Source organism: Corynebacterium sp., from assembly GCF_022712275.1.
In the GTDB taxonomy this organism is placed as follows: domain Bacteria; phylum Actinomycetota; class Actinomycetes; order Mycobacteriales; family Mycobacteriaceae; genus Corynebacterium.
The window spans coordinates 1-89,463 of record NZ_JALAGU010000050.1; the positions used below are offsets into that span (position 1 = coordinate 1).

The following is an 89,463-nucleotide window of genomic DNA, read 5'->3' on the forward strand; positions in this document are numbered from 1 at the left end:
GCGTGGGGGTGTGGGGTGCCCGGGTGCCGGTGGTGCCTAGTCCCATGCGGTGTCGTGGTCTGTGGTGTGCCATTGGTTGAGTAGTTGTCTTGTGTGTTGTCGTTCGGTTCGGTGTCGTGTGGTCTTGTCGTCCCAGTGTTCCCTGTCGTCCTGGTCGTACCAGTCGGCGTGGGTCATCGGATGGTTGCCTTGTTGTGCTTGGTTGCGTTGAGGTATGCGCGGTACAGGTTGGCCTCATCCCCTACGATGGTGAACTGTCCGTTGCTGAGTTGCTTCCGTCTAGCTTCAATGACTGCCCACACTGCGTTGAGTAGTTCATCCCACGTCTCGTCTACTGTCGACTCCTCGGCGGGGACGTACCGTGTCCACTGCCCTGCGGGGAACATGGCGATGGTGCGGTCACCGCCTGACCGGATGATGTGGAGTGCCCCTGTCCCCTCTTCATCGAGGAGGGGGTAGGCGTCTTCGGGGGTGGTGTAGGTTTCCCCGTCGGGGGTGTGGATGGTGAAGCGCACGGGGCGGTGTTCCTTCCGAGGGGTCATGTGCCAGTGGGGGTGGGGCTATTCGTCATCGACCCCGAGGATGTCCATCATCAATGCCTGCTGAGCCATTGCGAGTAGCCCCGTCTTTGTGAGCATGGGGACTTCTTCATCCCCGTGGGATTGCCACTCTTCCCCGATGATGGGGGTGTCCGTCTTCGTCTAGTCCGTAGGTGAGTGTGTATGTGGCGACGGGTATTGCGATGTCCATAACCCTTCCCCCCTCATGTAGTATGTTGCCTATCCCCTATTGAAAGGTTGTGCATCATGGCACGCAAGGAAGTAATCCAGTACGTCGATGACCTGACCGGTGAGCAGTTGTCCTCCGATGAGGTGCGCACCGTGAACTTCTCCTACTCGGGGAAGGATTACACTCTGGACCTGTCGCAGGAGAATGCGGATAGGTTGCGCGAGGTTCTGTCCCCGTGGTTGAAGGTTGCGACGCGGGTGTCGGGTCGTCGTGCTTCGTCTAAGGTTCCGGCGCGCAACGATCTGGACGAGGTGCGCGCGTGGGCGCGTGAGAACGGTTTCACGGTGTCCGATCGGGGGCGTGTGGCGCAGAAGATTCTGGACGCCTACGACGCCCGCTAGGCTGCCGGGCGGGTGGTCCGGTGATGATGTGGAGGGGGATGGTGCGTGCCCTCCCCTCTGTGTGTTGTGCCCCGGGTGGGGTGTTGTGCGTGCCGGGGGCTTGAACCCTGGTGCCTGCCTGTCACGCGGCCTGTTGGCTATTGCAGTTCTGATTCGATGGTCACCTTCGGAGCGAGGAGTGTGAGCTGAACCTTGGTGATCTCGTGGGGGTTCTCGACCCCGTCTATGAAGATCCCGTCCTCGGCGAGTAGGAGTTCGTGGCCGTCGAGGGTGATGTGTTTTCCTGCGGCGTCTCGGTAGATACGAACATGGTTTGGTGTGTGTGTCATTTCGCTCTTCCGGCTTCGTCATGCGGCCTGTTGGCTTGTGAGCGTTGGCGGGTCTCGTCGTCCGGCGAGAACACCGTCAGCCGCTATTCCTCACCGTCGTAACGGGAGGTTCGTGCGCGTCCGAGGACTTGAACCCCGGACTCCCGCCCTATCGGGCAGTTCTCTAACCATTGAGTGAACGCGCATCGCTGGTCGCTTTCCCCACACCGTGCTGTGGTTTCCGCTTCCAACTACGGCTGAGACAGACCCCCGTGAGGTGGTGCTGTCAGCGCCCGCCGTGGACAGAGACCCCGGATGAGGCGCATCGTTGAGAGGCATACCGGGGTGGACTCCTGACGTGATGGTGCACCATCACTGACCAACATGGGCGGTCCAGGCTCCCTGTGCGCAAGCGGGTTTCGACACCACTAGAACCAGACCCTAAAGACCTGACCATCCACACTGTGGACTACTTGCGCTGCCCCGCGTCCGGGGCACCGTGACTATTGCCACGGCTGTTACATTTTGCGGCGCAACCCGCGAGGGTATCCCGACCTCTTCATAAAAACCTGACCAGTCCCGGGACGGTCAGGAGCAATAGGTCGACAGAGGCACCTGCTATGGCTGCATCGTTGAGAGGCAGACCAGTGCAGTACGTGCTTGCCGTACCTGTGGCGACACCTGCCAGTAGCTACAGTGTCACCTGATTCATGGAGCACGACCGCGCTGCATGAATCCGTAGCCGCCGAGGGGATCGAACCCTCACGCCCTCACGGGCAACGGATTTTGAATCCGTCGCGTCTGCCTGTTTCGCCAGGCGGCTAGGTGCCCTCACCCCTGCGCTCCGTGATCCGGCAGCAACAATCGTTAAGTCCGGTGTCGGCTTGCGCAAAAGGGTTGGGCATGAACCCCGGTGGAGAGCCGGGGTAAGTGGAGAACCACAAGAGAAGGAGAGTGTTAGCGGGTGGTGAGATGTTTTCTCAATTTCCCGCTATCACTATTGTACCCCGCTATTCTCACGGGGTTGTGAAACTCTTCGGGTTTTTCCGTTTCGCGTCGAGAATATCCCGAACCGCTAGGGCAGAGTTCAGCTCAACCACCACGTCGCCGTGAATGTCTTGAATGCAGTCCACCCACTGTTGATCCACCCACCGGTAGATAGTGGACTTGCCCCTGCCGGTAAGTGTCGCCACTTCCCCAATCGTCCGATAGTTCTTGTCCGGCTTGTCGTAGTAGAACCGCAAACAATCCCGCGTAGCCTCCCCTGCACGAAGAAGATCCCCCACCCCCTCGGTGGTGACTACCTCCCCCGCATACGCCCGCAGGTGCGAGATCACGCGCTCCAGGTCCGGGTACCGCTCCCCATGCTCATCCTCCACAATCCCCGACGATCTCAGCCCCAAGATCCCGCCCTCACAGTCCCTCCAGAAGCACCCCATCTTCACCGGTGGCACCGACCCCATTGCTACGCAGTAGTCGATCAGGTTCCCGACGAAGCACACCTCCATGTCTGCCAGGGCTTGTGCCGACAGGTTCCCCGGTGGTTTCGACCCGGGGGGCGGTGGTTTCACGAACGGGTCGTCCTCGTGCGGTACGGTGAGGGGGTTGTTGTGGAGGAAGTCTGTGCGTGCCCGTTCGACGTACTCGGTGACTTCTGCGAGGTGGTCTCTAAGCTGCTGCGCGTCCAGTGTTCGCCTCCTCCATGATCCATGCGACCTTCGCCGCCACCTTCGCCGGCGACCAGCGCTCGTTGATGACCGCCGCACCCCACGGGTGGTAAGGCTTCGTGCGGATCAACTTCACCCCCAACTCCCCGGTGTTGCTGTCGAGGACGGTTACCCACCATTTGCTGCCCGCTGGTGGTTCTGGCATTAGGTTGATTACGGACTTGCTCATGCGTTCCCCCATTCGGTGACGTACTCGTGCGGTCGTCGCTTGCTGTTGTATTTCCGTACGATCTCCCGTGACGCTTCCCAGATCGCTTTGTCCATCTCATCTTCGGTGCGAGGCACGGTCGAGTTGGTGTATTTTGCGGTCCAGTAGTCTCCCTCGTCGACGGCTTTAATCCGCTTACGTTCGAGTTCTATGTCTGTCTTGAGCGTACTGACGCACTCGTAATCTACTTCGTGTTCCGATCCGAAGAATCCAGGGTCGCGGATAATCAGTTTGGCTCGACAGAACCGATAGCGCTCTTCCTCAACTTCCCACCGTCCGCCCTGGGGTGGCGGGTACAGTTTCAGCGTGTCGCTCATTTGCTCCCCTTCGTCTCAATGCGCGTATCCCGGAACACGAACAGGCCCAGAACGATCGTGATGAACACCGGCCAGAACCCCACCTCGTGTCCGAACTCTGCGACCAGTGGGCGAATCCCCCACTCGACAAGCGCCGCAACACACAAGCACTGAAGCACTGCGACCGCGAGTAGTAGTGCTGCTGATTCCTTCATTTGTTTCTCCCTCGATTGAATGAGCGTGACAGGTATGCGCTCCCCACCTCCCGCTGGCTACAGTGCGCAGGACTCGCAGAACCCCGCAGCAGTGCCCTCCACCTCGGTCCCCTCGAACGCGGGCTGCTGAAGTCGGATGTAGTAGAGCGACTTGCAGCCCATGCGCCACGCTCGAATCTGCGCCAGGTTGATGTCCCTCGTCGTCGCCTTATCCGTGAAGAACAAGGTGAGCGACTGCCCCTGATCCACCCAATGCTGCGACACCGCGTAAGTGTCGATCACTTTCTTGTAGCCGATGGTGGACGCGGACTGGAACAGGTGCGCGTTCTCGTTCGTCAGGTGCGGCTGCGGGTAGTACACGCGCCCAAGCTTCCCCTCCTTGCGGATCTCCACACCGGACGCCACCGGGTGGATAGAGGAGGTGCTGTGGTTGATGTACGAGATACTGCCGGTCGGCGGGATCGCCTGAAGGTAAGCGTTCGCCATGCCGTACTTCGCCACCTCCACCCGCAGTGCGTCCCACTCCTCGCGGGTCGGCGCTGACAGTCCCGGCATGATCTCCAGATCGTCGCCGAACTCCTCGCACTTCGGGTACGCCACACGCTCGAACCACGCCCCGGTGTCGTACTCACACCCATCAAACCAAGCGTGCGGGCCGTGCTCCCGTGCGATCTGCGTTGAGGCGAGCATCGCCGCCCACGTCACACGAGCCATATAGCGATCCAGGATGCGTAGCGACTCCGGCGCGCCATACTCAATCCCGAGATCCCCCAACGCCCCATGCCAGTTCATCTGCCCCAAACCGATACTGTGCGAATCGTCGTTGCCCTTACGCACGGACGGCACCGAATCAATGCTTGTTGTCCGGGACACCTGATCCAGTGCCTTAGTCGCCACCACAACCGTGTCCGTGAACTCGTCCGTGGTGAGGTCCAGCATCTTCCGCATGTTGAACGAACCAAGGTTGCAACTGATGTCATGTCCGACCGTCTGGTAGGTCAGGTCATCGTTCAGGACCGAGGGGGTCTGAACCTGCATGATCTCGGAACAGTTGCCCGTCTGAACACCGTTGAAGATCACCTTGTGTCGCTTTGGCTCGTTCAGGCAGTACGTGTCATCCACGCGACCCTCGTCAATGACGCTTTCCACCCTGATGTAGCCGTTGGCGGCACGCTGATGGTCCACTTCCTCAACGATGACCCTGCGGGTAGGCAGTCCGAGCTTCCGGAGTGTCTGCGATTCAGTACCGCTAATGATGAGTCGATAAGCGGTCTTGGTCTCGTACTCCTTCTGCCCCGGCTTGAACCGCGTCCGTCCAGCATCACGCATCTTCTTCCACCGTGACGACACGCCCATCTCGGTGAGCATGATGCGGATGTCTTCCAGGAACTCGGGGTGGATTGACCCGATCTGAAGGCCCACCTTCCCGTTGCCCCATCCGTCACCGTCGAGCATTCCTGCAAGCCATTCCAGGCGACTCTTCAGTGAGTATGTAGAGTCCGGGACAACATACTTCCGGGGAGTCCCCTGGTGCAGCACGTAGGACACTCGACCGGTTGCATCCGGCTTCAGTGAGCTGGACTTATACTCAATGAACTCCCCGAGGTGAGTCTTGCCAGGGTAAAGCCGGAGGATTGGCGATCCGTTCACCCCGTAGGTGCCGTCTGCGCTATGCAGGCCAGCGGTGTAGGCGTAGGGGAAGTCGGGGGCGTCCTCGTTGTCCACCACCGGAAGACTGAACTTGTCGATCATGTCGCCCGGCTTCAGTTCCCCGGCCCGGGTCTCGACAACCTTACGGCTCCCGTATCCCGTCTTGACGTAGAACTTGTGGTACGGGGTGACGTCCATCGACGCGCCATTGTCGAAATCGACGGTGATTAGCGGCTGTCCCTTACCTGTCTGCTCGACCCTAGACAGTGACCATTCTTCGCCGTTCCACACTTCAACGTCCTGGCCTGCTAGGTCCACAATCGGGACGTTTCCCGACCGGGTGAGGAGGAGCGTTTCTGGCGCTACGCACAGGTTGGACATCTGGATGCGTCCCACATGGTTCATCGGGTTAGCGCGGGACGCGACATCAGAGAACAGGACGTATGGGTAACCAGATTCGAACTGCACCTCGGAGAGGGTCTGGAAGAACGTTCGTGCGTTGATCTTCCGCTTCGTGATCCGGTCATCGTCCACCCACGAGCTGTAACGGTCGGTGATGTCACACTCGCTGAACGGCTTGCCCTCCACCCGCTCCACGTCATATGGGGAGAACAGGTACATGTCAGCGTCCCGCTTCGCCAGCTCGAACGTGATGTCCGGGACGATCACGCCGATGCTGAGCGTCTTGATGCGGATCGCCTCATCCGCGTTCTCCTTCTTCGTGTCCAACGCTGCCATGATGTCGGGGTGGTGGGCGCTGATGTACACCGCGCCCGCACCCTGCCGCTGACCGAGCTGGTTTGCGTACCGGAAGTCCGATTCGAGGATCTTCATCACCGGCACGAGGCCGGATGCGGCATCGGGAATGCCCTTGATTGCTGCGCCGGATTCGCGCAGGTTCGTGAGGTTGATGCCCACACCCCCGCCACGCTTCGACAGTTGGAGGGCACTGTTGCTCACCCGGCCGATGGATTCCATGTTGTCCTGCACGTCGAGGAGGAAGCAGGACACCCGCTCCCCGCCCTTCGCCCGCCCGGCGTTAAGGAATGTGGGGGTTGCCGGCTGGAATCTTCCGGTGATGATCGCGTCCACGAGATCCTTCGCCGCGTCGTAGTCCCCACCGGAAAGGTCCACGGCGGTCATCACAACCCGGTCCTCAAACCGTTCGTAGTAGCGGGTGCCGTCCTCAGTGCGCAGCGCGTAGGAGGTGTAGAACTTCAGTGCACCCATGTACGACTGGAAGCGGTACTTGTGAGCGTATGCCTGTTGGAACAGTGCCTTGAACTGGTCGAAGGTGAACCGTTCGACGGTTTCACGCTTCCACAGGTTGTTGTCCACCAGGTAGTTCGTCTTCTCTCGGAGGTTGTGGAAGAAGACGGTGTTCTGGTTGACCTCTTCGAGGAAGTAGGCGCGTGCCGCTTCGTGGTCTTTGTCGAGCTGGAGCTTCCCATCCTTCAGGATGTTCACTTCGCTGTTGAGTGACTGGTAGGTGGTATTGGTCAATGGTTCTCCTTGCATGGTTGTTAACCCCCGCGTGGTGTGCGAGCGGGGGTTGTGGAGCGTCGCACGCGCTCAACTGTTCGATTACGCGGGGGTGAGTGTGATGTGTGCTCCGGGTGTTTCCCCCGGCTCGGCGCGTCTCTTGTGCGCGTGGATGGTGACAACCTGCGAATCGTCGCCGTATGCGGTGCCGGTCAGCCCGTCACAGGTGGAACGCAGCAACTTGTCGCAATCCGGGCGCTGCACCATTGGTGGTGCGGGCTTGTCCCCCAGCGCTTTCGGGCGGGGCATGACGAATACAACGTCGAGGACGAGCGGCCCGTCTAGCAGTTCCCCCACCGACTCCCGCGCCACCCTCCCCACCGCTTCCCGCCACGGCTTCACCTTCTTGCTCGACTCCACCAACACCACCCGGCCCCCACGGATGAACCCCGTCTTACTGCCCTGCGGTGCTGGTGTCCCCTCTACGAAGAAGCTAGGCATCTGCCCCCATTGCGTCCTCCAGATCAGCGTGCAGCCGGTACGAGTCCCACGCTTCTTCGTCCTCGCAGGTGACGATCTGGTCCACGTCGCGGCGTGGGATGTGGACGGTGCCGTCGGCTTTGTCGGTGACCAGTACCCAGTGCTTCATTTCTTCGACGTTTCCGATGACGAAGATGGTTTCGTACCAGATGTCCCACTCGTCACCGTCTACGCTTTCCGTCTTCTCGCGTTGTTCGAGCTGGTATCGGACAACGCCGTAGCCGAGGTGGGTGATGCGTTCTTCGGTGGTGTGCTTGATGGCGAACAGGCTCATGCGGTCTCCTTGTTGTGTCGTTCTCCGATGCGCTTCCGGCGTGCCAGGACTGCTTCACGGTCGGGGCGTTCTTCGCCCATTTCCCCGTAGGCGATCTGCTCGTTGATGTACCGGACGACGGTGGGCGCGACCGGCTCTAGCGCGTCTGCAATGAGCCGTGCAATCTCTTGCATCTCCCTGTCGGCGCTGGGGTGTGCTCGTAGTGGGAGGATGGTGGACCAGGCTCGCAGGTTGCCGGTGACGACGCCGCGAACCTCGGTGCAGTTCGGGAGGACGGAGCGGGCAGCTTCACGCGCCTGTTTACGGGGGACTCCGTCTGCTTCGAGAAGGCTCACGAAGTAGTTGTAGGAGTTCAGGTCTCGGATGGTTTCCTGTCCCCAATCGTCCTGAGCGAGGTCTGTGGGCACCTCTTTGAGTGCGGGTGGCATGACAACGCCGAACGTGTTTGCGTCCACGTACCTCTGACTGACGACAGACCAGGACAGGTGCCTGTGGCGCTCAAGTTCGAGCAGACAGGCCCGCGAGATTCCAGAGAATCGGAACGTTGCGCTTGCGTGCTCCAGGATGCTGCCGTGCTGCATCTCAAACGCGGTACGGCGGATGTAGTCAGCGTTGCGTGCGGTCTTCGGGTTTGGCTTGTCCCAGGATTCATAGCAGCCGCGCCCTGCGAACTCGACCAGGCATTCCGCGTCGGTTGCGGCAGGGTCGAGGCTCATCCAGTCCTCAATCTTCGGCCCGCCCCCCGGCGTGTACGTGAGGGTGGTTGATGCGATCAACTCAATCTGCGGGGTAACAATGTTCACGTGGTCTCCTCATAGTCGGTTACGTCTTCCCCATACTCGGTGAAGATTCTGATCTTGCAGTCAGAGTGCGCCCGGAAGAATGAAGTTGCCGCACATGACCGCTGGTGGCGCACGCCGTCCGGCCAGCGGTTCCATTTGATGCCGTGCTCAACGATTGCTTCACGGTTCCGCAGCATGTACTGGGCGTTCGGAATATCGTATCGGTGCTGACCCACTTCCCAATCTGATTCGATGGGAGGATTGTGGGAGTGGCACTGGTAGTAGATCCAGGTACTCACAGGTATTCGTCCTCCTCGTTGTGATGCTTCCGCCACCAGCCGCCGTAAGCGCCCGGGGTGTACCGCCAGCCCGCTTCGTGCGCGTCTTGCTCGTCGTGCTGATATTCCGCCTCGTCGTCCTCGTGCCTCACTTCTGCCCCCTCGCGTGACAGAGGATCGCTAAACAACCGACGACCAACAGTGCTAGTTCCCTCATGTGTCCTCCTCGTTGTGCAGTTCGCCTCCCGGCCAGTGCGATTCGCCGCTCACGACTCGCTGGCGTCCCAATCACCCTCGCGGGGATCATCCAGCGCCAACTCGATTGCGTGCTCCCAGTTGCGTGCCTCCACATGAAAAACCGCCGTCACCTCGAAAGTGCGGCGGTTCGTGTGGTTAGCGTTCTCGTACAATTCGTGAACGGGGTCAGTCACCGGCGGAACCTTTCGGCCAGGCCCTCACTATCTGACCATCCGCACCGGAACTTGGGACGCACAATATCCCATCCACCCCAAGCGCCTTTTCGCCAAACAGTGCAGTCAGGTGAAGTAACCTCAGTCCCCACCGCCGCATCTTTGAACCAATCACTGTTGTGTCCTGATGCGTTGATCCTGTCTAGTTCATCCTTCAGGAAGTCGATCGCCTTCCGCAGGTCCGATTCAACCTCCCCCTTGTTGTTGCCATCCAGTCGGCAGGACCGGGCAATGTACTGCACAGCCTGCCCCGCGTTCGACGTGAGGTGACGACTAATGTCGAGCACCTGCACCTTCCCGAACTTGTAGTAGTCGCTCACGTGTCCTCCTAGACGATTGAGATGTTCGCGGGCTTGCCGTCCACGTCATCGAAGACGAGGACACCCGGATTGCCGGTCGCGCCAGTGCTGTTGGCGAACCATCGACTCTCGGTTTCCAGCGCGGGGGCGCACATGATCCACCGACGAGCCGTCCACGACCACGCCCGCATCCCATGGAAATGTCCGAACAGCAGCACATCCGCAGCGGCGGCAGGCCTGTCATTCGTGATCTGCCCCGCCCACCACTTCTCAGCGCCGTTCACCGGACCACCACTAAACCGGTGACCGTGCACCACCGCGTAGGTCAACGATCCTGCCGTGTAGGTCACGTCCCCGGTGTTCGGCTCCGGGTAGTAGAAGCTCACACGGTCATCCAGTCCGGCGAGTTCGATTGCCTGCTGCACGTTGTTGACGATCTGAATATCGAACGAGTCAGTCATGGACACGTTCGACACGCGGGTGCTCTCCCCGTGGTTGCCGGGGATCGCCGCCACAATCACCTCCGATGCGGCCTCTAGGCACTTCTGCACCGTGTCTGATACGAGGTGGCAGGCGACCCGGATCTGCTCGGTGAGGGTCAGGTCGCAGCCGCCGATGTTCTTCCCGTTCTGCGACACGTACCCTTCGATCAGGTCACCGCCGAAGACGAGGTTGATCCCCTCGAAAGGTCCATCCTCTAGTGCGCGGTCCACGCTGTCTCGCCAGCGTTGGATGAGGATGTCTGAACCGCCACCGTCTTCCGCGCTCTTGCCGATGTGCGTGTCACTGAGCATGATGGTGCGCCACCCGCTGCGTGGTTCGTAGGGGTACGACGGCTCGGCGTAGATGTTGTCGAGCAGGTCTTCCACGTTGAACGTCCGATCCGGTCGCTCAACGATCTGTGCCCGGTAGGCACGAAGCCAGCCATGCCCCGCAACCTGCCACGTAGAGTGCCTGACGGCTCCCTCGATGACGTACTTCTCCGGGTCGTATCCGAACTCTCGGAGAATGTGGTCCCACTGTCCATCCCCCGGCGCATCTTCACTGCTGGTGGGAATGGTCGTGACGAATCCCTGCTCCCCGTCCCACTGCACACCGGGCGTCCAGCCTGTCGGCGCGGGGGTATTCAGGTTCTTCAGTGCGTCAATGTTCACGCAGTCTCCTTTTCCAGCTGGTATCGAAGTTCTTTCAGTGCGGTCTTCTTGAACGGGAAGCTCGCGTGCTCCCGTAGTGCTTCGAGTGCGACCGGTGCGGACTGCGACAGGATCACCCCCGCCACCACCTCGCGCTCTTCACCGTCGAGCCGGTCGAACCATGCCCGAGCGGTTCGCGGCTTCCCGCCGCTGCCGTACTTCCTCAGTTCAGCGATGTTCAATTTTCCTCCACTTGTCCTTCTTCACCTGCACGGCCCAGCCCTCCTTGACTAGGGCGTGCATGATTCCCTCAACCTTGTGCGCGTCCTCCCGCAACACGCACGATTTCAGCGTGTACAGGCTGCACTCCATGCCACTGTTCAGCGCGTCCCTCACCCACTGTTCAGTGTCCGTCACCGCCCGGTGGACCCGTGCCCGCCGTCACCACGCTCCGTGACATCCAGCGACTTGACGGGGACGAGCGTGGGCCGTTCAACCCGCTGGATGATGAGCTGCGCGATCCGGTGCCCCTTCTTGATCTCGACGGGAAACATGCCCGCGTTGTGTAGGTTCACCTTGATCTCACCCCGGTAGTCCGAGTCGATCACGCCGGGGGCATTGAGGACGCTCACGCCATGCAGTGCGGCCAACCCCGACCGGGAATGCACAAACCCCGCGAACCCCACCGGGATAGCAGCCGCCACGCCCGTCCCCACCAGCTGCCACTCAGCCGGCAGGATCGTCACATCCTCCGCTGCGATCAGATCCGCGCCAGCGTCCGTGGGGTGCTTCCTCTGCGGCACCTGCGACGGCTCCGCAATGATCTTGATGTCCAGTGTGTCCTCCTACTTTCGCTTGTGATTTTCCGACTGGCCGAGTATCCGCAGGACTCTCATCGTCTCCCGCGCTAACTCCACGTCATCTGGTATGGATTGTTCGATCCGTTTATCTCGCCTTCCGCTCGGGCGCATGAACGCGGCTCCAAGAGCTACCCCCGCCACGAATGCGACCACGCCTATCAGCAGTCCACAAAAAATCGTGACCATCTGTCCTCCTATGCAAATGGAGTGAAGCGCGAGTAATGCAACTGGTTAGTCACCGTCACAATCCCCGTCGCCCCACCACGGTTCTTCGCCACGATCAGGTCGGCCTCACCCGCCCGCTCGTGGTCCTTGTTCTCCGCATCCGGCCTGTTGATAAGCACGATGACGTCGGCGTCCTGCTCCAGGGAACCGGATTCCCGCAGGTCAGACGGCTTCGGTAGTGCATCATCCCCGCGCTTCGCAACCTCACGGTTCAGCTGCGCGATGGCGATCACCGGCACACCACATGACTTCGCCAACAACTTCAACGACCGGGAGAAGTTCGACACCTCCTGCTGCCGTGACTCCTCCTTGCCCCCGGACCTGAGCAACTGAAGGTAGTCCACCGCGATCAGCCGTATCCCGTGCTGCCTCACCGCCAGTTTCGACTTCGCGGTGATGTCCAGCATTGTTAGCTCCGGTGAGTCATCGACCCACAGTGGCGCGTCGCTGAACTTTTCGCGGGCGGTTTTGATCCGTTCCCAACCGTCCTGCGGGACATGCCCGGTTTTGAGTTGATTGATCGGCACTTGCGCTTCGGCGGACAGGGCACGTTCCTGCACCTCGTCCTCCGTCATCTCCAGACTGAACAGCAGGCTCGGCTGATTGTGGGTGATGCTCATGTGACGCATGATGTCCAAAGCAAGTGTGGACTTACCCACACCGGGGCGGGCTGCGACAATCACCATCTGCCCGGGTTTCAGTCCGCCGTTCAGTGTCTTGTCGAGGTCGGGGAACCCGGTTTCGATCCGGTCTTCCGTCGCCCCGTCGGCACGCATTGAGATGGTGTCCAGCAGCTCGTCAATCGTGGTTCCGATGCGGCGCATGTCCTGGTCGTTGACCGCCGTGGCACTGTCCACGATTTCCTGCGCCAGTTCGGTCAGTGTTTCGACGGGCACACCTTCGCGGTATGCCTGCGCTAGTCGCTTGGTTCCTGCGTCGATCCTGCGCCTTGCCGCGTTGTCGGCCACTTGCTCGACGTGCAGCATCAGGCTGATCTGTAGTGGCGCTTCGCTGACGAGTGAGGTGACTGCTACCGCGTCATCCGCGTTGTCGAGGACACCGTTTTCCAGCAGGTAGTTCGCGCCGGATAGATCGTCCACCACCTCGCCCGCGTTGTACCCCTCGACCAGCCCGGCGAAGATCGCCCGGTGCCGGTCGGTGTCCATGTCCTGCGGTTTAATCAGGGTGAGGACTTCGGGGATGCGTTCGGGGTGCTGGAGGATGCCGCCGAGTACGGCGCGTTCCGCTTTGCTTCGTAGTGTGGTCAGGTTCCCTCCTTCATGAGTGAAGCCCCGCATTGTGGCGGGGCTAGTCGGTTGTGGTGGGTCATGCTTCCGGCTCCCACAGGACCGTGACGGGGAGATCGTTGAGCATCTGGTTTACGTCCCACCCCAGTTCACTGTCGGCGTAGTACCACCAGGGCGTATCGCCGCCCTTCTTCTGCATGGCGAGGTCTTCACAGGTGCGGATGATGGCCCCAACCGCCAGCGTGTCGAGTTCGTCGGGGTTGGTGATGACACGCGGCGCGGGCACCAGACGGCGGAGCAGGGTTACATCTCTCAGCATGGCGAATCCGCTGTCTCCGTTGCGTCGTACGACCACCCACGCTGCACCTCCTAGCCCGGCTTTCCTGACGGCAGTGACCTCGGAGCCTTCATGGATTGCGCTCCACGCTTCCCCTGCGGGAATGTTGGCGGGCAGGTCATCGAAGTACTCGCCTCCGACAACCGGCAAGGAATTCTTGCTAGTTCGCTCGACGGTGACGGTCTCGACCTTGTTGAGGTTGTTCAGTGCCGCCTCCACGCGAGTCTTGGTCTCGGGGTTTCGGTCCAGGTGATCGGTGCAGGGTTCGCGGACGGGTCCGCCCCATGCGCTGCCGTCGGAGATGTGCTGCGCGGCTTCCAGCCGGTCCCGCTCGGCGGTGAGGCGGTCTACTTCGTCCTGAGCCTCGTCGCGCTCGGCGGTGCGGAGCATGACAAGGTCGAGGATGCTCTTGTTCTCGGAGGTGAGGCGTTCCACCTCGGATTCTGCCCCGGCGAGGTCTTCGGCCAGTTCCTTCACTTCGGCGTGGGCTTCATCGCGCTCGTCGGTGAGCATCCGTACCTCGGAGGTGAGATCGCTTTCCCGTCTGGCGAGTCCTTGAACCTGCGCAAGCGACCTTTTCCGCTCGTTGGTGACCCGCTCCACCTCGGCGCGGGCTTCCGCGAGGTCGTGCTCCAACTGGGCGGCGAGGTCGGCGAGGGCGAGCAGTTCGTGCTTCCCTGTGCCCACGACGCCCGTGTAGTGCTTCTCCGCCCATTCTCTGATCTCGTCCGCGAGGGTGGGGGCCGGGGCATCCACAGTGGCGAGGATGACACGGGCGGCGGCGACCGTGTCCCACGTGCTGGGTACGCCGCGTACGGGACGGAGAACGGTTTCCGCGAAGCGGAGGGCTTCGCGGCGGTCATGGTCGGTGATGTCACTCATTCGGGGTCTCCTGGTCTAGGTCGAGGGTGTCAGTGACGCCCCAGAGGTCATCCATGTCGGCGTCGAGGCGGTCGATGGTGTGTTGCTGCCGGTTGAGCACGACGGCGAGGCAAGCGGTGGTCGTGAGGGCGGCGAGAGAGACGATCAGGGCGAGGACACTCATTCCACCTCCTCCACGGGTCCGACCAGTCGGCGGACAAGGCGGGAGTCGGAGTCAGGACCGAATGTTGACAGATACTCCCTGGCCTCAGTCTCGCTGTCTTGCGTGCCTTCGTAATGGTCACGCACCATCCACGCGGTGTCTCCGTAGGCGTCCTGCACGCCCCACTCCCACGTCTGTTTGGCGATGGTCTGTGCGAGGTCCGGGGCAGCGGCGATGATGCGGGCGTCACCGTCTTCCACCACGCCGTTGGCTGCTATGTCTTTGAGGTCTTGTCCGGTGACGCGAATGAAGTCCTCGGGGACGTAGCGGTGCATTGTCCACGGCCCGGGGGTTGCCCCGTCGAGCAGTGCGCGGGCCTGTTCTGGTGTGATGTTCATTCGTTGGCCCCGATCAGGTAGGCGGCGACGGGGATAAGCGCGAGGGAGGCGAACCCGATTCGTAGGGCGGTCGCCACTTCCCCGTCGGTCTGCACTGCGATTACCCATGCAGCGATGAACGACGCGACGGCGGATACCGGCGCAATGACGGCGAGTGACAGCCCGGCGTAGTACCCGCCTAGGCGGCGTTTCTCGGTCCTACCGTGGCGCTCTTGGCACGCTCGGACGCCAAGCTTGTAGTCCTCGTAGCTCATGCTTCCTCCAGTGCTTTGCGTGCGGCGCGGACCTCGGCACCCTCGCGGATCACCACGGCGGGGAGGGGTGGCGTCCAGTCGGCATTGAACGGATCGGGTGTCATGCTGGATACGGTGTAGGGGGCGTAGTGCCTCACAGGCCAGACAACCGTGTCCGGGTCGAGTGCTTCCAGTTCCTCCACGGTGCGGATGATCTGCGGGGCGGGGGTGAGGTGGCCTTCGGCTGCAAGGTCGCGTGCCGCGTCTTCTGCGAAGTCCGGGTGCACGTACCGTCCGATGACCTCGGCGGCGTCGTCAATGTTGGTCATGGTTTCTCCTTCTCATTCCCGGCGATGATTAGCGCTATCGCCAGCCCGTAGGCCAGTAGCAGGCCGACAATCAAGCGCCGTGCTTTTCTACGAATCGTGCGATTCCCTGGGCGTCGGCACCGGAGAACGAGTCGAACCCGTCCGTGACCACCGGGGCGGCGGTGAATCCGTGCGATTTGATGAGCTTCAGAGCGTCCGCGTCCTGGAGAATGTCGATCTCCTGGTAGGGCACGTTGTACTTCTTGAACTGTGCCTTGACGATGTTGCAGTGGGGGCAGTTGGGCTTCGAGTAGACGGTGACATCAGTCAACGGGGGTGACCTCCAGAATGTTCGGATAGGTGCTCAGCGCGTGGTTTCGGTAACCGCCGACATGGAAGGTGTAGGTCTTCCCCACCTCAATGGAGTCGTAGCGGTCGGTCGCATCGAACTTCCACTTGCTGATGGAGTCTTCGACGGTGAGGGTTCCGCAGTCGTCGGTGAAGACGAACCAGGTCTTGTCCTTCGCTTCCTTGTCTTCCACGGTGCAGGTGATGTCCTGTTGGTTCATGGCGGCGCAGCTTGTGAGTGTTGCGGCGGTTGCCGCTAGTGCGGCTGCGGCGATGATCTTCTTCGTCAAGCGGTTTCCTTTCGGCTTGTGATTGTTTTTCAGGTCAGAACGGGGCGTCGTCACCGGTGGTGTTGAATCCGCCGCCGAACGACTGCTGCGGCTGCTGGAAACCCTGGCCGGCACGCGGCACGGGCAGGGTGACGCGCTCAGCGAGCAGATCCCACGAGTCCTTCTCCTCGCCTTCCTTCGTGGTCCAGGTGGTGTGCTCGATGGAGCCGGTCACGTCGATACGGTCACCGCCGTTGACGGCGGCTGCAATGTCCTTCGCGTCGAAGCCGAGGACGGTGACGCGGACGAACTTGGTCGGGCCGTTCTCGTACTCCCCCGACTGTCGGTTCTTCTTGCTGGTGCCCCACATGATGGTGAGGCTGGCGTATTCCTTGCCCGCGTTGCTGGTCTTTAGTTCGACGCCCTTGTCGGTGACTCGTGCGTTGCGGATGGTGATGACATCGCCGTAGGCCATGTGTGTCTCTTTTCTGCCCGGTTGGGCGATAGTGTAAAAACCGCGATTTGCGGCATCGAAAAGCCGCGCGGCATAAGTTTGCTCACGCGGCGGATAAAACTCTCTCTACGGGGCGTACAGGCGCTATTCCAGTGCCCTGCGTTCCCCATTCGCAATCAGCCCGATACGCCGATCACGCTCATCCCTCCGAACCTCACGACGGCGCTCCAACTCCGCACGCTTCCGAGGGTCCTGCTCCCACTTGCTCAACACCGCCAGTGCAGCCTCCTTCATGTCCTGCGGTGTGACCTTCCCCCACTTCGACCGGTTCAGCGCCCACCATGTGACCGCCTCCGGCCACACCTCCACCGGGACAGGCACTTGTGACAGTGCCTCGCCCCATGCGTGGGCGGCTTGCGGTGACGGTGGGGGGAACTTGTCGGGGACCAGTGTCGCCCCCTTCTCTAGGACGTGCGCGGCAAGGCGCGTCCAATCAGTCACTCGATCTCCTTCACGATCTCTCCTTCGATCACATCCGAACCCACCACCGACAACCACGACGACACGGCAGGCTCGAACTCGTCCTCATACCGGCCAGCCGACAACCAACCCTCCGGATTCTTGACGTACCGCTTCTCAGTGCCCGCGACAGACCTGGCATACTCCGCAGCCTTCGCCGTGATCAGTGCCGGGTCGGTCGTCTTCACTGCCTCACGCCACCGTCGCAGCGCCGCTTTCTTCCCTGTCTTCTTCGGGTACGCCCGCCAGAACGTCTCGAACTCATCGGGGTACGCACTAGTATTCTCTCTAGTCTTCTCCTTAGTCTTGTTTCTAGTCTTCTTATGCGGCTCAATATTTGAACAGTTTGTGCTCAATTTTTGAACACTTGCCTGCTCAATATTTGAACACCCCGTGCTCAATTCTTGAACACCATCCGACCGTTGCTCACTATTTACGCAACGGGGGGAAGCGTGAACCACATACTCGATGGTGCTAAACATCCCGCCGTTCACCCTCCCCTGAATCCGCTCAACGTAACCGGCTTCGATCAGATCGTTAATGGCCGACATGACCGTGTTCCGTGAGCGTCCCAACGCCTCCGCAATGGTTGACGTGTTCAGCTGCCACCCGGTGCGATGCGAGCGCATGTACAAGTACACTGCCTTCGCCCGGTCCGTCAGGTCTGGGTCACGCATGAGGGTGTTCGATACAAGGGTGAAGTCATCCTCCGGCCTCGGCCCCTGCGTCACTCTGGTCACGATCCACCTCCTCTAGCGGGCCGACCTTACGCCGCATCCATCGGTGCTCGTGGTCCGAGTAAACCCGCTCTGCCGTGTGCCCTCCATCTACGCGTTCCCACGGGGGCACAGTGGCGGACCCGCGTGTTTCCCATTCTCCCGAGCACTTATCCCGGATCTGGAAGATGTACTCCCACTCAAAATCGCTCACTCTTTCTCCACCTCCGTCATTGTCCCGTCCTCATGCAAAAGCACCCACCGGCCACGGCGCAGCACCGGCTCATCCTCCGGGTAATCAAACCCGTGAACAATCCAACCGTTGCGGTACGACTCCGCAGGATGACCATGAATGTAGGTGTGGCAGTCATGGCAGATCCCGATCCCGTTCACCACCACATGCTCACCACCCTGCGACCGAAGCTGCCGATGATGCCAATGCTCAGCAACACCACCACACACCCCCGGAATCAGTGCCTCACACGCCGGCCACCCCGCCATGTCCTCAGCGCGTTCAAACACGCGCCTGTATACCGTCGCCGGCATTTGCTTAGGGGGCATCCGACCACCTGAGAACCTCTACTAGTCGCCCGTACAGTTGTCCTGCCGGGCGAGCCCACGACGCGCCGCACCGTTGCGACTTGTACACATTGCCGTTGCGAAAGTGGATCACCTGGTCTCCATCGATGATCGCCGCCCCGTCTTCTAGCCTGTTATGGATCTCATCGCCGAAGATCACGATGTCTCGGTCACGTTCTCTAATTCCCATGTCGCCAACCTCCCATGCTCTGCCGCGTCATCAATCACGTGCTGCAACACCTCCACCATCAGGCCAACCTTCGCCGCCCTAACGACCACATGCTCTGGCCTGCCACCGTCCGTCACCTGAGCGAAGATCACATCACCCTGCGGGGTCGCACTGACCGCCGTGGAATCAATGACCGCGCCCCTGCGGAACGCACGCCAATACGCCTTCTGAAGTGCCCTGCTGACACCCCCGACATAGATCCTGCTCACTCGCCACCCCACTTCAGAACCTCACGCGGTGCAGTAGCAATGTGACTACCCGGCATCACCGTGCATGACTCATCAATCCACCCGTCATCAACCTTCCTCCACCAGCCCGAACCGAACCGCTTAGCAATCTTCGTACCGACGGGAGCGTCCTGATAGTCCGCAGCGCACCGCAGGAACTCCGGAGGCTTCACCTTCTCCCGCTCGGCCCTCTCTCGCTCCTTCACGCGAGCCTCGACAATCGCAGCGAACCGCAGGAACCCTGGGGACTTTCCCAGAGTCTCAGCCTTCTTCGTTCGCTCCTTGTCTCGCTCCGCCTGATCTTTCTTCACTGCCCACGACAGTGCCCCGAGATGCGACAGCACTTGCCGCGTCTCCGGCCCCTGGTAATCCAGTGCCCGGATGCCGCCCATAGCGGCATTGATCCGACCAATATCCGTTGCCATACTCTCTCCTACCTCCCGGCGTTCCCATACGCCTGTCGTACTGACGCGCCTAACGACTGGTAGGTCCTAACCTCCAAGTCGAGCGCCTTACTCTGCCTGTCCGCGTGCTTATAAGCGGCCTCCGCAACGTCCCGTGCCTCACGCTCCACAGCGGTCTCCAGCTCAACAACTGCCTCACGCTCCTTCACCGGCCCCTCAGCCTCCAGGTACCACCGCGCTTTCGCTCGGTCGTACTCCCGGTCTGCCTCCAGGAACGCCGCATACCTGTCCGACGTGATGCGGATGCCGCGTGAAATGCGGGTCACCAGCTCCGTCAAATGGGCTTCGATCTGAACCGGATTCAGCGGTTCATCCATCCGAACCTCCTACTTCGCCCCGGCGAGCGTCCGACCATAAGCCGCCCACTCCTTCTCCGCGCCAGCGTGCTTCGCCCGAGCCTGCATCTTCCGAAGCTCGTCCAGATCGGTGACCTGAGACATCTTCTCGATGAACGCCGCCTTCTCGTCATCGTTAACGATCTCGTAACTGAACGAATCGGGGTCCGGCTCGTCAGTCGGCAGGCAAAGCGTCTGCAAATACGCCGTACGCAACGCCACCGACATAGCCTTAGCCGTCGCCTTATCGCCAGAATCAAACGACTCCGCAGCAACACGACTCACCAGCTCTGAACCATCCGGGCCGCGCCACACCACCTCGACAACAATGTCCACCGTCTTAGCCTTGCTGTTCTTCGTCGGCTTCTCGCCGTACACGGTGAACTCCGGCAGCAGACGCGGGTAGGCGATCAGGCCATGCTTACGCATTGCGGGGCCGCAAATATTTAGAACCGCATCAATGCCCCGGAAGTTAAACCCCTGGTGGGTATTCTTGTCTCCCTTGGCAAGGTAGGTAACGTCACGCATAACAGCGTTGATCGCGTCATGCACGTTCATCTTCTGTTCTGTCATTCATCCTCCTTCAGGGTCACCTTCACGCTCGGTGCCCCGTCCTTCTTGATCGTGTACTTCTCGTCCAACTCCGGATAATCAGCGGCGAGGCCCCTCCGGTCGAAGCTGTTTGTCCTCCTACCCGGTGCGACCTCCACAACCGCGTTCGGGAACTCCGTGCGCGACGGGGAAACACCGACCAGTGCGAGCAGGTCAGCGCGAGCCGCCTTCACCATCTCGTCAGCCCGTCGAAGCTCGGCACGCAACCGTGCAGCCTCAGCCTCAGCCTCACCCAACAACTGCGCAGCTGCCTGCGTCTCAAAGTCCGCACTATCACCCGTCCGCAGATCCGGCGGCGTCCAGTCCAGAAACCGCAGGGCGACCGCCTGAAGCTCCGCGATCAGTTCCTCGTCGCGGCGAACCATGCAGTGACGGACAGGGCGCAGATCCGCCCAACCGTCCTCGTCCGACCAGTCCTCCCACGAGAACAGGCACTCCGCAGCCCCGGTGACGGCGAGCTGCCACTGCACCTGCACCACGTACTGCGGCTTGTCTTTCCGCACATCCGACCAGTCAACCCACGCATCCGACTCGTCATGAATCAGGTGGGTTTTGATCTCCCCCACCATCAACCCATCCGCAGTCATCATGTCCGGGGTCGCACCGAAACGCGGCTCATCCTCGTTCACGGCGAGCGACTTGTTAGGCAGCAGCTCCGGGCGGTTCGCTGTGATAGCCGCAGCGATCACCGGCTCCCGCTTCTTTCCATGCTCTGTCCACTTATTGTGGAACTTCCTCGGCGGGTTGTGCTTCTCCCGCCACAGTGACATGAACGCCGCGTCCGACCCACTGCGGATCTTCGCCATGTCCGTAGCGGTCACAACCTTCTGCCGCTGCTGAAGCCATTCGGTCTCGCCGGTGTTCGGCAGGATAATGAAACCCACTATGGCACCACCTCGTAGGGAACTGGGCGGTTCTCCTCAACCGCCGCAACAAGCGCATCCCACCGATCCCATGACACCGACACGCCACCGCAAAGATCATCACGACCAGCACGCGACAACACGCGATCAATCGACACGCCGCCCCGCTCCACATTCACTGTCAGCAGCGAACTGCCAACCACATCAGTCAGCCGCTCATGAAACACGCGCATCACGACACCCCCGAAACCGCGTCCACCTGCGGCGAACCGTCCAGCAGCTCACCGGCAACGAACAGCAAGCCGACCAACATTGCAACCAAAACAACCAACATCAGGGCCTCCTCAGACCATGCAATAACGAACAGCCTCATCAATCGGGATACGAATACGACGCCCGTCAAACTCCGACGAAGACCGAATCTCACCAGCATCAACACGCCGGCGAACCGTCTTCTCCGACAACCCCGTCACCCTCGCCATATCAGCGACAGTGAGAACCAAAACCCCCTGCTTGCCCAGCGCGTCCCACACATCTCGCCGCGCCTCACGCCGCGTCATCGCCAACCTCCGGAAGGCCAGGCAACCCCCGCGCCGCCAGATCGTCCCGAAGCCCCTCAATGATTGAAGCCCCATACAGCGGATTCCCGTGATCCAACTCTTCGCAGCCACGCAGATACCAGTAGGTAAAATCGTCACTCATGCCGCCACCGCCTGCGACTTCATCAGGGCCACACACACCGCACGAACCTGCTCCATCTCAGAAGCGATAAGCCTCGCCTGCCCCCTACCCTCGAACGAACCATCCGCCCGCGAAAGCACCGACTTCAGCTCGAACCGCATAGCCTCCAGGTACTCCGCGCACTCTTCGGTAGTCGTCACCAGATGCCGACCCCGCCGCCACGACTTCACCGTCGAGGGAAAACGGTCATCCGAGTAGCAGCCACCGCGCCCCGGGTGAACCGTCTTCTCGTATCGTCTCGTCGTATTGCTGTCCCACTTCACAAGATCTCTCCTCCATGCAGAAACCCCGCCGATATGTTCGGCGGGGCTGTAGGGCCTGGGGGATTACGCAGCAGCGAGTTGATCTACCAAGTTCTGCACATGACGTATCGCCGCCTCTCCGGTTGGGTCGGAATGGCTAGGGCGATGCGCTGCCAGCGGGGTGACAAGTCTGATCTCTTCGAGTCGTTCGTGTTCAGCATCCATGCGGCGCATGGCTTCGGTAGCCATAGTGCGGCACTGCCTACGCGTGATCGGAACCTGGTGGTTCCGTGCGTAAGCAACTGCGATGTACGTAAGTTCCCCAACGTTCACTGGGCGGACCTCTCTCGTAGTCACGTAATCCCCCAGGGCTACTTCACTAGGTTCCCCGGCGCTCCGCCTGCCCTGTTCGGGCGGCTTCTCCGTGCCGGTGAGCACAACTGTAGGCGAAGTGTTTGCCATATAGCAAGCCCCACGGCAATCTTTTTTTGCCTTCTTGCAATCGGCGCAGGTAGAACGCGGTATCTGCGGTCGAAAGATCAGCGCAATCCATGTCACAGATGCGACCGGGAAGCGCCCTATCGCGGGCACGAGAAGACAAAACTGCAACTTCGCAGGTCTTCGAACGGCAGCCGAACAGGACCTGCCATATGGCAAGTGGATTGTGTATGATGACAAGCATGAACATCTACGAAGACCACAGTGCCTGGATCAAGTCCCTCGCTGCCGACAGCACTATCACCGGCACTGCCGAGATGATCAACGTCGCACCCTCGACGCTAACCCGCTACCTGAAGCGCAACAACAACAAGCTCAGCGCGGACTACATCATCCGGATCAGCCTGGCCTACGGGAAAGATCCCCTACTGTCCCTCGTAGAGACTGGGAAGGTTCCCCCGGAGTACATGGACGCCAAACCCCCGACAGCTGAAGAGAAGAAACAGCTCCTACGCGAGATGTTCGAAGCCCTCGACAACCAATAACCCCCGACCCCAGGGCGGGGGTTTTACTCTGCCCTCACCTCATCCGCCAGAGCCGCAGCAGTATGCGGGAACCGCAGCAGCGACAGTGCCGCCAGCACGCGCCGGCAATCCTCTCCGCAGGCGGCCTCGATCAGCCAATCATCGTGATCTGTGGTGAGTGTCATCCTTCGCCCTTCTCTTATCGTCGGCGTGGTGTCCGACTCGAACAGTGCAGCATTGTTCGAACGCCCGTTCGATACGCTGTTCGGATGATGGTAGCAGTCGGGCCGGACACGTATGGTCACTATCACCCCCAAACGTTCACCCCCGTCATGTCAAATGACAAGACGGCATGGTTAAATGGCAAGTCCTACACGCGCACGACAGAGGAGACAGCATGAGCAGCAACACCTGGGGCAATCAACATCAACCCGGCTACGGACCCCAAGACCAAGCGAAGCCCCGCAAGAACCCCTTCCACACCGCCGACATCACCGGATCGCTCATCGTCGCCCTCGCAATCATCGGCATCATCATCGGACTCGCAACCGCAGGAGACGATGACACCGCAGGCGTCGCCATCATCGGAGCAGCCGTATGCTTCGCCGCCCTCGGTCTCATCCTGTCCGCCGTCGCACGCATCGGAACCGGACTGTGGGAAGCGGGCCACATCAAATGAAACGAGCACTCACAGCACTAGCTGCGGTCACTGTCCTCAGCCTCGCAGCGTGTGGCGACAACGGCACTGATCCATCACAGACCGCAAGTAGTCCGTCTTCCGACAACTGGATACCCGAAGACATGCTGAACAACCGCAGCGTCACCACCGACCGGGACGGCACTACGACGCACTTCGGCTCCGAACAGGACCGCAGAAACGTATTCGAACACTGGATCTGCGACACAGGGAAGAACGCCGACCAGACAGTCGTCTCCAGCGGCGCGGCGACAACCGCACTCAACAGTGACAACCAGAACGACAAGACCACAGCGCTCGACATCCTTCTGAAGTTCCAAGGCTCAGACGCCATCGACCCCGGCGTACCGCTCACCGTCGCCCCGGACGGTGAGACATGTGAAGGGTGGGTATGGGATCACTACCTTGCGGGACAGTCAGACAGGCTGTACGACACATTCACCGACGAGAAAGCCAACGAACTCGGACTCATCTAGCCCCGCCACCGAGCGGGGCTTCACCTTTTAGGACACCATGCCAACACCACAGAAATACCAAGCCGCAACCGGCACCCGCTGGCGCATCCAATACCGCGACCCCACCGGCACACGCCGCACCAAAACCGGCTTCAAGACAAAGAAGCAAGCCGAACACTGGGCCGCTGAAAACCTCCTAGAACGCTCCGCAGGCACATGGGTGGACCCCGAGAAGGGGAAGGCCACCATCGGCGCTCTAGGTGCTCGCTGGATGCGAATGCAAACCCACCTCAAACCATCCACCATCAACCTGACAGAAGGCCAGTGGAACGCACACGTCAAACCCCGGTGGGGCGACACACCCGTCCGCGAAATCACAACACCCGACGTGCAAGCGTGGGTCAGCGTCGAGATCGACAGCGGCCCCTCAACCGTCCTCGGCGCACACGCAATCCTCGCCAAAATCCTCGACCTCGCCGTCGATGAACGCAGGCTCGCCACCAATCCCGCCCGGGGTGTGAAGCTCCCGAAGAAAGGCAAGGGGGTGAACGTGTACCTCACCGCCGAACAGCTCCGCGCCCTCGTGGATGAGTGCAGTGTGAAGGGTGATCTGATTTTCCTCCTCGGCACCGTGGGACTCCGGTGGGGCGAGGCGGCAGCACTGCGCGTGAAAGATGTTGACTTCGACCGCCGGCGAATCAGCATCACCCGCAACGCCGTGACCGTGAACCAGGACGTGATTATGGGCACCCCGAAGCCTGGCGAGTACCGCACGGTCTCGGTGCCGGGTGAAGTGCTGGCGAAGCTGAAAGAGCGGGCGAAGGGTAAGCGTCCAGACGATCTGCTGTGGCACCGGGCGGACGGTCGGCCACTTCTGAAGCTCACCGGCTCCAGCTTCTTCCACGGTGCGGTGAAGCGGCGCATGGCTGCCGATCCTGACTTCCCCCGACTGTCGCCCCACGGGCTGCGTCACGTTGCTGCCGGACTGATGGTGTCCTCCGGCGCGAACGTGAAGGTCGTGCAGCGGCAGATGGGGCACTCGTCGGCGGTGGAGACGCTGAACCGGTACGCGGATCTCTTCGATGGTGACCTCGATGCGGTGGCGGATCGGATGGACGAGATTCTTGGGAGTGCGTCAAATGTGCGTAAAACGAAGAAGAAGGCCACCCCGGATGATTCCGAAAGTGGCCTCTGACCTGCATGTGCGCCCGGGGAGACTTGAACTCCCACGTCCGTAGACACCAGGACCTAAACCTGGCGCGTCTGCCAATTCCGCCACGGGCGCATGCACGCTCTCACGTGCGCAGAGATCATCGTAGCAACGCCTGATCAAGGGTGTGGATCCGGCCCGGCGGACCCGGTGGCCGGGCAGACCGGAGAGCGTCACTGTGTCCCCTGTCACGCCGGTCCGCCGGGGTTTCGACCCCGTCCACACGCACGGGTACGGTGGAGTGCGTGTCCCGGGAAGCCCAGAAGAATCCTTTTCCGCTGCGTGTCCGCATCGTGCAGTGGAGCTTTCTCACCGCCGCGGTGATCGCCACACTGTGCCTGGCGTGGTGGCAGTGGGGGCGCTGGCACGACAGTGACGGCACCTTCCAGAACCTCGGCTACGCCCTGCAATGGCCGATCTTCGGCCTCTTCTTCATCGTGTGTTACCGCAAATACATGGAGTACGAGCGTGACCGCGCCAACGGCGACGAAGCCCCCGCCGTCACCAAGCCGACCTCCCCGGACGAGATCACCGAGCTGTCCACGGACGTCCTGCCGCAGCGCCAATCCCACCAGCGCTCCGAGGACGCCGCCGACGTCTTCACCGACGACCGCCGACGCCGTGCCCGCGAAGCACGCGAAGCACGCGAGGCCCGTGACTCCGGCACCACCTCCACCGACGAGAACAGGATCTCCTGAACAGCATGTCCTCCCCTGCCAACCCCACGCAGAAGTCCGCCGCACCGGCCGTCGCCGCCACCCCCGAGCGCAAGCGTCGGGTCCAAGGTGCACTGACCCGCTACTCCGTCATGGCCTACATCACCGGTGTCATGCTGCTGTGGCTCTGTGTCGACATGATCCTGCAGTACATCGTCTTCAATATCGCGGACATCGACACGCCCAGCTGGTTCAAGTTCGTCGCCATCGCCCACGGCTGGATCTTCATGGTCTACTGCGTGACCTGCCTCGACCTGGGTGTCAAGGCCCGCTGGGCGCCGGGCAAGTGGGTCACCACGATCCTCGCCGGCGTCATCCCGGTGCTCTCCTTCGTGCTGGAGCGCCGTCGCCGCGACGAAGTCCGCGAAACCTTCGACCTCTGACGCAGGTTCACCGCGTCACCGCTCGTCCCTGGGTCGGGCGGGTGTCTGGCAGAGCATGGCAGAGCATGACGGAGCTCAGTCAACCTTGCCGGCGGCACCCGCCGGCTTCGAAGCCCCCGACGGCTCCCCTGCCCAGTCCGCCGCCGCCCAGTCGTCGTCCGGCAGACCGGTCGGACGCCACTGGTGGCCCAGGCACGCCAGCACCGCCACCGCCGCGGACTCCGTCGTCACCGGCAGGGACGCCAGGTCCGGCAGGAATCCCGGATTGTGGTTCGAGGGGATGTCGATGTCGAGGCGCCCCGCCGCCTCCGCACGGGCCCACTGCCGACGCGGTGTGATCCCCACAGTCCAGAACAGGTAGGGGCAGCCGAAGGCGGTGGGGATGACCGGGAAGTCCTCGGACGCCGTCCACGGCTCCATGTCCTGCGAATCCGCACCGAAGTGCGCGTCGAAGTGCGGACGCACCACCTCGAAGACCCCGGCGTCATTGTCGGTCGCGGCGAGCAGGCCGACGAAGCGGAACTCCGGCTCGCGTTCACAACCGGCCGCCACCGCCTCGGCACGCACGATGCGTTTGATGGACTCCACCGCCTTCAGCCGCCACCGCTCCGAGTAGAACCGGCAGCTCAGCGCGATCTTCGCCGAATCGGGGATGACGTTGTTCGCCTTGCCGGCCTCTATCGAGGCGACGGTGACCACACCGAACTCCCCCGGCGGCAGTTCGCGGGAGACGATGGTCTGCAGCTTCATCACCACCGCCGCGGTGAGCACCACCGGGTCCACACCCCGGTGCGGCATCGAGGCGTGCGCACCTCGTCCGAACAGGGTGATTTCGATGGTGGTGGAGCTCGTCGTCATCGGCCCCGGCGAGCAGTACACCGTCCCGGACGGACCGGGTAGCACATGCTGGTCCAGGCACACATCGGGCCGGGGTACCACATCACACAGACCGTCGGTGACCATGCCGTGGGCGCCGATAGCGGCCTCCTCGGCCGGCTGGAAGACCATGATGACCGTGCCGGACCAGTCCGACCGGGTGGCGTCCAGCACCGCCATGGCACCGAGCGCGGTGGCGGTGTGCGCGTCGTGGCCGCAGGCGTGCATCGTCGGCACCTGCTGGCCGTGCGCGTTGAGCTGCGAATGGGTCGAGGCGTAGGGCACGTCGGTGGCCTCGGCGACGGGCAGTCCGTCGAAGTCTGCCCGGTAGAGCACCGTCGGTCCCTCGCCGTTGCGCAGCACGGCGGTGATGCCGTAGCCGCCGATATTGGTGGTGACCTCCCAGTCCGGGAAGCGGTGCAACTCGGCGTGGATCCGGGCGGCGGTCTCCCGCTCCGCACCGGAGAGCTCCGGGTACCGGTGCAGGTCCTTGTAGAGGTCCACCTGCCAGCTCAGGTCGACGGGGCCGGCGGCTCCCACGGCGTCACTGACGATCTGGGACGGACTACCGGACACACTCACGGCGTCACCGGTTCCTCTCTGACTGGGGGAAGGGGTTTCAGTTCCCTACTGTAGCCAGCACCCGCAGCATCGGCACCAGCTGAGCCAGTGCGCGACCACGGTGGGACAGGGCGTCCTTCTCCTCCGGGGACAACTCGGCGCTGGATCTACCGGGGGCCTCCTCCGGTTCGAACAGTGGGTCGTAGCCGAACCCGTTCTCCCCCTTCGGGCCGCGCAGCAGGGTTCCACGCCAGGTCCCGCGCACGGTCGTCTCGGCGTCCTTCCCGAGGGAGGACGCCATCTCCGCCGGCAGGGCGAGCGCGCACGCCGAGACGAAGCCTGCACCACGCCGGTCATCGGGGACGTCGGAGGTCTGGGCGAGCAGCAGGGCGTTGTTCGCCTCATCGTCACCGTGGCTGCCGGACCAGCGCGCCGAGAGGACGCCGGGCATGCCGTTGAGGGCGTCCACCGTGATGCCGGAGTCGTCGGCGACAGTGGGCAACCCGGCGTAGCGGACGCCGTCGCGTGCCTTGATCAGCGCATTGTCCTCGAAGGTCGCGCCGGTTTCCGGGGTCTCGGGGTACTCGTCGATATCACGCAGGGTGAGCAGTTCGATGCCCTCGATGCCGGCGGCGGCGAGGACGCGCTCGAGCTCACCGAGCTTCTTGGTGTTACGGGACGCCACCAGAACCTGGACGGCCATCTAGTTCCACTCCCCCAGGGTGACGGCCTCGCCCAGCTCGGCGTCGAGGGCGGCGCGCTGCAGGTCGACGAGGTCGTAGAGACCGCCCTCAGCGAGGTCGAGCAGCTCGTTGAGCTCGCCACGGCTGAACTCGGCGTGCTCGCCGGTGCCCTGGATCTCGACGAACTTTCCCTCGGCGGTCATGACGACGTTCATGTCGACGTCCGCCCGACTGTCCTCCGGATACGGCAGGTCGAGGCAGGGCACACCGTCGATGACGCCGACGGACACGGCGGCCACCGGGTCGAGCAGCGGCTCACCGGGGACCACGCCACGCTGCCGGAGCACGGCCAGCGCATCAGCCAGGGCGACGTAGGCGCCGGTGATCGAGGCGGTGCGGGTACCGCCGTCGGCCTGGAGGACGTCACAGTCGATGTTGACCGTGTTCTCGCCGAGGGCCCGCAGATCCACGGCGGCGCGCAGGGAGCGGCCGATGAGGCGGGAGATCTCGTGGGTACGGCCCTTGACCTTGCCCTTGAGCGCCTCACGCGGCATGCGCTCGGCGGTGGCGGAGGGGAGCATGGCGTACTCGGCGGTGAGCCAGCCTTCGCCGGAGTCACGCTTGAACCGCGGCACGCCCTCGGAGACGCTGGCGGTGCACATCACGCGGGTGTTCCCGAACTCGACCAGCACGGAACCGGCGGGGTTGGTGGTGAAACCACGGGTGATACGGACCGGACGCAGTTCATTGACGGCGCGCCCGTCGAAGCGGGTGTAATCGGAGGAAGTCATGCCGGACAGCCTACCGGCCGGGAAGTCCCCGTCCTTACCGCCCCGGCGTGACCACCATGTCGGGCACCGCGACATCCACCGGCCCGTCGTAGAAGCGCCGTGCCCCGCGCAGTGCCCCCTCTACATCACCCCAGGGCGGAATGTGGGTGAGCACCAGGCGTCCCACCCCTGCCTCTGCGGCGGCCTGGCCGGCCTCCTCGCCGGACAGGTGCATCTGCGGCGGGTTGTTGCCGTTGTCGCGCTCCCCCCAGGTCGCCTCGCACAGCAGCACATCAGCACCGGCGGCGAGGGCCGCGAGATGCGGGGTGGCGGCCGTGTCCCCGGAGTAGACGAGTGAGGAACCGTCGGCGTCCTCGATACGCATGAGGTACGACTCGGTCGGGTGCACAGCGGGGGCGGCGTAGAGCCGGGCGTCGCCGATGCGGTGCTCGGTGTAGGCCGGATCGGGGAACGCGACCGGTCCCTCGGTCGGTGCGCCCCAGGTGACCATGTCGAAGATGTCGGAGAAGTCGTCGACGTCCTCGAGCCTGTCGGCGGACGCCCGGCCCAGGTGCACCGGGGCGATCGACGGTCCGAGGAGCGTGTGCCTGCGTGTCGCGGCGTCCGTCGGATGGTAGCGCTGCCACACGGCCAGTGACGGGAAGTCGAGGCAGTGGTCCGGGTGCAGGTGGGAGAACACCATGTGGACGTCACCGGGACGGTCGTGCGCCTGCAGGCGGGCGAGGACGCCGGGACCGATGTCCATGAGGATGCGCTGTCCGTCGGACATACGCAGCAGATAACCCGACGCGGCATTGTCGGGCGATGCGAGGCTGCCGGAACATCCCAGAATCGTCATCTCCATGACACGCATTGTCCCACAGGTCGACATCCGGGCGGTGACCGGACTTACCGTAGGCTCACGTCCGCGTCCGCCGGAGTGCTCACCGCAGGATCTCCGGGATCTGACTCACGCTGGTGACCTGCGGCCCCAGGAACCGGCTGGCGAGATGTGCGAACCGCTGCGGGTCACCGGTGGACTCGAAGGTGTGCACCGGCTGGTCACCTTCACTGCGGTCGGCGAGGATCCCGCCCTCGTTGAGCGTGCGGTAGACGGTCTTCATCGTCTCCTCCGCGGAGTTCACCAGGGTCACGTCATCCCCCATCACCAGCTGGAGGACGCCGGTGAGCAGCGGGTAATGGGTGCAGCCGAGGACGAGGGTGTCCACACCCTCGTCCTTCAACGGTTCCAGGTACGCCTCGGCGAGTCCGAGGATCTGGCGTCCGGTGGTGATACCGCGCTCGACGAACGGGACGAACTGGGGACAGGCCTGCGCGAAGACCTCGACGTTCGGGTTGGCGCGGAAGAGGTCCTGGTAGGCACCCGAGGTGATGGTGCCGTGCGTGCCGATGACGCCGACCCGGCCGTTGCGGGTGACGGACACAGCCCGTCGCACCGCCGGCAGGATCACCTCGATGATCGGGACCGGGTAGCGCTCGCGGGCGTCACGCAGGAAGGCGGCGGACGCGGTGTTGCAGGCCACGACGATCGTCTTGCAGCCGCGGTCGACGAGGTCGTCGGCGATGGAGGTGGCGAGCTCACGGACGACGGCCAGGGGCTTGTCACCGTATGGTGAGTTGGCGGTGTCGCCGATGTAGATCATCGACTCCTCCGGCAGCTGGTCGACAATCGCGCGGGCGACGGTGAGTCCGCCGACACCGGAGTCGAAGACGCCGATGGGGGAATTGTCGAAACCTGCTTCTGCCGTGCCTGCCATGCCTGCGGTGTCTCCTGCCATGGCGTCCGATCCTAGTCGGATCTCCCCGGCACCCCGCCCCGGATGTCCGGAAGTAGTGGCGGGAGGTTGCTCAGCCCGCGCGGAACCGGCTCTTCGGCACTACTTCCGGAAAGCCGGGCCAGAAGAGGCCTGCCGCCCGGTGAGGAATGCTGCGACACCGCCGCCGACCGCGCCGAAGAGGTGGCCCTGCCAGCTCACACCGGGATCACCGGGGAACAGGCCCCAGAACAGGCCGGCGTAGACCAGTGCGACGACCACGCCGAGAGCCATCTGCCCGAAGGACTTCACGAAGAAGCCGCGCAGTACCAGGAAGGCGACCCAGCCGTAGATGAGGATCGATGCACCGACATGCACCGTGTTCTCCGGGCCGGTGAGCCAGATCCCCACACCGCCGATGATCACCGTGCACACCGAGGAGCCCCACACGGCCTTCTGCCCGGACAGGGCGATGAGGAAGAGCAGTACAGCACATGCCGGGGTGTTCGCCAGGAGGTGGTTGACGTCCACGTGGAGGAACGGGGCGATGAAGATCCCCCGTAGCCCCTCCAGCTCCCGGGGTTCGACGCCGTAGCCGGTGAGCCGGTAGTTCGACAGGGCGTTGACCGCCATCAGCACCCAGATGAGGACCAGGAAGGACCCGGAGGTGATCAGGGCCCTACCGGTGCGGCTGCGGCGGAAGGTCGACGGCGACTTCCCACCGGTGGTGGCGGGCACACCGGGGGACGCAGGTGTGGTCACGACATCAGTTCCGTCCACGAGGGTACGTCGTACATCGAGGACGCCGCGAGCACCGCATGCACCACGGCGCGCTCCGCACAGTCGGCGGCGACCGTGGCGAGCAGGGCGAGTTCCTCACCGGGGACACCGGCACCGGTCTCTCCCCCACCGCCGGTGGACAGTGCGAAGAAGGTGTCGCCGTCCATCGGCAGGTGGGAGGGACGCACCGCCCGGGCCAGCCCGTCATGGGCGGCCATGGCGAGCCGTTCTGCCTGGGCCTTGGTGACCGGGGCGTCCGTGGCGACGACGCCGATCACGGTATTCAGCGGAGACCCGTCGGATGCAACGGATGCAGCGGACGCATCCGGTGGCGGCAGTTTCGTCCCGCCGAGCCCTCGGGCGAGCAGTGCCGCCAGACCACCGTCGTCCGGGTCAGGGAGCCCGCCCCAGTAGCGGTCGAACTCTCCGACACCGTCGTGATCGAGCTCGGCTCCGAGGCCCCAGGGCCAGCCGGTCAAAGGATCCACGACCGAGCCGACCGGGTTGGCGACCAGGCCGACGGCGACCGTCTCCCCGGTGGGCAGGACCGCACTGGCCTGGCCGAAGCCGCCTTTGAGGGCACCGGCGGTGGCGGCACGTCCGGCACCGACACAGCCGTTGACCGACGGGCCGGTCACCCCGGGCAGTTCGTCGAGTGTGCCGAGCGCATTCACCAGCGCCTCGCGTCCACAGTCGGCGTCAGGCCGCTCCGCCGGTGAGCCGACGGGCAGGTCGAAGATCACGGCGGCCGGGACGATGGGCACGATCGGGCCGTCCGGCACGGCGTCCCCGAAAACGGGGAATCCGATACCGCGCTCCTCGAGCCCGGACATGACTCCGCCCGCGGCGTCCAACCCGAAGGCGGAGCCACCGCACAGGGCGACGGCGTGGACCGCCTGCATGGAGTTCGAGGGCCTGAGCAGGTCGGTTTCACGGGCCCCCGGGCCGCCGCCACGGACGTCCACCGCACCGACAGCACCGGAGGGGCAGGTGACCACGGTGACGCCGGAGGAGACCGGCGTGCCGGCGTCATCACGGGCCGGGGCATGGCCGACGGCGATGCCGGGGACGTCCGCCAGGCCGTTGACCCGGCCGGGGACCGCACCGAAGGAGGACGACATGGCTGCCACGGCGTCTATCCCTCCTCGAATCCGTCGGGCACGTCGAGCTCGCCCATCATGGCGCTGAGCAGCGTATCCTGGTGGTAGCCGAGCCAGTCGAGGTAGTTCGCGGCGGTCTCGGCTTCCTGGGAGGATTCCCCGTGCTCCACGCGGTACACGTCGAGCTGGGCGGAGTGGTACGTGCGGATGTCTGCCACCGCATTGAGCCACGGCCCGGCCTGGTCGGTACCGATGCTGATGTTCACCGACCCGTCGGGGCCGAGGGCGTCGATGAGGATCCGGAGGTTGATCAGCTTCGCCTTGATGATGTCGGTCTCGGTGAACTGCCGGGTGACGGACGCCTCCCCCTCGACCTCCTCCGCCCCGTCGCGGAAGAAGGAGGGCAGTAGACGGGCCAGGGCCGGGTCCTCCGGCGCGTCCGTGTGACCGGAGGGCAGGCCGGTCATCTCGGCGAGCTCGTCTTTCGGGGCTGACCGGGCGCGGCCCATGAGGGCGTCGGAGACCGTCACGGCGGAATCGCCGAGCATCTCGCGCTCCAGTGGTTCGAGACGCATCTGGTAGCGGGTACCGCGGACCAGACCCTTCTTCTTCGTCCAGGGGATCACGTGATCATCCTTCGCTGCGCTGCATGGTGGCCCACAGGCCGGCGGTCTGAAGCTTCTTCACGTCCGCCTCCACCTTGTCACGGTCCCCGGAGCTCACGATGGCCTTGCCTTCGGTGTGCACCTCCATCATCAGTGCGGTGGCACGTTTGCGGGAGTAGCCGAGCACGGTCTGGAAGACGTAGGTGACGTAGCTCATGAGGTTGACCGGATCGTCCCAGCAGATACACAGCCAGGGCAGGTCGGCCTCGGTGAGTGTGTCCGGCAGTTGCTCTGCCACAGGTGTGGCAGCCGGGGCGGCAGGAGAAGTCATGTCACCCAGACTACCGGTGGTCACCGACGCGGCAACGGGACATCACTACTATGTGACAGTGTGACCGCATCCACCACGCCTTCCGGTACCGCCTCCACGGCCCTGTTCACCGACATGTACGAACTGACGATGCTGCAGGCCGCGCTGGCCGACGGCACCGCCGACCGTCGGTGTGCCTTCGAGATCTTCACCCGCCGCCTGCCGAATGAACGACGCTACGGCGTCGTCGCCGGCACCGCCCGGGTCATCGAGGCCGTGAAGAACTTCCGCTTCACCACCGAACAGCTCGACGGGCTGCCCTTCCTCGACGAACGCACCCGCAGTTACCTGGAGAACTACCGATTCTCCGGGCAGATCGACGGCTACCGCGAAGGCGAGCTCTACTTCCCCAACTCCCCCATCCTCACCGTGCGCGGCACCTTCGCCGAATGCGTCGTGCTGGAGACCGTGGTCCTGTCGATCCTCAACTTCGACTCAGCCGTCGCCTCCGCCGCGGCCCGTATGGTCACCGCCGCCGAGGGGCGTCCGATCATCGAGATGGGCTCGCGTCGTACCCATGAGGACGCCGCGGTCTCCGCCGCACGCGCCGCCTATCTCGCGGGCTTCACCTCGACCTCTAACCTGGAGGCCGCCGCGCGCTACGGCGTCCCGGTGGGTGGCACCAGCGCCCACGCCTGGACGCTGCTGCATACGGACGCCGACGGGCAGCCCGACGAGAAGGCCGCCTTCCGGGCGCAGATCGAGTCCCAGGGGGTGGGCACCACCCTGCTGGTGGACACCTACGACATCCGCCAGGGTGTCGCCAACGCCGTCGAGGTCGCCGGTACAGGACTCGGCGCGGTGCGTATCGACTCCGGTGACCTGGGTGTGCTCGCCCGTCAGGTCCGGGACCAGCTGGACTCCCTCGGTGCCTACGACACGAAGATCTGCGTCTCCTCCGACCTCGACGAGTTCGCCATCGCCTCGCTACGCAGTGAGCCGGTGGACACCTACGGTGCCGGCACCTCCGTGGTGACCGGCTCCGGCGCCCCGACCGCCGGACTGGTCTACAAGCTGGTCGAGGTCGACGGCACCCACGTCCACAAGCGCAGCCGCGGCAAGGCCAGCCACGGTGGGGCGAAGCAGGCGCTGCGAGCCTGCCGGTCCACCGGCACCGCCGTGGAGGAGGTCGCCTGGTCCATCGACGCCGACGCCCCGGACCTCGGCGGCGTCCTCAACACGGTGCAGCTCACCGTGCCGCTGATCCGCGACGGTGCGCCGGTCGCCGACCTGCCGACCCTCGACGAGTCGCGGGAGCACCTGGCCACCCAGCTGGTGTCCCTGCCGTGGGAGGGCCTGGCCCTGTCCCGCGACGAGCCGGCCTTGTCAGTGCGTTTCGTCGGCCTGTGAGCGACACCCCCGCCGACTCCGGCACGCCGTCTCCGCTCGACCTGCTGGACCACACCGTCGAGACCCTCGGTGGTACCCGACGCGACGGGCAGCGCACCATGGCCGCCGCCGTCGCCGATGCGATCGCGGAGGAACGCCACCTGGCCGTCCAGGCCGGTACCGGTACCGGTAAGTCCATGGCCTACCTGGTGCCGTCGCTGGCCCACGCGGTCGAGACCGGACGTCGCGTCGTCGTGTCCACCGCCACCATTGCCCTGCAGCGTCAGCTGGTGAACCGGGACCTGCCGCGGGTGGTGGACGCCCTCGCCCCGAAACTGGGGCGGCGTCCGACCTTCGCGATCCTCAAGGGCCGTAACAACTACCTCTGCCTGCATCGCACCGGTGGTGGCTCCCCCTCCTCGGAGAACGGGGAGGATTCCCTGCTCGACGAGGCGGAGCTGACCCGGACCGGCGCCCAGGTCACCCGACTGCGTGACTGGGCCCAGGAGATCCTGGAGACCGGAGAGGGCACCGGCGACCGTGATTCCCTGCCCCGCGGTGTCTCCGACCAGGCGTGGCGTCAGGTCAGTGTGACCAGCCGGGAGTGTGTCGGGGCGACCCGCTGTCCCTTCGGCGAGCAGTGCTTCGCCGAAGCCGCCCGTGCCGAGGCCGCCGAGGCCGATGTGGTGGTCACCAACCACGCCCTGCTGGCGATCGACGCGATGGCGGACAGTTCCGTGCTGCCGATGCACGATGTGGCGGTCATCGACGAGGCCCACGAACTCGAGGCCCGGATCACCTCGGTGGCGACCGCCGAACTCACCGCCGCGTCCCTGGCCATCCTCGCCAAGCGCTGCGCCAAGGTCGGCCCCGACGGCTGCTCGGACGCCCTGCAGGAGGCCGCGGACACCTGGACCGCCGAGGTCGAGGCCGCGGTCACCGCCGGTACCGCCCCGGAGGGGCGCTGGCTGCAGGTACCGGTCCAGCTGCAGGAACCGCTCATCGCCCTGCGTGACGCCCTGTGGGGGCTGCGCTCGAAGCTGCAGGGTACAAAAGGCACCGTGCCGACCGGCGCCGAGAGTGCGAAGGATGCCGAGAAGGCCGCCGAACTGCACCACTGCGTCTCCTCCTGCGAGGAACTGCATGACACGGTCGTGCGGATCCTCGACGAGGGAGGCTCCGACGATGACAGCATCTTCGGCGAGGACGTCGTCTGGCTCGGCGGTGACCGCTCGCGGCGCGCGGTGCGGGTTGCCCCGCTGAGTGTCGCCGACCTGCTGCGCACCCGGTTGTTCGGGGACTCCACCGTGGTCCTCACCTCCGCGACGCTTGCCCTGGGCGGCCGGTTCACCGCGATGCTGGCGTCCTGGGGACTGTCCACGTCGAAGTGCACCACCCTGGATGTCGGCACCCCCTTCGACGCCGGCACCCACGGGATCCTCTACATGGCCCGCCACCTCGATCCGCCGGGCCGGGATGCCGCGTCGCCGACGACGATGGACGAACTGGCCCAGCTCATCAACGCCGCCGGCGGTCGCACCCTCGGATTGTTCTCCTCCCGGCGAGCCGCCGAGGCCGCCGCCGCGGAGATGCGCACCCTGGTGCCCTACGACATCATGCTGCAGGGTGAGGACACCCTCGGCACCCTCATCGACCGCTTCCGGGCGGAGCCGGAGACGTGCCTGTTCGGCACCCTCAGCCTGTGGCAGGGTGTGGATGTGCCGGGCCCGTCGCTGTCGCTGGTGGTGATGGACCGGATCCCCTTCCCCCGTCCGGATGACCCGCTGATGCAGGCCCGGAAGGAGGCCGCCGACAAGGCGGGACGCAACGGGTTCATGGAGGTCTCCGCCACCCACGCCGCCCTGCTCATGGCGCAGGGCGCGGGCCGACTGCTGCGAAGTGTCGATGACCGTGGCGTGGTCGCCGTCCTTGACTCACGGATCGCGACAAAACGCTACGGGTCCTTCTTCCGCTCCTCGATGCCACCGTTCTGGACCACCACCGACGGGGGTAAGGTCCGCGGCGCACTACGCCGCCTGCGCGGATGAGCTGCGCTACCGCGTAGGATCGCCCATGTAGTTATTGCAGCGTCGAAATGTCCACAGGAGTACCCGTATGCCCGTGACCAGTGACCAGAGCGACTTCACCGTCCCCCCGGTGAGCCTCTACGACTACATCTACGGCTCGCTCGCTCCGGAGGACGAGGACCGTGTCGCCGTGGTCGATCTGGCGGAAGGCACCGAATCCACCTTCGCCACACTGCGCAGCCACGTGGACGCCGCGGCAGGCTGGTTCCACCGTTTCGGGGTGCGCACCGGTGATGTCGTCGCGCTGCAGTGCCCCAACTCCGAGAACTTCCTCGTGGCCGCCCACGCCGTCTGGCGCCTCGGTGCGGTCCTGACCCCTGTTCCGCTGCTCTCCACCCCGGAGACCGTCGCCCACCAGATCAAGGACTCGGGCGCGACGCTGCTGCTGACCCTCGCCGGCTTCGGCGACGGTGGCGAGGAGGCCGCAGGGCTTGCCGGGCTGCCCGCCGAGAGGCTGATCCACCTGGACGCCTCCCGCGGGCTCAAGCAGATGTACGCCGAGCGCAGCACTCCCCCCGAGGTCTCCTTCGACCCCGCCACGCACCTGGCCGCGCTGCCCTACTCCTCGGGCACCACCGGCCTGCCCAAGGGGGTGAAGCTGACCCACGCGAACCTGGTGGCCAATATCGCCCAGATCGAGACCGCCGGTGTGGTAAACCGGGCCGACACCATCTTCGGCATCCTGCCCTTCTTCCACATCTACGGACTCACCGTCCTGGCCAACGCGGCGATGCGGTTGCGCGCCCGGCTGCTGACCTCCCCCCGGTTCCAGCTGAACACCTTCCTCGCCGCCCATCAGGAGCACAAGGTCACCTTCACCTTCATCGCCCCGCCCGTGGCTGTCGCCCTGGCGAAGGACCCGGCGGTCGACAGCCACGACCTCTCCTCCCTGCGCGGTGTGTTCAGTGGTGCGGCCCCGCTCGACGACGACCTCGCCCGCGCGGTGGAGCAGCGCCTCGACATCCGCGTCTACCAGGGCTACGGTCTCACCGAGGCCAGCCCGGTGACGCACATGAACACCGACGCGAACCTCTCCCGTGGCTCCGTCGGCAGACCGGTCGCCGGCACCGAGCACAAGATCGTCGACCCGGACTCCCTCGAGGAGATCCCGGTCCCGGCCGAGGGCGTCAGCGCCGACGGCGAGCTGTGGGTCCGCGGACCCCAGGTCATGTCCGGTTACCTGGGCGACGAGGACGCCACCGCGGAGTCCCTGCCCGGTGACGGTTGGCTGCGCACCGGTGACCTGGCCCGCCAGGACCACCACGGCGACGTGTACATCGTCGACCGGCTCAAGGAGATCATCAAGTACAAGGGCTACCAGGTTCCCCCGGCGGAACTCGAGGCCGTGCTGCTCACCCTGCCCGATGTCGCGGACGCCGCCGTCGTCGGCGCCTCCGACCCGGAGACCGGTGAGGAGATCCCCAAGGCGTACGTGGTTCGCCAGGCGGTCGCCGAGGGAGACACCCGCTCCGAGGACGAGGTCGCCACCGCCATCGAGGACACCGTGAACGCGCGCGTCGAGCCCTACAAGAGGATCCGGGCGCTGGAGTTCGTGCGTGAGGTGCCGAAGTCGGCCACCGGCAAGATCCTGCGCCGCACGCTGCGCGACCGGGGCTGATCAGCCCCGCTGTAGAGCGACGACGGTGAAGGAGCCGGGGGCGATCTCCGTGTATCCGGCGTCCTGCACGACCGCGGCGGCCCGAGCCGCAGGTCTGTTGGAGGTCTCCGTCACTTCCTTGATCCGCTGCTCCGCCTCGGCACGGACCTCGGCGAAGCGTCCGGCGGACACCTCACAGACATGCAGCGGGAAGCCGTGGGCCGCCCAGTCGAGGGCGGCGTCCCCCGCCATCGCCGCAGCCAGCAGCATCGAGCCGTGGGAGACCTGTGCCGCGGCCTTGCCGACCGTCATCTCCAGGGAGGCGTCGACGTAGATCACCGGCGCGTCATCGTGGACGAGTACTGCCTCGGGAGTGTCCGCGTAGGACGGGTCGGAGACCAGGTCCGCGCCCTGGATCTGCAGCTTGTTGAGCAGCTCAGGGGTCTCAGTCACCGGACAGGGGGTGAAAGCACGGACCGAGGCGTCGTTCACGGACACGGTGACCCCGGGCATCCCCTGGACATCCCGCCACTTCCTGTTGCGGGCCCGACGGGCGATCTTGCGGATCCTCGCGCCGTACCAGCGGCCCAGGGCATCGGCGAAGAACGAGTCCTCCCCTGCTCTCGGATCGAGGCAGACGGCTACGCAGGCGGTGGCGGCGGCCTCCAGCAGTGCGCGACGGTCCGGCAACGGATCATGCGGGAACTCCATCACCAGCGGCATGGCCTGGACCGTGGCGGGGTCGTCCGGGTTCTCGCCGTCACGGTCGACATGCATGGCGTTCTGCAGGCGGGTGTGGGCCCGACGGATCAGCGGAGTGGTGGAGTCGGGGTCTGTCCCGTCTGCCGTACTCACCGCGGCTCGAGCGGGACGCGCCGGTAGGTCCCGTCCTCCAGGTCGGCGGAGTCGATCTCTTCGCGGGAGATACCGAGCATGAAGAGCACCTCGTCGAGGAAGGGGTGGTTGACGGTGGCATCCGCGATCTCGCGGAGAGCGGGCTTGGCGTTGAAGGCGATGCCCAGACCGGCCACCGACAGCATGGCGATGTCGTTGGCCCCGTCACCGACGGCGACGGTCTGGTTCAGGGCGATGCCGTTGGACCAGGCGAACTCCTTGAGGCTCTCGGCCTTCACCTCACGGTCGATGACCTGGCCGATGACGCGGCCGGTGAGCTTGCCGTCGACGATCTCCAGAGTGTTCGCCCGGTAGAAGTCGAGGCCGAGCTCGCGTGCCAGAGGCTCCAGCACCTGGACGAAGCCACCGGAGACCGCGCCGGTGCGGTAGCCGAGGCGCTTGAGGGTCCGGATGGTGGTGCGCGCACCGGGGGTCAGCTGGACCGCGCGGGAGACCTCGTCAATGACGGTGGCGTCCAGGCCGGCGAGGGCCTTGACCCGCTCGTGGAGGGACTCGGAGAAGTCGATCTCGCCGCGCATCGCGCGGTCGGTGACGGCGGCGACCTCCGCCTCACGGCCGGCGTGCGCGGCCAGCAGCTCGATGACCTCCTGCTGGATGAGGGTGGAGTCCACATCGAAGCAGATCAGACGCTTGGTCTTGTTGGCCAGGCCGGCGCGCTGGATGGCGATGTCCACGCCGGAGCCGTGAGCGACCTCGGCGAGAGCCTCACGCAGTTCGGTGGAACCGCCGGGCGCAGGATTCGCGACGGTGATCTTCAGTTCGAGGCCGGTGACCGGATAGTCGGCGATGCCACGGATCCGGTCGATATTGGCACCGTGGTCGGCGAGGACGCGACCGATCGTGGAGATGTGCTCGGCGGTCACCGGGTCGCCGAGGACGATGACCGCGTGAGTGGAGCGTCCGCGGGCCTTCTGGATCTCGTCGGAGACGTCGACAGTGACGCTCATGCCGGTGCCCTCGAGCACTGCGTCGAGGTCCTCCCTGAGAACGGTTCCCTCGGACGGCCGGTAGCCGACGTAGGCGGCGAGGTTGAGGTTGCCGCGGAAGACGGCCTGTTCCACGTCGAGGAGTTGGGTACCGTGCTCGGCAAGTGTCCGGAAGAACTCGGCGGTCACGCCGGGCTGGTCCGGCCCGGTGAGCGTCACGACCGCGGGGGTGAGTCCGTCAGCGAGGGTGACGGTCAGGTGAGCGTTGTCGGCGGTGTTGGTCTGGGAGTTGTCCACGTCCTCCATTGTCGCACCTGGGGCACAGACGGCGACAGCCGCACCCCGCGTAGCTGGGGTGCGGCTGTCGTTCAACCGGTGCCTGGCCTGCGGCCGGGTGGAGAGGGCGCCTAGAAGTGGCGTCCCACGTGAGCTTCCTCGCGCATGTTCTTGACCATGTGCGGGTAGTGCAGCTCGAAGGCAGGCCGCTCCGAACGGATCCGGGGCAGGGACTCGAAGTTGTGGCGCGGCGGCGGGCAGCTGGTGGCCCACTCCAGGGAGTTGCCGTAACCCCACGGGTCGTCGACGGTGACGACCTCGCCGTAGCGCCAGGAGCTGAAGACGTTCCAGACGAACGGGATAACGGAGATACCGAGGATCAGTGCACCGATGGTGGAGATCTGGTTGTAGATCGTGAAGCCGTCCGACTCGAGGTAGTCGGCGTAGCGACGCGGCATGCCCATGTTGCCCAGCCAGTGCTGGATGAGGAACGTGGTGTGGAAGCCGATGAAGGTCAGCCAGAAGTGGATCTTCCCCAGCTTCTCGTTGAGCATGCGACCGGTCATCTTCGGGAACCAGAAGTACACGCCGGCGTAGGAGGCGAACACGATGGTTCCGAAGAGGGTGTAGTGGAAGTGGGCGACCACGAAGTAGGTGTCCGACAGGTGGAAGTCCAGGGCCGGGGACGCCAGCATGATGCCCGTCAGACCACCGAACAGGAAGGTGGCGAAGAAGCCGATGGCGAAGACCATCGGGGTCTCGAAAGTGAGCCGGCCCTTCCACATGGTGCCGAGCCAGTTGAAGAACTTCAGGCCGGTCGGCACGGCGATGAGGAAGGTCATGAAGGAGAAGAACGGCAGCAGCACAGCACCGGTGACGAACATGTGGTGCGCCCACACGCTGAGCGACAGGGCGGCGATCGACAGCGTCGCGAAGACCAGGCCGACGTAACCGAACATCGGCTTGCGGCTGAACACCGGGAAGATCTCGGAGACGATGCCGAAGAACGGCAGGGCCAGGACGTACACCTCGGGGTGGCCGAAGAACCAGAACAGGTGCTGCCACAGCACGCCGCCGCCGTTGGCCGGGTCGAAGATGTGGCCGCCGAAGAGACGGTCATAGAGGACGCCGAGAGCGGCCGCGGTGAGCATCGGGAAGATCAGCAGGGCCAGCAGCGAGGTGACCAGGATGTTCCAGGTGAAGATGGACATCCGGAACATGGTCATGCCCGGTGCACGCAGGCAGAGGATGGTGGTGATCATGTTGACCGCCGAGACGATGGTGCCGACGCCGGTCAGACCAACGCCGATGATCCACAGGTTGGTGCCCACGCCGGGGCTGTGGATGGCGTCCGCCAGCGGCATGTACATCGTCCAGCCGAAGTCGGCCGCGCCGCCCGGGGTGAGGAACCCGGAGAGCATGATGATGCCGCCGAAGGTGGTGATCCAGAAGCCGAAGGCGTTGAGGCGGGGGAAGGCGACGTCGGGGGCGCCGATCTGCAGCGGCATGATGTAGTTCGCGAAACCCCAGACGACCGGGGTGCCGTAGAGCAGCAGCATCACGGTGCCGTGCATGGTGAACAGCTGGTTGAACTGCTCGTTGGAGAGGTACTGCATGCCCGGGTGGAACAGTTCCAACCGGATGAGCAGTGCCATGAGTCCGCCGGCGAAGAAGAAGCAGAAGGACATCACGATGTACATGATCCCGAGCTTCTTGTGGTCGGTGGTGGTCAGCATGTCCCACGCATGGAAGCCCTTGAGGGACTTCCCGCCCTGGGGTGCGGGCCGTGCGGTGGTGACCGGCGAACCGGCGTCCTCCCGCGGAGCTACCGCTGTCATTGGTCTACCTCCTGGTGCGCGCGGTGGACCTGGCGTCCCCGGTTGTGGAACGGGGACAGTTCACCGCAAGTGTCTTCCGACAACGCTATGATTGTCCGATCATCGCAGGTAGAGGGCTGATATTAATGGGGTTAGCAGCGGTACTTATGGGGTCACGATGCCGGGGCCGCCGACGATTCGGCAAGGGCCCGCGCAAGACCGTCGAGGTAGACGGCGTCCTGTGAACCGGGGTCCCAGATCATCTCGTTGAACATCTCGGCGTAGGTGCCGTCGTCCCGGACGATGCGGCGGACCGGGGTGCCGGGGGTGACATTGCGCTCCGGCAGCACGACCGAGCCCATGCCGCGGCCGACCCAGCTGAACAGGGTGGAACAGTTCGCGACCTCGATCTCCGCCTGGTTCAGCGGCAGCCCGGCCTCGTCCATCAGCGCCTGCATGGTACGGGTGATGCCGCAGCCGTTGCGGGAGAGGATGAGTTCTCGGTCGGCGACTTCGCGGACGGTGGCCGGCGGCTGTTCTGCGGGCGAGAGTGCCGGGTCGGCGTTCTCGTCGACGAGGACGAGGTAGTCGGAGTTGATCAGCCGGTGACTGTATGAGGGCAGCAGGCCGAGCGCCGGGACGATGATCATGTCGAGGACGCCGACCTGCAGGTACTCCTCCAGCTGGTCGAGCTCGGATTCGAGGAGGGTCGCGTCGCGGCCGTGCTGGTTGGGGTGGCCGGGACGTCCCGGGCGGCCGGACCCGTAGGCCTCGGGACCGTAGACGATGCCGCGCAGCCTGGCGACGAGAGCTTTCTCGATCTGCGGTGAGGTGCCGACACGGATCGTGCCGTGGCCGGCGCTGGCGAAGGTCTCCGCCTCGGACTCGACGCGCTCAAGGTCGACGATGACCTGGTGGATCCGCGGCAGGATCGCGGTGCCGAAAGCGGTGGGCGAGGTGCCACGCGGGTTGCGCAGGAAGAGGCGTCCGCCGAGGTACTCCTCGAGCTTGGCGATGGAGGAGGACAGGGCGGGCTGGGTGACGTTGAAGCGTCGGGCGGCGGCGCTGAAGGAGCCGGCGTCGGCGACGGCATCGGCGTAGCGCAGCGATTCGAGGGACAGGCGACCATTCATGATGCTTTTATCCTATGTCTGTGTACTGGAGGTTGACGAGAACAGGCATAAGCGTCGTTGAGAGGTCATAAGCGGTCCTCAGATGCCGGCTCCGCCCCGGTCAGTGGGAGAAGGACACGTCCGGCAGGATCCGCCGCAGCCATGCCGGGCACCACCAAGCGGCGCGTCCTGCGAGCAGCATCACCGCAGGCAGCAGCACCAGGCGGACCAGCAGGGCGTCCAGCAGCACGGCGGTGCCGAGGATGATGCCCATCTCCTTCGGCGGCAACGGCTCGGCCAGGGCGAAGGTGAAGAACACCGCCACCATCACCGCCGCCGCGGCGAAGATGATGCGCCCGGAACGGGCCATGCCCTCGGTCACGGAGAGGCGGGCGTCCCCGGTCTTCTCGTGGTGTTCCTTCACCGTGGCCAGCAGGAACACGGTGTAGTCCATCGCCACGGCGAAGATCATCGCGAAGAAGAACACCGGACCCCAGCCGTCGAGGAAGCCCTGCGGCTCGAAGCCGAAAAGCCCGGACAGGTGCCCGTCCTGGAAAACAAGCCGGGCCACGCCGAACGCCGCGCCGGTGGACAGCAGGCTGACCAGGGTACCGACCAGGGCGGTCAGCGGGGCGCGCAGGGCGACGAGCAGCAGCAGGAACCCGAGCACGAGAATGACACCGATGATCACCGGCAACCAGTCGTCCAGTGCGTCCTGCAGGTCGATGTTCTCCGCCGGGGCACCGCCGACCAGGGCAGACTCCGGCAGATCAGCCCGCAGGTCCGCGAGGATGCCGGTCATCTCCTCGTCCGAGGGATCGACCTCGGGCACGGCGTGGAACATGACGAGGCCGGAGTCGTCACCGGCGGGCAAGGCCGGGGTGACCGCGGCGATCCCGTCGGTGGACGTGGCAAGGTCAGTGGCGGTCCCGGCGTCCTCTGCGTCGGTGATGACCTGCAGCATGCCCGGGGCGCCGTCGCCCATGGCGTCCTGCACGAGGTGGTATCCCTGACGGACCGGGGCGTCCTCCGGGACGACCGCGATCGACGGCATGGCGACCTTCAGTCCCAGAACCGGCAGTGCGAGCAACACGAGCAGGGCCGCGGATCCGAGGACGGCGACCAGCGGGCGGCGCTGCAGCACACCGGCCCAGCGGGCGAACAGCGGTGAGCGGTGCTCCTGCTTCGTCGCGAACGGCAGGGAGACGGCGTTGACCTTCTCCCCCAGCGCGCCGAGGACGGCCGGCAACAGGGTGAAGGACGCCGCGAGCACGAACACCACGGCCAGCATGATGCCGACGGCCATGGTCCGGACCGCCGGGGCGGGCACGAGCAGCACGGCGGACAGGCTGACCAGCACCGTGATGCCGGACAACAGGACAGCTTTACCGGCGGTGGCGTAGGTGACGGCGACAGCGTCACGGGTGGATGGTCGGGAGCCACCGTGGGGACGCAGCGCGTCGCGGAACCGGGCGACGAGGAACAGTGCGTAGTCGATGCCGAGGGCGAGGGCGAACATCAGCGCGAAGTTCATCGCCCACACGGAGATCGGGGTGACCATGTTGAGCAGCACCAGGGCGCCGGCGGACGCGACGAGGCCGGCGAGAGTCAGCATCAGCGGCAGGCCGGCGGCGACGAGACTGCCGAAGGCCAGTACGAGGATGAGCAGCGTGACCGGCCAGGACATCATCTCGGCCTTCATCATCGCGTCGTGGTTCGCGTGGTTGAAGTCGCTCCACAGCATGGACTGGCCGGTGGGGAGGACGTCGATGGTGTCCGCCCCCAGGGCGGTGATGCGGTCGGAGAGGTCGTCGGCGAGACGGACCATGTCGTCGGTGTCGGCGGCGGCACCGGCGATGAGGATGCCGGTCCGCCCGTCCTCACTGACGGTGACGCCGGGGGTCGGCGGCATGATGTCGGCGATCCGGTCGTCCGCGCTGAGCAGGCCGGTGGCGTCCTCGATGACCTCGGTAGTGGCCCGGTCGCCGATGGTGCCGTCCTCGGTGTGGATGACGACCTGGATCGCGGAGGACGCATTGCCGCCGAAGTGCTCCTGGGCGAGGTCACGGACGGCGACGGACTCTGAGCCGTTCGCCTGCCAGCCGGCGCCCGCCAGCGAGCTGAACACCGAAGGGGCTGCGGCGCCGAGGCCGACAAGGACGAGCAGCCAGACGCCGAGGACGGCCTTCATGTGCATGGCGGTCCAGGCGGCCCACCGGGCCAGGACGCCGTGCGGTGGTGTCTGTACTGCCGGTGGTGCTGCCGGTGGTGCTGCCACTGCTGTCGTGGGCACGTGTTCGTCCCGGTCAGCGCGTGTGGTCATCGAGGTTCCCTTCATCGTCAATATACCCCGGGGGGTATCGGTGAGAGTTGAAGATACCTACGGGGGTATAGGATCGCAACCATGAAGCTCAACGACGACACCACCACCGCCGCACTCGCCCGACTGAAGAGGGCCCGTGGTCAGCTCAACGGCGTCATCGACATGCTCGAGGCCGGCCGCGACTGCCAGGACGTGGTCACCCAGCTCGCCGCCGTCTCCCGGGCGCTGGACCGTGCAGGCGTCAAGATCATCTCCGGCGGCATGCGCGAGTGCATCCGCTCCGCCGAACGTGGCGAGAGTCCGGAGCTGTCCGAGGAGCAGCTGGAGAAGATGTTCCTGTCACTGTCGTAACTGACGTAACTGACGTAACTGACGTAACTGTCGTAACTGACGCAGCGGCCGATCCAGGCGACCGAGGCGACCAGTCGGCAACATTATGCATTCTCAACGCCGTCAGCCATCATGAAACGTGCAGTTCGCGGCGATTTTCTTATCCTGCAGTGCCCGCTACAGCATGCATAATGTCTGACCGGGGGAGTGAGGAAATCTCCCACATGTCCGCAGTGTCGGCATCACGCATCCTGAGGCTGTTCTGGCCCCCTCCCCACCAACTTCCGGGTGCGTGATGTGAACATGCTCCGACCTGCCCGACGCCGCGGCCCTCACGCGGTCGCTTCACCTGCCCCGTGGGCCACCCCGGCAGCCCCGGTGAGTCACAACTGAAAACAGGGAAATAAACGGGGTTATAACCGGGGGCATAAGCAGCGTTCGGGGACGCATAATTCAGCCCCCACCCCCGACAGGAACTCTGCAGCCGACTGGTCCGACCATTGCTGTGCAGGCGATTTCGTCTGAGAGCACCTCCGGCGCCGTACCGGTGCCGGCCAGATTCCTTCCCCGGGAGGTACGCATGGATGTCGTCGACATCTCACGGTGGCAGTTCGGTATCACCACCGTCTATCACTTCATCTTCGTTCCACTGACCATAGGCCTGGCCCCCATGGTCGCCGCCATGCAGACGTTCTGGCACGTCACGAAGAAACCCGCATGGTACCGGGCCACCCGGTTCTTCGGCACTGTCCTGCTCATCAACTTCGCCATGGGTGTGGCGACCGGCATCGTCCAGGAATTCCAGTTCGGCATGAACTGGTCGGACTACTCCCGCATGGTCGGCGACGTCTTCGGCGGACCTCTGGCGCTCGAGGGGCTTGTCGCGTTCTTCCTGGAGTCCACTTTCCTCGGCCTGTGGATCTTCGGGGCAGGGAAGATCCCCGCCTGGCTGCACACCGCGTCCATCTGGATCGTCGCGGTAGCGGTGAACCTGTCCGCCTACTTCATCATCGTGGCGAACTCCTTCATGCAGCACCCGGTCGGCGCGGAGTACAACCCGGACACCGGCCGCGCCGAGCTCACCGACATCGTCGCACTGCTGACCAACCCGACCGCCCTGGCAGCCTTCCCGCACGCCGTCGCCGGCTCCCTGCTCACCGCGGGCACTTTCGTCCTCGGCATCACCGGCTGGTGGATGGTCCGTGACCACCGCGCCCGCCTCGCCCTGCAGAAGACCGGTGAACTGCCCGCCAGGACAGCCACCGCCGGCACTGACGCCGACACTGACGCCGGCTCCGACACAGGCAACCGGCATGACGCACATCGGCCCGCCCACCGTCTCGCCTGGTGGACCACCCTGATCTCGGCGATCGGACTGTTCATCACCGGCGACATCCAGGCCAAGCTCATGTTCATCCAGCAGCCGATGAAGATGGCGTCCGCCGAGTCCCTGTGCAGCACCGGGACCGACCCGATGTTCTCCGTCCTCACCATCGGCACGCACAACAACTGCGAGAACGTCACCCACCTCATCGAACTGCCGTGGGTACTGCCCTTCCTCGCCGAGGGGAAATCCAACGGCGTGACCCTGCAGGGTGTCGAGGACCTGCAACAGCAGTCCGAGATGCTGTACGGCGCGGGTAACTACTCCCCCAACCTCTTCGTCACCTACTGGGCATTCCGCGCGATGATCGGCCTGCTCGCCGGTTCCGGCATCCTCCTCGCCGCCAGCTGGTGGTTCACCCGCAAGGGCCGCGTCCCCGCCGGTAAGGCCGGAACGCTGTTCGGCTGGATCTGCCTCATCGCGATCCCCACGCCGTTCCTGGCGAACTCTGCGGGCTGGATCTTCACCGAGATGGGACGCCAGCCCTGGATCATCCACCCCAACCCGGACTCCGTCGGAGACTCCCGCACCGAGATGATCCGGATGACCGTGGACATGGGCGTCTCCGACCACGCACCGTGGACCGTCATCGTCACCCTCGTCGGTTTCACCCTTCTCTACGCCGTCCTGGCGGTGATCTGGTTCTGGCTGATCAGGCGCGTGATCCTCGCCGGACCGCCACAGGAGACCGGACCGGACCCCGCCGCCACCGTCGGCGCCTCCTTCGGTCTCACCGGGAAGGACGCCGACCCCGACTCCCCCGACCCCGTGCACTTCAGCACCACCACTGTCACCTCCACCACCACCGACACCACCGGAAAGGAGTCCTGAGATGTCGTCCCTCGATCTCCCCGTCGTCTGGTTCATCCTCGTCACCGTGCTCTTCGCCGGGTACTTCCTGCTGGAAGGTTTCGACTTCGGCGTCGGCATGCTGCTGCCCTTCGCCGGACGCAGGAAAGGCGCTGCCTACCCCGACGCCGCGTCCGACGCCACACGGACCGGCCTGGTCCGCACCATCGGTCCGGTGTGGGACGGCAACGAAGTCTGGCTCATCACCGCCGGCGGTGCCCTGTTCGCCGCCTTCCCCGGCTGGTATGCCGCCATGTTCTCCGGTTTCTACCTGCCCCTGTTCCTCATCCTCGTCGCGCTCATCCTCCGCGCTGTCGCCCTGGAATGGCGGGCCAAGATCGACACCCTGACCTGGCGTCGGCGGTGCGATCTCACCGTCACCGTCTCCTCCTGGATGCCGCCGGTGCTGTGGGGTGTGGCTTTCACCAACCTCGTCCGTGGTGTCCCGCTGGACGCCGACCAGAACATGGACAGCGGCCTGTCCACCCTGTTCCGACTACTCAACCCCTACGCCCTGCTCGGCGCCGCCGCGTTCACCTGCATCTTCCTGCTGCACGGTCTGAGCTTCCTCCGGCTGCGCACCACCGGTCATCTGCGGGACACCACCGACCGGCTGGTCATCCCGGTCGCCGTGACCGCCGCGGTCACCGGTACAGCCTTCGTGCTGTGGACCCAGCTCTCCCACGGCAAGGACTGGACCTGGGCTGTCACGGTCGCCGCGGTGGTCGGCGTCCTCGTGGCGGTGGCGGCGATGCTGCGGAACCGCGACGGTGTGGCATTCCTCGCCACCGCCATGACCGTGGTCGCCGCGGTGGTGCTGCTGTTCGGGTCGCTCTACCCGTGGTTGATGCCCACCACCCTGGCTGACGGCGTGGGTCTCGACATCCGCAACGCGTCCTCCGCCGATTACACGCTCACTGTCATGACCTGGGCGGCACTGTTCCTCGTGCCCCTCGTCATCGCGTATCAGGCGTGGACGTACTGGGTCTTCCGGAAGCGGATCACCGCGGAGCCGGTCACGGAACCTGGCACAGAACCGGTCACGGAACATGTCACGGGGTCCGTGCCGGATCCGGCGTCGGGGGGCCGGTCATGAGCACCGGCCCGGTCGATCCCCGGCTGCTGTCCCTCTCCACCCCGACCCGGCGGTGGACCGTCCTCCTCGCGGTGGTGACGGCCCTGCGCACCGGCGCACTCGTGGCGTCCGGCGTCCTGCTGGGGACGACAGCGGCCGCGGTCGTCACCGACCACACCGGTCCCGCCGGCCACCGCGCCGCCCTGGTGACCCTCTGCGTCCTCGTCCCGGTCCAGGCCGGGCTGGCGTGGGCGGAGAAGAGGTTCAGTCACCGTGCTGCGGTGCAGGCGACCGAGGACCTGCGGCTCCGCGCCCTCGACACGCTGGCCCACCGCGACCCCCGCACCGTCGACCGGGCGACCTGGCGCACCCTGCTCACCGACGGGGTCGAGGGGCTGGGCCCCTACCTCACCGGATACCTGCCCGCACTGGTGTCCACTGCGTTGGCGACCCCGGCTGTGCTCCTCGTCGTGTGGTTCCTGGACGCCGGCTCCGCCCTCATCGCGGTGATCACCCTGCCGCTGATCCCGGTGTTCATGTGGCTCGTCGGCACGCTGACCGCCGGACGCACCGAGAAGAAGCTCGCCGCCCTCGGCATCCTCTCCGACCAGCTGCTCGACCTGGTTTCCGGACTGCCGACCCTGCGCGCCCTCGGCCGACTCCACGCCCCGGTCGCCGAGGTGCAACGACTGTCCGACCGCCACCGCCGGTCCACCGTGCAGGTCCTGCAGATCGCCTTCCTCTCGTCGATGGTGCTGGAGTTCCTGGCCACACTGTCGATCGCGCTGGTCGCCGTCGGCATCGGTTTCCGCCTGCTCGACGGGTCGATGACGCTGGCCGCCGGGCTGACGGTGATGATCATCATCCCGGAGGTCTACACCCCGGTCCGCCAGGTCGGTGCCCGGTTCCACGATGCCCGTGACGGCATGGTCGCCGTCGACCGGATCCTCACACTGCTGGACGGCGGGGACGGTCCGGTCGCCCCGGCCACGTCAACAGTCACGTCAACAGCCACGGGTGATCCCGCCTGGCCCGGACTGACCGTCACCTTCCGCCATCTGCACGCCACCGGACGCGACGGAGACCGTCCCCGGGACGTCACCGGTACCGCCCGCCCCGGTCAGCTCACCGTGCTCACCGGGCCGAACGGGGCCGGCAAGTCCACCGCCCTGCTCGCCCTGCTCGGCATCGCCACCGAGGGGGTGGACGGCACCGCCACGGTCACCGACTCCGGCACCGCCCTCACCGGCCCTGATCTGTGGGAACGGACCTCCTATCTGCCGCAACGACCCGTCCTCGACACCGTGGACGCCACCTCCGTCGGCGACACCTCCGGCCTCTCCCTGGGCCAGCGGCAACGCCACGCGCTCACCGCCGAACTCGACCGGGGACGCGCCACCGGCCGTGGCCTGCTGCTCCTCGACGAACCGACCGCCCACCTCGACACCGCCAACGCGCAGCTCATGCTCGACGCACTCACCCGGCGCGCCGCCGAAGGGGCGACAGTCCTCGTCGCCTCCCACGACCCGCTCGTCACCGCGGCCGCCGACCACCGGATCGAGGTGAGGTCATGAGCACCCGAACCACACTGACCGCCCTGCGGACCGCCCGGCCACTGACCGGGCTGCGGACCCGTGACCTGGTGGGACCGGTCGCCGCCGGGACGGCGACACTGCTGGCGTCCCTCACCTTGACGGTCGTCTCCGCGTGGTTGATCACCCGCGCCTGGCAGATGCCACCGGTGATGGACCTCACCGTGGCGGTGACCGCGGTCCGCGCACTCGGCATCTCCCGGGCGGCATTCCGTTACACTGACCGGCTGGCGTCCCACCGGCTCGCACTGCGTTGCGCGGGAACTGCCCGTGCCACGGCGTACCGGCGGCTGGCCGGGGCACCGGTGTCCCGGACCGCCGCGCTGGGGCGGGGTGAGCTCGTCACCCGCCTCACCGATGACATCGACGCCGTCGCCGACGTCATCGTCCGCTCCGTGGTCCCGACCCTCGTCGCGGCGACCACCGGTATTCTCGCCGTCGGATTCACCGCGGCACTGTCTGTCCCCGCCGCGACAGTCCTGACCTGCGGACTTCTCGTCGCCGGCATCGGTGCCCCCTGGGCCGTCTCCCGGTCGGTCCGTACCGCCGAGGCCCGTCGGGCCGGGGCCGGTGACCGCTGGGCCGCCGCAGTCGACCGGGTGCTCACCGACTCTGCTGCTCTGCGGGTGCGCGGCACACTGCGTCCTGCCCTCGCCGAGGCCGGGGACGCCGCCCGGGGGCTCTCCGCGGCCGAGGAGTCCGGCGCCCCGGCGCGGGCCGCCGGCGCTGGACTGTCCGTGTTCGCCTCCGCCGCGACAGTGGTCGGCGTCCTGGTAGTTGCCACCGTCGGCTACCTCGACGGTGGGGCTCCGGTGCACTCCCCGCAGTGGTTCGGGGTGCTCGTGCTGCTGGCCACCACCGCTTTCGAGGCGACCTCTGCCCTGCCCGAGGCCGCTGAGGCCGCGACGAGGGCTACCGGGGCAGCCACCCGCCTCGCCGCGCTCACCGACCCGGAGGAACTGCCGGTACCTGCGGTGGTGGGCTCCACCCATGTCTCCGACACCCCGCACCTGCAGGCGTCCGGTCTGGGATACGGCCATGGGAGGACGCTCGGCACCGTGGACCTGGACCTGCCCTGCGGGTCGCGGCACACGGTGACCGCGGCGTCCGGTACCGGAAAGACCACACTGCTGCTCACCCTCGCGGGGCTGCTACCGCCGCGGGAAGGGCAGGTCACCCTCGACGGCGTGCTGGTCGACGGGATCGACCCGGAGCTGCTGCACCGGACGGTCGCCTACCTGCCGGAGGACGCGCACATCTTCGCCACGACCGTGCGGGACAATCTCGCCGTCGGTGCGCCGGATGCCCCGGACGACCTCATGCTGTCCGTCCTGGAGGCCGTGGGGCTGTCCGGGTGGGTGGCCGGACTGCCTGGGGGACTGACTGGGGGACTGTCCACCATGCTGGTCGACGGGGTGGAGAGTCTGTCCGGTGGGCAGCGTCGGCGGCTGCTGCTGGCCCGGATGCTGCTCACCGATGCCCCGGTGCTGCTGCTCGACGAGCCCTTCGAGCACCTGGACGCCGAGGGGACCGTCGAGCTGGACGAGCTGCTGGCGTCCGACCGTCTGCCGGGGACTCGGCCGGTGCGGACGCTCGTCGTGGTGCGGCACCCGCGGTAGAGACAGGCGTCCGAAGCAGGCGCGGCAACATTGTGCACTCTCAACACTGCCAACCAACATGAAACGTACCGGTCAAAGAGTTTTCCGGGTTCCATAGTCCCCGTCACAGCATGCATAATGTTTGAGCGGATGGGCGTTTGGCCGGGCGGGGCCCCGCCGGCTCACCCTTCAGTCAGCCGTTCCCACAGGGACACGTCGAAGCGCATCCCGGTGCGACCGGCACGGCTTGAACCCCCACCTGAACCGCTCCGGGCACCACCGCCTCCCACCTGGGATGCCGCACTCATGTGCCGCACGGCGTTGTCCAGCTTCGAGCGCCAGGTCCACACCGCAACCTCGGCGTCCCCGGTGATCAGTGCCGCCATGATCCGCCGGTCGTCGGCGAGGATGCGGGGCACCGCCTGGCCGTAGTTGAGCTGCAGCACCGAGATGAACATCTGCAGCCGCAGCGTGAGCGAATGAAAGGTCCGGGCGGACTGCGTCAGACCGGACGCCTCGGCGAGTTCCTGCTGGAAGTACAGGTCAGCCTGGTCGACCCGTTCGGCGTCCCCCCGGGTGACCGCGGCCTCGAGAGTCCGCAGGGCGGTCTGCGGGGCAAGCAGCCGATACCGCGGACGGCTCGCACAGGCCCGCAGCAGTACCGTGCCGACCTGTAGTCGGGCGGCGTAGAGGTCGATGATGTCGGCTCCGGTGACCAGCGGCAGGGAGAACACGCCGTTGCGGGAGACCAGCAGGCCGTCATCGACGAGCCGGCGCATCGCCGCGAGCACCGCCGACTGCCGTAGGCCCATATGGGTGGCCAGAACCACGCTGGTCACCCGGTCGCCGGCCGAGTACCCCGCATCGGTGATCTCCTTGCGCAGGGCGATGGCAACCTGCTCGGCCATCGAGAGTTCACCCACGACCGGTGTCGGGTAGGGCGGGGACGCCGATCGTTCTGAGTCAGAATGAGGGTCATTTCCTGCGGTCGGTGAAACTTCACCGTAACCCTGGCCGGGCCCCTCGACGACGCCCCGACGACTCCACCGCACCCCGTGGAGCCCCTGCCCCGCCCGGACCGACAGGGCGGTCAACAGGGCGCCGGGCACCGCGTCCACCGAGCGTCCGCAGGCACCGAACAATCCGGCGATCCGCGCGAGGAACACCTCCCACGACTGGCGGCCCGGCTCCCAGTACACCCGGACCGATCCCGGGCCCAGCTCCGGATCCGGGTCCGCCGAGGGCTGTTCGGCCGGGCGGTCAGCATCCCAGGCCCGCTCCAGTTCCTCGGCCCCCGGCGCACGCCAGGTGGTCGGCCAGGTGTCCGCCCCGGAGATCCGGAGTGCAGCCATGACCGCGGTGGCCCGGCGCTCGAAGGCCCTGACCTCACCGACGACATCCTCGCCACCGTCAGTGAAGTCGATACGGATCCGGGGGAAGTCGACGACAAAGGCCGCCAGCCGCAACGTCCGGCGCCCGGAAAGGCCGGACAGATCGGGCACAGTGGGGGCGCCGGGACCACCTTCCCCGTCGCCGACCCCACGGATCCGACGCATCGACCGGCTCACCAGAGGCTGACTGATACCGGTCATCATCGAGATCCGGCGGGTGGAGTACTCCCGGCTGCCGACGCGCGGCCCCGCACCGGCGAGCACACCGGCGACGATGGCGTCCGCCTGCTCCTGGATCCGGGGGCGCCCCCGATGCGGATCCTGCCGACCTTTATCCATGCAGAACAGTCTTCCACAGATTTCTGACTCATAACCCACGGTTCATTGCCCGCCCCACTTTCACCCCACCGGATTCAGCTGCAGACTGCCCCCATGAACACCAATAACTCCCAGAACGCCCAGAACGCCCAGAACGCCCGGAACGCCGCCCACACCGCCACCGCCGTCAACACCGCGGTCGACCCGGCGGACATCGCCGGCCTCGCGGAGCTCGCCGACAAGGCCACCGCGAAGGTCACCACCTGGCTGACCGCCGCCCGGTCCGACGCCACCCGTGGCAGGAACACCGGTGCGGCCAAGCGCCTCGCCGCCGTCCTTTCCGACCCGAACGGCCTCGATTTCACCGTCGGCTTCGTCGACCGCGTCGTCCGCACCGAGGACCGGGACGCCGCCGCGAAGGCCCTGGCCGACCTCGGCGAGATCACCCCGAAGACCCTCTCCTGGCTCGATCGGGCGCAGATCAGAGCAGGTTCCGTACTCGCCACGACCCTTCCACAGATCGTCATCCCCACGGCGAAGTCCCGCATCCGGCAGATGGTCGGCCACATGATCGTGGACGCCAATGACAGGCCGCTGGGCAAGGCCGTCGCCGAGCTCACCGCCGGCGGCCAGCGGCTGAACATCAACCTCCTCGGTGAGGCCGTGCTCGGTGAGGAGGAGGCCGACCACCACCTCGCCGAGACCCGACGCCTCGTCTCCCGCCCCGATGTGGACTACGTGTCGATCAAGGCGTCCTCCGTGGCGTCCCAGATCAACCTCTGGGGCTATGAGGAGTCCGTCGACTACGTCGTCGACCGCCTCGCCCCGCTGTATATCGAGGCGGCGAAGGCGCCGAAGGGTTCGAAGTTCATCAACCTCGACATGGAGGAGTACCACGACCTCCGGCTCACCATCGACGTTTTCAAACGCCTGCTCAGCCTGCCCGAGACGAAGGACCTTGAGGCCGGCATCGTGCTGCAGGCCTACCTGCCGGACGCCCTCGGCGCGATCCAGGAACTCTCCGCCTTCGGTGCGCAGCGCGTGGAGAACGACGGTGCCGGGATCAAGGTCCGCCTGGTCAAGGGCGCGAACCTGGCGATGGAGACCGTCCACGCCGAAATGCAGGGCTGGCCGAACGTCACCTGCGCCTCGAAGCAGGCCACGGACGCCAACTACAAGCGCGTCCTGCACTGGGCGCTGCACCGCGAGAACCTCACCGGCCTGCGCCTCGGCGTCGCCGGCCACAACCTCTTCGACATCGCCTTCGCCCACACGTTGTCCGTCGAGCGTGGCGTGGCTGACCGGGTCGAGTTCGAGATGCTGCAGGGCATGGCCAACGACCAGGCCGAGGCCGTGAGCCAGGATGTCGGCCAGCTGCTGCTCTACGTCCCGGCGGTGCGCCCCCAGGAATTCGACGTGGCGGTGTCCTACCTGGTCAGGCGACTGGAGGAGAACTCTGCGACGGTGAACTTCATGTCCGGCGTCTTCGACATCGCCCCGGGCAACGAGACCTTCCGCCGCGAGGAGAAGCGGTTCCGCGCCTCGCTGGCCGACCTGGAGGTGCTGCTCTCCCACGACGGCTACACCGCCCCCGGTCCGAACCACCTGCAGGACCGTGGCGCCGAGGTGCTGGAGGACGCCACCGCCGCGTCCTACGCCGACGCCCCGCTGCCCGCCTTCGCCAATGAGCCGGACACGAACCCGTCACTGCCCGCCAACCAGGCGTGGGCGGCGTCCGCCATCGCGGACGCCACCTCCGACGGTTTCCTCGACGCCCTCACCACCCCGGAATCCGTGCAGGACGCCGACATCGACCCCCTGGTGACCTCGGTCGCCGCCGCGGCCGTCGAGTGGGCTGAGCGTCCAGCGCGTGAGCGGGCGGCGATCCTGTACCGCACCGCTGACATCCTCGCCGACCGGCGCGGACACCTGATCTCGGTCGCCGCCGCCGAGGTCGGCAAGTCCGTCCAGCAGGCCGATGTGGAGATCTCCGAGGCCATCGATTTCGCCCGCTACTACGCGCACTGCGCCGAGGCCCTGGCCGAGGTCCGCAACGCGACCTTCACCCCGGACCGCGTCGTCCTGGTGACCCCGCCCTGGAACTTCCCGCTGGCCATCCCGGCCGGCGGTACCTTCGCCGCGCTGGCCGCCGGTGCCGGTGTGATCCACAAGCCGTCGAAGCCGACCCCGCACTGCTCCATGGAGATCCTCGAGGCACTGTGGGACGCCGGTGTGCCACGTGAGCTGCTGCGCGGTGTGTACCCCGCCAAGCGGTCCGTCGGGCAGACCCTCGTCTCCCACGAGGGCATCGACCGGGTGATCCTCACCGGGTCCTCGGAGACCGCCGCGATGTTCAGCTCCTGGCGCCCCGGCCTGCAGATCAACGGCGAGACCTCGGGCAAGAACGCCATCATCGTCACCCCCTCGGCCGACCGTGACCTGGCTGTCGCCGACCTGGTGGCGTCCGCGTTCGGGCATGCGGGGCAGAAGTGCTCCGCGGCGTCCCTCGGCATTCTCGTCGGCACGGTCTACGAGTCGGAGCGGTTCCTGCGCCAGCTGGTGGACGCCGCGAAGTCGATGATCGTCGACTGGCCGACGAACCTGCGGGCGACGATGGGCCCGCTCACCGAGCTGCCGTCCGACAAGCTGGAGCGTGCGCTGACCACCCTGGAGCCGGGCGAGAAGTGGCTGGTGGAGCCGCGGCAGCTCGACGACACCGGGCGGCTGTGGTCCCCGGGCATCCGGGCGGACGTGAAGCCGGAGTCCTTCTTCCACCTCACCGAGGTCTTCGGCCCGGTGCTCGGACTCATGCGCGCCGACACCCTGGAGGAGGCCATCGAGCTGCAGAACGCCACCGACTTCGGCCTGACCGGCGGCATCCACTCCCTCGATGTCGCGGAGGTGCGGCAGTGGGCGGACAAGGTGCGCGTCGGCAACGCCTACGTCAACCGCGGGATCACCGGCGCGATCGTGCAGCGGCAGTCCTTCGGCGGCTGGAAGAAGTCCTCGGTCGGCCTGGGGTCGAAGGCCGGCGGCCCGAACTACGTCATGCTCATGGGTACGTGGTCCGACGCCGTGACCAAGCCCGTCGAGGTCGGTGTGGCCACCGGTTCCGGTGCGGTGGACGCCTTCCTCGGCGCCGTGTCCCACGGTGAGCACGCCCTGTCCGCCGATGATCTGGCGTGGCTCACCACCGCCGCAGTGGATGACGCCGCTGCCTGGTCGGAGGAGTTCGGCACCCCGCGCGACCTCTCGGGCCTGCAGTCCGAGGCGAACATCTTCCGCTACCGTCCGGCGGAGGTCGTGCTGCGGGTCAGCGCGGACGCCACGGCGGTCAAGGTGGCGCGTGCCCTCGTCGCGGCGTCCCGCGCCGGTGCGACGGTCCAGGTCATCGCCGCTCCCTCGGTGTCCGCGGACGTGAACTCGGTGCTGACCGCCGCGGGCCAGCTGGGCTTCACCTTCACTGTGCTGGACGACGACACCTTCACCGCCCAGCTGCACCTCGGTGCCCTCGACGATGACGCCTCGGCCCGCGTCCGCTACGTCGGTTCGGTGCCTGCCGCCACGCGGAAGACCATGGCAGGACGCCCCGAGGTCGCTCTCCTGGATGACGAGGTGACCGCCTCAGGTCGGGTGGAGCTGCGCCTGTGGCTCAAGGAGCAGGCGTTCGCCATGACCCTGCACCGCTTCGGCAACCCGGCCCCGGCCTTCCACGCGCTGGCCACCGAGCTGAAGGGGTAGGTTCCCGGCATTCCCCCAACGGGCCAACCGTCCCCTACCGGGTTTGCGCCGACATTCAGCCCGTTCCGTGGCACTGATGGCCCGATCTGTCGGCGCAGACTCGGCGCAGACTCGGCGCAGACCTTCCCCTACGCCTTGAGGTTCTGGTCCACCGGCCGGATCATCACCGTGTCGACGTCCATGTGCGCCGGCCGGTCCGCGACCCACCGAACAGTCTCGGCGATGTCCTCGGCCTGCAGGTTGATGACGTCCTCGTACACCGCGTCCGCCTTCGCGGCGTCCCCCTTGAAGCGGTTGAGGCTGAACTCGGTCTCCACCCGGCCCGGGTCGATCTGGCAGACACGCACGCCCTTCTCCGCGAACTCGATGCGCATGACGTCACTCAGCGCGGTCTCGCCGAACTTCGCGGCATTGTAACCGGCCCCGCCACGGTAGCCCCAGCGTCCCGCGATGGAGACGATGTTGATGACCTGCGGGGCGGGCGTCCTCGTCAGTTCACCGAACAGCGCCTGCGTGACCTGCAGCGTGCCGATGACATTCGCCTCGTACATCCAGCGCCAGTCCTCGACGTCCCCGTCGACGACACTGTCGAGCCCCCGGGCGCCGCCGGCGTTGTTGACCAGCAGATCCACCCCGCCGAACTCGGCGACGCGGGCGGCCAGGTCAGCCACCGACTCCTTGTCGGTGACGTCCACCTTCACGATGTGGGTGGTGGCGTCCGGCGCCTCCTCGTTGATGCGGGACGCCACGGCCTCCAGCTTCTCCGGACGCCGCGACGCGAGGACCACGTCCCATCCGTCGACGGCCAGCGAGACGGCGGTGGCCTCCCCGATACCGGCGGAGGCTCCGGTGACAACGGCGAGGCGGCGGTATGAGGTCTGGTTCTCAGCAGTCATGTGGGCGATCGTACCGCCCGCCCCTCCGCCACCCGCTAGGCTCAGAGCCATGACCGCCCTGAGCAGCCTGAAGACCCGCACCGCGCACGCGAAGAACGTCGCCCTGACCCGCGCGCAGATCGACCGCCCGGTCCTGGCCGGCAAGGTGATCCGGAAGCTCACCGGTTCCAGCGGGAAGAAGACCTCCGGGAAGGACGCCACCTCCGCGTCTCCGGAGCACGCGGCCCACATCAGCGGGGTCGAGGCGGCGAAGCTCGCCGCCGGCGTGCCGGACGCACCTGTCACCGAGGCCCCCACCAGGACCAACGGTATCGCGGCCGCGAAGCTCGCGGCCGGCGTCCCGGCAACTCACTGACCTGCGCACTTATAGGCCGGTTCGTCAGGGCCGGGGCACGAGGTAGCGTCCTGCACCCGGGACCAGCTCGACCTCCATCGGCAACGGTGCGAAGCAGTCACCGTCAGCGTAACCGTTGATGCGCCTGCCACGCCTGTCCGTCATCTCGATGTGCACCTTCTTCGCCCGGTAGGTGTTCACGCCCTCCTCCTCGACGAAGCTGCCGTCGAAGATCTTGATGAACTTGAACGCCGCTTTCGCCCGGCCCATCCGCTCCAGCACGGTGATGTCGAGGATGCCGTCGTGGTGGTCGGCGTCCGGGCAGATGAGCATGCCTCCGCCGTAGCTCTTGGTGTTGCCCACGGCGACGAGCGTCATGTTCTCCTCGATTACCCGCGCCTCCGGGGTGTCCGGGTCGAGAACGAGCCGCGTCGGAAGGGAATGGAAGTTGAGGAACTCCGCGACGATGGACAGGTTGTAGCGCATCTGCCCCTTCGGCCAGACGATCCGGTTCGTCCGGTCACTGACCAGCGAGTCGAAACCGGCACAGGCAATGGTGCCGAACCAGTGCTCGCGGCCGGCGTCCTTCCCCTCAAGCGCGCGCATCCGCCCCAGGTCAGTGGTGGTGTAGAACCCGCGGGCGATGATATCCGCCGCCCGGCGCGGGTGCGTCGGGATGCCGTACTCACGGGCGTGGTCGTTGCCGGTGCCCGCCGGGATGATGCCCAGCGGCACACCGGACCCGGCCTGCTCCTGCAGTGCGAGGTTGATCAGCCCGTCGCCGCCGCACACCACCAGCGCGTCCACCTCCGGGTCCTCGACCATCTGCCGCGCCAGGTCACGGGCACCTTCCGGATCCGCGCCCTGGATGGTGACGACGTCGATGCCGTGCTGCGCGAAGCGTCCCCGGGCGATCTCCGCGGACAGCCCGGCACGTCCTTTCCCGGCGTGAGGGTTGGTCAGCAGTGCCACGCGCTGCAGGTCCACGTGGCCGACCTCGTAGGCCCCGTCCTGCCCGCTCATGAGGTCGCCTCAACCAGCGTGCCGGGATTCATGATCCCCGCCGGATCGAGCCGCTGTTTCACGGCCTGCAGGACGGCCACACCCAGCTCCCCGATCTCGGCGTTCATGAAGGGGCGGTGGTCGTTGCCGACGGCGTGGTGGTGGGTGACGGTGCCGCCGCTCTCGGTCAGCGCGCGGGTGACGGCGGTCTTCGCGGCGCGCCACTGCGCCACCGGATCACCCTGCTGCGCTGCGACGATGGTGAAGTACAGCGAGCAGCCCTCGGCGTAGACGTGGGAGACGTGGCACATGATCAGCGCCATCGTCCCCGACGGGTTCAGGGACGACGCCAGCGCCTCCCCGACGGCTCTCTTCAGCCGGGGGACGTTCGCCCAGTCGGTGGCGGTCTCAAGGGTCTCGCACAGCGCACCGGCGTCCAGCAGGGAGTCGCGGAGCACGGGGGCGTTGAAGCGTCCCTGCTCCCAGTGGCGTGCCGGGTCCTCGCCGACGCTCGTCGCACCGTGCGCGAGCAGCAGGTCACGGGTCTCGGAGTGGCGGGACGCCGCGTGCTCGGGCATCCCCTCGAACATGGTGATGCACATGCAGCCGGGCGGGGCCTGGGTCTCGCCGGCCTTGTCGCCGGAGGAGAGGTTGATGGAGGACTCGATCTCGTCGGAGAGCCGGATGACGGTAGGCCCGGTGCCGGTCTGTTTGACGGCGCGCAGCGCGGCGACGCCGGTCGCGAAGTCGGGGAAGGTGAAGGCCTCGTAGCGCTTGACCTGCGGCACCGGATGGACGCGCAGCCGGACGGACGTCACCACGCCGAAGGCCCCCTCCGACCCCATGACCAGTTCGCGCAGGTCCGGACCTGCCGCGGATGCCGGGGACGCCTGGCCCACCGTCATGATCCCCGACGGGGTGACCAGGGTCAGTTCGCGGACCATGTCGTCGAACCGGCCGTACCCTGCGGAGTTCTGTCCCGAGGAGCGGGTGACCGCGTACCCGCCGATCGTGGCGTAGGGGAAGGACTGCGGGTAGTGGCCGATCTGCAGGCCGTGCTCGGCGAGCTTGAGCTCGGCGGCGGGGCCGGAGAGTCCGGCGCCGAAGGTGGCGAGACCGGAGACCGGGTCGACGTCGCTGAGGGTGTCGAAGCGGGCGAGGTCGAGGCTGACGACACCGGCGTACCCGTGGCCTCCGTCCTCATGGAAGGGGGTGAGCCCGCCGACGACGGAGGTGCCGCCGCCGAAGGGCACGACAGCGATGCTGTGCTCCGTGCAGTACTGCAGCACCTTGAGGACCTCGTCATCGGTGCCCGGGGCGATGACGGCGTCCGGCGCGGAGATCTCCTGCCCCGCTGCGCCGGCCCGCCATTCCAGCAGGTCGAGGGAGGACTTGCCGCGGGACCGCGGGGCGCGCTGGGCGTCCTCGGTGGTGAGGTGGTCCGCGCCGACGATGTCGGCGAGGGCGGTGAGGTCACCCGCGTCCAGCCGGACCGGGGTGAGCCGGATGTCTGCGACGGCCACGTCCTTCGCGGCGGTGCCGCCGCCCCCGGTGACGCCCATGAGCTTGGCGAGCATTTTCCGGGTCGAGTCCCCCAGCGGTTTCGCCTCCTCCACAGCCCCCCAGAGGTTGAACTTCATCGGCGGCAGCGAGACGCCGGCGGAAGTGCCGGTCACAGCATCGTTGGTCATGGCTGTGCAGCCTACCGGCGTGCCGGACGCCGCGGGCCCGGTTCGGCGAAGGTCCGGGGACGGTCCCGGGGAAGCGCGACTCACCACCCGCCTTACCACCTGTCTTCACACCTGCTAAGTGGGGTGGTAGGTCCGGTGGCGTGCGAGACGCCGGTCGTCCGGTGAGTCCAACCTCCCCCGCGGCGTCCGCCCGGCACTTATGCTCGACATCATGCCGCATTTCGACGCCACCGCCGCCCGTCTGCACGCCGCCCGCCGGGCCCATGACCTCGCGGAGCTGCAGGCCCGTTCCGCCAACGCCGCCCAAGGCCCGGAACGGGTGGATGTCCTGGTCATCGGTGGTGGCGTGACCGGTGCGGGTATCGCGTTGGATGCCGCGACACGTGGTCTCGACGTCCTCCTCGTCGACGCCCACGACCTCGCCTTCGGCACCTCACGCTGGTCCTCGAAGCTCGCCCACGGCGGCCTGCGCTACCTCGCCAGCGGCCACGTCGGTATCGCGAAGCGTTCGGCACGGGAACGGGGCATCCTCATGGAGTCCACCGCACCTCACCTCACCCGCACGCTCCCGCAGGTCACCCCGGTCCAGGACCGCTACCCGCTGCCGGTGAACATCCTGTCCCGCCTCGGCTTCCTCGGCGGCGACATCCTGCGCGTCCTCGCCGGCACCTCCGGGAAGACCCTGCCGCGCTCCCGCACCGTGTCGAAGAAGAAGGTCATCGGGCTCTGCCCGGCGGTCGAGACCTCTGACCTGCGTTTCGGCTACGTCAACAATGACGGGCAGCTGGTCGACGACGCCCGCCTCGTCACCGCCCTGGCCCGCACCGCCGCCGGCTACGGCGCCCGCATCCTCACCTACACCCGCGCCACCGACATCGTCGCGGACGGCACCGGCGGACGCGTCACCCTCAGCGATACTCTCGACACCTCCGGCACCAGCGGTACCGGCGGCACCGGCGCGGCCGACGGCATCCCGTTCCAGGTCGAGGCGGGCGTCATCGTCAACGCCACCGGCGTCTGGGCCGGCGATATGGAGCCCCAGGTGAAGATCCGCCCCTCGCGCGGCACCCACCTGGTCATCGACGCCGACAAAGTCGGCAACCCGACCGGCGCGTTGACCGTCCCGGTCCCCGGCCACGGCACCCGGTTCTGCTTCATCCTCCCCGAGCAGCTCGGCCGCTGCTACGTCGGCATCACCGACGAGGACTACGGCTCCGACGTGATCCCGGACGTGCCCGAGGTGCCGGACTCCGATGTCCGCTTCATCCTCGACGTCGTCAACCAGGCTCTCGCCGTCGATCTGACCCCCGGCGACGTCCTCGGCGCCTTCGCCGGGCTGCGTCCGCTGGTGCAGTTCACCGAGGACGCCGACTCCTCCACCGCCGACCTCTCCCGTGAACACATCATCCTGCGCGGGAAGGACGCCTCGGGCGGCGGCGATACCGCGTGCAATCTCGTCACCGTCACCGGCGGCAAGCTCACCGAGTACCGGCTGATGGCGGAGCAGACGGTGGACCTCGTGGCGTCCATCCTCGCTGACTCGGGCATCCACGCTGGACCGTGTGTCACCGAGAACACCCCGCTGATCGGCGCGCCCGGCTCCGATGCGGCCGTCGGCATCTCGCCGGCGGATGTCGCCGGACTGCCGGCCTCACTGGTCGACCGGTTCGGGTTCGAGGCCCCGGCGGTGGTCGCCGGCGCCACCGTCGGATGCCCACTGGAGTCTGTCGGGCCCACCCGCGACATCGACGTGACCCGCGCCGAGTTCGAGTTCCATGTCACCCATGAGGGGGCGCTGACCGTCGACGATCTGCTGGACCGGCGTACCCGGATCGGCCTGGTGGACGGCGACCGGGCGGCCGCGGAGCAGACCGCCCGGGAGATCCTCGACGAGGTCCTGCCGACGCTGGTCTGAGCCGCATCTGAACCGACCCGCCGTCCTGCGGCATACTGGACCCCATGATCACCAGCTGGACCGAGGTCACTGACCGGAATCCGGATCATTCGCGCAACTACATCGCGCGGTGGGAATCCTTCGAGGCACAGGGCCGGGACATCAACGGGGAAGCACGCCTCATCGACGCCCTGGCGTCCGACGGAGACCGGATCCTCGACGCCGGGGCGGGCACCGGGCGCCTTGCCGGCTACCTTGCCGCCAGGAACGCCGCGACCGGGAACACAGGGCGCAACCTGCAGCTCACCGGCGTGGACATCGACCCTGCCCTCGTCGACTACGCCCGTGGACGCTACCCCGGCGTCGACTGGCACACCGGCGACCTCTCCGTGGACGCCGAGGTCCCGGCCGGCCCTTTCGACCTCATCGTCTCGGCCGGCAACGTGCTGGCCTTCATCCCGGACCCGGCGCATCGCGCCGCCCTCGGCGTCCTGAAGAAGCGTCTGGCCCCGGGAGGACGCCTCGTCGTCGGGTTCGGACTCGACCGCGGTCGCGACCACACCGCCTTCAGTGAGGACGCCGCGGCGGTCGGGCTGCGGATCAGCCAGGAGTACAGTTCCTGGGATCTGCGACCCCGTGCCGGTGGTGCCGGTGGTGCCGGTGGTGCCGACGCTGCACCGGACGCCGGATTCCTCGTCGCGATCCTTGAACCGGAGGTGCCCCATGAATGAGTCGGATAGCGGCGCCGGCAGTGCCGGTAACGCCGGCAGCGCTGTTGCCCAGGTCGTGTTCCGCCACGACCCGACCAGCAGTCCCCAGTGGTCCTACTACGGGATCAACGCCCCGCTGGCCGGGACCGCCGCGAAACTCTCGGAGGCGAAGTTCGCCGCCACCCAGGACCTGCAGTTCCTCTCGGGTGAGGCGAAACCCGAGATGCGCAGCTACGCAGAATGGGCGGTCGAGCAGGAGACCGAACCCGAGGCGATGCTGACCCCCGGCGCCCCGATGTTCGTGCGCACCCTGCAGGACGACGACACGAATCAGCGGCTCCACCGGCAGAATCTCGCCCAGGCCTACCTCGAGGGCATCCGTGCCACCCCGGAGATCCGCACCTCCCTGCCGGAGCTCGTCGGTGAAGACACCGCCGACGGGGCGGAGGGTCCGGCGGACGTCATCCTCGTGACCCTGTTCCCCGATGATCTGCTGGGGGACGCCCTGCTCAATCTCACCGCGCAGGACACCGTCGTCTTCTGCCTGCCGGACGGGGACTCCCTGAGTTTCCTGCCGGTCCACGGCGACGAGGTCTGGCCCACTGAGGGCCCGGGTATGCTCGAGTCGATGGGGCTCGACGAGTTCGCGACGGTGCACGACCTCATGTCAGTCAGTGACGAGGGGGACGACGGGGACAGCGGAGACAGCGGAGACAGCGGGGACAGCGGGGACGCCGTGTGACCGGTGGTGCGCTTGATCACAGAGGTGTGGGCGGCAATACTGTTGTCCATGACTTCCTCCTCGCGCACCACCACCGTCTCCCCTGCCGCCGGTCGTCACCGTGCACGCCCGGCCCGCACCCACTCCCCGATGCGTCATCGTCTCGCCGCTGTCGCCGCCGCCTCCGGCCTGGCCGCGGCCGGTCTGACGGGTGTCGCCTCCGCTGCTGACCTGCCTGCCCCCTTCTCCTCCTCCGGGGCCTCCTCCGACGCCGCGGGTGCGGCGTCCGCAGAGGGCGCCACCGGCAACACCACGATCGACGGCCTGCTCACCATGGTCGTCGGCTCCGTCCCCGAGACCGACGTCCTCGGCTCCCTTATCTCCACCGCCGGGTCCCTGGGCACCGGTAGCCTCGCCGCCGGTTCCTGGGAGGGCCTGCCGCTCTCCTCGACCCTCGGCGACCTCGCCGAATAGGACCGGGCACCCGCTAGTAGCCGTAGCCTCCGCCGCCGTAGCCGTAACCCCCGCCGTAGCCGTTGGGGTTGTAGTTGAACCCGAAGCCCAGGCCGAAGGTGTTGTCGTCGTAGCCGTCGCCGTCCATGTCGACGAACGGCGGTGCCACGGGCTCAGGTTCCGGCTCCGGTTCCGGCACGGGGGCTTCTGTCGTGGGCGCCTCCGAGGAGGTGGCGCCCCGCTCCGCCAGCAGCGAGGGATCGGACTCGACGTAGCCCTTCTCCAGCGGCTTCGCCATCCGGGTCACGTCCTTGGGCGCCGGGAGAGCCGGCTCCGCACCGGGTGCACCCTCGACCGGGGCTCCCGATGGCACGGCGGAACCGCTGATGGACCCACCGTCGTACATCTGCCGGTAGATCTCCGGGGCGAGCATCGCCGCGTAGAGGTTCGTGAAGTGCTGCGCATCGCGGTAGAGCAGGACATTGCCGACCACACCCGGGCACCGGGTCTCAGTGCACACCGCATCGGTGATGTCGATCTCCGTGACGTCGAGACCCGCGTAGGCCTCGATGGCCGGGTTCACCGGACTCATCGCCTCCGCCCGGTCGACACCGCAGTCCTTCTCCGGGTTGTCCCGCTCGTAGTCACCGTCGGCGACACAGACGCGGGCATTGCCCTGGGCACCCGGACGGTCGAGGATCCAGGGGGTGTCGCGGACACCCCAGGTGTGGATCCCGGCGTCCGACAGTCGCTTGACCATGTCGTGGTACTCCGCGGGCACCTGGTCCGGACCGTCGCCCTGGATCGTCGTCGGCCGGGTGACGGTCATGAAGACACCGTCGGTCGGCGGGTTGTCGAAGATGTAGTCCTGGGCCTTCTGGTCCCATTCCGCACACTCCGGGTAGTCACTGCCGTCCCACTTCGGCAGATCGCCCATGCCGAGGACGCAGCCCAGCTTGATGATCGGGATGATCTTGATGTGACGCTGCTTGGCGATGAGGTCGAGGGCCGGCAGGTAGTGCTCGGAGTGGGAACCACCGACGAGGTACATGGTGCGGTCGGACTCGACATCGCCGTACTCGCAGGGCTCGTCGTCCTCGTTGAACCACTTCGTGAAGATCAGGTCGGAGTGCTCGAAGTGGGCGACGCAGCCGTCCTTGAGCGTGTCCGCCATCATCGGCCCGTCATCGATCGGGTCGGGCAGGATCTGGTCGACCTCCGGCACCGGTGCACCGTCGAGCAGCGCGGCCGGGCCGGGGTACTGCTCCGGGTCGACATCGTCGACCGACAGTGCCTGGGCACGTTCGTCATTGCGTGCCTCGACCCACGGCTGGAACGCGAGAACCGCCGCGGTCAGCACGGTGAGGAGTACCGCGGCGCCGGCCTTGACCTTGCCTGAACCCGTACCGAGCGACGGGTAGAGGTAACCGCGGTCGCCGATGATCCAGGAGCGGACGGGCTTGCGGCCCTGCTGCAGCGGCTTCTCGATGTAGCGGTTCGTCAGCCAGGCAAGCACCAGGGAGACCAGGATGACGCCGAGGCCGACGGCCAGTCCACGACGGTTGCCGAGGGTGGCGGTGATGCCGCTGAGGCCACCGGCGTTGGTGACCGTGCCGGTGGCGAAGTAGAAGGTCCCCAGCGTCAGCAGCGGCCAGTGCCACAGGTACAGGCTGTAGGACATCCGGCCCAGGCTCTGGAACGGACGGGTCGACAGCAGTGCCGTGACACCCACCAGGCCGACCTCCCCGTCCGTGTCGCCCTTGACGGGGTTGCCCGCGAGGATCACCAACGCGGCACCGGCGAGCGGGATGAGCGTCAGCGGGCCGGGGAACTGCGCCGCGCCGTCGAGGAAGAGACCGGTGCCGATGATCAGCGCCAGGCCGATCAAGCCGGCCGGCCAGCGCACCCACCGGGGCACCGGACGACGCAGCAGGTAGAACCCGAAGATGCCACCGAGGCCGATCTCCCAGAAGCGGCTCAGCGGCGAGTAGTAGTTCAGGCCCTGGTCGGTGCCGTGCAGGTGGACCGCGTAGACGAAGGACGCCACGGTGGCGACCATGACCAGCGTCCGCGTGACTCGGCTGCCGGTGGGCTTGCGGAAGACCAGGCTGATGGCACCGACAACGAGAGTGATGACCAGCAGTGAGCCGAGGTAGACCTGCAGCTGCGCCGACATCGACCAGATGTGCTGGTAGAGGCTGACATCCGTGCCGATCGCCGAATAGTCCTGCCCTTCGGACGCCAGGTTGAGGTTCTGGAAGTACAGGAGGGACGCCACGGCGTCCTGCCCGGCATGCGCCCAGCGGACCTGCGCGTACACCGCGACCGCAGCCGCAAGGGTGACGGCGACAACCACCACCAGGGCCGGATAGAGGCGCCGGAAGATCCGGAGGAACGACTGCACGATCGTCAGACCGCGCGGGTCCAGCGCATTGCGGATCTGCGGGCCGAAGAAGAAGATACCGCCGATGAGCAGGAACACGTCCACACCGGAGGACACCCGGCCGACGAACACATGGAAGATCACCACGAGGGCGATAGCGAGCCCCCGGAGACCGTCGATGTCGTGGCGGTGCGTCAGCGTGCGGCGTGGAGGCACCGGCGGATCAGAGGGTTCTTTCATGGCGGATAGACAGCCTACCGGGTCCGGTGCCTATCGCCGCAATGCGGCGCGCCGTTACACGGGAACCGGGGGACCTCCCGACAGAGGCCTGGCCGCTGATCCGACCGCTAGTACGGGAGGAGGCCGGGCGGTACCTCCTGGGACTCCCCGGCATCCGGGACCTCCCCGGGATACCCGTCCGGGTACTCCCCGGAGTCGTCCCCCGGATAGTCCCCCGGGTCGTCCCCCGGGTCGTCCTCAGAAGATTCCCCGGGCTCTCCGTCGTCCTCCGGGAGGTCCTCCGCCTCCCAGGACTTGGGGATGCGGAAGACGTCCTTGGCGGTCGGTCCGGCCGCAGCGGCACCGGTCGTCCCAGCCTCCTCGACCGCCGCGACCTGTGCCGCCTCCATCTCGGCGACCGCCGCCGGGTCGAACATCTGCCGCTCCAGTTCCGGGGCGAGCATCCGGGAGAAGACATCGCTGAAGTGCTGACCGTCGCGGTAGACCAGCACATTGCCGATGACCGCCGGGCAGCGTCCGTCCCGGCACAGGGCGGCGGTGACGTCGAGTTCGGAGACGTCGAGGCCCGCCAGCGCCACCAGAGCGGGGTTCACTTCAGCCATCGAAGAGTGCTCATCGGTGCCGCAGTCCGCCGTCGGGCCACTGCCGAGATCCTCCGCGACACAGAGTCGGCCGTTGCCCTGCACGCCCGGGGCCTGCATCGCCCACGGGGTGTCGCGGACACCCCAGGTGTGGATCCCGGCGTCCGAGAACTTCTTCACCTGGTCGACGTACTCCGGCGGGGTCTGGTCCGGGCCGTCGCCCTCGATCGTCGTCGGTCGGGTGACGGTCATGAACACGCCGTCGGTGGGTGGGTTGTCGAAGATGAACTGCTGGGCCTTACCGTCCCACTCGTCGCACTCCGGGTAGTCCTCACCGTCGAGCTTCGGCAGACTCATCCCCAGCACGCAGCCCATCTTCAGCACCGGGACGATCTTGATGCCCTGCTGACGTCCGATGACGTCCAGAGCAGGCAGGAAATGCTCGGAATGCGACCCGCCGGCGAGGTACATGGTGCGCGCGGAATTCACGTCGCCGTAGGCACAGGGCTCGTCAGAGCCGTTGAAGTCGTGGGTCCGGATGAGGTCCGTGTCCTCGAAGCGGGCGTAGCAGCCGTCGGGCTGGGTACGCGGGAGCATATGTTCCTCATTCGTCGGATCCGGGCGCACCTCCACATCCTCGGGTACCGGCGCGTCCTCCAGGAACGCCCGCGGACCCGGGTACTGCGCCGGGTCAAGATTCTCGTCGTCCTGGGCCGCCAGGCGGGCGTCGTCACGGTTCTGGATCACCGGACCCGCGGCAAGGACGCCCACCGTCGCCACCACAGTCACCACCGCGACGGCGACCCCGGCACGGTGGCTCACGGCATCCTTCACGGCGGTGCGGGACGGCAGCCACGCGCGGGCGGGCTTGCGGGTCTGACGCAGCGGCGTCTCGATGTACTTCTCCGTCGCCCAGGCGAGCACCAGCGAGATGAGGATGACCGCGGCGCCGATGACCAGGCCCTTCTTCGTCCCCAGGGTCGCGGTGATGCCCTGGACACCGGTCGAGCGGTTGCCGAGGACGTCCGAGAACTGGAACGTCGCCAATGCCAGCAGCGGCCAGTGCCACAGGTAGAGGCTGTAGGAGATCCGGCCCAGCGTCTGGAACGGGGCGGTGTCCAGCAGGGCGGAGACACCCTCTGCGCCGCGACCGTCGGCGACCGGGTTACCCGCCAGGACGACCAGCGTCGCACCGGCGAGCGGGACGAGCGTCCAGGGACCGGGGAACTGGTCGGCACCGTCGAGGAAGAAGCCGGTGCCGATGATCAGCGCGACGCCGACCACGCCCGCAGGCCAGCGCGCCCAGGCCAGGCGGGTCGGGGTCTCCTTGTGGACCAGCCAGATACCCAGCAGGCCACCGAGACCGATCTCCCAGAAGCGGCTCAGCGGCGAGTAGTAGTTCCAGCCCTGGTCCGTGCCGTGCAGGTGCACCGCATAGACGAAGCTCGCGGCCGTCGCGATGACGAGCAGCCAGTGCAGCGACAGGCCCGGGAACCGCAGCGGCACCCTCTTCAGCAGCCACGCCAGCACCACGATGACGAGCAGGCTGCCGAGGTAGATCTGCAGCTGCGCCGACATCGACCAGATGTGCTGGTAGAGGCTGACGTCGCGTCCCACCGCCGCGTAATCCTGCCCCTGGTCGGCGAGGTGGAGGTTCTGCCGGTAGGTGAGGGACGCCGCGGCGTCCTCCGCGGTCTGTGCCCAGCGCGCCCGCGCGTAGACGGCGAAGCCGGCGGCCAGGGTGACCGTGACGACGACGAGCAGCGCCGGATACAGGCGCCGGAGCAGGCGCACGACCGACTGGATGAGGGTCTGCCCGGTGGGGTTCAGCGCATTGCGGATCTGCGGGCCGAAGAAGAAGATGCCACCGACCAGCAGGAACACGTCGACGCCGGAGGACACCCGGCCGACGAACACGTGGAAGACCACCACGAGTGCGATGGCGAGACCGCGCAGCCCGTCGATGTCCCGACGGTAGGGGCGACGCGTGGCGCCGGCAGTGGTTGAAGCACCCGCAGTGGCACGGGCAGTGGCGCTGGCGCGGGCGCGGGCGCGGGCGCCGCCATCGGAACTGGACGTAGTCATATAGGGAACCACCGTACCGACCCACCCCTGTCCCGATACACTCCGGACATGCTGTCATCAATGAAGTGACGGTGTCCACGGCGCAGCGTCGGTCAACACGTCCTCGTCACGGGAGCGGCCTCCGGGCCGGGCCTGGGACTGGCGACCCCTTCCCCCGACGCCGGGCCTCTGTCCTCCTCACCGGTCTCGACGATGCGCCCGCCGTGCCGGCATCACCGTCGGTGGACAGCTGGTGTTCACCGTCTCCGCGGCGGGACTGGTGAGCATGCCGGGCATGGCGACCTGCACCGCGACCACGGCGGCTCGTCGTGGCGCCGGACGGCGTGGCGGCTGTTCGGCTGGTACTCGAAGCGCTTCACCCGGCCGGGGTACCTGCTGGTCACCCGGCTGATCGGGCGGGGCCTCGTGACGAAGCGGTAGGTGGCGGCTTCCGCCGTGGGGCCGCGTGCCGCGTGCATCCTGCCCTGCGTCCTGCCCTGCGTGCGTTTCCCCTTCCTGTTTCGCCCTCACGCACTCCCCTCCCTGTCTGCGCCATCGGGTTCGGTTCAGCGCCATCCGGCTGTGACGGTTCCTCGCGAGAATCGACACAGCCGGATGGCGCTGGACACAGCCGAATGGCGTCACACGCGCGGAGCGCCTCAAGTCTGACGTTCTGAAGACGAACGCGTCACGGTGTAGTTGACTGTCACCATGACTATCGGGGGAGAGTCGGGGGCAGGGGCCCGCGATCACACACCATCAGGGCATGCACCATCAACCCGCACAGGATCGTCCATCGGAGGATCATTCCTGCCACTGGAGTACGAATGTCGGCCGAGCGACTGGTACATCGGCCGGATTCCATGGCGTCACCGCAACAGATCCGCGACGCTACCGAACTACCGGCCACGGACAAGTGCGGAACTGAAGAAGGCAGGTGTTACCAGGGTCGGTCTCCGCGACAACTGGGTGAAGGTGGACTACGGCATGTACGTCCACGTGAACCAACTTCTCCCGGCGACAACCGACTCGGATTTCCCACGGGCACGACGCGTGCACCCCGCCACCCTCGCTCTTGCCCACCTCATCCGTCATCCAGGGCGGATCGCCACCGGGTTCGCCGCAGCATCCTTCTACGGGATGCGTTATTTCGTCGACGAGGAGTTGCTCGCCTTTCTCACGTCGACGGGGACCCGACGTACCGGCGCGCCGGATCATGTGCTGCTGCACCCGACCCGGCTTCTCGACCTGCACCGGTCGACAGCAGTACCCGTGCACGAGGATCACCGGAAGTTGAAGTGCGCCGATGCACACACGACCCTCTCGCACATGCTGGAGTCCGTCAGCGTCCCGGACGCCTCGCGGGAGCAACGGTGGAAGGTTCCCGACCTCAGCAGGATACGATCGCACCTCACCCCGGACTTCATACGGTGTGTCCAGGTCAGTGATGCTTTTCATCAGAGCATCGGAAATGTGTCACCTGCAGACCCCCGCAAGCTCAGAGTCCCTGGCGGGGTGGATGTCATGTTCGCGGCGTCTGTTCTCGGGAGTACCGACGTCGGGGCGGAGTCCCCACAGGAGACGCTGCTGCGGTTGGCCGTCAATGATCTGGCGCCGGGGCTGCGGAGTCAGATTCCGGTGTTCAAGGAGGACGGGAAGCTTCTCACGGTCAGTGACCTGGGGTGGGAGGAGCGGGGCCTGCACCTGATGTACGACGGGGTCCATCACCGGCAGCGGGAGCAGCGCGACCATGATTCGGAGGTGCTGGCCGCCCTACAGCACGGTGGTGGACGCGTCATCCGGGTCACCGCGGGGAACCTGGCGTCCATGGCGGAGATTGAGAAGCTCCGGGAACGGGTGGTTGGCGCACTGGAATGAGCCCCTGCCCTGGTCCGGGCTCGGACTACGCCATCCGGCAGATCCTGGCGCCATCCGGCTGTGTCGATTCCCACGAGAAACCGTCACAGCCGGATGGCACTGTACCGAGCCCGATGGCGCACACGGTTCCGAGTCGTGATGGAGGACGCGTAGGCTCTGGCGCACCGGAAAAACTCACGGATCAACGCATGTCAGAAGGCGGCGGACACCTCGTCGAGCGCCTCGACCTCGTCCTCGTCGAGGTCCACGGTTGCACTGGTGAGCAGCGGTGCGACCTGCTCCACGGTGCGCGCCGAGGCGATCGGCGCGGTCACACCCTTGGCCCGCAGCCAGGCCAGGGCGACAGAGGAGGGCTCCACGCGGCGTCCTTCGGCGACGGTGGTGAGGGTCTCCACCACCGCGAAGGGGTCGGCGTGCCCGGAGAGGTAGCCGGAGACCATGGATTCGCGGGCGGTGCCGGCGATGTCGTGGGCCGAACGGTACTTGCCGGTGAGCAGGCCCGAGGCCAGGGAGAAGTAGGAGAACACCGCAGCGCCGGCGACCTCGGCGAGCCGCCGGTAGTCGTTCTCGTAGCCGGCACGGGCCAGCAGGCTGTACTGCGGCTGGATCGCGGCCGGGACAGCAGCGGAACCGGCGGCGAGAGTGAGGAACTCACGCATTCGCTCCGGCGGGTAGTTCGACAGCCCGATGCGCTTCACCCGGCCGGACTCGATGAGCGCGGCAGCGGTGGCGACCTGGTCCTCGATGCCCACGGACTCGTCGTCGTAGTGGTAGTAGTACAGGTCCACGACGTCGGTCCGGAGCCGCTCCAGGGAGTCGTCGAGGTTCCGGTCAACCACGCCGCGCTCCAGGCCGGGCGCCGACTGAATCGCACCGACCTTGGTGGCGAGCACCACGTCAGAGCGCTTTCCGGACGCCGCGAACCACTCACCGAGCACGCTCTCCGATTCCCCGCCGGACAGCCCGTCCGCCCACTGGGAGTACATGTCGGCGGTGTCGATGAGCGACCCGCCGCCGGACACGAAGGCATCCAGCACGGCATGTGACTCCTCGGTGTCCGAGGTCCAGCCGAAAGTGTTGCCGCCGAGAACGACAGGCAGGGCGTCAGTGAATAGATCGGGGGTGTCAGTCATGCGGACCACGGTACGCCCACCCAATCCACAGCCGCTGGCGTTACCGCTGCACTGTCGCGCAGACCAGGACACGTGCCGCGATTCCGACGTCCAAGATTCCCGTGAAATCCTCACGCGTCAATGAGCAGCCACTCTCCGATGGACGACAGAAGTACGCCGGGGAACAACGTCACAAGAATACCGGGGAAAACCAGTTTCCACATATCGCTAAACCTCCCCACCGCAGGGCTCCGCACCACCCAGGCAACCCAGGCCACGACATAGCCGACGAGCGGGACCGAACACAGGAGTAGCAGCAGCATTCCTTCACCCGTCAGCGGATTCCTTGATACCTTGACGTCTCGCCGATCAACCATACCAAAAACGCCCTCAAGAAAAATGCGATAGCGGTCACTCAGTAGATCAGATGCCCACCAGCCAATTGCCAGTCCGGTGCAGACAAGGACAACCGCCAAAACTGTCCACAGTGAGACCCGTGCATCGCGACGCCTGTCCGGGTCATCAAGATTGCAGAACCTCACCGTCCCTAGACTGCCCTAAAACCGGTCACAGGGGCACTCTCTCCCTGGACCTCAAATGGTTTGGCAATTCCAAGTCTCATACCCTCGTACGCAACATTCACCATGTTCTCCTGCCACGTCCCCACCGAGTATCGTGGTAGGCAAAATCATAGTGATCGAAGTAATAGACAACCTGCTCAAACTGAACATAGGTGACGCCATTGGGGTACGGCCGTGCAATAACCGTTGTCGATGTCGAAGAACTATGACGCCCAAGAGAATGCACATAGTCGCCACTGATCCCGGCAGTCAATCTCCATCTGGAGGAGTACGTATATTTCAGCGATGCCCCCCCCACGACCCTTTGCAATCTGCACCGCTCGATTTATCGCATATTCCCTGTCCATGAGAACCAGTGGCCCCGGTGGATCCACGAATTCTCCGGGGCCACCCCCGTCGTAGTCCGTATTCATCTCTACCATCCACTGGTCAACAACTGCACTCGATAACACGAAGAGTTCGCCGGTATTTCCGTAATAATGATCCCACAAGCCGGCAGCATTGTATTCATGCAGTCCGCGCTCCAAGAACTGAATGCCAGCTGCTGCCGCCAGGAAATCTGCCTTCTTGACGTTGTTTCCTTCTCCGGAGTGATCCTGCCCATCAGCCGCCCGCAGCCCCCCTCACCAGACCACCGTCACCATCGAAAAGGAATGTTTACCTAACCTTACATACCCGTCATGTGAAGGGCAACGACGTGGAACTACGAGCGGGGAGAAGTCATTCCCCCACCCAGGTACATGACTTCTCCCCGTAGTCGTTCCGGCCGGACTGCACCGACTATCAGCGGAACCGCTTCGGCAGTTCCGGCTCGCCCAGCGACAGCATCAGCCGGTTCGCCCAGTTGAAGAAGGCCGCCGCATTGATGACGTCGATGATCTCCCCGCCCGACAGGCCGGCATCCCGCAGCGCGGTGACGTGCGGAGCACCGAAGCGCACCGGCACCGTCGCCAGCGCAACCGAGGCGTCGCGGATGGCGTTCCAGAGATCGGACCCCAGGTCGGCAGCGACACCCTCATCGCAGAGCCGCTGGATGGCGTCGGCCTTGGCGGCCGCATCCTCATCGTCGGCGGACTCCGCGATCGCGCGGCCGGTATGCACCGAGGCACAGTACACGCAGCCGTTGAACCTGCTGGTCACGGCGGCGGAAAGCTCGCGTTCGGCGCGTCCTGCCCCGTCGGTGACGTTGTAGAAGATGTCCTTGTCCGTCAGCGTACGGGCCTCCAGTGCCTCGGGATCCCGGGCGAGCAGGCGGAAGTACTCCGACTTCGCCCGCAGCGGATCGACGAGCGCCACCTTCTGCCGCTCGGTGAGATCAGACTCCTCCACCGGCGGCACCCACGGCACCCAGCCGAGCGAGTGGCTCACGAAACCCCTGGGACGCACCAGGTCAGGGTAGGTGATGACGTCGAACCCGGCGTTCACCCCGGCGCCGGGCGCCGCATCGGCATGGACCGGGCGCTGCGGGGCGTCCGCCTGCCGGGCTCCGGCATGCTTACCGGGCCGGCGGACATCCCCCTGCGGCACGAACTTCGTCGCGAGGACGCCAAGACCGTGGGCGGTGCGGATCTGGAAGGTGAGGAAGGAGACGAGCTGGCCGAGGCGGACGACCTCGGTCGGCGACCACCCGGCGTCGGCCAGTGGCTGGAGTCGTTCGGCGCGCGAGTCGCGCGGGTGCAGGACCAGCAGATGGGTGAACTCGAGGGCTGCGGCGAGGCGGGACCCGAGGATCTTCTTCTGCGCCTCGAGCAGGTGGAACTCCGGGCCGGGCACGGACTCGTCGGCGAGGTCCGGCTCCCGGTAGACGCCGTAGGGGGTCGGCACCCCAGCGGCGTTGACGTGGGCGCGGGCGTCCGAGACGACGGCGGCGAGGGTGGTGATCAGCGCATTCGTCTCAGTCTCGGTGGCATTGCCGTCGAGTTCGTCGACGAGCAGGTCGGTGTAGAGGCTCGTCGCCCGGGCCGCGGCGGTCGCCCCACCGTGCAGGCCCGCGACGAAGGCGGCGACGGCGTAGCGCTCGGCGAGGGTGAAGTCGCCCGGGGTCTCCGGCTCGAACAGGGCACGGAAGGACTGCTGGGCACTGTCCCGGGCCTGGGTGCGGTTATGCCGCAGCCGCGCGACCGGGCCGGAGACCTCGGAGGTGGGGTCGAGGTCAGCGAGGAAGTCGATGATGTCGGCGGAGTCGGTGGTGGTGCCTGCGGCGGACTCGGTAGTCATGGTGACCAGGGTAGCCCCCTCCCGGTAGGAAGGTCAGGGACCCGTGGCTGCCGTGGACCGGTGGCTTCATCCCGAAAGTATTCTTCCCCGAAACGTTGCCATTCCAGTCGAACGGGTGTACTATCATTGTCAGAAGCACAGGATCCGGAAACCGCATCTCTGGGGAGGGGAAGACCATGGACGACACGACCGGAACAACCACCGCCGACCCCTGGTCCGATCTGCCTGATGGCCAGTTCATCCAGGAAGAAATCGCACCACTTCCCTTCGGCAGCACAGCCGACCTCGTCAATGCCGTCGCCGCACTCGACGATGCCGTGGAGATTATCCTCGCCCAGGGAGAGCACACATGGTCACGCATCAGCACAGGTGAGCGAGAGGAGCTCTACCGCCGACTGGAACGCTCCCGTCGGAAACTCACCGCCGCGGACGCAGCGATGGTCACCAGTCTCCGCACCGACTTCGCCATGCCCTGTGGACCCCGCGGTCCCCGCTGGCTCGCCCGCACCTTCGGGCTCACTCTCCGCGAAGCGAAGACCAGGGTGGCTGCCGCAGACCGGATAACCACCACCGAAATCACGAACCTCGCGGTACCGACCTCGACGCATCTTCCCGTCCTGGGCGACGCTGTCCGGGACGGCGTCCTCGACGCCGAGCCTGTCGCCCGCCTCGACCGCCTGCTGCGCGCCCTGCCCCACGAGGTCCAGGACCGCGTCGCCACCGCCGCCGACGCCCCGGTCGCCGAGCTGGTCCGCACTGCCGGCCCTGATGCAGTGGCCGACCTACGTCCGTTCCTCATGGGCATCGCCGGAATCGACGAACCCTACACCGACGATGACCGGGCCCGCCTCCGCGGTGTCACCATCGGCCGACAGCGTGATGACGGTATGTCCCCGATCTCCGGTGACCTGACACCGGAACTGGCCTCGATCCTGCAGCGGCTCATGGCAGACCACGCCAACCCCGGCGACCTCACCGCCGACGCCGATGCTGCCGATGCCGGAGAGCGTGGCACAGTGCAGGATCCCGCTGAGGCGGATAGCCGCAACCCCGCCCAGCGGCGTCATGACGCACTGTTCGCCGCCATAGCCGCGGGTTACGGGCGTGGTAAGGAACTTGCCCCTGGACGGGGTACCACCACCATCGTCGCCGCAGTGACTCTCGAGCAACTGGCCGCACGCGCCGGTACGGCAGTGACCGACGCCGGGGTCCGGATGACCGTCGACCAACTGGTGGAAACCTGCGATGCCCGTGACCTTTTCCTGCAGGTCATGGACTTCCACGGCCGGTCACTGTTCCTGGGCCGGTCACGACGGCTGGGGTCGGTCGACCAGTATCTCGCCCTGGTCGGCGAAGAAGGGGCGAGTTCCGCACCCGGACCGGCGACACCCCCGGCGTTCTCACAGATCCACCACATCACGTCCTGGCTCTTCGGAGGACGCACCGACCTGACGAATCTCACCCTCGTCGGCCCCGAGGCCCACGCCGGGATCGACGATTCCCGCACTGACCCACGGAAATGGCAGACCATCCCACCGCCGAAAGGGTGTCCCGACCGGGTGTTGTGGATCCCTCCGGAACAGGTGGACCCCTCCCGGGCACCGACGATCACCGTGCATCCGGCGAGTTGGACGACACCGGGGCAGGTCCTACGCCGACAGTCACGGGCATTGCTGGGCCTACTGACCCCGGCCCGACCCACCGGCTGACCACCCACCCGACCTCACTGCCTGTCTGTCACGGCCTGCCTGTCACGGCCTGCCTGTCACGGCCTGCCTGTCACGGTTTGCCCTACCGACAACCGCGGGCTCCGGCGTCTCCCTCCAGCAGACCGCCCCGCGGCATACAGCCATGCCCGCTCCCGGAAACGACCCTTCACAACCCAAGGTTCAGCCCTCCGGAGCGGTAGCGGTGACCCGGAATGGCGTCCAGCAGTTTCTCCGTGAACTCATCCTGCGGGTGCTCGAAAATCTCCGAGGTCAGGCCGGATTCGACCTGCCGCCCGTGGCTCATCACCGTGACAGTGTCCGATATCTCACGCACCACCGACAGGTCGTGGGAAATGAAGAGGTACGTCAGCCCGAGGTCGCGCTGCAGCTCATCGAGCAGGCTGAGGATCTGCGCCTGCACGGTCACATCCAGTGCGGACACCGCTTCATCGAGCACCACGAGCTCCGGGTCGAGGATCAGGGCGCGAGCGATAGCCACGCGCTGGCGCTGACCACCGGACAGCTCCGCAGGACGCCGCTGCGCGACATCTCCGCTCACCGATCCCGCCCCGGAGCCCAGGGCCACCCGGTCGAGAATCGCGTCGACCTTCTCCCTGATCTGCGACTTCGACAGATCGGTGAGGTTGCGCAGCGGTTCGGCGAGAATCCTGCCCACGGTCTGCCGCGGGTCCAGCGAACTGTAGGGGTTCTGGTAGACCATCTGGACCCGACGCCGCAGGTCGCGGCGTCCTGCCCTGGAAAAGGTGCTGAACTCGTCGATACGCAGGTCAGCGGCATCACCGGAGGTTCCCGCCAGGGTCACTGTGCCGGAGGTCGGCTCCTGGAAAGCGGTGATCATCCGGGCGAGCGTGGACTTGCCGGAGCCGGACTCCCCCACGATGGCGTGGGTCGTGCCGGGCGCGACGGTGAAGGAGACATCGTCGACGGCTACGAAGGAGTCAGAGTCTCTGCCACCGCCACCGAACTCGCGGCGCAGCGTGTCCACGGTGAGCAGTGGCGTGGCGTCCGGCGCGGGGCCGGTCCGGTAGGTCGACTGCTCCACCGCGCTGACCAGAGACGGTGCGTCCGACAGGAGGCGTTGCGTGTACGGGTCGTGCGGGTCAGTGAGGATCCGGTCGGTCGGGCCGGTCTCCCTGACCTCGCCGCCCTGCATGACGACGAGCCGGTCGGCGCGGTCACCGGCGACGGCAAGGTCATGGGTGATGAAGAGGATGCCGAGGTCGAGTTCGGTCCGCATCCGGTCCAGCAGATCCAGGATCGTGCGCTGCACGGTGACGTCCAGGGCACTCGTCGGCTCATCGGCGATGATGAGCTCCGGCTCGGTCGCGACGGCCGCGGCGATGAGTGCGCGCTGCTTCATACCGCCCGAGAGCTGGTGCGGGTACTGGTCGTAGCGCACCTCCGGGTTGTCGATCCCGACCTGTTCGAGCAGGTCAAGGACCTTCCTCTTGCGCGCGGACGCGGACAGCCGCACCGCCTTCGGCGCGATGCGCAGCCCCTCCCCCACGGACGCGCCGATGGTCTTCACCGGGTTCAGTGAGTTGTTCGGGTCCTGCGGGATCAGGCCGACACGGGTGCCGCGGATGCTGCGCCACTCGCGCTCGGAGAGGTTGGTGATCGACCGGCCGTCGAGCTTGATCGTGCCGCTGACCTCGGCGTTGCCGGGCAGCAGGCCGAGGGTGGCCATGGCGGAGGTCGACTTGCCGGAGCCGGACTCGCCGACAATGGCGGTGACCTTGCCACGCTCGACGGTGACGCTGACGTTCTTCACCGCGGGGACGCCACCACGGCGGGTGCGGTAGGTCACCGCGAGATCGCGGATCTCGAGCAGCGGGGCAGCATGGCCGGCCCCGGACGCCGCAGCAGTGCCGGAGGCCTCGTGGGTGTCCGGACGCCAGGAGCCGTCGTCCCAGTTCATGTCTGGCTTCTCAGTCATCGGATCGCCTTCCCGCCGGAGCGCTGCAGCGCCTGGCTGAGATAGTTGGTGGCCAGGACGACGAGGACGATCGCCAGGCCGGGCAGGACGGACAGCCACCAGGAGGTGGCGATGAAGTCGCGTCCCTCGGAGATGATCAGGCCCCACTCCGGGGTGGGCGGCGGTGCGCCGTAGCCGAGGAAGCCGAGGGTGGACAGCTGCAGGATCGCGCTGCCGAACTGCAGGGCGGCGAGGGCCAGCACCGGGGTCAGCGAGTTCGGCAGGATGTGTCGCCACAGCACCGACCAGGCCGTTCCGCCGGAACCGTAGGCGGCCTCGACGAAATCGGCGGCGGCCACACCGAGGACCTCGGAACGGGCCAGGCGGGCGAACATGGCGACATTGGTGACACCGACGGCGATGGCGGCGTTCATCGTGCCGTAGCCCAGCAGGATGATCACCGACAGGCTCAGCAGCAGGGCCGGGATGGAGAGCAGCACGTCGACGATGCGCATGATGAGCGTGTCGAGCCAGCCGTTGCGTCCTCCCCGGACCGAGCCGGCGACCAGGCCGAGCAGGGTGCCGACGACCATGCCGACGAGCACGGCGACCAGGGCGCCGGACAGGGAGTGCCGGGCACCCCAGACCACACGGGTGTAGAGGTCACGGCCGACGGCGTCGGTACCGAACCAGTGGTCCGCCGACGGGGCGAGCAGCGGTTCGGTGGTGCCGGATTCGGTGGGGTCACCGGAGGCGAACAGGCCGGGGACCAGGGCCCAGGCGACGGCGAGGAGGACGACGAAGCCGGCGAGCCAGACGCCGGGACGGATGCGTGTCAGGGTCTTCATGCCTTCACCTTCTTCCCGCTCTTGCCGGTCTTCTGCCCGGCTTTCTGCCCGGCCTTCTCACCGGTGCGGAGCCTGGCGTCCAGCACCGGGTAGAGCAGGTCGACGACCAGGTTGATGACGACGTAGACCGCCGCGGCGAGCACGACCACTGCCATGAGGACGGGGGTGTCTCGGTTGGCGACGGCGTCCACCGTCATCGCACCGACCCCGGCGCGGGAGAACACGGCCTCGGTGATGACCGCACCGCCGACGAGTTCGCCGAAGGTCAGCCCGGCGATGGTGATCGCCGGCAGCACCGCGTTGCGCAGAACATTCCGCCACAGCACCCACTGGGCACCGGCGCCGCGGGCCTTGACCACGGTGATGAAGGGCATGTCGGTGACATCGTCGATGCTGCGGATCAGCACCTGGGCCAGCGGTGCAGACAGCGGCACCGCCAGCGCGATCGACGGCAGGATGAGGTCCTGGACGCTGGACGCGTGGATCACCGGGATCCACTCCAGGGTGAAGCTGAACACCTGGATGAGGATGATGCCGAGCCAGAATGCCGGCAGGGAGACGAACAGGGGCGGAAGTGCACGCAGCGTCGTCGAGATCCAGCGGCAGACCCGGTTGTCCGGCAACGAGGTGGCGGTCACCGCGACGAGCACCGCGATGACCAGGGCAACCAGGAAACCGGTCACAGCCAGGGCAAGGGTGCCGGGCAGGGCGTCAGTCAGGGAGTCCATGACATCGGCACCGGTCTGCAGGGAGTTGCCGAAGTCGAGGTGGAGGACGCCGGTCAGCGAGTTCCAGTACCGCGACAGGACAGGCTCATCCGAGCCGTAGGCCTGCTGCATATCGGCGATCTCGGAGGCCGAGAGGCCGAGCTCGGGATCGGCGTAGCGGGTGGAGACGGCGTCCCCGGGCAGGGCGGTGAGCAGGATGAAGGCGAGGGTGAAGCTGGCCCAGAGGACCAGGACCGCTGCGCCGATGCGGCGGAGGACAGTCATGGTGGTCATCTACTCGTCCCCTTCCACGCTGGTGAGGTAGAACCAGGGCCGGCCGATGGACTCGGCGCGGAAGCCGTGGACATAGGACTGCACGCCGTAGACCTGCGGTTCCTCGAACATGGGCAGGACATAGGCCTGCTCGGTCAGGTAGTCCTGGACGTCGCCGGAGGCGTCCGCCCGGTCCTCGGGTGTGGCCGAGGAGGACACCTTGCGCAGCAGTTCCTCGAGGTGTTCGTCGCCGATCGAGTCATCACCGAGCAGGTTGAGCAGCTGGTTGCGGTTGTCGGAGTAGTACTGCGACTTGATGACGTCGTAGTCGGCGCGTCCGACCATGGTGACGTTGAGCTGGATCTTGTCGATGTCGGTCTGCGCGGCCTTCTGTGCCGCGACATCGCCGGGGTAGAGCTGCACGTCGATGCCGATCTTCTTCAGCTGCTCCTGGACCATGGTGACGACCTCGCGCGTGCGGGGCTGTTGTTCGGCGTCATTGGCGGTGAGGCTGAGCCGTTTCCCGTCCTTGACGCGGATGCCGTCGGAGCCCGGCACCCAGCCCGCCTCGTCGAGGAGCTCCTTCGCGCGCTCGGGGTCGAAGGTGTAGGCGTCCTTCTGCTCGCGGTAGCCCATGGCGGTGGACGCCAGGGCCGAGGTCGCCAACGGGTAGGACTCCGAGAACAGCGAGGTCAGGATGCGTTCCCGGTCGACTCCGGCGATGATCGCCTGGCGGACCCGGATGTCCTCGAGCAGCGGGTGGCGGAACCGCAGCGCGATCTGGTTGTTCACCCCGGAGGTCGGTGCGGAGAGGATGTCCACCCCGGCGTCCTCCAGGTGCTTCTCCTCGGGGGCCTCGATCTGGCGGGCGACGTCGCCCTGGCCGGACCGGATACCGCCGACGCGGACGCTGTCTTCCTTGGCGACCACGACGTGGATCGTGTCCAGGTCCGGACGTCCCGTGTTCTCGCCCCGGTTGCCGAGTTCCGGCGGAGCCCAGGCGTAGTCCTCCCGGGCGGAGAGCGTGAGCTCGGTGTTGCGCTCCTCGTCGGTGATGACGAAGGGGCCGGAGCCGATGACGCGGCGGGCGTTGCCGGGGGCGAATCCTTCGTCGGTCATGTCGAGGGAGGCGTCCGCCAGGAGTCCGGCATTGAAGGAACTGGTGGCCTGCGGGAAGCCGGGCTCAGGGTCGGTGAAGTGGAAGCGGACCGTGTGGTCGTCGAGGACCTCGCCGCGGTCGTAGGTGCTGATCTGCTCGGAGGAGGTCAGCTTCCGCTCCTTGTCACCCTTGCCGAAGAGGTCGAAGTTGCGGACCACGTTCTCGGCGGTGAGCGGGGTGCCGTCGGAGTAGGTGACGTCATCGCGCAGGTGGAAGGTGAATTCGGTGGCGTCCGCGTTGATCTCGGGCAGGTCGGTGGCGATCCACGGGTAGAGTTCGAGGGTGTCCGGGTCCTGCCAGAGGAGGCGGTCGGTGATGTTGTTCACCACACCGCCGTTCGGGTAGTAGCCCGCGGTCGGCGGGTAGAGGGTCTGGAAGGGCAGTGACTCGAGGTAGGTGAGTTCGCGCGGGGCGGGCCCGTCGCTGCTGCTGCAGGAGGCGAGGCCGGTGGCGGTGGCGAGAGCGGTGACGACCGCGAGGGTCTTCACTGCGGGCCGTCGACGTCCCCGGCGGTGACGATCGGGAAATAGTGACATGTACAGACCTGTCTGTTCTAGGCTCAGGGCGTCATCGTAGCACCGGCCCTGCCTGACTACGATGGGTGGCTATGAGATCATCGGGCACCATCGCGATCATCGGGGGAGGCCCCCGCGGCATCTCCGTCCTGGAACGTCTCGCCGCACAGCATGCGGCCGAGGCAGGAGGGCCCGGTGACGCCTCCGACTCCGGCCCTGTCACCGTCCATCTCGTCGACGACACCGAACCCGGCGCCGGCCGGGTCTGGCGCACCGACCAGACCCGCACGCTGTGCATGAACACCCTGGCGGACGCGGTGACGCTGTTCACCGAGCCCGGATCCACGGTCACGGCGCCGGTCGTCGAGGGTCCGACGATGTACGAGTGGATCCGCCTGATCCGCGGCGATTCCCTCCCGGACCAGGCCGATCCGAACGGCGCGAAGACCGCCCTGTTCCGCGGTCACCCGGCGATGGTCCGGGGCGAGTTCCACAGTGAGATCGCGGCGACGGAGCCGGAGTCCCACCCGTCGCGTGCGCTCTACGGTGAGTACCTGCGCTGGGTCCTGTCGGTGGTGCTGGCAAGCGCCCCCGAAAGCCTGAAGGTCGAGGTCCACCAGGCCCGCGCCACGGAGATCACGCAGGTCACCGGGGATGACGGGATCGTCCGCGACGAGATCACCCTGGAGCACCATACCAGCGGAGACGCCGCCCACCTGGCGTCCTCCCCTGTCACACTCACGGCGGACGCCACGGTGCTGGCGCTGGGCTGGACCGGCAATGAGCCGGACGCGCTGGAGGGGTTCACCGCCACCAGCGTGCAGATGCACCCCACGCTGCACTGGGTCCGGCCCGGCAACCCGGCCGACCAGGCGGTGGATGCCGTTGGCGCGGGTGAAGAGATCGTGGTCCGCGGCCTGGGTATGGGGTTCTTCGACCTCATGGCGATGGTGACCATCGACCGTGGCGGAAAGTTCGTCACGGACGCCACCTCCCGCTCGGGCCTGGCCTACCGGCCGTCCGGACGCGAGCCGAAACTGGTGGTCGCCTCCCACCACGGCTACCCCTACCAGCCGAAACCTGTGCTCCACGCACTGCCGTCGCCGGCCCCGATGCCACGGTTCCGGGCTGCGCTGGCCGCACTTGCGGAGGACGCCCCGGCGGGGTCCGTCGATTTCGGCGAGACCCTGTGGCCGGCGATCCTGCGGGACGCCCAGGCCGCCTACTACACGGTCCTGTTCAGCGGACGCTGCCCGGGACATGCCGAGGACTCCGACCGGCTGGCCGAGGTCCTGGCCGTGGTCGACGATCCGGCACTGGACCCGTGGCGACTGCACACCTACCCGGAACTGCAGGCCCTGGTCCCGGAAGACGACCGCTTCGACCTGGGCTTCTACGCCGATCCGGTGGCGGCCTTCTCCGGCTCCACGATCGCGGAACTGACGACCTTCCTCGGTGACCGGCTCGCCGCCGACCTCCACGAGGCGAACCTCGGCCAGGATTCCGCGGTGAAGGCGGGGCTGCAGGTCATCGGTGCGGCACGCAAGCCCGCCCAGGTCGCCGACGAGCCCGGCCGGTTCACCACCCGGTCACGGCGCGCGGAGTACGCCGAGCTGCGGCGCGTCGGCCAGATGGTCGGCTCCGGACCGCCTGCGTTCCGTACCGCCGAACTGCTCTGCCTGCTGGACGCCGGCTATGTGCGCTTCCTCGGTGCCCACCCGACCCTGGTCGTCGATCCGGAGCAGCCGGCCTTCGCCATGAGTTCGCCGACGACCGGCGACGAGGCGGTGTTCTCCACCACGCTGGTGGACGCCTGGCTGCACAAGCCGGACGCCCGGACCTCGGCCGATCCGCTGACCCGGCAGCTGCGGCTCGAGGGGCGGCTGCGTCCCTTCACTCTCGCCGACGGCTCGGTGACGACCGCGCCGGAGGTGGATCTGGCGACAGGTCTGCTGGTGCACCCGGACGGCGAGGTGGATCCGCGGGTCCACATGCTGGGTATTCCGCTGCTGGCTTACCGGGCGGACATGACGATCTCGCCGATGCCGCGCACCGATCCGCTGATGCTGCAGGAGACGGACGGGGCGGCGGTGTCTGCACTGCGGATCGCGCAGAGCTCGCCGGATGTGCAGGGCACGCAGGATTCTCGGAGCTGAGCATGCTCGACCTCACCGCGTCCCCCGAGGTTGTGGCGCCGCAGCTGCTCGGCGCAGTGCTGCGTCGGGTGACTCCTGACGGCGTCGGCGGCACCGGCACAGTCGCCGTGCAGCTCACCGAGGTCGAGGCATATCCGGGGGTCGGGGACCCGGCGTCCCACACGGCCAACGGGTGGACGCCCCGGTGTGCGACGATGTTCGGCCCACCGGGGCACATCTACGTCTACGCGAGCTACGGGATCCACCGGGCCGGCAATATCGTGTGCCGGCCGGCGGGGACCGGCGCGGGGGTACTCATGCGGGCCGGGCGCGTGGTCGAGGGGCTGGAGGTCGCGCGGCGCCGACGGAGGAAGGTGAAGGACGGGGTGGCCGTGGTTCCCACCGATGAGGCACTGGGGCGCGGGCCGGGGAATCTCGGCGCTGTGCTGGGCCTTGACCTGGATCTCGACGGCGCGACATTGGCGGTGGTCAGTGGTGATGCCGCCACCGACGCCACCTTCACCCTCACTCCCCCGGCGTCCCCGGCGGACTATGTCAGCGGCCCACGGATCGGCATCTCGAAGAATGTCGAGGCACCACTGCGGTTCTGGATCCCCGGCGACCGGACCGTGACCACGCCACGGGGGCGTCCGAAGGGTATCCGACCGCCACCACCCCCGGAGTCAGGTGAGGTATCCCACACTTAGGTTCTCCTGCCTTCATGTCGGTTATTATGAGCATGATCATCCTCATAAATAGCCGACTACATCGCCGACGGTGCCGTCGGCGCTACCGACGGAGGTTCCTGTGACCGACACTCTGCCCATGTCCGAACGGCCCATCGAGGATCTGCCCGGCCACTGGCTGCTGGCCCGGCTCGGCAAGCGCGTCCTGCGCCCCGGCGGCCGGGAGCTCACCGAACGGCTCATCACCGCCGCGTCCCCCGCCGGCAAGGACGTCGTCGAGCTGGCCCCCGGTCTCGGCAAGACCGCCAAGCTGCTGCTCGACACCCACCCGGCGTCCTACCGCGGTGTGGACGAGGACGCCGAGGCCGTGACCCTGACCAACCAGGCCATCGGCAACACCGGAGAGGTCACCGAGGCGAAGGCGGACGCCACGGGCCTGGACTGCGACTCCGCCGACGTGGTCCTCGGCGAAGCCATGCTCACCATGCAGGGCGCGAAGGGCAAGGACGCCATCGTCGCCGAAGCCCACCGCGTGCTGCGTGACGGCGGCCGCTACGCCATCCACGAGCTCTGCCTCGAGCCCGACACCCTCGACGACGACGCGAAGACCGAGATCCGCAAGGCCCTCGCCCGCTCCATCAAGGTCAACGCCCGCCCGCTGACCACCGAAGAATGGACCGACCTGCTCACCTCCCACGGCTTCACGGTCGAGTCGGTGCAGCACAACGGCATGGAACTGCTCAAGCCGCGGCGCAACCTCGCCGATGAAGGCCTGAAGGGTGTGGCCACCATCGTGGTCAACCTGCTGCGCAATCCGGGCGCCCGCAGGCGCGTCCTCGGGATGCGCAAGGTCTTCAACAGGTACAGCGACAACCTCGCGGCCATCGCCGTCGTCGCAACGAAGAACCCGACAGGAGAAGACAATGAGTGACACCCCCGGCAGTGTCCCCGCGGACGCTCTCGTCGACGACCGTTCCGGCGACGGCTGGACCCTCGTCGACGGCCTGCTGGACGCCCATCCCGGAACCGTCCCACTGGCCGGTGACCGCCCCCACCAGCGCCGCGAACGGGCGATCCCCGCGGTGAAGAAGCTGGGCGAGCTCGAGGGCGTCACCGCCGTCCGTCTCGCATTCCGCGCCGGTGACGTCATGGCCGACCACTCCGCGGTCTGGCCGATCCTCATCATGGGACAGTCCGGCCGTGTCGAGGTGACCGTCGCCGGTCCGGACAATGCCGACCTCTCCGGGGAGGACGCCGCCACCGTGGAGCTCGCCCCGGGCGCCGCGCTGAATGTCACCGCCCGGCGCGTCCACTCCCTCACCGCCACCGAGGCGTCCACCGTCACCCTGCTCGTGCTGCACGGCGGCGCAGATGCCCCGGTTTCCGACTCCGATGAGTGAGGGGGCAGGATCATGACATGAGTTCCGTCACCGAGCCGTCGCCCCGCGGTCGCGTCCTCGCCGCTGTCGAGGACACCCACACCCGCACCGGGGACGCCGTGACCGCCGCCGAGCTCGCCGACACCCTGGACCTCCATCCGTCGACCGTGCGGTTTCACCTGCGCAAACTCCTGGACGCCGGCCAGATCGTCGAAGAGTCGGCGGATACGACTGACGGGCGCGGCCGCCCTCGCAAGCGCTACCGTCCGGCTCCTGCGACACCGACCGACACCCTGCTGATCGCCCTTGTGGAAGCGCTCGCCGACACCGACGACGAGCGTGAGGAACGGGCCGCACAGGCGGGCCGGATCTGGGCGTCCAGTGTGGTGGGTTCTGCGGTCGATTCTCCAGTCGGTTCTGCGCTGGACGCCGCCGATCCGCTGGACGCCGCAGCTGCCGTCCTCACCGCGCTGGGCTTCGAGATCCAGTCGATGAGCAGCATCTTCGGTACCAGCGAGATCCGGGTGTGCTCCTGTCCGCTGCGGATCCTGGGGCAGCGTCATCCCGAGGTCGCCCGTGGTATCCAGCGCGGTGCCGTGGAGTTCGCTCTCACCGGCCTCGCAGGTTCCATCGGATCCACCGCGGCCGGAACGCCGGACGGCTGGACCGTGACATCCCGCCCCGACCCCCGTTTCGGCGACTGCGAGGTCACGCTCCGCCTCGCACCCACAGCC

At 66.4% G+C, this 89,463-nt stretch carries 86 protein-coding genes and 3 tRNA genes; 28 read left to right on the forward strand and 61 right to left on the reverse strand.

The genetic code is table 11. The features are described from left to right. Positions 1-173: 173 nt before the first annotated feature. A complete protein-coding gene (locus Q0A27_RS11715) occupies positions 174-515 on the reverse strand; it encodes a hypothetical protein (protein ID WP_291475687.1) in 342 nt (113 codons plus the stop codon). A gap of 291 nt (positions 516-806) precedes the next feature. On the opposite strand from Q0A27_RS11715, the gene Q0A27_RS11720 reads away from it, so the two are divergent. Continuing rightward, positions 807-1,130: an Lsr2 family protein gene (locus Q0A27_RS11720; protein WP_291475688.1), complete on the forward strand. Its 324-nt coding sequence runs from the start codon at positions 807-809 to the stop codon at positions 1,128-1,130. A 137-nt stretch (positions 1,131-1,267) separates the two neighbouring features. Here Q0A27_RS11720 and Q0A27_RS11725 read toward each other — a convergent pair whose 3' ends face one another. From Q0A27_RS11725 to Q0A27_RS11880, 33 genes are all read right to left on the reverse strand, one after another. After that, positions 1,268-1,459 (reverse strand): hypothetical protein, encoded by a 192-nt coding sequence (locus tag Q0A27_RS11725; RefSeq protein ID WP_291475689.1) that lies wholly within the window; start codon positions 1,457-1,459, stop codon positions 1,268-1,270. A 113-nt stretch (positions 1,460-1,572) separates the two neighbouring features. Continuing rightward, positions 1,573-1,643 (reverse strand) — tRNA-OTHER (locus tag Q0A27_RS11730). A gap of 534 nt (positions 1,644-2,177) precedes the next feature. Next, positions 2,178-2,261: transfer RNA gene (locus tag Q0A27_RS11735), tRNA-Leu, on the reverse strand. Between the two features lie 193 nt (positions 2,262-2,454). Then, complete coding sequence (locus Q0A27_RS11740) at positions 2,455-3,009, reverse strand: hypothetical protein (protein WP_291475690.1); 555 nt, start codon at positions 3,007-3,009, stop codon at positions 2,455-2,457. A 97-nt stretch (positions 3,010-3,106) separates the two neighbouring features. After that, on the reverse strand, positions 3,107-3,310 hold the full coding sequence (locus Q0A27_RS11745; protein ID WP_291475691.1) for a hypothetical protein: 204 nt from the start codon (positions 3,308-3,310) through the stop codon (positions 3,107-3,109). 20 nt (positions 3,311-3,330) lie between these two features. After that, positions 3,331-3,690, reverse strand: coding sequence for a hypothetical protein (locus tag Q0A27_RS11750; RefSeq protein ID WP_291475693.1), 360 nt, complete (start codon positions 3,688-3,690; stop codon positions 3,331-3,333). After that, complete coding sequence (locus Q0A27_RS11755; RefSeq protein WP_291475695.1) at positions 3,687-3,884, reverse strand: hypothetical protein; 198 nt, start codon at positions 3,882-3,884, stop codon at positions 3,687-3,689. Before Q0A27_RS11755 ends, Q0A27_RS11750 begins: the two co-directional genes overlap by 4 nt. Before the next feature lie 57 nt (positions 3,885-3,941). Beyond that, entirely contained in the window at positions 3,942-7,052 is a 3,111-nt protein-coding gene (locus Q0A27_RS11760) for a ribonucleotide reductase N-terminal alpha domain-containing protein (protein WP_291475696.1), read from the reverse strand. 66 nt (positions 7,053-7,118) lie between these two features. Beyond that, on the reverse strand, positions 7,119-7,517 hold the full coding sequence (locus Q0A27_RS11765) for a RusA family crossover junction endodeoxyribonuclease (RefSeq protein WP_291475698.1): 399 nt from the start codon (positions 7,515-7,517) through the stop codon (positions 7,119-7,121). Beyond that, on the reverse strand, positions 7,510-7,830 hold the full coding sequence (locus Q0A27_RS11770; RefSeq protein ID WP_291475699.1) for a hypothetical protein: 321 nt from the start codon (positions 7,828-7,830) through the stop codon (positions 7,510-7,512). The genes Q0A27_RS11765 and Q0A27_RS11770 overlap by 8 nt, the downstream gene beginning before the upstream one ends. Further along, positions 7,827-8,633, reverse strand: coding sequence for an FAD-dependent thymidylate synthase (thyX, locus tag Q0A27_RS11775; protein WP_291475701.1), 807 nt, complete (start codon positions 8,631-8,633; stop codon positions 7,827-7,829). The genes Q0A27_RS11770 and thyX overlap by 4 nt, the downstream gene beginning before the upstream one ends. Continuing rightward, positions 8,630-8,911 carry a hypothetical protein gene (locus Q0A27_RS11780; RefSeq protein ID WP_291475702.1) on the reverse strand — a complete coding sequence of 94 codons (282 nt, stop codon included), beginning with the start codon at positions 8,909-8,911 and terminating at the stop codon, positions 8,630-8,632. Before Q0A27_RS11780 ends, thyX begins: the two co-directional genes overlap by 4 nt. 406 nt (positions 8,912-9,317) lie before the next feature. Continuing rightward, complete coding sequence (locus Q0A27_RS11785; RefSeq protein ID WP_291475703.1) at positions 9,318-9,680, reverse strand: hypothetical protein; 363 nt, start codon at positions 9,678-9,680, stop codon at positions 9,318-9,320. Positions 9,681-9,688: 8 nt separating this feature from the next. After that, positions 9,689-10,813, reverse strand: a complete 1,125-nt coding sequence (locus tag Q0A27_RS11790; RefSeq protein ID WP_291475704.1) for a hypothetical protein — start codon at positions 10,811-10,813, stop codon at positions 9,689-9,691. Then, positions 10,810-11,034, reverse strand: a complete 225-nt coding sequence (locus tag Q0A27_RS11795) for a hypothetical protein (protein WP_291475707.1) — start codon at positions 11,032-11,034, stop codon at positions 10,810-10,812. The genes Q0A27_RS11790 and Q0A27_RS11795 overlap by 4 nt, the downstream gene beginning before the upstream one ends. A 171-nt stretch (positions 11,035-11,205) precedes the next feature. Continuing rightward, complete coding sequence (dut, locus tag Q0A27_RS11800; RefSeq protein ID WP_291475821.1) at positions 11,206-11,628, reverse strand: dUTP diphosphatase; 423 nt, start codon at positions 11,626-11,628, stop codon at positions 11,206-11,208. Between the two features lie 218 nt (positions 11,629-11,846). Beyond that, positions 11,847-13,175 (reverse strand): replicative DNA helicase, encoded by a 1,329-nt coding sequence (locus Q0A27_RS11805; protein ID WP_291475709.1) that lies wholly within the window; start codon positions 13,173-13,175, stop codon positions 11,847-11,849. 28 nt (positions 13,176-13,203) lie between these two features. Then, positions 13,204-14,343: a hypothetical protein gene (locus Q0A27_RS11810; protein WP_291475711.1), complete on the reverse strand. Its 1,140-nt coding sequence runs from the start codon at positions 14,341-14,343 to the stop codon at positions 13,204-13,206. After that, positions 14,336-14,506: a hypothetical protein gene (locus Q0A27_RS11815; RefSeq protein WP_291475713.1), complete on the reverse strand. Its 171-nt coding sequence runs from the start codon at positions 14,504-14,506 to the stop codon at positions 14,336-14,338. The genes Q0A27_RS11810 and Q0A27_RS11815 overlap by 8 nt, the downstream gene beginning before the upstream one ends. Further along, positions 14,503-14,883 carry a hypothetical protein gene (locus tag Q0A27_RS11820; protein ID WP_291475715.1) on the reverse strand — a complete coding sequence of 127 codons (381 nt, stop codon included), beginning with the start codon at positions 14,881-14,883 and terminating at the stop codon, positions 14,503-14,505. Before Q0A27_RS11820 ends, Q0A27_RS11815 begins: the two co-directional genes overlap by 4 nt. Beyond that, positions 14,880-15,137, reverse strand: coding sequence for a hypothetical protein (locus Q0A27_RS11825; protein ID WP_291475717.1), 258 nt, complete (start codon positions 15,135-15,137; stop codon positions 14,880-14,882). Before Q0A27_RS11825 ends, Q0A27_RS11820 begins: the two co-directional genes overlap by 4 nt. After that, positions 15,134-15,445: a hypothetical protein gene (locus tag Q0A27_RS11830; protein ID WP_291475719.1), complete on the reverse strand. Its 312-nt coding sequence runs from the start codon at positions 15,443-15,445 to the stop codon at positions 15,134-15,136. Before Q0A27_RS11830 ends, Q0A27_RS11825 begins: the two co-directional genes overlap by 4 nt. Positions 15,446-15,515: 70 nt before the next feature. After that, positions 15,516-15,755, reverse strand: coding sequence for a glutaredoxin domain-containing protein (locus tag Q0A27_RS11835; protein ID WP_291475721.1), 240 nt, complete (start codon positions 15,753-15,755; stop codon positions 15,516-15,518). After that, a complete protein-coding gene (locus Q0A27_RS11840; RefSeq protein WP_291475723.1) occupies positions 15,748-16,062 on the reverse strand; it encodes a hypothetical protein in 315 nt (104 codons plus the stop codon). The genes Q0A27_RS11835 and Q0A27_RS11840 overlap by 8 nt, the downstream gene beginning before the upstream one ends. 34 nt (positions 16,063-16,096) lie before the next feature. After that, positions 16,097-16,516, reverse strand: a complete 420-nt coding sequence (locus Q0A27_RS11845; RefSeq protein ID WP_291475724.1) for a single-stranded DNA-binding protein — start codon at positions 16,514-16,516, stop codon at positions 16,097-16,099. A 476-nt stretch (positions 16,517-16,992) separates the two neighbouring features. Continuing rightward, positions 16,993-17,754, reverse strand: a complete 762-nt coding sequence (locus tag Q0A27_RS11850) for a helix-turn-helix domain-containing protein (protein WP_291475726.1) — start codon at positions 17,752-17,754, stop codon at positions 16,993-16,995. Positions 17,755-17,940: 186 nt separating this feature from the next. Further along, positions 17,941-18,252, reverse strand: a complete 312-nt coding sequence (locus Q0A27_RS11855) for an HNH endonuclease (protein WP_291475728.1) — start codon at positions 18,250-18,252, stop codon at positions 17,941-17,943. A 491-nt stretch (positions 18,253-18,743) separates the two neighbouring features. After that, complete coding sequence (locus Q0A27_RS11860) at positions 18,744-19,190, reverse strand: hypothetical protein (protein ID WP_291475729.1); 447 nt, start codon at positions 19,188-19,190, stop codon at positions 18,744-18,746. An 8-nt stretch (positions 19,191-19,198) separates the two neighbouring features. Continuing rightward, the gene (locus tag Q0A27_RS11865; protein ID WP_291475733.1) at positions 19,199-19,546 is read right to left on the reverse strand and encodes a hypothetical protein; all 348 of its coding nucleotides are present in this window, start codon (positions 19,544-19,546) and stop codon (positions 19,199-19,201) included. 9 nt (positions 19,547-19,555) lie between these two features. Next, positions 19,556-20,137, reverse strand: coding sequence for an ERF family protein (locus tag Q0A27_RS11870; protein ID WP_291475735.1), 582 nt, complete (start codon positions 20,135-20,137; stop codon positions 19,556-19,558). Then, positions 20,134-21,060, reverse strand: a complete 927-nt coding sequence (locus Q0A27_RS11875) for a YqaJ viral recombinase family protein (RefSeq protein ID WP_291475737.1) — start codon at positions 21,058-21,060, stop codon at positions 20,134-20,136. The genes Q0A27_RS11870 and Q0A27_RS11875 overlap by 4 nt, the downstream gene beginning before the upstream one ends. A 323-nt stretch (positions 21,061-21,383) precedes the next feature. After that, positions 21,384-21,599, reverse strand: coding sequence for a helix-turn-helix domain-containing protein (locus Q0A27_RS15070; protein WP_367273325.1), 216 nt, complete (start codon positions 21,597-21,599; stop codon positions 21,384-21,386). Then, positions 21,586-21,741 carry a hypothetical protein gene (locus tag Q0A27_RS11880; RefSeq protein ID WP_291475738.1) on the reverse strand — a complete coding sequence of 52 codons (156 nt, stop codon included), beginning with the start codon at positions 21,739-21,741 and terminating at the stop codon, positions 21,586-21,588. The genes Q0A27_RS15070 and Q0A27_RS11880 overlap by 14 nt, the downstream gene beginning before the upstream one ends. Before the next feature lie 961 nt (positions 21,742-22,702). Between Q0A27_RS11880 and Q0A27_RS11885 the strand changes: the two genes are divergently transcribed. From Q0A27_RS11885 to Q0A27_RS11900, 4 genes are all read left to right on the forward strand, one after another. After that, positions 22,703-23,005 (forward strand): hypothetical protein, encoded by a 303-nt coding sequence (locus Q0A27_RS11885; protein ID WP_291475740.1) that lies wholly within the window; start codon positions 22,703-22,705, stop codon positions 23,003-23,005. A gap of 376 nt (positions 23,006-23,381) precedes the next feature. Further along, positions 23,382-23,663, forward strand: coding sequence for a hypothetical protein (locus Q0A27_RS11890; protein ID WP_291475742.1), 282 nt, complete (start codon positions 23,382-23,384; stop codon positions 23,661-23,663). A gap of 122 nt (positions 23,664-23,785) precedes the next feature. After that, on the forward strand, positions 23,786-24,157 hold the full coding sequence (locus Q0A27_RS11895) for a hypothetical protein (protein ID WP_291475744.1): 372 nt from the start codon (positions 23,786-23,788) through the stop codon (positions 24,155-24,157). A 37-nt stretch (positions 24,158-24,194) separates the two neighbouring features. After that, positions 24,195-25,331, forward strand: a complete 1,137-nt coding sequence (locus Q0A27_RS11900; protein ID WP_291475746.1) for a tyrosine-type recombinase/integrase — start codon at positions 24,195-24,197, stop codon at positions 25,329-25,331. A gap of 8 nt (positions 25,332-25,339) precedes the next feature. On the opposite strand, the gene Q0A27_RS11905 is transcribed toward Q0A27_RS11900, so the two are convergent. Further along, positions 25,340-25,421: transfer RNA gene (locus Q0A27_RS11905), tRNA-Leu, on the reverse strand. Positions 25,422-25,591: 170 nt separating this feature from the next. Between Q0A27_RS11905 and Q0A27_RS11910 the strand changes: the two genes are divergently transcribed. After that, a complete protein-coding gene (locus tag Q0A27_RS11910) occupies positions 25,592-26,044 on the forward strand; it encodes a hypothetical protein (RefSeq protein WP_291475748.1) in 453 nt (150 codons plus the stop codon). Between the two features lie 5 nt (positions 26,045-26,049). Further along, positions 26,050-26,445 (forward strand): DUF3817 domain-containing protein, encoded by a 396-nt coding sequence (locus Q0A27_RS11915; protein WP_291475749.1) that lies wholly within the window; start codon positions 26,050-26,052, stop codon positions 26,443-26,445. A gap of 75 nt (positions 26,446-26,520) precedes the next feature. Here the strand turns inward: Q0A27_RS11915 and Q0A27_RS11920 are convergent, their stop codons facing one another. The 9 genes from Q0A27_RS11920 to clpS all read right to left on the reverse strand — a co-directional run bounded on the left by Q0A27_RS11920 (position 26,521) and on the right by clpS (position 33,926). Next, complete coding sequence (locus Q0A27_RS11920; RefSeq protein ID WP_291475751.1) at positions 26,521-27,903, reverse strand: amidohydrolase; 1,383 nt, start codon at positions 27,901-27,903, stop codon at positions 26,521-26,523. Positions 27,904-27,940: 37 nt separating this feature from the next. Further along, entirely contained in the window at positions 27,941-28,585 is a 645-nt protein-coding gene (locus Q0A27_RS11925) for a non-canonical purine NTP pyrophosphatase (protein ID WP_291475753.1), read from the reverse strand. Further along, positions 28,586-29,356 (reverse strand): ribonuclease PH, encoded by a 771-nt coding sequence (rph, locus tag Q0A27_RS11930; RefSeq protein WP_291475754.1) that lies wholly within the window; start codon positions 29,354-29,356, stop codon positions 28,586-28,588. A gap of 34 nt (positions 29,357-29,390) precedes the next feature. Next, positions 29,391-30,200, reverse strand: a complete 810-nt coding sequence (locus tag Q0A27_RS11935; protein ID WP_291475755.1) for an MBL fold metallo-hydrolase — start codon at positions 30,198-30,200, stop codon at positions 29,391-29,393. A 79-nt stretch (positions 30,201-30,279) separates the two neighbouring features. After that, positions 30,280-31,134: a glutamate racemase gene (gene murI / locus Q0A27_RS11940; protein WP_291475756.1), complete on the reverse strand. Its 855-nt coding sequence runs from the start codon at positions 31,132-31,134 to the stop codon at positions 30,280-30,282. Positions 31,135-31,233: 99 nt separating this feature from the next. Beyond that, positions 31,234-31,890: a rhomboid family intramembrane serine protease gene (locus Q0A27_RS11945; RefSeq protein ID WP_291475757.1), complete on the reverse strand. Its 657-nt coding sequence runs from the start codon at positions 31,888-31,890 to the stop codon at positions 31,234-31,236. Then, positions 31,869-33,011, reverse strand: coding sequence for a P1 family peptidase (locus tag Q0A27_RS11950; RefSeq protein WP_291475823.1), 1,143 nt, complete (start codon positions 33,009-33,011; stop codon positions 31,869-31,871). The genes Q0A27_RS11945 and Q0A27_RS11950 overlap by 22 nt, the downstream gene beginning before the upstream one ends. A 14-nt stretch (positions 33,012-33,025) precedes the next feature. Then, positions 33,026-33,616: a DUF2017 domain-containing protein gene (locus Q0A27_RS11955; protein ID WP_291475759.1), complete on the reverse strand. Its 591-nt coding sequence runs from the start codon at positions 33,614-33,616 to the stop codon at positions 33,026-33,028. A 4-nt stretch (positions 33,617-33,620) separates the two neighbouring features. After that, positions 33,621-33,926: an ATP-dependent Clp protease adapter ClpS gene (clpS, locus tag Q0A27_RS11960; RefSeq protein ID WP_014009270.1), complete on the reverse strand. Its 306-nt coding sequence runs from the start codon at positions 33,924-33,926 to the stop codon at positions 33,621-33,623. Positions 33,927-33,986: 60 nt separating this feature from the next. Here clpS and Q0A27_RS11965 point away from each other — a divergent pair, with 60 nt between their 5' ends. The 3 genes from Q0A27_RS11965 to Q0A27_RS11975 all read left to right on the forward strand — a co-directional run bounded on the left by Q0A27_RS11965 (position 33,987) and on the right by Q0A27_RS11975 (position 38,999). Continuing rightward, entirely contained in the window at positions 33,987-35,315 is a 1,329-nt protein-coding gene (locus Q0A27_RS11965) for a nicotinate phosphoribosyltransferase (RefSeq protein WP_291475762.1), read from the forward strand. Beyond that, a complete protein-coding gene (locus Q0A27_RS11970; RefSeq protein ID WP_291475764.1) occupies positions 35,312-37,342 on the forward strand; it encodes an ATP-dependent DNA helicase in 2,031 nt (676 codons plus the stop codon). The genes Q0A27_RS11965 and Q0A27_RS11970 overlap by 4 nt, the downstream gene beginning before the upstream one ends. A 67-nt stretch (positions 37,343-37,409) precedes the next feature. Further along, positions 37,410-38,999, forward strand: a complete 1,590-nt coding sequence (locus Q0A27_RS11975; RefSeq protein ID WP_291475766.1) for an AMP-binding protein — start codon at positions 37,410-37,412, stop codon at positions 38,997-38,999. Here Q0A27_RS11975 and Q0A27_RS11980 read toward each other — a convergent pair whose 3' ends face one another. The 5 genes from Q0A27_RS11980 to Q0A27_RS12000 all read right to left on the reverse strand — a co-directional run bounded on the left by Q0A27_RS11980 (position 39,000) and on the right by Q0A27_RS12000 (position 46,215). Further along, positions 39,000-39,833 (reverse strand): aminoacyl-tRNA hydrolase, encoded by an 834-nt coding sequence (locus tag Q0A27_RS11980; protein WP_367273326.1) that lies wholly within the window; start codon positions 39,831-39,833, stop codon positions 39,000-39,002. Beyond that, positions 39,830-41,125 (reverse strand): phosphoserine phosphatase SerB, encoded by a 1,296-nt coding sequence (gene serB, locus Q0A27_RS11985; RefSeq protein ID WP_291475767.1) that lies wholly within the window; start codon positions 41,123-41,125, stop codon positions 39,830-39,832. Before serB ends, Q0A27_RS11980 begins: the two co-directional genes overlap by 4 nt. Before the next feature lie 101 nt (positions 41,126-41,226). Then, positions 41,227-42,933 carry a cytochrome c oxidase subunit I gene (gene ctaD / locus Q0A27_RS11990; protein ID WP_291475768.1) on the reverse strand — a complete coding sequence of 569 codons (1,707 nt, stop codon included), beginning with the start codon at positions 42,931-42,933 and terminating at the stop codon, positions 41,227-41,229. Positions 42,934-43,085: 152 nt separating this feature from the next. Next, positions 43,086-44,045, reverse strand: coding sequence for a LysR family transcriptional regulator (locus Q0A27_RS11995; protein WP_291475769.1), 960 nt, complete (start codon positions 44,043-44,045; stop codon positions 43,086-43,088). Between the two features lie 100 nt (positions 44,046-44,145). Beyond that, positions 44,146-46,215, reverse strand: coding sequence for an MMPL family transporter (locus Q0A27_RS12000; RefSeq protein WP_291475828.1), 2,070 nt, complete (start codon positions 46,213-46,215; stop codon positions 44,146-44,148). 213 nt (positions 46,216-46,428) lie between these two features. Between Q0A27_RS12000 and Q0A27_RS12005 the strand changes: the two genes are divergently transcribed. From Q0A27_RS12005 to cydC, 5 genes are all read left to right on the forward strand, one after another. Next, positions 46,429-46,698 (forward strand): metal-sensitive transcriptional regulator, encoded by a 270-nt coding sequence (locus Q0A27_RS12005; RefSeq protein WP_291475770.1) that lies wholly within the window; start codon positions 46,429-46,431, stop codon positions 46,696-46,698. A gap of 559 nt (positions 46,699-47,257) precedes the next feature. After that, positions 47,258-48,892: a cytochrome ubiquinol oxidase subunit I gene (locus Q0A27_RS12010; protein WP_291475772.1), complete on the forward strand. Its 1,635-nt coding sequence runs from the start codon at positions 47,258-47,260 to the stop codon at positions 48,890-48,892. A gap of 1 nt (position 48,893) precedes the next feature. Continuing rightward, positions 48,894-50,006 (forward strand): cytochrome d ubiquinol oxidase subunit II, encoded by a 1,113-nt coding sequence (gene cydB, locus Q0A27_RS12015; RefSeq protein ID WP_291475774.1) that lies wholly within the window; start codon positions 48,894-48,896, stop codon positions 50,004-50,006. Beyond that, positions 50,003-51,559 carry an ABC transporter transmembrane domain-containing protein gene (locus tag Q0A27_RS12020; protein WP_291475776.1) on the forward strand — a complete coding sequence of 519 codons (1,557 nt, stop codon included), beginning with the start codon at positions 50,003-50,005 and terminating at the stop codon, positions 51,557-51,559. The genes cydB and Q0A27_RS12020 overlap by 4 nt, the downstream gene beginning before the upstream one ends. Next, positions 51,556-53,196: a thiol reductant ABC exporter subunit CydC gene (gene cydC, locus Q0A27_RS12025; protein WP_291475778.1), complete on the forward strand. Its 1,641-nt coding sequence runs from the start codon at positions 51,556-51,558 to the stop codon at positions 53,194-53,196. Before Q0A27_RS12020 ends, cydC begins: the two co-directional genes overlap by 4 nt. Positions 53,197-53,357: 161 nt before the next feature. On the opposite strand, the gene Q0A27_RS12030 is transcribed toward cydC, so the two are convergent. Next, positions 53,358-54,905, reverse strand: a complete 1,548-nt coding sequence (locus tag Q0A27_RS12030) for a GntR family transcriptional regulator (RefSeq protein ID WP_291475780.1) — start codon at positions 54,903-54,905, stop codon at positions 53,358-53,360. A gap of 93 nt (positions 54,906-54,998) precedes the next feature. Here Q0A27_RS12030 and Q0A27_RS12035 point away from each other — a divergent pair, with 93 nt between their 5' ends. Next, a complete protein-coding gene (locus Q0A27_RS12035) occupies positions 54,999-58,625 on the forward strand; it encodes a proline dehydrogenase family protein (protein WP_291475782.1) in 3,627 nt (1,208 codons plus the stop codon). 128 nt (positions 58,626-58,753) lie between these two features. On the opposite strand, the gene Q0A27_RS12040 is transcribed toward Q0A27_RS12035, so the two are convergent. Beyond that, entirely contained in the window at positions 58,754-59,521 is a 768-nt protein-coding gene (locus Q0A27_RS12040) for an SDR family oxidoreductase (protein WP_291475783.1), read from the reverse strand. Positions 59,522-59,570: 49 nt separating this feature from the next. Between Q0A27_RS12040 and Q0A27_RS12045 the strand changes: the two genes are divergently transcribed. Beyond that, complete coding sequence (locus tag Q0A27_RS12045) at positions 59,571-59,876, forward strand: hypothetical protein (protein ID WP_291475784.1); 306 nt, start codon at positions 59,571-59,573, stop codon at positions 59,874-59,876. A gap of 24 nt (positions 59,877-59,900) precedes the next feature. Here Q0A27_RS12045 and Q0A27_RS12050 read toward each other — a convergent pair whose 3' ends face one another. Next, positions 59,901-60,878, reverse strand: coding sequence for a diacylglycerol kinase (locus Q0A27_RS12050; RefSeq protein WP_291475785.1), 978 nt, complete (start codon positions 60,876-60,878; stop codon positions 59,901-59,903). Beyond that, a complete protein-coding gene (locus Q0A27_RS12055) occupies positions 60,875-62,497 on the reverse strand; it encodes an FAD-binding oxidoreductase (RefSeq protein ID WP_291475830.1) in 1,623 nt (540 codons plus the stop codon). The genes Q0A27_RS12050 and Q0A27_RS12055 overlap by 4 nt, the downstream gene beginning before the upstream one ends. Positions 62,498-62,759: 262 nt before the next feature. Here Q0A27_RS12055 and Q0A27_RS12060 point away from each other — a divergent pair, with 262 nt between their 5' ends. The 4 genes from Q0A27_RS12060 to Q0A27_RS12075 are packed head-to-tail and all read left to right on the forward strand — an operon-like array spanning position 62,760 to position 66,347. Further along, positions 62,760-64,463 carry a glycerol-3-phosphate dehydrogenase/oxidase gene (locus Q0A27_RS12060; RefSeq protein ID WP_291475790.1) on the forward strand — a complete coding sequence of 568 codons (1,704 nt, stop codon included), beginning with the start codon at positions 62,760-62,762 and terminating at the stop codon, positions 64,461-64,463. Between the two features lie 44 nt (positions 64,464-64,507). After that, the gene (locus Q0A27_RS12065; protein WP_291475792.1) at positions 64,508-65,173 is read left to right on the forward strand and encodes a bifunctional 2-polyprenyl-6-hydroxyphenol methylase/3-demethylubiquinol 3-O-methyltransferase UbiG; all 666 of its coding nucleotides are present in this window, start codon (positions 64,508-64,510) and stop codon (positions 65,171-65,173) included. Beyond that, complete coding sequence (locus tag Q0A27_RS12070; protein WP_291475793.1) at positions 65,166-65,894, forward strand: hypothetical protein; 729 nt, start codon at positions 65,166-65,168, stop codon at positions 65,892-65,894. Before Q0A27_RS12065 ends, Q0A27_RS12070 begins: the two co-directional genes overlap by 8 nt. Positions 65,895-65,942: 48 nt before the next feature. Then, a complete protein-coding gene (locus Q0A27_RS12075) occupies positions 65,943-66,347 on the forward strand; it encodes a hypothetical protein (protein WP_291475794.1) in 405 nt (134 codons plus the stop codon). Between the two features lie 13 nt (positions 66,348-66,360). Here the strand turns inward: Q0A27_RS12075 and Q0A27_RS12080 are convergent, their stop codons facing one another. Both Q0A27_RS12080 and Q0A27_RS12085 read right to left on the reverse strand, forming a co-directional pair. Further along, positions 66,361-68,949, reverse strand: a complete 2,589-nt coding sequence (locus Q0A27_RS12080) for an acyltransferase family protein (protein ID WP_291475797.1) — start codon at positions 68,947-68,949, stop codon at positions 66,361-66,363. Positions 68,950-69,056: 107 nt separating this feature from the next. Then, complete coding sequence (locus tag Q0A27_RS12085) at positions 69,057-71,615, reverse strand: acyltransferase family protein (RefSeq protein ID WP_291475798.1); 2,559 nt, start codon at positions 71,613-71,615, stop codon at positions 69,057-69,059. Positions 71,616-72,581: 966 nt separating this feature from the next. Here Q0A27_RS12085 and Q0A27_RS12090 point away from each other — a divergent pair. Next, a complete protein-coding gene (locus tag Q0A27_RS12090) occupies positions 72,582-73,472 on the forward strand; it encodes a hypothetical protein (protein ID WP_291475799.1) in 891 nt (296 codons plus the stop codon). A 191-nt stretch (positions 73,473-73,663) separates the two neighbouring features. On the opposite strand, the gene Q0A27_RS12095 is transcribed toward Q0A27_RS12090, so the two are convergent. Further along, complete coding sequence (locus tag Q0A27_RS12095; protein ID WP_291475801.1) at positions 73,664-74,605, reverse strand: aldo/keto reductase; 942 nt, start codon at positions 74,603-74,605, stop codon at positions 73,664-73,666. 1,343 nt (positions 74,606-75,948) lie between these two features. Next, positions 75,949-77,382, reverse strand: coding sequence for an alkylhydroperoxidase domain protein (locus Q0A27_RS12100; protein WP_291475803.1), 1,434 nt, complete (start codon positions 77,380-77,382; stop codon positions 75,949-75,951). 176 nt (positions 77,383-77,558) lie between these two features. Here Q0A27_RS12100 and Q0A27_RS12105 point away from each other — a divergent pair, with 176 nt between their 5' ends. After that, positions 77,559-79,091: an HNH endonuclease signature motif containing protein gene (locus tag Q0A27_RS12105; protein ID WP_291475805.1), complete on the forward strand. Its 1,533-nt coding sequence runs from the start codon at positions 77,559-77,561 to the stop codon at positions 79,089-79,091. A 166-nt stretch (positions 79,092-79,257) separates the two neighbouring features. Here Q0A27_RS12105 and Q0A27_RS12110 read toward each other — a convergent pair whose 3' ends face one another. From Q0A27_RS12110 to Q0A27_RS12125, 4 genes are read right to left on the reverse strand one after another with little or no spacing between them, the layout of a single operon-like run. After that, the gene (locus Q0A27_RS12110) at positions 79,258-81,030 is read right to left on the reverse strand and encodes an ABC transporter ATP-binding protein (protein WP_291475832.1); all 1,773 of its coding nucleotides are present in this window, start codon (positions 81,028-81,030) and stop codon (positions 79,258-79,260) included. 14 nt (positions 81,031-81,044) lie between these two features. Beyond that, positions 81,045-81,875, reverse strand: coding sequence for an ABC transporter permease (locus Q0A27_RS12115; RefSeq protein ID WP_291475806.1), 831 nt, complete (start codon positions 81,873-81,875; stop codon positions 81,045-81,047). Further along, positions 81,872-82,876 (reverse strand): ABC transporter permease, encoded by a 1,005-nt coding sequence (locus tag Q0A27_RS12120; RefSeq protein WP_291475808.1) that lies wholly within the window; start codon positions 82,874-82,876, stop codon positions 81,872-81,874. Before Q0A27_RS12120 ends, Q0A27_RS12115 begins: the two co-directional genes overlap by 4 nt. Then, the gene (locus Q0A27_RS12125) at positions 82,877-84,550 is read right to left on the reverse strand and encodes a TIGR04028 family ABC transporter substrate-binding protein (RefSeq protein ID WP_291475810.1); all 1,674 of its coding nucleotides are present in this window, start codon (positions 84,548-84,550) and stop codon (positions 82,877-82,879) included. Positions 84,551-84,621: 71 nt separating this feature from the next. Between Q0A27_RS12125 and Q0A27_RS12130 the strand changes: the two genes are divergently transcribed. The 5 genes from Q0A27_RS12130 to Q0A27_RS12150 all read left to right on the forward strand — a co-directional run. Further along, positions 84,622-86,685: an FAD/NAD(P)-binding protein gene (locus tag Q0A27_RS12130; RefSeq protein ID WP_291475812.1), complete on the forward strand. Its 2,064-nt coding sequence runs from the start codon at positions 84,622-84,624 to the stop codon at positions 86,683-86,685. A gap of 2 nt (positions 86,686-86,687) precedes the next feature. Continuing rightward, positions 86,688-87,371 carry a DNA-3-methyladenine glycosylase gene (locus Q0A27_RS12135; protein ID WP_291475814.1) on the forward strand — a complete coding sequence of 228 codons (684 nt, stop codon included), beginning with the start codon at positions 86,688-86,690 and terminating at the stop codon, positions 87,369-87,371. A 118-nt stretch (positions 87,372-87,489) separates the two neighbouring features. Next, positions 87,490-88,281 (forward strand): class I SAM-dependent methyltransferase, encoded by a 792-nt coding sequence (locus Q0A27_RS12140; RefSeq protein ID WP_291475816.1) that lies wholly within the window; start codon positions 87,490-87,492, stop codon positions 88,279-88,281. After that, complete coding sequence (locus Q0A27_RS12145; protein ID WP_291475818.1) at positions 88,274-88,750, forward strand: hypothetical protein; 477 nt, start codon at positions 88,274-88,276, stop codon at positions 88,748-88,750. Before Q0A27_RS12140 ends, Q0A27_RS12145 begins: the two co-directional genes overlap by 8 nt. A gap of 17 nt (positions 88,751-88,767) precedes the next feature. Next, positions 88,768-89,463: helix-turn-helix domain-containing protein (locus Q0A27_RS12150; RefSeq protein WP_291475819.1), on the forward strand; the 696-nt coding region annotated here is incomplete at its 3' end.

Coding starts and splice junctions, on each gene's coding strand:
- rph (WP_291475754.1), bottom strand. CDS start 29,356: ATGACTTCCTCCGATTACACCCGCTTCGACGGGCGCGCCGTCAATGAA.
- Q0A27_RS12040 (WP_291475783.1), bottom strand. CDS start 59,521: ATGACTGCTGAGAACCAGACCTCATACCGCCGCCTCGCCGTTGTCACC.
- Q0A27_RS11950 (WP_291475823.1), bottom strand. CDS start 33,011: ATGTCGTCCTCCTTCGGTGCGGTCCCCGGCCGGGTCAACGGCCTGGCG.
- Q0A27_RS11750 (WP_291475693.1), bottom strand. CDS start 3,690: ATGAGCGACACGCTGAAACTGTACCCGCCACCCCAGGGCGGACGGTGG.
- Q0A27_RS11865 (WP_291475733.1), bottom strand. CDS start 19,546: ATGGATGAACCGCTGAATCCGGTTCAGATCGAAGCCCATTTGACGGAG.
- Q0A27_RS12120 (WP_291475808.1), bottom strand. CDS start 82,876: ATGACCACCATGACTGTCCTCCGCCGCATCGGCGCAGCGGTCCTGGTC.
- Q0A27_RS12140 (WP_291475816.1), top strand. CDS start 87,490: ATGTCCGAACGGCCCATCGAGGATCTGCCCGGCCACTGGCTGCTGGCC.
- Q0A27_RS11760 (WP_291475696.1), bottom strand. CDS start 7,052: ATGCAAGGAGAACCATTGACCAATACCACCTACCAGTCACTCAACAGC.
- Q0A27_RS11915 (WP_291475749.1), top strand. CDS start 26,050: ATGTCCTCCCCTGCCAACCCCACGCAGAAGTCCGCCGCACCGGCCGTC.
- Q0A27_RS12100 (WP_291475803.1), bottom strand. CDS start 77,382: ATGACTACCGAGTCCGCCGCAGGCACCACCACCGACTCCGCCGACATC.
- Q0A27_RS12095 (WP_291475801.1), bottom strand. CDS start 74,605: ATGACTGACACCCCCGATCTATTCACTGACGCCCTGCCTGTCGTTCTC.
- serB (WP_291475767.1), bottom strand. CDS start 41,125: ATGGAGGACGTGGACAACTCCCAGACCAACACCGCCGACAACGCTCAC.
- Q0A27_RS12030 (WP_291475780.1), bottom strand. CDS start 54,905: ATGGATAAAGGTCGGCAGGATCCGCATCGGGGGCGCCCCCGGATCCAG.
- Q0A27_RS12110 (WP_291475832.1), bottom strand. CDS start 81,030: ATGAACTGGGACGACGGCTCCTGGCGTCCGGACACCCACGAGGCCTCC.
- Q0A27_RS12035 (WP_291475782.1), top strand. CDS start 54,999: ATGAACACCAATAACTCCCAGAACGCCCAGAACGCCCAGAACGCCCGG.
- murI (WP_291475756.1), bottom strand. CDS start 31,134: ATGGCAGGAGACACCGCAGGCATGGCAGGCACGGCAGAAGCAGGTTTC.
- Q0A27_RS12135 (WP_291475814.1), top strand. CDS start 86,688: ATGCTCGACCTCACCGCGTCCCCCGAGGTTGTGGCGCCGCAGCTGCTC.
- Q0A27_RS11815 (WP_291475713.1), bottom strand. CDS start 14,506: ATGAGTGTCCTCGCCCTGATCGTCTCTCTCGCCGCCCTCACGACCACC.
- Q0A27_RS11805 (WP_291475709.1), bottom strand. CDS start 13,175: ATGCGGGGCTTCACTCATGAAGGAGGGAACCTGACCACACTACGAAGC.
- Q0A27_RS11770 (WP_291475699.1), bottom strand. CDS start 7,830: ATGAGCCTGTTCGCCATCAAGCACACCACCGAAGAACGCATCACCCAC.
- Q0A27_RS11720 (WP_291475688.1), top strand. CDS start 807: ATGGCACGCAAGGAAGTAATCCAGTACGTCGATGACCTGACCGGTGAG.
- Q0A27_RS11860 (WP_291475729.1), bottom strand. CDS start 19,190: ATGGCAACGGATATTGGTCGGATCAATGCCGCTATGGGCGGCATCCGG.
- Q0A27_RS11725 (WP_291475689.1), bottom strand. CDS start 1,459: ATGACACACACACCAAACCATGTTCGTATCTACCGAGACGCCGCAGGA.
- cydB (WP_291475774.1), top strand. CDS start 48,894: ATGTCGTCCCTCGATCTCCCCGTCGTCTGGTTCATCCTCGTCACCGTG.
- Q0A27_RS11820 (WP_291475715.1), bottom strand. CDS start 14,883: ATGAACATCACACCAGAACAGGCCCGCGCACTGCTCGACGGGGCAACC.
- Q0A27_RS12070 (WP_291475793.1), top strand. CDS start 65,166: ATGAATGAGTCGGATAGCGGCGCCGGCAGTGCCGGTAACGCCGGCAGC.
- Q0A27_RS11870 (WP_291475735.1), bottom strand. CDS start 20,137: ATGACAGAACAGAAGATGAACGTGCATGACGCGATCAACGCTGTTATG.
- Q0A27_RS11895 (WP_291475744.1), top strand. CDS start 23,786: ATGCTGAACAACCGCAGCGTCACCACCGACCGGGACGGCACTACGACG.
- Q0A27_RS12000 (WP_291475828.1), bottom strand. CDS start 46,215: ATGAAGGCCGTCCTCGGCGTCTGGCTGCTCGTCCTTGTCGGCCTCGGC.
- Q0A27_RS12045 (WP_291475784.1), top strand. CDS start 59,571: ATGACCGCCCTGAGCAGCCTGAAGACCCGCACCGCGCACGCGAAGAAC.
- Q0A27_RS11995 (WP_291475769.1), bottom strand. CDS start 44,045: ATGAATGGTCGCCTGTCCCTCGAATCGCTGCGCTACGCCGATGCCGTC.
- Q0A27_RS11890 (WP_291475742.1), top strand. CDS start 23,382: ATGAGCAGCAACACCTGGGGCAATCAACATCAACCCGGCTACGGACCC.
- Q0A27_RS12060 (WP_291475790.1), top strand. CDS start 62,760: ATGCCGCATTTCGACGCCACCGCCGCCCGTCTGCACGCCGCCCGCCGG.
- Q0A27_RS12130 (WP_291475812.1), top strand. CDS start 84,622: ATGAGATCATCGGGCACCATCGCGATCATCGGGGGAGGCCCCCGCGGC.
- Q0A27_RS12105 (WP_291475805.1), top strand. CDS start 77,559: ATGGACGACACGACCGGAACAACCACCGCCGACCCCTGGTCCGATCTG.
- Q0A27_RS12065 (WP_291475792.1), top strand. CDS start 64,508: ATGATCACCAGCTGGACCGAGGTCACTGACCGGAATCCGGATCATTCG.
- Q0A27_RS11900 (WP_291475746.1), top strand. CDS start 24,195: ATGCCAACACCACAGAAATACCAAGCCGCAACCGGCACCCGCTGGCGC.
- Q0A27_RS12075 (WP_291475794.1), top strand. CDS start 65,943: ATGACTTCCTCCTCGCGCACCACCACCGTCTCCCCTGCCGCCGGTCGT.
- Q0A27_RS12055 (WP_291475830.1), bottom strand. CDS start 62,497: ATGAAGTTCAACCTCTGGGGGGCTGTGGAGGAGGCGAAACCGCTGGGG.
- Q0A27_RS12080 (WP_291475797.1), bottom strand. CDS start 68,949: ATGAAAGAACCCTCTGATCCGCCGGTGCCTCCACGCCGCACGCTGACG.
- Q0A27_RS12010 (WP_291475772.1), top strand. CDS start 47,258: ATGGATGTCGTCGACATCTCACGGTGGCAGTTCGGTATCACCACCGTC.
- Q0A27_RS11825 (WP_291475717.1), bottom strand. CDS start 15,137: ATGAGCTACGAGGACTACAAGCTTGGCGTCCGAGCGTGCCAAGAGCGC.
- Q0A27_RS12145 (WP_291475818.1), top strand. CDS start 88,274: ATGAGTGACACCCCCGGCAGTGTCCCCGCGGACGCTCTCGTCGACGAC.
- clpS (WP_014009270.1), bottom strand. CDS start 33,926: ATGACTTCTCCTGCCGCCCCGGCTGCCACACCTGTGGCAGAGCAACTG.
- Q0A27_RS12005 (WP_291475770.1), top strand. CDS start 46,429: ATGAAGCTCAACGACGACACCACCACCGCCGCACTCGCCCGACTGAAG.
- ctaD (WP_291475768.1), bottom strand. CDS start 42,933: ATGACAGCGGTAGCTCCGCGGGAGGACGCCGGTTCGCCGGTCACCACC.
- Q0A27_RS12020 (WP_291475776.1), top strand. CDS start 50,003: ATGAGCACCGGCCCGGTCGATCCCCGGCTGCTGTCCCTCTCCACCCCG.
- Q0A27_RS11755 (WP_291475695.1), bottom strand. CDS start 3,884: ATGAAGGAATCAGCAGCACTACTACTCGCGGTCGCAGTGCTTCAGTGC.
- Q0A27_RS11745 (WP_291475691.1), bottom strand. CDS start 3,310: ATGCCAGAACCACCAGCGGGCAGCAAATGGTGGGTAACCGTCCTCGAC.
- Q0A27_RS11830 (WP_291475719.1), bottom strand. CDS start 15,445: ATGACCAACATTGACGACGCCGCCGAGGTCATCGGACGGTACGTGCAC.
- cydC (WP_291475778.1), top strand. CDS start 51,556: ATGAGCACCCGAACCACACTGACCGCCCTGCGGACCGCCCGGCCACTG.
- Q0A27_RS11880 (WP_291475738.1), bottom strand. CDS start 21,741: ATGAGTGACGATTTTACCTACTGGTATCTGCGTGGCTGCGAAGAGTTG.
- Q0A27_RS11935 (WP_291475755.1), bottom strand. CDS start 30,200: ATGGAGATGACGATTCTGGGATGTTCCGGCAGCCTCGCATCGCCCGAC.
- Q0A27_RS11845 (WP_291475724.1), bottom strand. CDS start 16,516: ATGGCCTACGGCGATGTCATCACCATCCGCAACGCACGAGTCACCGAC.
- Q0A27_RS12085 (WP_291475798.1), bottom strand. CDS start 71,615: ATGACTACGTCCAGTTCCGATGGCGGCGCCCGCGCCCGCGCCCGCGCC.
- Q0A27_RS12050 (WP_291475785.1), bottom strand. CDS start 60,878: ATGAGCGGGCAGGACGGGGCCTACGAGGTCGGCCACGTGGACCTGCAG.
- Q0A27_RS15070 (WP_367273325.1), bottom strand. CDS start 21,599: ATGACGCGGCGTGAGGCGCGGCGAGATGTGTGGGACGCGCTGGGCAAG.
- Q0A27_RS12090 (WP_291475799.1), top strand. CDS start 72,582: ATGTACGTCCACGTGAACCAACTTCTCCCGGCGACAACCGACTCGGAT.
- Q0A27_RS11765 (WP_291475698.1), bottom strand. CDS start 7,517: ATGCCTAGCTTCTTCGTAGAGGGGACACCAGCACCGCAGGGCAGTAAG.
- Q0A27_RS11975 (WP_291475766.1), top strand. CDS start 37,410: ATGCCCGTGACCAGTGACCAGAGCGACTTCACCGTCCCCCCGGTGAGC.
- Q0A27_RS12115 (WP_291475806.1), bottom strand. CDS start 81,875: ATGAAGACCCTGACACGCATCCGTCCCGGCGTCTGGCTCGCCGGCTTC.
- Q0A27_RS11885 (WP_291475740.1), top strand. CDS start 22,703: ATGAACATCTACGAAGACCACAGTGCCTGGATCAAGTCCCTCGCTGCC.
- Q0A27_RS11925 (WP_291475753.1), bottom strand. CDS start 28,585: ATGGCCGTCCAGGTTCTGGTGGCGTCCCGTAACACCAAGAAGCTCGGT.
- Q0A27_RS11810 (WP_291475711.1), bottom strand. CDS start 14,343: ATGAGTGACATCACCGACCATGACCGCCGCGAAGCCCTCCGCTTCGCG.
- Q0A27_RS12125 (WP_291475810.1), bottom strand. CDS start 84,550: ATGTCACTATTTCCCGATCGTCACCGCCGGGGACGTCGACGGCCCGCA.